93 protein-coding genes and 2 pseudogenes (1 of these 95 running past the window's edge) are annotated in these 95584 nt (G+C 69.0%); 39 read left to right on the forward strand and 56 right to left on the reverse strand.

Annotation, left to right across the window (positions count from 1 at the left end; all coding sequences use genetic code 11):
- The 4 genes from ON38_RS34520 to ON38_RS31690 form a co-directional block, all read right to left on the reverse strand.
- Window positions 1-413, reverse strand: the 5' end (the start) of a protein-coding gene (locus tag ON38_RS34520; RefSeq protein ID WP_051165536.1) for a hypothetical protein. Its footprint begins 475 nt before the window's first position; 413 of the gene's 888 nt are visible here — the first part of the coding sequence; its start codon is at window positions 411-413; the stop codon falls past the left edge of the window.
- Between the two features lie 12 nt (window positions 414-425).
- On the reverse strand, window positions 426-860 hold the full coding sequence (locus ON38_RS31680; RefSeq protein ID WP_157182026.1) for a hypothetical protein: 435 nt from the start codon (window positions 858-860) through the stop codon (window positions 426-428).
- A 29-nt stretch (window positions 861-889) separates the two neighbouring features.
- Window positions 890-3721 carry a CHAT domain-containing protein gene (locus ON38_RS31685; protein ID WP_039828867.1) on the reverse strand — a complete coding sequence of 944 codons (2832 nt, stop codon included), beginning with the start codon at window positions 3719-3721 and terminating at the stop codon, window positions 890-892.
- 371 nt (window positions 3722-4092) lie between these two features.
- Window positions 4093-4896: an alpha/beta fold hydrolase gene (locus ON38_RS31690; protein WP_039828869.1), complete on the reverse strand. Its 804-nt coding sequence runs from the start codon at window positions 4894-4896 to the stop codon at window positions 4093-4095.
- A 199-nt stretch (window positions 4897-5095) separates the two neighbouring features.
- On the opposite strand from ON38_RS31690, the gene ON38_RS31695 reads away from it, so the two are divergent.
- Together ON38_RS31695 and ON38_RS36545 are read left to right on the forward strand one after the other, a co-directional pair.
- Window positions 5096-6385: a helix-turn-helix domain-containing protein gene (locus ON38_RS31695; protein WP_506330623.1), complete on the forward strand. Its 1290-nt coding sequence runs from the start codon at window positions 5096-5098 to the stop codon at window positions 6383-6385.
- Window positions 6382-6531 (forward strand): hypothetical protein, encoded by a 150-nt coding sequence (locus tag ON38_RS36545; RefSeq protein WP_157182028.1) that lies wholly within the window; start codon window positions 6382-6384, stop codon window positions 6529-6531. The genes ON38_RS31695 and ON38_RS36545 overlap by 4 nt, the downstream gene beginning before the upstream one ends.
- A gap of 82 nt (window positions 6532-6613) precedes the next feature.
- Here ON38_RS36545 and ON38_RS31700 read toward each other — a convergent pair whose 3' ends face one another.
- The 5 genes from ON38_RS31700 to ON38_RS31725 all read right to left on the reverse strand — a co-directional run bounded on the left by ON38_RS31700 (window position 6614) and on the right by ON38_RS31725 (window position 11072).
- On the reverse strand, window positions 6614-6796 hold the full coding sequence (locus ON38_RS31700) for a hypothetical protein (protein WP_039828870.1): 183 nt from the start codon (window positions 6794-6796) through the stop codon (window positions 6614-6616).
- A 645-nt stretch (window positions 6797-7441) separates the two neighbouring features.
- On the reverse strand, window positions 7442-7936 hold the full coding sequence (locus ON38_RS31710) for a DoxX family protein (RefSeq protein WP_083873263.1): 495 nt from the start codon (window positions 7934-7936) through the stop codon (window positions 7442-7444).
- A 481-nt stretch (window positions 7937-8417) separates the two neighbouring features.
- Window positions 8418-9053, reverse strand: coding sequence for a flavin reductase family protein (locus ON38_RS31715; RefSeq protein ID WP_039828872.1), 636 nt, complete (start codon window positions 9051-9053; stop codon window positions 8418-8420).
- A gap of 421 nt (window positions 9054-9474) precedes the next feature.
- Window positions 9475-9969 carry a hypothetical protein gene (locus ON38_RS31720; RefSeq protein ID WP_039828873.1) on the reverse strand — a complete coding sequence of 165 codons (495 nt, stop codon included), beginning with the start codon at window positions 9967-9969 and terminating at the stop codon, window positions 9475-9477.
- A gap of 143 nt (window positions 9970-10112) precedes the next feature.
- Window positions 10113-11072 (reverse strand): oxidoreductase, encoded by a 960-nt coding sequence (locus ON38_RS31725; RefSeq protein ID WP_039828875.1) that lies wholly within the window; start codon window positions 11070-11072, stop codon window positions 10113-10115.
- Window positions 11073-11142: 70 nt separating this feature from the next.
- Here ON38_RS31725 and ON38_RS31730 point away from each other — a divergent pair, with 70 nt between their 5' ends.
- Window positions 11143-11811 carry a TetR/AcrR family transcriptional regulator C-terminal domain-containing protein gene (locus tag ON38_RS31730; protein WP_051165538.1) on the forward strand — a complete coding sequence of 223 codons (669 nt, stop codon included), beginning with the start codon at window positions 11143-11145 and terminating at the stop codon, window positions 11809-11811.
- A gap of 121 nt (window positions 11812-11932) precedes the next feature.
- On the opposite strand, the gene ON38_RS31735 is transcribed toward ON38_RS31730, so the two are convergent.
- Window positions 11933-12703, reverse strand: coding sequence for a cysteine hydrolase family protein (locus ON38_RS31735; protein WP_245564468.1), 771 nt, complete (start codon window positions 12701-12703; stop codon window positions 11933-11935).
- A 188-nt stretch (window positions 12704-12891) separates the two neighbouring features.
- Here ON38_RS31735 and ON38_RS31740 point away from each other — a divergent pair, with 188 nt between their 5' ends.
- Entirely contained in the window at window positions 12892-13515 is a 624-nt protein-coding gene (locus tag ON38_RS31740) for a TetR/AcrR family transcriptional regulator (RefSeq protein ID WP_039828991.1), read from the forward strand.
- A gap of 100 nt (window positions 13516-13615) precedes the next feature.
- On the opposite strand, the gene ON38_RS31745 is transcribed toward ON38_RS31740, so the two are convergent.
- On the reverse strand, window positions 13616-16909 hold the full coding sequence (locus ON38_RS31745) for a protein kinase domain-containing protein (RefSeq protein WP_306306709.1): 3294 nt from the start codon (window positions 16907-16909) through the stop codon (window positions 13616-13618).
- A 262-nt stretch (window positions 16910-17171) separates the two neighbouring features.
- Between ON38_RS31745 and ctaD the strand changes: the two genes are divergently transcribed.
- The 5 genes from ctaD to ON38_RS31770 all read left to right on the forward strand — a co-directional run bounded on the left by ctaD (window position 17172) and on the right by ON38_RS31770 (window position 22668).
- Complete coding sequence (gene ctaD, locus ON38_RS31750; RefSeq protein WP_039828876.1) at window positions 17172-18935, forward strand: aa3-type cytochrome oxidase subunit I; 1764 nt, start codon at window positions 17172-17174, stop codon at window positions 18933-18935.
- 181 nt (window positions 18936-19116) lie between these two features.
- Complete coding sequence (locus ON38_RS31755; RefSeq protein ID WP_039828877.1) at window positions 19117-19452, forward strand: YciI family protein; 336 nt, start codon at window positions 19117-19119, stop codon at window positions 19450-19452.
- Window positions 19449-20666 (forward strand): RNA polymerase sigma factor, encoded by a 1218-nt coding sequence (locus tag ON38_RS31760; protein ID WP_039828879.1) that lies wholly within the window; start codon window positions 19449-19451, stop codon window positions 20664-20666. The genes ON38_RS31755 and ON38_RS31760 overlap by 4 nt, the downstream gene beginning before the upstream one ends.
- A gap of 115 nt (window positions 20667-20781) precedes the next feature.
- Window positions 20782-21276, forward strand: coding sequence for an SRPBCC family protein (locus ON38_RS31765; RefSeq protein ID WP_039828880.1), 495 nt, complete (start codon window positions 20782-20784; stop codon window positions 21274-21276).
- A 168-nt stretch (window positions 21277-21444) separates the two neighbouring features.
- Window positions 21445-22668 (forward strand): alcohol dehydrogenase catalytic domain-containing protein, encoded by a 1224-nt coding sequence (locus ON38_RS31770; protein ID WP_039828884.1) that lies wholly within the window; start codon window positions 21445-21447, stop codon window positions 22666-22668.
- A 27-nt stretch (window positions 22669-22695) separates the two neighbouring features.
- On the opposite strand, the gene ON38_RS31775 is transcribed toward ON38_RS31770, so the two are convergent.
- On the reverse strand, window positions 22696-23400 hold the full coding sequence (locus ON38_RS31775) for a hypothetical protein (RefSeq protein WP_039828886.1): 705 nt from the start codon (window positions 23398-23400) through the stop codon (window positions 22696-22698).
- A 117-nt stretch (window positions 23401-23517) separates the two neighbouring features.
- Window positions 23518-25020, reverse strand: coding sequence for a flavin-containing monooxygenase (locus ON38_RS31780; protein WP_039828888.1), 1503 nt, complete (start codon window positions 25018-25020; stop codon window positions 23518-23520).
- 70 nt (window positions 25021-25090) lie between these two features.
- On the opposite strand from ON38_RS31780, the gene ON38_RS31785 reads away from it, so the two are divergent.
- Both ON38_RS31785 and ON38_RS31790 read left to right on the forward strand, forming a co-directional pair.
- Window positions 25091-26146, forward strand: a complete 1056-nt coding sequence (locus ON38_RS31785; RefSeq protein WP_039828995.1) for an AraC family transcriptional regulator — start codon at window positions 25091-25093, stop codon at window positions 26144-26146.
- Between the two features lie 181 nt (window positions 26147-26327).
- Window positions 26328-28109: a thiamine pyrophosphate-requiring protein gene (locus tag ON38_RS31790; RefSeq protein WP_039828889.1), complete on the forward strand. Its 1782-nt coding sequence runs from the start codon at window positions 26328-26330 to the stop codon at window positions 28107-28109.
- 64 nt (window positions 28110-28173) lie between these two features.
- Here the strand turns inward: ON38_RS31790 and ON38_RS31795 are convergent, their stop codons facing one another.
- Window positions 28174-28563, reverse strand: a complete 390-nt coding sequence (locus tag ON38_RS31795) for a hypothetical protein (protein WP_039828890.1) — start codon at window positions 28561-28563, stop codon at window positions 28174-28176.
- 216 nt (window positions 28564-28779) lie between these two features.
- On the opposite strand from ON38_RS31795, the gene ON38_RS31800 reads away from it, so the two are divergent.
- On the forward strand, window positions 28780-29532 hold the full coding sequence (locus tag ON38_RS31800; RefSeq protein ID WP_218000876.1) for a FadR/GntR family transcriptional regulator: 753 nt from the start codon (window positions 28780-28782) through the stop codon (window positions 29530-29532).
- Window positions 29529-30260, forward strand: a complete 732-nt coding sequence (locus tag ON38_RS31805; RefSeq protein ID WP_051165540.1) for a cache domain-containing protein — start codon at window positions 29529-29531, stop codon at window positions 30258-30260. The genes ON38_RS31800 and ON38_RS31805 overlap by 4 nt, the downstream gene beginning before the upstream one ends.
- Before the next feature lie 41 nt (window positions 30261-30301).
- Here the strand turns inward: ON38_RS31805 and ON38_RS31810 are convergent, their stop codons facing one another.
- The 3 genes and pseudogenes from ON38_RS31810 to casI form a co-directional block, all read right to left on the reverse strand.
- Window positions 30302-31099, reverse strand: a complete 798-nt coding sequence (locus ON38_RS31810; protein ID WP_039828891.1) for an inositol monophosphatase family protein — start codon at window positions 31097-31099, stop codon at window positions 30302-30304.
- Between the two features lie 107 nt (window positions 31100-31206).
- Window positions 31207-31977, reverse strand: a pseudogene (locus ON38_RS31815) (LLM class F420-dependent oxidoreductase); the annotation flags it as partial.
- A 68-nt stretch (window positions 31978-32045) separates the two neighbouring features.
- Window positions 32046-33782: a steroid-22-oyl-CoA synthetase gene (casI, locus tag ON38_RS31820; RefSeq protein WP_051165541.1), complete on the reverse strand. Its 1737-nt coding sequence runs from the start codon at window positions 33780-33782 to the stop codon at window positions 32046-32048.
- Window positions 33783-33883: 101 nt separating this feature from the next.
- Between casI and ON38_RS31825 the strand changes: the two genes are divergently transcribed.
- Window positions 33884-34369 (forward strand): nuclear transport factor 2 family protein, encoded by a 486-nt coding sequence (locus tag ON38_RS31825; protein ID WP_039828894.1) that lies wholly within the window; start codon window positions 33884-33886, stop codon window positions 34367-34369.
- An 83-nt stretch (window positions 34370-34452) separates the two neighbouring features.
- On the opposite strand, the gene ON38_RS31830 is transcribed toward ON38_RS31825, so the two are convergent.
- On the reverse strand, window positions 34453-35109 hold the full coding sequence (locus tag ON38_RS31830; RefSeq protein WP_039828896.1) for a PaaI family thioesterase: 657 nt from the start codon (window positions 35107-35109) through the stop codon (window positions 34453-34455).
- A 150-nt stretch (window positions 35110-35259) separates the two neighbouring features.
- Between ON38_RS31830 and ON38_RS31835 the strand changes: the two genes are divergently transcribed.
- On the forward strand, window positions 35260-35727 hold the full coding sequence (locus ON38_RS31835) for a nuclear transport factor 2 family protein (protein ID WP_039828897.1): 468 nt from the start codon (window positions 35260-35262) through the stop codon (window positions 35725-35727).
- 19 nt (window positions 35728-35746) lie between these two features.
- Here ON38_RS31835 and ON38_RS31840 read toward each other — a convergent pair whose 3' ends face one another.
- The 6 genes from ON38_RS31840 to ON38_RS31870 all read right to left on the reverse strand — a co-directional run bounded on the left by ON38_RS31840 (window position 35747) and on the right by ON38_RS31870 (window position 40179).
- Window positions 35747-36031, reverse strand: coding sequence for a ZIP family metal transporter (locus ON38_RS31840; RefSeq protein ID WP_218000877.1), 285 nt, complete (start codon window positions 36029-36031; stop codon window positions 35747-35749).
- A gap of 165 nt (window positions 36032-36196) precedes the next feature.
- Window positions 36197-36715 (reverse strand): hypothetical protein, encoded by a 519-nt coding sequence (locus ON38_RS31845; protein ID WP_039828898.1) that lies wholly within the window; start codon window positions 36713-36715, stop codon window positions 36197-36199.
- A 200-nt stretch (window positions 36716-36915) separates the two neighbouring features.
- On the reverse strand, window positions 36916-37131 hold the full coding sequence (locus ON38_RS31850) for a hypothetical protein (protein ID WP_039828900.1): 216 nt from the start codon (window positions 37129-37131) through the stop codon (window positions 36916-36918).
- A 60-nt stretch (window positions 37132-37191) separates the two neighbouring features.
- A complete protein-coding gene (locus ON38_RS31855) occupies window positions 37192-37779 on the reverse strand; it encodes a hemerythrin domain-containing protein (protein ID WP_306306710.1) in 588 nt (195 codons plus the stop codon).
- Between the two features lie 27 nt (window positions 37780-37806).
- Window positions 37807-38697, reverse strand: a complete 891-nt coding sequence (locus ON38_RS31860) for a manganese catalase family protein (RefSeq protein ID WP_039828902.1) — start codon at window positions 38695-38697, stop codon at window positions 37807-37809.
- A 531-nt stretch (window positions 38698-39228) separates the two neighbouring features.
- The gene (locus ON38_RS31870) at window positions 39229-40179 is read right to left on the reverse strand and encodes an AMP-binding protein (protein ID WP_051165542.1); all 951 of its coding nucleotides are present in this window, start codon (window positions 40177-40179) and stop codon (window positions 39229-39231) included.
- Between the two features lie 166 nt (window positions 40180-40345).
- On the opposite strand from ON38_RS31870, the gene ON38_RS31875 reads away from it, so the two are divergent.
- Window positions 40346-41632: a PucR family transcriptional regulator gene (locus ON38_RS31875; protein ID WP_051165543.1), complete on the forward strand. Its 1287-nt coding sequence runs from the start codon at window positions 40346-40348 to the stop codon at window positions 41630-41632.
- Between the two features lie 13 nt (window positions 41633-41645).
- Here ON38_RS31875 and ON38_RS31880 read toward each other — a convergent pair whose 3' ends face one another.
- From ON38_RS31880 to ON38_RS31890, 3 genes are read right to left on the reverse strand one after another with little or no spacing between them, the layout of a single operon-like run.
- Window positions 41646-41831: a rubredoxin gene (locus ON38_RS31880; protein ID WP_039828905.1), complete on the reverse strand. Its 186-nt coding sequence runs from the start codon at window positions 41829-41831 to the stop codon at window positions 41646-41648.
- A 1-nt stretch (window position 41832) separates the two neighbouring features.
- Window positions 41833-42012 carry a rubredoxin gene (locus ON38_RS31885; protein ID WP_039828906.1) on the reverse strand — a complete coding sequence of 60 codons (180 nt, stop codon included), beginning with the start codon at window positions 42010-42012 and terminating at the stop codon, window positions 41833-41835.
- A complete protein-coding gene (locus ON38_RS31890) occupies window positions 42012-43235 on the reverse strand; it encodes an alkane 1-monooxygenase (RefSeq protein WP_039828907.1) in 1224 nt (407 codons plus the stop codon). Before ON38_RS31890 ends, ON38_RS31885 begins: the two co-directional genes overlap by 1 nt.
- Before the next feature lie 178 nt (window positions 43236-43413).
- Here ON38_RS31890 and ON38_RS31895 point away from each other — a divergent pair, with 178 nt between their 5' ends.
- The 3 genes from ON38_RS31895 (at window position 43414) to ON38_RS31905 (ending at window position 45033) form a co-directional block, all read left to right on the forward strand.
- Window positions 43414-44019, forward strand: coding sequence for a TetR/AcrR family transcriptional regulator (locus ON38_RS31895; protein ID WP_245564470.1), 606 nt, complete (start codon window positions 43414-43416; stop codon window positions 44017-44019).
- 194 nt (window positions 44020-44213) lie between these two features.
- Entirely contained in the window at window positions 44214-44669 is a 456-nt protein-coding gene (locus ON38_RS31900) for a Zn-ribbon domain-containing OB-fold protein (RefSeq protein ID WP_083873266.1), read from the forward strand.
- The gene (locus ON38_RS31905) at window positions 44656-45033 is read left to right on the forward strand and encodes a hypothetical protein (RefSeq protein WP_051165544.1); all 378 of its coding nucleotides are present in this window, start codon (window positions 44656-44658) and stop codon (window positions 45031-45033) included. The genes ON38_RS31900 and ON38_RS31905 overlap by 14 nt, the downstream gene beginning before the upstream one ends.
- Window positions 45034-45074: 41 nt before the next feature.
- Here ON38_RS31905 and ON38_RS31910 read toward each other — a convergent pair whose 3' ends face one another.
- A complete protein-coding gene (locus ON38_RS31910) occupies window positions 45075-45929 on the reverse strand; it encodes a TIGR03620 family F420-dependent LLM class oxidoreductase (protein WP_039828909.1) in 855 nt (284 codons plus the stop codon).
- 112 nt (window positions 45930-46041) lie between these two features.
- On the opposite strand from ON38_RS31910, the gene ON38_RS31915 reads away from it, so the two are divergent.
- Entirely contained in the window at window positions 46042-46944 is a 903-nt protein-coding gene (locus tag ON38_RS31915; RefSeq protein WP_051165545.1) for a LysR family transcriptional regulator, read from the forward strand.
- Between the two features lie 174 nt (window positions 46945-47118).
- Window positions 47119-48645, forward strand: coding sequence for a sulfatase family protein (locus ON38_RS31920; protein ID WP_039828910.1), 1527 nt, complete (start codon window positions 47119-47121; stop codon window positions 48643-48645).
- A 108-nt stretch (window positions 48646-48753) separates the two neighbouring features.
- Here ON38_RS31920 and ON38_RS31925 read toward each other — a convergent pair whose 3' ends face one another.
- From ON38_RS31925 to ON38_RS31940, 4 genes and pseudogenes are all read right to left on the reverse strand, one after another.
- Complete coding sequence (locus ON38_RS31925) at window positions 48754-49011, reverse strand: DUF4235 domain-containing protein (protein ID WP_039828912.1); 258 nt, start codon at window positions 49009-49011, stop codon at window positions 48754-48756.
- Window positions 49008-49400 (reverse strand): DUF3618 domain-containing protein, encoded by a 393-nt coding sequence (locus ON38_RS31930; protein ID WP_039828913.1) that lies wholly within the window; start codon window positions 49398-49400, stop codon window positions 49008-49010. Before ON38_RS31930 ends, ON38_RS31925 begins: the two co-directional genes overlap by 4 nt.
- 2 nt (window positions 49401-49402) lie before the next feature.
- The gene (locus ON38_RS31935) at window positions 49403-49819 is read right to left on the reverse strand and encodes a phage holin family protein (protein ID WP_039828914.1); all 417 of its coding nucleotides are present in this window, start codon (window positions 49817-49819) and stop codon (window positions 49403-49405) included.
- 505 nt (window positions 49820-50324) lie between these two features.
- Window positions 50325-50630: pseudogene (locus ON38_RS31940) on the reverse strand (MFS transporter); the annotation flags it as partial.
- A gap of 275 nt (window positions 50631-50905) precedes the next feature.
- On the opposite strand from ON38_RS31940, the gene ON38_RS31945 reads away from it, so the two are divergent.
- Window positions 50906-52249 carry an APC family permease gene (locus ON38_RS31945; protein WP_051165546.1) on the forward strand — a complete coding sequence of 448 codons (1344 nt, stop codon included), beginning with the start codon at window positions 50906-50908 and terminating at the stop codon, window positions 52247-52249.
- Here ON38_RS31945 and ON38_RS31950 read toward each other — a convergent pair.
- Both ON38_RS31950 and ON38_RS31955 read right to left on the reverse strand, forming a co-directional pair.
- Window positions 52246-53679, reverse strand: a complete 1434-nt coding sequence (locus ON38_RS31950; protein WP_039828916.1) for a glycosyltransferase family 39 protein — start codon at window positions 53677-53679, stop codon at window positions 52246-52248. The two genes, ON38_RS31945 and ON38_RS31950, sit on opposite strands and share 4 nt — an antisense overlap.
- Window positions 53680-53830: 151 nt before the next feature.
- Window positions 53831-54784 carry a DNA polymerase domain-containing protein gene (locus tag ON38_RS31955; protein ID WP_039829013.1) on the reverse strand — a complete coding sequence of 318 codons (954 nt, stop codon included), beginning with the start codon at window positions 54782-54784 and terminating at the stop codon, window positions 53831-53833.
- 458 nt (window positions 54785-55242) lie between these two features.
- On the opposite strand from ON38_RS31955, the gene ON38_RS31960 reads away from it, so the two are divergent.
- The 7 genes from ON38_RS31960 to ON38_RS36550 all read left to right on the forward strand — a co-directional run bounded on the left by ON38_RS31960 (window position 55243) and on the right by ON38_RS36550 (window position 61511).
- Complete coding sequence (locus tag ON38_RS31960) at window positions 55243-55428, forward strand: hypothetical protein (RefSeq protein WP_039828917.1); 186 nt, start codon at window positions 55243-55245, stop codon at window positions 55426-55428.
- 49 nt (window positions 55429-55477) lie between these two features.
- Entirely contained in the window at window positions 55478-57124 is a 1647-nt protein-coding gene (locus ON38_RS31965; protein ID WP_051165547.1) for an alkaline phosphatase D family protein, read from the forward strand.
- A gap of 110 nt (window positions 57125-57234) precedes the next feature.
- Window positions 57235-58323, forward strand: coding sequence for an ABC transporter substrate-binding protein (locus ON38_RS31970; protein WP_083873267.1), 1089 nt, complete (start codon window positions 57235-57237; stop codon window positions 58321-58323).
- Window positions 58323-59183 (forward strand): ABC transporter permease, encoded by an 861-nt coding sequence (locus tag ON38_RS31975; protein ID WP_083873268.1) that lies wholly within the window; start codon window positions 58323-58325, stop codon window positions 59181-59183. Before ON38_RS31970 ends, ON38_RS31975 begins: the two co-directional genes overlap by 1 nt.
- Window positions 59159-59905 carry an ABC transporter ATP-binding protein gene (locus ON38_RS31980; protein ID WP_083873269.1) on the forward strand — a complete coding sequence of 249 codons (747 nt, stop codon included), beginning with the start codon at window positions 59159-59161 and terminating at the stop codon, window positions 59903-59905. The genes ON38_RS31975 and ON38_RS31980 overlap by 25 nt, the downstream gene beginning before the upstream one ends.
- Window positions 59902-61248: an LLM class flavin-dependent oxidoreductase gene (locus tag ON38_RS31985; RefSeq protein WP_039828921.1), complete on the forward strand. Its 1347-nt coding sequence runs from the start codon at window positions 59902-59904 to the stop codon at window positions 61246-61248. Before ON38_RS31980 ends, ON38_RS31985 begins: the two co-directional genes overlap by 4 nt.
- A gap of 119 nt (window positions 61249-61367) precedes the next feature.
- Window positions 61368-61511 (forward strand): hypothetical protein, encoded by a 144-nt coding sequence (locus ON38_RS36550; protein WP_157182029.1) that lies wholly within the window; start codon window positions 61368-61370, stop codon window positions 61509-61511.
- 101 nt (window positions 61512-61612) lie between these two features.
- Here the strand turns inward: ON38_RS36550 and ON38_RS31990 are convergent, their stop codons facing one another.
- The 3 genes from ON38_RS31990 to ON38_RS32000 form a co-directional block, all read right to left on the reverse strand.
- Window positions 61613-62473 (reverse strand): SDR family NAD(P)-dependent oxidoreductase, encoded by an 861-nt coding sequence (locus tag ON38_RS31990; RefSeq protein ID WP_039828923.1) that lies wholly within the window; start codon window positions 62471-62473, stop codon window positions 61613-61615.
- A 203-nt stretch (window positions 62474-62676) separates the two neighbouring features.
- Window positions 62677-63150, reverse strand: a complete 474-nt coding sequence (locus ON38_RS31995; RefSeq protein ID WP_245564472.1) for a GNAT family N-acetyltransferase — start codon at window positions 63148-63150, stop codon at window positions 62677-62679.
- A gap of 158 nt (window positions 63151-63308) precedes the next feature.
- A complete protein-coding gene (locus ON38_RS32000; protein WP_083873270.1) occupies window positions 63309-63743 on the reverse strand; it encodes a MarR family winged helix-turn-helix transcriptional regulator in 435 nt (144 codons plus the stop codon).
- A 91-nt stretch (window positions 63744-63834) separates the two neighbouring features.
- Here ON38_RS32000 and ON38_RS32005 point away from each other — a divergent pair, with 91 nt between their 5' ends.
- Window positions 63835-64557, forward strand: a complete 723-nt coding sequence (locus ON38_RS32005; RefSeq protein WP_039828927.1) for an SDR family oxidoreductase — start codon at window positions 63835-63837, stop codon at window positions 64555-64557.
- Between the two features lie 104 nt (window positions 64558-64661).
- On the opposite strand, the gene ON38_RS32010 is transcribed toward ON38_RS32005, so the two are convergent.
- From ON38_RS32010 to ON38_RS32050, 9 genes are all read right to left on the reverse strand, one after another.
- Entirely contained in the window at window positions 64662-65795 is a 1134-nt protein-coding gene (locus ON38_RS32010; RefSeq protein WP_039828928.1) for an LLM class flavin-dependent oxidoreductase, read from the reverse strand.
- Entirely contained in the window at window positions 65792-67156 is a 1365-nt protein-coding gene (locus ON38_RS32015; RefSeq protein ID WP_039828929.1) for an NtaA/DmoA family FMN-dependent monooxygenase, read from the reverse strand. Before ON38_RS32015 ends, ON38_RS32010 begins: the two co-directional genes overlap by 4 nt.
- A complete protein-coding gene (locus tag ON38_RS32020; protein WP_039828931.1) occupies window positions 67134-68246 on the reverse strand; it encodes an LLM class flavin-dependent oxidoreductase in 1113 nt (370 codons plus the stop codon). Before ON38_RS32020 ends, ON38_RS32015 begins: the two co-directional genes overlap by 23 nt.
- Complete coding sequence (locus tag ON38_RS32025; RefSeq protein ID WP_039829020.1) at window positions 68246-69874, reverse strand: dipeptide ABC transporter ATP-binding protein; 1629 nt, start codon at window positions 69872-69874, stop codon at window positions 68246-68248. Before ON38_RS32025 ends, ON38_RS32020 begins: the two co-directional genes overlap by 1 nt.
- Window positions 69871-70083 (reverse strand): hypothetical protein, encoded by a 213-nt coding sequence (locus ON38_RS32030; RefSeq protein WP_039828932.1) that lies wholly within the window; start codon window positions 70081-70083, stop codon window positions 69871-69873. Before ON38_RS32030 ends, ON38_RS32025 begins: the two co-directional genes overlap by 4 nt.
- Complete coding sequence (locus ON38_RS32035; protein WP_039829022.1) at window positions 70080-70859, reverse strand: ABC transporter permease; 780 nt, start codon at window positions 70857-70859, stop codon at window positions 70080-70082. The genes ON38_RS32030 and ON38_RS32035 overlap by 4 nt, the downstream gene beginning before the upstream one ends.
- 70 nt (window positions 70860-70929) lie before the next feature.
- A complete protein-coding gene (locus ON38_RS32040) occupies window positions 70930-71898 on the reverse strand; it encodes an ABC transporter permease (RefSeq protein ID WP_039828933.1) in 969 nt (322 codons plus the stop codon).
- Complete coding sequence (locus tag ON38_RS32045) at window positions 71895-73502, reverse strand: ABC transporter substrate-binding protein (protein ID WP_039828935.1); 1608 nt, start codon at window positions 73500-73502, stop codon at window positions 71895-71897. The genes ON38_RS32040 and ON38_RS32045 overlap by 4 nt, the downstream gene beginning before the upstream one ends.
- Before the next feature lie 164 nt (window positions 73503-73666).
- Entirely contained in the window at window positions 73667-73837 is a 171-nt protein-coding gene (locus ON38_RS32050; RefSeq protein WP_157182030.1) for a hypothetical protein, read from the reverse strand.
- 202 nt (window positions 73838-74039) lie between these two features.
- Between ON38_RS32050 and ON38_RS32055 the strand changes: the two genes are divergently transcribed.
- A complete protein-coding gene (locus tag ON38_RS32055) occupies window positions 74040-74459 on the forward strand; it encodes a hypothetical protein (protein WP_051165548.1) in 420 nt (139 codons plus the stop codon).
- A gap of 50 nt (window positions 74460-74509) precedes the next feature.
- A complete protein-coding gene (locus ON38_RS32060) occupies window positions 74510-75136 on the forward strand; it encodes a MerR family transcriptional regulator (RefSeq protein WP_218000878.1) in 627 nt (208 codons plus the stop codon).
- A gap of 371 nt (window positions 75137-75507) precedes the next feature.
- Here the strand turns inward: ON38_RS32060 and ON38_RS32065 are convergent, their stop codons facing one another.
- Window positions 75508-76545, reverse strand: a complete 1038-nt coding sequence (locus ON38_RS32065) for a cupin domain-containing protein (RefSeq protein WP_039828940.1) — start codon at window positions 76543-76545, stop codon at window positions 75508-75510.
- 527 nt (window positions 76546-77072) lie between these two features.
- Here ON38_RS32065 and ON38_RS36730 point away from each other — a divergent pair.
- The 3 genes from ON38_RS36730 to ON38_RS32075 all read left to right on the forward strand — a co-directional run bounded on the left by ON38_RS36730 (window position 77073) and on the right by ON38_RS32075 (window position 78547).
- A complete protein-coding gene (locus tag ON38_RS36730) occupies window positions 77073-77228 on the forward strand; it encodes a DUF6131 family protein (protein ID WP_085995534.1) in 156 nt (51 codons plus the stop codon).
- Between the two features lie 98 nt (window positions 77229-77326).
- Entirely contained in the window at window positions 77327-77695 is a 369-nt protein-coding gene (locus tag ON38_RS32070; RefSeq protein ID WP_039828941.1) for a hypothetical protein, read from the forward strand.
- A gap of 114 nt (window positions 77696-77809) precedes the next feature.
- Window positions 77810-78547, forward strand: coding sequence for a cysteine hydrolase family protein (locus tag ON38_RS32075; protein ID WP_083873272.1), 738 nt, complete (start codon window positions 77810-77812; stop codon window positions 78545-78547).
- Here the strand turns inward: ON38_RS32075 and ON38_RS32080 are convergent.
- From ON38_RS32080 to ON38_RS32115, 8 genes are all read right to left on the reverse strand, one after another.
- Entirely contained in the window at window positions 78480-80687 is a 2208-nt protein-coding gene (locus ON38_RS32080) for an ATP-binding protein (protein WP_157182031.1), read from the reverse strand. The two genes, ON38_RS32075 and ON38_RS32080, sit on opposite strands and share 68 nt — an antisense overlap.
- 292 nt (window positions 80688-80979) lie before the next feature.
- The gene (locus ON38_RS32085) at window positions 80980-81945 is read right to left on the reverse strand and encodes an NAD(P)H-dependent flavin oxidoreductase (protein ID WP_039828942.1); all 966 of its coding nucleotides are present in this window, start codon (window positions 81943-81945) and stop codon (window positions 80980-80982) included.
- Window positions 81942-83552, reverse strand: coding sequence for an AMP-binding protein (locus ON38_RS32090; RefSeq protein ID WP_039828943.1), 1611 nt, complete (start codon window positions 83550-83552; stop codon window positions 81942-81944). Before ON38_RS32090 ends, ON38_RS32085 begins: the two co-directional genes overlap by 4 nt.
- On the reverse strand, window positions 83549-84307 hold the full coding sequence (locus tag ON38_RS32095; RefSeq protein ID WP_039829030.1) for an enoyl-CoA hydratase/isomerase family protein: 759 nt from the start codon (window positions 84305-84307) through the stop codon (window positions 83549-83551). Before ON38_RS32095 ends, ON38_RS32090 begins: the two co-directional genes overlap by 4 nt.
- 8 nt (window positions 84308-84315) lie before the next feature.
- Entirely contained in the window at window positions 84316-85506 is a 1191-nt protein-coding gene (locus ON38_RS32100) for a CaiB/BaiF CoA transferase family protein (RefSeq protein WP_039828944.1), read from the reverse strand.
- Window positions 85503-86255: an enoyl-CoA hydratase/isomerase family protein gene (locus tag ON38_RS32105; RefSeq protein ID WP_218000879.1), complete on the reverse strand. Its 753-nt coding sequence runs from the start codon at window positions 86253-86255 to the stop codon at window positions 85503-85505. Before ON38_RS32105 ends, ON38_RS32100 begins: the two co-directional genes overlap by 4 nt.
- Window positions 86256-86280: 25 nt before the next feature.
- The gene (locus ON38_RS32110; RefSeq protein ID WP_039828945.1) at window positions 86281-87213 is read right to left on the reverse strand and encodes a hydroxymethylglutaryl-CoA lyase; all 933 of its coding nucleotides are present in this window, start codon (window positions 87211-87213) and stop codon (window positions 86281-86283) included.
- Window positions 87214-87270: 57 nt separating this feature from the next.
- Window positions 87271-87756 (reverse strand): MarR family winged helix-turn-helix transcriptional regulator, encoded by a 486-nt coding sequence (locus ON38_RS32115; RefSeq protein ID WP_039828946.1) that lies wholly within the window; start codon window positions 87754-87756, stop codon window positions 87271-87273.
- 117 nt (window positions 87757-87873) lie between these two features.
- On the opposite strand from ON38_RS32115, the gene ON38_RS32120 reads away from it, so the two are divergent.
- From ON38_RS32120 to ON38_RS32135, 4 genes are all read left to right on the forward strand, one after another.
- Window positions 87874-89217: an MFS transporter gene (locus ON38_RS32120; protein WP_039828947.1), complete on the forward strand. Its 1344-nt coding sequence runs from the start codon at window positions 87874-87876 to the stop codon at window positions 89215-89217.
- A 141-nt stretch (window positions 89218-89358) separates the two neighbouring features.
- Window positions 89359-91815, forward strand: a complete 2457-nt coding sequence (locus ON38_RS32125; RefSeq protein ID WP_039829033.1) for a molybdopterin oxidoreductase family protein — start codon at window positions 89359-89361, stop codon at window positions 91813-91815.
- Window positions 91812-92294 (forward strand): hypothetical protein, encoded by a 483-nt coding sequence (locus ON38_RS32130; RefSeq protein ID WP_039828948.1) that lies wholly within the window; start codon window positions 91812-91814, stop codon window positions 92292-92294. The genes ON38_RS32125 and ON38_RS32130 overlap by 4 nt, the downstream gene beginning before the upstream one ends.
- A 236-nt stretch (window positions 92295-92530) precedes the next feature.
- The gene (locus ON38_RS32135; protein ID WP_039828949.1) at window positions 92531-93934 is read left to right on the forward strand and encodes a lipase family protein; all 1404 of its coding nucleotides are present in this window, start codon (window positions 92531-92533) and stop codon (window positions 93932-93934) included.
- 103 nt (window positions 93935-94037) lie between these two features.
- Here ON38_RS32135 and ON38_RS32140 read toward each other — a convergent pair whose 3' ends face one another.
- Window positions 94038-95390 carry a lipase family protein gene (locus ON38_RS32140; RefSeq protein WP_245564474.1) on the reverse strand — a complete coding sequence of 451 codons (1353 nt, stop codon included), beginning with the start codon at window positions 95388-95390 and terminating at the stop codon, window positions 94038-94040.
- Between the last annotated feature and the right edge of the window lie 194 nt (window positions 95391-95584).

A 95584-nucleotide genomic window follows, 5' to 3' on the forward strand; every position in this document is an offset into this window, starting at 1 on the left:
GTCGCCCGTTCGGGGAGGTAACCGGCGTGATGGTCTGGCGGGGCCGCGTTTTCGGCCTGCCGGATCCGTCGGCGGCGGGCGCGGCCCAGCAGCTTGCCGCTCAGCACGCCACGTCCCAGCCACAGCCGGGCGATGAGACGGCTCAATTCCGCAGCAATGCCGGCCGAGGCTGCCGCGGTGAGCGTCACCAGGGCGGCGAGCACCAGCCGGTGTGGGGTGCTCGCCAACCATCGGGGCGGCGCCTGATCCAGTCGGCCGCTGAGCAAGGCCGGGTCGAGGGCATGCGCCGCGCCGAGCGAGTGCAGCCACCAGGACAGCGCCAGCGTCAGTGCGAAAAGGAGGCCGGGTAGTGCGAGCAGAGTGATCCACCGCTCGGCGAACTTGGAGCCCAGGCCGGTGAGAAGGCCGTCCATGACGCGCGCCGCCTAGGGGTCGAGTCGGTAGGTGGCGGGCTGCAGCGGACGGTCGTCGAGGTGACACCACGGCTCGCGCGCGTCCTGGTCACGACCACGCGGTGGACAGAGGGCACGCGGACAATGGAAGCGCTGCCCGATCGGACGCGAGTCCCATACGTCCCGCAGGGGCAATTCGCCGGACCCGCGCACCGTGCCGGAGGCGTCCAGCAGCAGGGCCGCCAGCGCCTCGGTGGCAGGTCGCCCGTCCCGTACAGCCGTCACCTGGGCTTCCAGCTCCGGCCGCCAGCCGTATCTGTCCGCTTCGGCGCGCAATAGCGGTAGTCGCTCGCAGAACCAGGCGTGAGCCAGTGTGGGGTCCTGCGGCGGCGCGCTCGACTCGGCGGGAGGCGGCGGGGCGGAGGCGGGTTCGTCCTGGCGGGCTCGTCGCCGGAAAAAGGAGGGCATACGTCAACTCTGCACCAGCACTGGCTATTTCAGGGACCGATATGCACGAAGGGGGCCCAGCGGGCGGGGTCGGCCCGGTATTTTTCGCGCAGCCGGCGCTGCGCGTGATGGAGTGCCACTGCGGGGCCGCATCTCCCGGTCAGCACTCTGCGGTAGAAGTCGTCGGCGACCGTGGGCCCATCCGCGCTGTTGATCTGCCACATGGTCCCGATCACGTGGGAGAAACCGTTCAGGTGGAACGCCGCGGCCGGATGGAGTACCTCGTCCGCCGCCCGCGCGTCCGGGAGCGCAGAGACACAGGCCGACAGGAATGCCAGCCGCTCACCGGTCAGGTTCATATTCGCCAGTTCGTCCAGGCCGAGAGGCCCGTCGTGCAGGATCAGGCCGCTCTCGTCGCCGTGGCAGGCGAAGTGAACCCAAGGGTATTCGGACAGCGCGGCCCGTGCCGCGGCGACGGTGAGCTCCTGCTCACCCAGGGTCCTGGCTGCGGGGAACCGGGCCGAGACGATCGCCGCCTCCTCCTCGGCGTGCTCGAGTTCGGGCATGCCGGGGGTCTTGCGCAGCGAGGCGACCAGCATCGACGGAGGCCGGGTGGGAATGACGACATCCGACCCGGCCCGGTGGGCGTCTCGTAATGCCCACAGGCTGGGGGTATAAGAGGAGACGACATGGTCGATCAGTGCGGGGCCGTGCTTCTGATCGTGGTGGCCTGCCAAGTGCAGGGGAATGGCGGCCAACGGGCCGGTCGGGCACCACCAGACCCGGCGGTCCGGGCCAAGATACGGCTCGACCGCCTCGAGAACAGGAGCGGCGACGGTGTCCCAGAGGAGGCGGGCCAGGGCGAGGGCATTCATACCCCTGATGGTGGGGGTGAGCAGACCGCCGGCCCGCGCGGCCAGTTCGGCATGGTCCGCCAGGGGCAGCCCTACTCGTACCGGATCACGATCGGCCGATACGACGATCGCGGCGCAGCCTGTATCGCTGATGTTGACGATGACGACGGGCCCGCCGCGGGCCGCCTCCCGCAGGTCGGAGAAGCTCATCCGCCGGCCTTGACCGTGTTCGGCTGTTACCCTTTCCCATTCGGCGGCCAGCTCGGCACGCGCCGTGGCCGCGCGGTACCCGGACAACACATCGCGGCCTTCCGCGCCGGAATAGCCGGGCCTGTCCAGCTCACTGCGCAGTTCCGCCAGCCGGGCCGACGCTGCGCCTGGCGCTTCGGTCCGGCGCAATCGGCGGGTCTGCGACCAGATGACGGTCCGGCTCAGCTCCAGCAATTCCACGGCCCGGCCGACCTGGCCCATGGACAGCGCGATGTCCGCGACCGATGGTGGTGACAGAGCCTGGGTGCCCAGCACCACTTTCCGGTCATGAAGGCTCAACCCGAGGGAGGCGGACTGTTCGGTCAGCATCAGGGCACGCTCGTAGTAGGAGAGAACCGACTCGTGGTCTCCGTCCAGGGCGAGAACGGCTCGGAACAGGGCGGACACGACGTTCAAGGGAAAGGACACATCCGGCATTGCGTCCACCGTGTCCAGCAGGTCCGCCACCAGCGCACGCTCCGGCCCGTCCTGCCACGTCGGCTCCTGGACGGCGGTGACCAGCAACATCGTCAGGCCTTCTGCGGCATCCGTACCCTCGGCAGCCAGGTCCCGGGCCGTCGCGGCGGCCTCCGTCAGATCGCTGCCGTTCGCCACCGCGCGGTGCCGGAGCACCAGCGCCCAGATCAGCGCGGACGACGGACCGGCCGACCGGAGTGCGTCGATTGCACGCGACAGCGTGGCCACATCCGCCTGCCGCTCGTATTGCTTGACCAGAAGCCGGCCGAGGACCCCACCCGCAGTCTCCGCCGGAAGCACGACGGCGGCATGCTCGGCCAAAGCGAGGGCCCGGACGAGATCGGCGTCGTCGGCGGCGGGGTCTCGTGTGTGCCGCAATCCCAGAGCCCAGGCGAGGGTCAGCGCGATCGCGGCACGCGCATCGCGCCCGGCGAGAACCGGGGTGCGGCGGTGGAGTCCCTCCAGGACCCGCAAGGCCGTGTCCAAGTGCGGACTCGCCTGGGTGCGGTGATACTCGGTCACCAGGGCATCGGCAACGACCAGACGCATCTTCACGTGTACCTCCCACAGCGGACTGAACCGGAACAGCCGGCCCGGCTCGTCCAGCCGAGGAATTCGGTCCACTGTGCGCAGGACGCTGTTCCAGAGTTCGTCGTGAGGGCGGCCCGCATCGATGCGCAGCAGCAGACCGAGCAGTACCTCTTCCCGGTACGGCCGCTCGGCGATCTCCTCACCCAGCTTCAGGACCTCCCGCGACAGCGCTTCCCGGTCTCCCTCCTTCTGCAACCGCAGGAACCGACGCCCGTAGCGCAGCAGACGGCCCAGGTGGTCCGTCAGCCAGGGGCCGGTCACGAGGAGGAACGCGGATGTGGCAGTGCTCAGCGAGCCGAAGAACCAGAAGAACGGACGGTCGGCCACCAACCAGTGGGACAGATTGCTACCCATCGGCACGCCCGCCACCCGATCACGGAAAAGCAAGAGCAGCAAGACCGCACACCACGGCGCGGCGGCCCAGCCGAGCGCCCCGACGGACAGTGCCACCGGACGCTCCCGCCAGGCCACCAGGCCGATGCGGATATCCTCTCGGTGGCCCTGGAGCACTCCTGCCATCAGCAGCGCGAGGGCCAAGGCGACCACGGGATAGAGGAATTGACCGGCCCCATTGGTGGTCAACGACTTGGACACGCCCGTTTCGGGGTCGTAGTACAACACGAAACGAAGCCCTTGCCGCTGTCCGAGCCACCACCCCCACCCGGCCATCCCGGCGCCACCGATGACGACCGCCCCGCTGAGCCACCGCATACGGGCAGTATGGCAAGAAGCCCCGCCGGCAAGGTAGTCCTGATCCGGCTCGAACTTCGCCCCTGACGGGCCGGCAACTACTGCAACGGAACCGACGACGATGGACGCAATACCTACAACGTCCTCGACATCACCCTCGCCGACGGAGCCCCACCGCCCCACGTCGGTATCGAACGCAACTTCTACACCACCTCGTCGGGCGGGGTCTGTGGCAAGACATCGATCGAGGCCGTCCGGTTGCGGACTGCTGCGACCTGCCGGCCCGTCGTGACGAAGCCGCATCCACCATGTCGAATATCAGCGGGCCGCCAGGTCGAGCAGTCCGTGCGGCCGGGGTCGGTTGCTGTTTCGCCGACGCGCCCGCGATCGGGTCACAGGAATTCGGCGAGCACCTGGTTGAACCGCTCGGGCTCCTCGGAGAACGGGGCGTGACCACTGTCCGCGAAGCGTGTAACGGTCGCGTCGGGCAGTTGCGCGGCGATCCACTCGTCGAGCGGGCCGGGGAAGATCTTGCTCTGGGCGCCGTACACCAGCAGGGCCGGCACCGCGACCTCCGGCAGGACCGCTCGAAAATCGGCGAAGGCCATGTCGTACCAGATGGCACAGGCGGCAGCCGTGGACATCTTCATTGTTTCCGCGTAGATCGCGTCGATCACGTCCTCGGGCGGCGTCTGCGCGAAACACGCCGCGATGAACGGCTTGATCACCAGCGGGCGGGCGTGCCGGACGGTTTGGACGAACAGCGCCAGGTCATTGTCCGAATAGCCGCCCTGCAACGGGAATTGCCAGTCCGGACCGTCCAGAAAACGCGGCGACTGGTCGATGAACACGACCGAACGCAGGTTCGCGCAACCGAACTGCTGCACATACGCGAGCGCGACGGCGACCCCCATCGACCATCCGGCCAGCGAGATTTGCTCCAGCCCCAGGTGTGTGATCAGGCCCTGCACATCCCGGGCGTACTGGGCAAGCGTATGCCCGTCGTCGGTTTTACCCGAGGAACCGTGCCCGCGCAGATCGACCGTGATCACCCGGTGCTGCTCGGCAAGGGCGGGCACATTCTGCGCCCAGAAGGTGGAGTTCATGGTCCAGCCGTGGATGAGCACGACGGGTCGGCCGGAGCCGTGGTCCTCGTAGTACAGCGGCACTCCGTCGGGCAGTTCCAGGTACGGCATCGATACCTCCGGTTCGTGGGTTGGGCTCCCACAATGACCGGCCCCCGCCTGCCGGCCCAGCACCGGCCGCACGGTTGCAGCAACGTTGCAACGCCGTTCCGGGCGTTTGTCCACCTTCCCGCTCCGTGCTATTCCTCATGGGACGCACCGGCAACGTGATCGCCGCCGGGCGCGGATCGCACTATTCCGAGGCAGGCGCATGGTGGGGACAGGAAAGAGTCGGACGGTGCGCCCGGACGTGCGGGCTTCGTGGGACCGGGCCCGGCATCACGGTCTGCATCCGGATCGACATCTACCCGAAGTGCGGCTCAGCACCGCCGAACTCCGATCCGGGCCGCGCGATCGGCGCCTGGTCGCGGCGTGGCCGGTAGTGTTCGCGAGCCTGGAGGCGGCGGCCACCGAACCGGGTCATGTCCTGTTCGGCGGCGACGCGGAGGGGCATCTCCTCTGGGTCCACGGTGACCCCCCGGCCCGCCGGACCGCCGAACGCGCCAATCTCGTACCAGGTGCGCGCTGGCACGAAACCGAGGCGGGCACCAACGGAGTAGGTACCGCACTGGCGCTCGGCCGGGCTTTCCAGGTACGCGGACCCGAGCACTATCTCTCGGTCGCCGCCGATTTCACCTGTACGGCCGCACCGATTCGCGATCCGCGCAGCGGCGCGGTGATCGGTGTCGTCGATGTGACCTGCCGGACGAGCAATACGAACAAATTGGCCATGCCGCTGGTGACCGCCGCCGCGCGGCTGGCCGAAGCCCATCTGCGTGAGCTGGCCGGACGCCGTGACGCCGAACTGCGGACCCGCTATCTCGATCGAGTACTACAGCGATCAGGTGATCTCGGGGCGCTGATATCACCGGACGGCCAGGTCCTCTACGCCGCTCCCCCCGGCTGGCTGCCGTCGGTGTGGCCCGGACCGGTCCGGGACGGTGAGATGGTGCTGCCCGGCGGTCGCCGGGTCGTGGTGGAACGGCTGGCGCCGGACGGACCGTACGCGGTCCACGCACTGTCCGAGGACGCCACCGAGCAGGTGCCGCAAGTGGTCGCGCTGGGCCGCAACCGGGTCGCGTTGTGGATGGACGGCGTAGTACATGAACTCAGTCCGCGGCACAGCGAGTTGCTGGTGTTGATGCTGGCACGCCCGACGGGTTCGACCGCGGCGGACCTCGCCGAGGGTCTGTACGGCGACAACGGCAAGACGGTGACCGTACGCGCCGAACTCGCGCGCCTGCGCCGCATTCTCGGCTACCGCCTGGCCTCCGATCCCTATCGGTTGAACCCGCGGATCTACTGCGAGCTCCTTGCTGCGGTGTGTGACAACGGTTCCGCCGAACCGTCCCGAGGCGGCACCGAAATGCTCGCGGGCTCCACCGCACCGGGCATCCAACGGCTACGGCAGCGTATCCACCTCCGGGCCCCGGGCCCCGACAGGACGCACCGACCGGCTGAGCCGAACAGCACTGCGCACCCCAGCGCGATTCCCCAGTGAATACCCGTGTCGACCGCGACGAATACGGCGTCCGCGACGGCGCGAGCGGCAAGCACGAGCAGACTCTCGGCATCGTGCACGAAACAACCGCCGATGTCCTTCTTCCTGCATCGCGTCGTCCTTTGACCACCTCGCCGGAGCAATAGACGCGGCCTGCGGAAGTACCCGATGACAGCCGCCTGCTCGGCGCGTCTGCATGCGGGCGTATCCGGCCGGTGTCTCGTGCGGTCAGCAGGGCGCCAGCGGGAAGCACGCCGGCGGTGGGGCAGCAGGCTTCGCGGGTACCACCGTCGAGGGCACGACAGGAGCGTCGGTGCGGGCATCCGGCGTGTCCATGTGAGTGAGGGTCAGCACGACCAGCACCAGGATCACACCGGCCAAGAGCGCGCCGAGAGCCCACAGGGTGGGCATGACCGAAGCACTGCGGGAACCGGGATAGTACGGCGACCGCCCGCCACCCCGCCGCGGCGCGGGCCGGTCGGTGAAGCGGATGGACGACTTGACGTAGCTTCCACCCGGACGTCCCCTGCGAGAATGCCCCCGCACAGTCTCGAACCCCATGACCGAAGTATGACGCGCCACTCCGGCACACTGGCTCGGTTCGAGCAGACTGTTATGAGTCGGTGGGGCGGTGGCCGCCAGGTGGATCGTCGGCCCGCCCGGCGAGGCCGGTGACGGTCACTTGGTCACGGAACCTGCGTAGCTCGTCAGGTCGGCCCCGGCCGGCGCGGCGAGGTCTGTATCGGGCCAGGGGACGCAGATCTACCGGTATCCGGCCGAGCAGGCCGGTGCCGGGTGAATGCTCGGCCCACCAGTACTCCGGGCCCGTGTTCGGGTGGCCGTTGGATTCGGTGCCGTCGGTGTTGCATTCGGTATCGGTCCGCGGACGGCGGAGCTCTGGCAGGGTGTCCTGCCGTGGCCGATATCGAGAATCCTGCATTGACAGCACCCACCGACATGCCGGAGACGATGGCCCGTATCAGATAACCGAAGGCGAACACCGCCCGCTATTTGCCGGCACGCCATGACATTCGCGGCCCGCGAACGGAGTGACGGTCAGGGTGAAGGTGCCCGCGCGGTCGCCGATGCCGTGCGCAGGCGGGCGTCGAGTGACCAGGCGCCGGCGCCGACGGACAGTAGGAAGACGCTGCCGCACAGCATGGCCAGGTCGGTACGGGATTCGTGGATGAAGTCCCACCACCCGGACCCGCTACTGAACAGCGGCGCGTCGCTCCACAGGATGGGTAGTTTGGTGATCAGTAGCGCCCCGGCCATGTTCACGATCATCGGAATCACCGCTACCCGGGTGAGCAGTCCGGCGAGGATCAGGGCACCACAGCCGATTTCGAAGACGGCGTCCAGGTGCGCGAAGAAGCCGGCAGCGGGGATCCGGGCCTTGTCGAAGCGTCCGGTGCCCAACTGTTCGGGGTAGAGGAATTTCTGTATGCCTTCGCACACGAAGATCACGCCGAGGTAGAAGCGGATCAATACCACCGCTGCGGGCGCGGAGGTCGCGGTCAGGCGAGTGGTCCAGGAGCTGGTGTTGAGCACGAGGGGTCCCTCTCTTCCGTGCGGTGGTGGGCGGTGTCGTAGGACCTCGATGTCGGAGCGTAGGTGAGGATGCGACGCAAGTCGTGACGACGGCGCCGGGGCGCCTATCGGCAGGCCATCTCGGCGAGGTCGCCGCACCGCCGTAGTGATGCGGGCACGGCCACAGACCCCGACCACTGCTTCGACTCCCTGCTGGTGGCCCTGCGCGGTCGGGATATCGTCATCGAACACGATGACCAGGGCCGGATCGAGCGGCCCGCACCCATTTATTGGATCGACTCCGATCCGGTGCTCCCGGATTCACCACCTCCCTGGCGCTGATCGCCCCTCCGGGACGTCTCTCCTAGCCGGGAGGCGGGCCACCCGGATCTCGGTGACGAAACCGCATACGGGCGTGCGGTGTCACCTGTTCGACCGCGAGTAGATCGGCGCCGCAGGCAGGTCACGGCGCGTTGGCGATACCGAGCCGCCGCGCGCAGCCTCAGCGTTCGCGATCGGGACGGCCCGGCCACCGCGCATAGGGGATGCGGGCGATGTCCAGCACTTCACCGATCGTCGACCATTCGTTGCGACCCAGACGCGCCAGTGGGCGCAGCCGATCGATCGCGGGGAGACTGTTGCCACGGGCATCCGTGCGCACCACATCGGTATCGACCGCTGCATGCAGCACCCGGCCGATCACCACGGTCGAGTCACCGAGCTCCAGGGAATGTTCGAGTCGGCACTCCAGTGCGACCGGCGACTCCGCGACCCGCGGTGGCGTCACGGTCACACTGGGCTCCGGTGTCAGCCCGATCTCGGTGAACTCCGACAGCTCGGCGGGAAAATCCGTGCCCGTGGCATTCACCTGTTCGAACATCGACTCGGTGGCCAGGCAGACGACGAACTCGCCGGTCTCGAGCACGTTGCGCAGCGAATCCTTTTTGCCCACCGAGGTGAACTGCACCATCGGCGGCGCGACACACGACACCGTGAAGAAAGAGTGCGGGGCGAGGTTGTCGACTCCGGTGACCGACCGGGTGGACACCCAGGCAATCGGACGGGGAACGACAACACTGGTCAACACCTTGTAGAAGTCGCCGTATCCCACCACATCGGGATCGATACCGGTGCGCATACGGCAACTCACTCCTTCCGGCGGGGTCTTCACCGCACGGCCGTCACGCATGCTTCACAACATACGGGCATATGGCAGGAAGTCCCGTTTGCACACAGGTCTCCCACAGTGACGGGCTGTATCCGCCTTCGCACATCACGACGAGTCCGAACGCTATCATCCGACGCCGTCACAGCAAGTTCGGCCACCGGCCCCTGCGATACCACCGAAGGCGACCTGCCTTCCGGAACCACCAGCCGGTGGCGCACCGGATCCTGTCCTGTCCTCTTCGATCTCCGCCTCACGGCAGTGTGCGGAGCCTGGGCCCCGGTCACGGCGCAGGCCGACGCACAGCCTCTCGACCCGAGTGACCCCGACCAGCGGTCCCTCGACCTATCTGCGCGCGATACCGGCAAGACGGGCGGCCGTCCGGGACGCGCGGTCAGCCGCCGAGGACTTTCCAGCGCTCATTCTCCGCCGCCTGTGAGGGTTCCCCGTTCCACAGGTTCACCAAGTAGTTGGGGTCCACGAGCTCGGCCTCGGTGTTGAACTCCGGGCCCGTGTCGGACACGTACAGCACGAAGGTGCGCTGACCGAGCGGGGTGGGCCCGAGGGCGCGGGCGATGTCGGACGCTATCGGGCGCAAAGCATCCGCGTCCGCCGAGCCGGGCACGCAGAGATCGAACGCGACGCCGGTCTGGCCGGGGTAGTCGCTGCCGGTCGAGATCCGAGCGGTGACCACCGATACCCCCACGGGCAACCTCAGTCCGTCCGCGAACACCGCGAGCTCGGCGTCCGCGATCGGCGACGGCGGGAAGCACGCGGTGGCGGGCGTTGCCGTTTCGGCCGCGGGGGCGGTCTCGCTGCCGCATCCGGCGAGCAGCAACGCACCGCCGGTGAGTGCGGCGATGGCCCATACGGCCCAATTCCGAATCATGATTTCCTCGCGTCCGAGCCGGGACGCACCTGGCCCCCGCTGATCCTGACAGTGGATCGGCGGGGGCGCTTCTCGCCTTTCAGGTCGGCCCGACGCACTGATCGCCGACGTCGTGCCCGTGCCCGGCCACTCGACGATCCCGCTCAGTCCGGGACGACGACGGCCCGGGTCCGCCCCTGATGCCTCCAGGCGTCACCGACGCGGCCGAGCGGGTACACGGTGTAGGACGCGTCGAAGGTGCCATCGGCGAACCGGGCGAGGATATCGGGGAGCTCGGCGATCATCTGCTCTTTCGACACCGAGCCCTTACCACTGCCGCTGATCCGGATGCGCCGGCTGCGCAGAAGTGACGCGGGTAGCACCGCCTCGGCTCCGGCGAGCGAACCGATCTGCACATAGTCGACCGCCGCGCTGTCGTCCTGCGGGCCGGACTCCCCCAGTGCCGCGAAGGCGGCCTCGGCGACCGGACCCCACACATAGTCGAGGACGAGGCCGGGCCGTGTCTCGGCGACAGCCGCGGCGAGGACGGCCGCCCAGGCGTCGGGCGCGTCGGGCGCGAGCGCAACGGTGACCACGTCCGGCCGGTGCAGTCGTTCCAGCGCGTCGCGGTCGCGCCCGACCGCGACCACCTGCTTCGCACCGAGGGACAGCGCCGCCCGCACTGCCAGCCCGCCGGACATACCGGTTGCGCCGAGTACCAGCACGGTGCCGAGTTCGCCCGCGGCCTCGTGCCGGGCGATCAACGGCATCCAGCCCGAGAGGGCGGGATTCATACCGGCGGCGACCGCGAGCGGATCGGCCCCGGCGGGCAACTCGACCTCGAACGGCGTGACCAGCCATTCCGCCATGGTCCCCCAGGGCGATCGGGCGAAGCCCGTGTAGACCGGCCGCCCGTCCGCGGTCCGGGCCACCGCGTCGACGCCGGGCACGAGGGGATATACCCGGTCGCTGCCGTAGTGGCGACCGGCGGCCATCCCCCGGACGACGTGGTGCAGGCCCGCGCCCAGAAGTTTCAGCGGCGACCGGCCGGGCCGCTGTTCCGGATCCGGGAAGTCCGCGCAGACGGGTGTGGTGCCGGGACTTTCGACGACTGCAGCGCGCATGTCGCTCTCCTTAACAAAGTTAAATTCTGAATGCCGACCACTGTCCCTGAACTTTGTTAAGGTGTCAACCGTGGCCAAGGGAATCACCCGGGAGCGGATCGTGGCGACGGCCCTCGAACTGCTCAACGAGCACGGCATGGACGCCCTCACCGTCCGCGCGCTCGCGGCCCGGCTCGATGTGAAGGCCCCCGCCCTGTACTGGCACGTTCGCAACAAGCAGGAACTGCTCGATGAGATGAGCACCTTCGTCATGCGCCGCGTCACCGACGCCCTCGCGACGATCGCTCCCGGCGGCGACTGGCGAAACGACATCGCCGCCTACGCCCGCATCCTGCGGGCGGAGTATCTGCGCCACCGCGACGGTGCGCGCATCTTCAGCGGAACGCGCTTCTCCGACCCCGAAGTGGTGAGGGCGAAAGAATCCTGGCTGGCGCGCTTGACGGCGGCCGGGTTCGAACTGTCGGAGGCCGACGATGCCCTCGACCTGGCCACCGCGTTCGTGGTCGGCTTCGTCATCGAGGAACAGGAACGCAGCCGATCGGCGCACACCGACCCGGCGCGGTACTCGCTCGCCGGACGCGACGAGTGGCTGGGCGACGGCGCCGATCTGGTCAAGGCCGCCGGGCACCTGCGCGACGACGGCGACCGGAGGTTCGAACGGCAGCTCGGCATCGTTCTCGACGGCCTCGCGGCCCGGTTGTCCCGACGGCCCGGTCCGGGTCCGGCCACCACGCTATGACGTAAGGCAGGGATGTCGTCGGCCGAGGCGGAGCGGGCGCCGGATCACCACCTCCGTCCGACGCCCGCGGCCGGCGCGAAGCCTTCTGCCGAGGTCAGCGGTCGCTCCGACGCGCGACGCCTCAGCCCGAAACGAACAACGGGTCGGTCCAATACCGCGGGTCGCGGCCGTAGTGCGGTGTCGAATACGCGCGGTCCCAGGTCGCCCCGGGGGCGATGAGCTCGCGCCAGGGCGCGACCTCGACGTACATCACCCGCATGGAATTCAACGACCCGGCGTGCAGGACGGGGCCGTCGGTGGTGACCGCGTCCTCGGCGACGGCGACTTCGAAGTTCCGTTCCAGGGCGGCGCGGACCGTCGCCTCCACACAGACATTGGTCTGCAGCCCGCACACGATCAGACGGTCGACGCCGAGTGTCCGCAGGACGGGTTCGAGTTCGGTGTAGGCGAAGAAACTGTGCCGGGTCTTGTCGAGCACCGGCTCACCCGGTTCCGGTGCGACGGCGTCCATGATCTGTGATCGCCAGAGCTTCTCTTCTTCGGACAGCGCGGGCAGCCGATCGGCGCGGATCGCGCGGTGCCGAGCCGATCGAGGCGTCGACGCCGACGGGGACACCTGGCGCGAATAGATCACCGGGACCCCCTGTGACCTCGCCTCGTGAATCAGCGACCCGCATTCGGCGACCACCTCGTCCCGCCGCCACAGGGGCGGCCATCCGTAGGCTTCCCGGACGTCCTGCACCAGATACGAGTTCTGCACGTCCACCACGAGCAACGCCAACGACCCCATGAGCACCCCTTGTGTATCGAGAACTGCGGCGTCCCAACCCTTACCGCAGGCGAACACCCAGTATGCGTTGCCGATCGGATCGGCGAGGAGCTCCCGGCCCACCCTGCACCGGGTGTACCGGCTCTGCGAGCGCGTCCCGCGGCCGGTGCGTGGATCGGAGGTCGCTCCCGCCCGGCGGGGCTCGGTTTCCGACGCCTCCTTGCACACCGCCCGGCAAGAGAGAGTGCAGGCAGTGCGGCCGGGGGACCCGGGTATCGGTAACGTCGTTGCCCGAGGAGGTGGTCGGGACGGTGAACACGGCAATAGTCCGGGCGAGAGAGGAGCGGCGGCGCACGATCGTGGCCGCGGCGTCCGGGTTGTTCGCCGCCTGCGGTTACCGGGCGGCGAGTATGGACGAGATCGCCTGCCGGGCCGGGATCAGCAAACCGGTGCTGTACAAGTCGTTCTCGAGCAAGCTGGAACTCTATCTGGCGGTTCTGCACGAGGCGGTACAGGTACTGGGTGCCACGCTCACGGCGGCGTTGGCCTCCGCCCGGGATATGCGATCGATCGTGACGGCGACGGTGGCGGCGGTGTTCGACTTCGCCGCCGACAATGCGCGCTGCGCCGCCCTGCTGGCCGGCGCGGCCGACGCCGAGGAGCCGGCCGCGCAGCGTATGGCCCGCCAGGCCACCATGATCTGCACCGATGCCCTCTTGCGGGCGCTGGCACCCACTGCTTCGCTGCGGGCCGAGCGGGGATGGCTGATCGCGGCGGAGATCGTCGGGATCGCTCAGTCGTGCGCGCGGGATTGGGTGGTCACCGGCAAGCAATTGCCCCGGCACGAAGCCGTCGCCACGACCGCCGGTCTGTGCTGGACCGGTCTGGCCGGTGTGCAACTCGCACCGAACCGCCCGGTCCCCGCCGGCGACTGAGCGCTGTTTCATCGAACGCGGTGCCACCGTGCACGACGACGGGCCGATACGACAGGCACTGACCTGCCCGCCTCCGAGGCGACCGGGCCCGGCGCGGTGGTCAACCCCGTCCGGCTTCGTCCACTATCCACGCCGCGATCTGGGCGCGGGAGGTGAAGCCCAGCTTGGTGAGTATGTTTTCGACGTGCCCCTGTGCGGTGCGGGGCGAAACGACCAGTTCGTTCGCGATCTGCCTGTTGCTCAGGCCCCGGGCGACCAATGCGGCGACCTCCCGTTCTCGCTTGGTCAACGCGGTCTTCACGTCCGGGCCGGCGGCCGTGCCCGCCGGTGGTTCGCGCAGTGCGTATTCCCGCGCCGCGGTGGCGCTCATCGTGCGGCCGCGTTCGAAGGCCGCACCGAACCCGTTGTCGCCGAGCGCTTCACGCGCCGACTGTTCGCATTCCTCGTGGAAGTGCGACAGCGTGGCGAAGACGCGCTCACGACTGCCGCCGGCCGGCCAGAGGTGGCGAGCCGCTCCCATGAGAACCGCCGCTCGCTCGGCTTCCCGGCGCTGACACGCGATCCAGGACAACGCTTCCAGGCAGAAGGCCAACACCAGAACGCTGTTGAGCGGCCGGTCGATGCGCAATGCTTCCTCTATCAGTTCCTGCGCACGGTCGGTGTTGCCGCGGCGCCATTCGGCGACGCCCAGGCTTCGCATGGCCAGCGCGCGATAGAGGATGCCTCCGCGCGCTCCGGTGATGGTGATCAGCCGCTCCTGGAGCTCGATCGCCGCGGCCGTATCGCCGCGCAGTTCGTAGGCCAGGCCGAGCAGGGTCAATGCGTGGATGTAGAGATGGCTCGTGATATCCGACCGGTAGACCTCGAGGGCGGGATCCAGGAGTGCGGCAGCACGCGTGGGATCTCCGTTGAGCAGCGCCAGACCGGCGGCCGCATGGTTCATCTGCGCCTGCAACAACGGTGTCGGGTCGCGTTCGACCAGCGCCCGGCCCTCCTGCAGCAGGGTCGCCGCGGACCGGAAATCGCCCTGGGTCGTCGCCAGATCGATTGCGACCCGCAGCGCCTTCACCCGGTCGGGAATCGAGGTGGCGCAGGGATGGGCGAGAACCTGTTCGATCCAGGACCGTCCTTCGCCGTAGAAGCCGCGGTACACCCAGAACTCCCACAGCGCGGAAGCCGTCTGCAGGCCCGCTTCCGCCGCTTCCTCGGTGTCCTCGGTCAGTGCGGATTCGAGAGCCTCCCGGAGATTGGAGTACTCGCGCTCGAGCCGGGCGATCCAGCCGACCTGCGCCCGGCCGATCCAGCCGGCCTCCGCGTCCAGCGCCAGCTGTCTGTACCAGGCTCGATGCCGCCGGCGCAGTTCCCGGTACTCGCCGGAATCCCGCAGCTTGGAACGGCCGTAGTCCCGCAGGGTCTGCAGCATCCGGAACCGGACGACCGAGCCCGACTGTTCGCGGATCAGTACCGACTTGTCCACCAGACCGGCGAGCACATCGACGGGCCCGGCCGGGGCCGAGTCGATATTGCACACTTGTTCCACGGCATCCAGTCCGCAACTACCGGCGAATACCGACATGCGCGTCCACGCCCGCTGTTCGGCCGCCGAACACAGGCCGTAGCTCCAGTCCAGGCACAGCTTCAGCGACTGCTGCCGGGACGGCGCGGTGCGGAACGCGCCGGTGAGCAGCTCGTAACGGTCGGTCAGCCGGTCCAGGATCTGCTGCGGCGACAGTGTGCGGATCCGGGCGGCGGCCAGCTCGATCGCCAGCGGTAGCCCGTCCAGCCGGGCACAGATCCTGGTCACCGCGGCCATGTTGGCCTCGGTGAGTTCGAACCCCGGCACCACCGCCGCGGCGCGCTCGGCGAACAGCGTGACTCCGTCGAAACGGGGCAGCCCCTTCAACGACGGCTGGTGGTCCGGGTCGGGCACCGCCAAGGGCATCACCCGTTGGATCACTTCACCGGCGATATTCAGCGGCTCGCGGCTGGTGACCACGGTCCGTACTCCGGGGCAGGAGAGCAGCAGCGTCTCGGTCAGCCCGGCGACCGCCTCGACGATCTGTTCCACATTGTCCAGGACGAGCAGCGTTTCGCGGGAGCCGAGATAGTGCACCAGCGTCTCGAGCAGCGGCCTGGTCGAGTCGTCCCGTACGCCGACCGTGGCCGCCACGGTGTCGGCCAGCAGGCCGGCATCGGATACGGCGGCGAGGTCGACCAGCCACACGCCGTCGGCGAAATCACGCTGCACCTGCGACGCGGCCTTCAGCGCCAGCCGGGTCTTGCCCACGCCGCCGGTGCCGACGAGTGTGACCGAACGCGACCGCGACAGATGATTCTTGAGCTCGGTCAGTTCGGCGCGCCGATCGACGAGACCGGTCAACTCCAAGGGCAGATTGCCGGCGGTGTTCTCCCCGATCGTGCCCACGGGCCGACGGCCCTGGGCCGCGCCCTCGGAACGTCCCGGGCCGGGATGGGTCAGCAGCGCCGGCTCCCCCGCCGGGATCCCACGGCGGAGCTGAACCCGCCGGATGGCTTCGCCGAACTCCGCGGCGGACGGGCGTTCGTGGTGATCCCGCATCATCGCCGTTTCCACCAGGGCCGATACTTCGTCATCGATACCGCTCTGCCGGAGGTCGGGCAGGGCATGGGCGGTGATCCGCCGGAACTGCGCCACCATGTTCTCGCCGCTGCGCCGCTCGAAGGCGGCATGCCCGGTCAGCGCGCAGAACAGGGTCGCGCCCAGCCCGTAGACATCGGCCTCCGGCGTGGACGGCTGTCCCTCGAGCACTTCGGGTGCGGTGAACGCCGGAGAACCGGTCACTGTTCCAGCGGCCGTCTCGAACCCGCCACCGACATGCGCGATACCGAAATCGGTCAATGCCGGCTCACCGAAATCTGTGAGCAGAATATTTCCCGGTTTCACATCCCGGTGCACGATCCCGAGCCGGTGGGCTGCCGCGAGCGCACCGGCGATCTTCGACCCCATTCGCAGCGCATTCTCCGGGGATAGCGGGCCGTGCCGGTGGATCCACATGGCGAGAGAGCCCATCGGGTAAAAGGGCATCACCAGATAGGGGCAGCCGCCGGGAAGTGTGCCCGTCTCGAACACGGTGACAATATTCGGATGCCCGGTCGAGCGGCCCATCGCGCGCTGCTCCCGCAGAAATCTGGCGCGATTCTCCGCATCCAGACCCGCGGTGAAGATTTTGACCGCCACGGTCCGGTCCAGCTCCGGTTGCCGGCAGCGATACACCACCCCGAACCCACCCCGGCCGATTTCCACACCATCCGGATAACCGGCCGCGGCCAGCTCCGCGCGAAACGATTTCGTGGTCTCGCGCTGTGTGCGCAGTAGGTCGTCACCGCTCATCGCCGAATGTGCCCCGATGAGCATTGTGGGAAGCGAAAGAAACCATCGGCTCACCTCTTGCCCGGTCCACTATATCTCCGGACGGAGAACTCCCCCGCTGTCCTGGTGGATATATGGGAAGAAAGCGGGTATGCACACACCCGCCTTCCCGTTGTCCCCGGGTGGCGGGGTGTCGCTGCCCGACTTTCCCGGGATCTTCGGGCAGGGTTTAGCCGGACACGGCGTGGGTAACGGCGCTGGCACGAGTGGTTCGAACAGAAGCGGTGGCTCGGATGAAGGAGAGCACATGGCAGTGACACCGTCTCGACCCGCAGAGCTCACCGCCACGCGTCCGTTCCCGGCCCGGGTCGGCCCGAAAGGCTCGGCCATCCGCAAACTGGTGACCACGACCGACCCGAAACTGCTGGGCATCATGTACCTGGCCTCGGCGACGGCGTTCTTCATGATCGGCGGATTGATGGCACTGCTGCTCCGCGGGGAGCTGGCCCGTCCGGGTCTGCAGTTCCTGTCGCCGGAACAGTACAACCAGCTGTTCACCCTGCACGGCACGATCATGCTGCTGTTCTACGCCACACCGGTGGTGTTCGGCTTCGCCAACGCCGTCCTGCCGCTGCAGATCGGCGCGCCGGATGTGGCGTTCCCCCGTCTCAATGCCCTGAGCTACTGGCTGTATCTGTTCGGGGCCACCATGGCGACCGCCGGATTCGTCACCCCGGGCGGTGCCGCCGATTTCGGTTGGACCGCCTACGTACCGCTCAGCGACATCATGCACTCACCGGGTGTCGGCGGCGATCTGTGGATCATGGGCCTGGCGGTATCCGGACTGGGCACGATCCTCGGCGCGGTCAATATGCTCACCACCGTGGTGTGCCTCCGCGCCCCCGGTATGACGATGTTCCGGATGCCCATTTTCACCTGGAACATCGTGGTGACCAGCATCCTGGTCCTGCTGGCGTTCCCCATCCTCACCGCGGCGCTCATGGCACTGGCCTACGACCGGCATTTCGGTGGTCACATCTATGATCCCGGCGTCGGCGGCGTCCTGCTGTGGCAGCACCTGTTCTGGTTCTTCGGCCATCCGGAGGTCTACATCATCGCACTGCCGTTCTTCGGCATCGTCTCCGAGATCTTCCCGGTCTTCAGCCGCAAACCCATCTTCGGCTACACCGCGCTGGTCTTCGCGACGATCGGCATCGGCGGCCTGTCCATGGCGGTCTGGGCGCACCATATGTACGCGACCGGCGCGGTGCTGCTGCCTTTCTTCTCGTTCATGACCTTCCTGATCGCCGTTCCGACCGGCGTGAAGTTCTTCAACTGGATCGGCACCATGTGGAAGGGACAACTGACGTTCGAATCACCGATGTTGTTCTCGGTGGGCTTCCTCGTCACCTTCCTGTTCGGTGGTCTGTCCGGTGTCATCCTGGCCAGCCCGCCGCTGGACTGGCACGTGCACGACTCCTATTTCGTGGTGGCGCACTTCCACTACGTGCTCTTCGGCACGATCGTGTTCGCCACCTTCGCCGGTATCTACTTCTGGTTCCCGAAGATGACCGGCCGGCTCATGGACGAACGCATGGGGCGCCTGCACTTCTGGACCACCTTCCTCGGCTTCCACACCACCTTCCTGGTGCAGCACTGGCTGGGCGCCGAAGGCATGCCCCGCCGCTACGCCGACTATCAGGCCGACGACGGCTTCACCGCACTGCACACCGTATCGACCATCGGCTCGTTCGTGCTCGGCGTCTCGATGATCACTTTCGTATGGAACGTCTTCAAGAGCTACCGCTACGGCGAGGTGGTCACCGTGGACGATCCGTGGGGATACGGCAACTCCCTGGAATGGGCGACCACCTGTCCGCCGCCGCGGCACAACTTCTACGAACTGCCCCCGATCCGCTCCGAACGCCCCGCCTTCGAACTGCACTATCCGCACATGTCCGAACGCATCCGCCAGGAATCCCATATCGGCCGCCCCAGCAAGTACGGCGCCGGCGCGGAACTGTCCCAACCCCCCGGCCCCACCGTCGGTGGCGCCTCCGACGGCCACTGACACCGGCGCCCGGCGGGGGGCCACAGCAGCGCGTTCCCACCCGTCCGGCGGCGGCCCCTCATGAGTGGGCGCATTCCGGAAATACAGCTCCGGGGGCAACCACGGAGATCGCGAGCGCCGAGACACGGGTGGCGCTCGGTTTCCGGTAGCGAAAGACCAGGTGGTCGTGCATATTGAGGGCATGAAGTACGTCTTGCTGATCTGTGACGACGAGACGTCGTCGCCGAGCCCGGCGGAGATCGCGGCGGATCCGGCGCATCGGGCCTACGCGGCGGAACTGGAACGGCGGGGCGTCCGGCGGGGCGGAGCACGGTTGCGGCCGGTCGCGGACGCGACGACGGTTCGGGTGCGGGGCGGGGAAACGCTGGTGTCGGACGGGCCCTTCGCGGAGACCAAGGATTTCATCGGCGGTATCGACATCATCGAATGCGCGGATCTGGACGAAGCGATCGAACTCGCGGCGCGCCATCCCTACGCCCGGCACGGGTCGATCGAAGTCCGCCCCGTGTGGGAATGAGCGCGCCGCCCGCGGTGCGAGCCGCGGTGGACCGGGCCTATCGCAGCGAGTGGGGTCAGGTGGTCGCCACCCTGATCGGGGCCACCGGGGATTGGGATCTGGCCGAGGACTGCGCGCAGGAGGCTTTCGCCGCGGCATTGTCCACCTGGGCTCGCGACGGTGTGCCCGACCGGCCGGGTGCCTGGCTCACCACCACGGCACGCAATCGCGCGACCGACCGGCTGCGTCGCGACACGGCCGCGACCGCGAAGCTGCGGCAACTGGCGCTCCTGGCCCGCGACCCCGTCGAACCGGCGGCGGAGGGGATTCCCGACGATCGCTTGCGGCTCATCTTCACGTGCTGCCATCCGGCACTCCCGTTCCCGGCCCGGGTGGCACTCACCCTGCGCACCCTGGCGGGCCTGAGCACCGCCGAGATCGCCAAGGCCTTCCTCACCGCCGAGTCCACGATGGCGCAGCGCCTGGTGCGCGCCAAACGCAAGATCGTCGAGGCCGGGATCCCCTATCGGGTCCCACCGGCCGAGCTGCTGCCGGAACGCTTGTCCGCTGTCTCGGCGGTGCTCTATCTCATCTTCAACGAAGGCTACGGCGATACGGACGGGCAGCGCGGGCTGGCGGCCGAGGGTATCCACCTGGCCCGGGTGCTGGTCCGCTTGCTACCCGCCGAACCCGAGGCGCGAGGACTGCTCGCCCTGATGCTGCTGCTCGAGGCCCGCCGCGCGCACCGCACCGCGGACGGCGTCCTGGTCCCGCTGGAGGACCAGGACCGCGCCCGGTGGGATCGCACGCTGATCGCCGAGGGGGTGCGGATACTGGACGAGGCGCTGGCCGCACGGCGTCCCGGGCCGTATCAGGTGCAGGCCGCTATCGCGGCCTGCCACGCCACCGCGCCCGACGCGGCGGCCACCGACTGGCCACAGATCGCGGCGCTCTACCGCGAGCTCGCGCGACTGGCACCCTCCCCCGTCGTGGATCTCAACCACGCGGTGGCGGTCGCGCTGGCCGACGGCATTGCGGCCGGTCTCGCGCTCGTCGATGAACTCGCCGTGTCCGGTCGTCTGGAGGGCTACTATCTGCTGCCCGCCACCCGGGCCGACCTGCTGCGCCGGGCCGGCCGGGTCACCGAGGCCGCCGAGGCCTACTCGGCCGCGCTGGAACTCGCGCCGACGGAAGCCGAGCGCCGTTATCTGGCCGGGCGTCTGCGCGCCCTCTGACCCGCGCCGCGGCCGCCCCCGGCGGAATTCTCCGAAGTTTTTCCGCCTCGTTGTCGATTTCGCGGAGCCTGCTTCGTCGGTGGGACGAAACCACCCGATGAAGAGAGGTATCACAATGCCCAACACCGAGTACCTGACAGCCACCATGTCCGTGGACCGGACCCCGGAAGAGGTCTTCGCGGCCGTCACCGATGTGCGCGGATGGTGGAGCGAGAACATCATCGGCGCGACCGCCGCCGTACACGACGAGTTCGTCTTCACCGACGACAGCGGATACGCGGGCGAAACGGCCGCGGGGAAGCCGGGCATCCGCTTCGCCCGGTTCCGGCTCACCGATGTGGTGCCGGGCGCGCGCATGGTGTGGCAGGTCGTGGATTCCGACCTCACTTTCGTCGACGACCGTGCCGAATGGACCGGCACCACGGTCGTCTTCGACCTCATCGCGACCGCGGAAGGTACGACGCTGCACTTCACGCACGAGGGGCTGAGCGCCGCCGGCTCCGAATGTTTCGCGGCGTGCTCGCGCGGCTGGACCTTCTACATCACCGAAAGCCTGCCGCGGCTGATCACCACCGGCACCGGCGATCCCATCCCGGACTACAACGCCTGAGGCGTCGCGCGCCGGAAGCCGGCCACGTGTTCGCCGGCCACCGGGCCCGGGGCCGCGTGCGCCGATCGTCCGCGGCCGTCCGGCGGTGCGGGCGCGGGGCGGCGGTCTGTTTCCGGCGCCAGGTGAGGGGTAAGCCGGGCATCGACCTTGCCGGAGAGAGGAGACGACGTGAAGGCAGTTGTATGGCACGGCGTCGGTGATATCCGCCTGGACGACGTGACCGATCCGAAGATCGAGGAACCGACCGATGCGATCGTGCGCATCACCACTTCCGCCATCTGCGGCACCGACCTGCACCTGGTGCGCGGCACCATGCCCGGCATGCTGCCCGGGACCGTGCTCGGGCACGAAGCGGTCGGGGTGGTCGAGGAGACCGGATCGGCGGTGCGGGGCTTCGCGACCGGTGACCGGGTGGTGGTGTGTTCCACCGTGGCCTGCGGTCACTGTTGCTACTGCCGGGCGGGCTATTTCGCGCAGTGCGATGTCGCCAATCCCAACGGCCCGCAGGCCGGTACCAGTTTTTTCGGCGGGCCGGAGAGTACCGGCCCGGTCGATGGACTACAGGCCGAGTACGCGCGCATCCCGTATGCCGCGACGACGCTGGTGAAAGTGCCGGACGAGGTGACCGACGAACAGGCCGTCATGGTGTCCGATGTGCTGCCCACCGGCTGGTTCGGCGCGAAGCTGGCCCAGGTGTCCCAGGGTGACACCGTCCTGGTGCTGGGGGCGGGCGTGGTCGGTCAGTGCGCGATCGCGGCGGCGAAACGACAGGGTGCGTCACGGGTGCTGGTGGTCGACGATCATGCCGATCGGCTCGCGGTCGCCCGCGCGCAGAACGCCGAGCCGATCGATTTCGGGGCCGAGGATCCGGTGGCCGCGGTGCGTGAACTCACCGGCGGTATCGGGGTGGACCGGGTGGTCGAGGCGGTCGGTGTGGACGCCCAGCGCCCGCACTCCGGACCGGCCGCCGAGGAACTGCCGGCCGACACCGCGGCGTTCGAATCCGAACGCGGCGCCGCCGCACCCGAGGGCAATATCGGCGATGGCCAGTGGCTGGTCGGCGATGCCCCGAGCCTGGCGTTGCGCTGGGCGGTGAACGCGGTGGCGAAGGCGGGCAGCGTCGGCATCATCGGGGTGTATCCACCGAGCTTCGACGCCTTCCCGATCGGTGCGGTCACCAACCGCAATCTCACCGTGCAGGGCGGTAACTGCAACCATCGCCGCTATGTCCCGGGTCTGTTGGGCCGGGTCGCCCGCGGCGATCTGGACCCCACCCGGTTCATCACCCAGCACACCGAACCGGTGGCGGCAGTCGACGCCTACAAGCAGTTCGACCTGCGCCGCGAGGGATGGCTCAAAACCGTGGTCACCATGACGGCGGGCGCGCGGTGATCACGCGCCCACCCACGCCCGGCCGGATCAACCGTCTCCCCGGCCACTCCGCCCGTTCGCGGCCGATTGCCCGAAGAAGAAACCGAGGATCAGCAGGATCATATTCATCACGATCTCTGGGACCTTCGTATCCGTGAACATCGCGACCACCATCACGACACTGAACCCGACCAGCAGGACCGCGCCGATGAGTACCGCGATGGGTTCCCGCTGGAACAGCGACCACCGCATCCGCGAGCGGCGCGCTTCCAGATCCCGGACCACATTCTGCAACTCGGTCTCCAATGCCGCATCCCGCGCGTCCTCGGTCACCGAGGATTTCGCCACCACGTCCTGTGCCCGCTGGATCTGGGCCGCGACCATCTGCCTCGCCACCGGGTCGTGGATCGCGGATTCGGCTACGTGCTGAATCTGGTCGAGTTCCCGTCGCGCCGTGGTGTTGCGCAACCCGGCCTGGAGTTCTTTGCGCACGTCGGCGAGCCGGCGGAGCATGTAGCCCTCCCCCACCACGTCGGTCACCCCGTTGCTGTCGGTGATGTCGAACGGTTGCCGATTCTGCCGGGGGACGGTTTCCATCATGTTCTCGACGCGGGTCAGCCACGCCGCGACCTCGTCGGGTGAGGCGCCCTCCAAGGTGCGCGGGATGCCGAGTTCCTCCTTGATGTTGTTGCGGACGGCTTCGCGGTTCTCCGGCGAAACATCTCGTTCTTCCCGCGACTCTCTGCGACCCAACGCATTCCTCCCACACTGACCCATGTTTGCCGGACCAGCGTACGGGCTCCGCGCCGGCGCAGGAACGGGATGCACCCTCGCGCAACGAATCCGAGGTCGGTACGAGCCGTATAAGGGTCACACCCGCTGAGCCGTTCGCGCCCGAACCGGGCGAAGCGTCTTGCCGAGGTCGGTGCGCAGGACCGCGGCCGAGTCGAGAATGTAGTTCTGCCGCATCTTCCACGGGTGGCGGTCGCCCTGGCGGGGGAAGTCGCCTATCGAACGCCGGATGTATCCGGATGCCAGGTCCAGCAGCGGTTCGTCCCCCACCTCACCACGGGGTTGCGGCACCACCGCGACGTAGTTCTGCTCGTCCATGAAATTCAGTACCTTGCAGACCAGGCGAGAGGTGAGATCGGCACGCAGAGTCCATGAGGCATTGGTATAGCCGATGCACACGGCGAAGTTGGGGACGCCGGTGAGCATGGCACCCTGCCATACGAGCTGTTCCGGCAACCGGACCTCGGTCCCGTCGACCGACGGAGCGATACCCCCGAAGGCCAGCAGTTCGAGACCGGTCGCGGTGACGATGATATCGGCGGCTAGCACCCGGCCGGATCGCAGCCGGATACCCTCCGGCACGAATCGGTCGATCCGATCGGTGACGACCTCGGCTCTGCCCTTCTTCATGGCGCGGAAGAAGTCGGCGTTCGGTACCGCGCACAGGCGCTGGTCCCACGGGTCGTAGCTGGGGGTGAAGTGTTCGGCCACCAGTTTCTCGTCACCGAGGATACGGGTGGTGAGGCCGGTCAGCAGTTTGCGCGCGGCCTGCGGACGGCGGCGGCAGTACTGATAGAACCCGACCGAGAACAGGATGTTCTTGGTGCGGATCAGCCGATGCGCCAGGCGCGCCGGCAGCAGGGCGCGCAACCTGTCGGCCACCTTGTCACGGCCGGGTACCGCACTGATCCAGGTGGGGCTGCGCTGCACCATGGTGACCAGCTCGGCGTTCTCGGCCATCGCGGGAACCAGGGTCACGGCGGTGGCGCCACTCCCGATCACCACGACCCGTTTGCCCGTGTAATCGAGGTCTTCGGGCCAGAATTGCGGGTGCACCACCTGCCCGGTGAAGTCCCGCGCCCCGGCGAATTCCGGCGAATGGCCGCGGTCGTAGTTGTAGTAACCGGCGCAGCTGTAGAGGAAACCGCACGTCAGCGTCGAGTGAGTACGGACCCCGGCCGGATCGCGCTGTTCCAGGGTGAGCGTCCAGCGCTGCGTCCGCGAGGACCAGTCGGCACCCACCAGCTTGGTCCGGTACCGGATGTGCCGGTCGATACCGTGCGCACGAGCGGTCTCGGTGATGTAGCGCAGGATCGACGGGCCGTCGGCGATGGACTTCGCGTCGCGCCACGGGGCGAACGGATATCCGAGGGTGAACATATCCGAATCGGACCGGATCCCGGGGTAGCGGAACAGATCCCAGGTGCCGCCGAGCGTATCCCGGGCCTCCAGGATCACGTAGCTCTTACCGGGGCACTGGGTCTGCAAGCGGTACGCGCCGCCGATGCCGGAGAGCCCGGCGCCGACGAGGACGACATCGACGTGCTCCGGTACTGGACCGTCATGCTGGTCATCGCTCATAGCGCCCATTCTGCGGGGCGTACCGGCCGTGCTCTTGCTTTTCCGCGACAGAAATTTGATTCTGTACGACATGTCGGTGATTCGTTCCGCGGGACTGCGTGGTTTCCGGGCCACCGTGGCCGAGCTCGGTGGGGACGCCGAGCGGATAGCGGCTTCCGTCGGGCTGTCCGCTGCCGCTCTCGACACCGACGACATGCTGGTGCCGGACCAGGCCGTCGCCGCGGTGCTGGAGCTGGCCGCCCAACAACTCGACTGCCCCGACCTCGGACTGCGCGTCTCGGCACGGCAGGACCTGGATATGCTCGGCCCCCTCGCGCTCGCCATCCGCAACTCGCCCACTTTGGCAGAGGTGATGGAGTGCACGGCGCGTTATCTCTTCGTCCACGCGCCCGCGCTGACCATCGGCCTCGGTCCGGACCCCTACGGCGACGACAACGTCATCGCGATGCGCTACGGGTTCCGCTCCGGCGGCCGGCCGGTCCCCCTGCAGGGCACGGACCTCGGGCTCGGGTTCGTCCATCGGGCGATCCAGCGGCTGGTGGACGAGCGGTACGGGCTGCGCTCGGTGGAGTTGCCGTACCTCCCGACCGCGGCCACGGCGGTCTACGAGCGATTCTTCGGGGCTCCGGTGCGGGTCGGGCGCCCGGCCGCGCTGCTGCGCGTGCCGCGCGAGCTGGTGACCCGCTCGGTGGCCGGGGGCGACGAGAAACTCCACCGGCTGGCACTGGCCTTCCTCGCCGCGCAGACCGCGTCCGACGGCACCGCGGCGACCCCGCGGGTCCGCACCACGGTGCGCCAGTTACTGGGCACCGTCGCGCCCGATATCGCGGCCGTGGCCGAGTTGCTCACCATCCATCCGCGCACTCTGCAACGCCGGCTGGCCGCCGAGCACACGAGTTTCGCGGCGATCCTCGACGAGATCCGGCGCGAGCGGGCACGGTACTACCTCACCGCCACCAGCATGCCGATGACACAGATCACCGCCCTGCTCGGCTTGGCCGAGCAGGCCACACTCACCCGCTGCTGCCGGCGTTGGTGGGGCGCCACTCCGACGGCTATACGCCGGTCGGGCACCGAAGCCGAGAACAGATCTCCTTCCGGCCGACGATCCGAGCTCACGAAGTGAATCCGAGGCCGGCTCGGGCGGCTTCGGCGTCACGAAGCCGCGCCCCGCAGGGCATCGTGTGGTCCGGGCGGCCACGGCACACCGGAAGCGACCGAATCCCCCGGCGTCCCGTGGATTGACCTCGAACACAGCGGGTAGCACGACGGCCGACATCCGCTCGGCGAGTCAGCGAGGAGAAGCCATGGCCCAGCAAGTCTCCGACCATGTTTTGCAGCGCCTCCGCGAATGGGGGGTCGACCAGGTCTTCGGCTACCCTGGCGACGGGATCAACGGACTGGTGGCCGCGTTCGGCCGCGCCGGCAATTCCCCCCGGTTCGTCCAGGCCCGGCACGAGGAGATGGCGGCCTTCCAGGCGACCGGCTACGCCAAGTTCAGCGGCAAGGTCGGTGTGTGCACCGCGACCTCGGGACCCGGCGCGATCCATCTGCTCAACGGGCTCTACGACGCCAAACTCGACCATGTTCCGGTCGTGGCCGTGGTGGGGCAGACCGCGCGGAGCGCGATGGGCGGCAGCTATCAGCAGGAGGTCGATCTCCAATCGCTGTACAAGGATGTCGCCGCGGACTATCTGGTCGAGGTGAACGTCTCCAGCCAGCTGCCGAATGCGCTCGACCGGGCCTTCCGCACCGCGATCGCCCGGCGCTCCCCCACCGCGGTCATCATCCCGGCGGATCTCCAGGAGGAGCCCTACGAACCGCCGCAGCACGAGTTCAAACAGGTACCGTCCAGTCCACCCGCGGCGCTGGTGACAAGTGCGGATCCGGCCGAGGACGAGATCCGGCACGCGGCCGATGTACTCAACGCCGGGTCGAAGGTCGCCGTGCTGATCGGGCAGGGCGCTCGGGCGGCGGCGGCGGAGGTGCTCGAGGTCGCCGATCTGACCGGCGCGGGTATCGCCAAGGCTCTCCTGGGCAAGGACGTCCTACCCGATGACCTGCCGTTCGTCACCGGGTCGATCGGGTTGCTGGGTACCCGGCCCAGCTACGAACTCATGCGTGATTGCGACACCCTGCTGATCGTCGGCTCGAATTTTCCGTACAGCCAGTTCCTGCCCGAGCTCGACCAGGCCCGGGCGGTGCAGATCGACCTCGACGGCGCAATGATCGGGATGCGCTATCCCACCGAGGTCAACCTGGTCGGCGACGCGCGGACCACCCTGCGCCACCTGATCCCGCTGCTGCGCCGCAAACAGGACCGCTCCTGGCGCGAGGAGATCGAGAAGAACGTGGACCGCTGGTGGACCACTGTGGAACGGCAGAGCATGCTCGACGCCCACCCGATCAACCCCATGCGAGTGGTGTGGGAGCTGTCCGAGCGGGTTCCCGGCAACGCCATCGTGACCGCGGACTCCGGTTCCTCCACCAACTGGTACGCCCGCTGCCTGCGCTTCCGTGATCAGATGCGCGGATCGCTGTCGGGCACTCTCGCCACGATGGGGCCCGGAGTCCCCTATGCCATCGGCGCGAAGTTCGCCCATCCCGACCGCCCCGCGATCGCCCTGGTCGGCGACGGCGCCATGCAGATGAACGGGCTGGCCGAGCTCATGACCGTCGCGCGGTATCAGCATCTGTGGGAGGACCGCCGGCTGATCGTCTGCGTCTTCCACAACAACGATCTCAATCAGGTCACCTGGGAGCTGCGTGCCATGGGCGGCGCCCCGAAATTCGAGGAATCGCAGAGCCTTCCCGATGTCTCCTATGCCGAGATGGCACGGGCGATGGGAATCGAGGCGGTCGCGGTCGAGAGGCCGGACGCGATCGGTGCCGCCTGGGATTACGCCCTCGCCGCGGACGGCCCGGTGCTACTCGACGTCCGATGCGACCCCGAGGTACCGCCGATTCCGCCACACGCCAGCTACGAGCAGATGAAGGAGATGGCCGCCTCGGTGCTGCGCGGCGACCCGGACGCCTGGCATCTGATGGTGCAGGGCGCCAAGGCCAAGGCGCAGGAATTCCGGCCCTGACCGGCGGGCCGCGCCGGCGCCGACCACCGGCCCCGCCGATACGGCCGCAAGGCCGGCACGGCCCTCACGCCCAGGCGTGAGCTTCCGGGCCGGAGGTCAGCGGCGACATGAGCCGTCCCCAGAATTCGTGCCGGATGGCATCCCAGAGCCCGGCCAGTTCCGGGTGGAGTTCTCTCGCGCGCGCGAGATCCGGATACCCGCCGGAGGGAAAGCGGACCACCGGGGAGGCATCGGCGAGTTTCTCGACGCCGACGATGGCGATGGCGTGATCTCGCAGCAGGCGCCAGGTGGCGCGGAGCCCGTCGACTTCCGTCCGGCACATGCACTTCGTGGTCGACAGGCCGTCGGGGTATCCGATCTGCTCGACGGTCGCCGCCGGGCCGATGGGCGATTCCGCACCGCGATGACGCTGCCGGTGCGGATCCTCGGCACAGCGAGTCGGGTATTCGTGCATGTCGTTCCCTCTCCCGATCGTCACTAGCAGTGGTGGGCGCCCGAGGCGGCGTCGTCGGCCAATCTAATACCTATGAAACCATAGTTCAAGTGCTAGGCGATCCGGAGCGCCGGGCTGTCCCCGAAGGCCGGATGGCGACTCCCTTGACTCCATAGTTCATATTTCAAGTTCCCGGTCCTAGAATCGAGGGACATACCGCGCACCGGAGGAGTCGCGTTGTCCCAGCAGGAACGCGCGGGCCTGACCGCGCTCAGCGCTGTTCTCTCGCCACTCGAGGGCAGTGGACCGAAAACCGAGGCCGTGGTCCAGCGGCTGTCCGCGGCGATCAGCCTCGGGGTGATGGTGGACGGCCAACAGCTGCCGAGCGAGTTGACCCTCGCCGACCAGCTGGGTGTCTCGACGATGACGCTGCGTGAGGCCTTGGCCGTACTCCGGCAGCAGGGCATCGTCCGCACCAAGCGCGGACGCGGGGGCGGAAGTTTCATCTGCGCGTCCGCGGAGGCCCTGGAACACACCGCGGCGGCGCGATTGCAGCAGATGAGTCTCGCGGAATTACGCGACCTCGGCGACGCGCAGTTCGCCATCGCCGGCGCGGCCGCGGTGTTCGCCGCCCGCCGCGGCGGCCGGGCCGATGTGGCCCGGCTGCACACCCTGACCGACCGGTTGCGGACCAGCACCGAACCGGTCGCGGCCCGGCGGGCCGACAGCCGCTTCCACATCGAGATGGCCGTATGCGCGCAATCCACCAGACTGACCCGGGCCCAGGTCGACCTCCAGGCCGAGCTCTCCGCACTGGTGTGGCTGCCACGACTGGAGCTGGATCCGGAAGCCGAGGCCGCCGTCCACGCCGATCTGGTACGCGCCATCGAACGCGAGGATGATGCCGAGGCCCGGCAGCTGGCAGAATCGCATAGTGAATCCCGCATCCGTCGGCTCGTCGCACTACGTATGGAGCTCAGTGATCGATGACGGACAATCCGAGACCGCCGACCGTCGAATCGCTCGCTTCCGTGGTGGCAGAGCTGGCCGAGCAGATCTATTCGTCCCTGGCGACGATCGGGGCCGCGCTGACCGGCGTGTGGGAGGAGGCCACCGGGAGACGGCGAGCGGCCCCGCGGTCCACCGATCTGGCCGCGCTACGCGAGCCCATCGTCGATGAGCTGGAGCAGGTCGGTGACTTGTTCGACGGGGCGGGCGTGGTCATCGCCGACGGCGTACTCGCCGATCGGCCCCGGTTCCTGGAGTGGTGGCAGATGCATCCCGAACACCGACCACACCGGCTGGACCCCGAGCTGAACCCGCAGAGCGAGTACTTCTACGACTACACCCAGATGGACTGGTACGTGGTCCCACGGGACGAGCGGCACCGCTGGGTGCACGGGCCCTATATCGATTTCGCGTGCACCGACCAATACGTGTGCACTTTCGCGGTTCCGGTCACCGCCGGGGGGCAGTTCCTCGGCATCGCGGGCGCCGATGTACCGGTCGGCGCCATGCAGGAGATCCTGCTGCCCCGTTTCCGCACCTCGGTGTCCCCCCTTGTGCTCGTCAACGACGAAGGCCGGGTCATTCTCGCCACCGATCCCGGGCTCCCCCCGGGATCCAAGACCCGCGGCGCCGGCCGGATCGGTGGCGGGGTGCCGATCGACACGCTCCCCTGGTCGCTGTGCCGGCTCGAGGACACCGCACCGCACTGAAACCGGCGCCGCCGTGGTGACCGGCGATCCACGGGCCGTCTTCAACGCTCGTTCAAATACTCCAGCAACTCTTCGTGCAGCAAACCGTTCGACGCGGCCGCGCTCCCGCCCAGCGGGCTCGGGCTACCGTCGAGGCCGGTGAAGGCCCCACCGGCCTCGGTGACTATGACAGCGCCGGCGGCCATATCGCCCGGGGAGAGTGCCGGGTCGGCGCAGATGTCCACCACCCCCTCGGCGACCATCATGTAGGGCCAGAAGTCGCCGTAGGCGCGCGTGCGCCAGACCGTACGGGCCAGCCGCAGCAAGCTGTCGAGCCGGCCCTGCTCCTCCCAGCCGGTGAGGGTGGAATACGCGAAGGACGCGTCCGCCAGTTTCGGCACCCGGGACACCCGCAGGCGCGATGCCGAGGAGAGACTGCGTCCGGTGAAGGCGCCGTGGTCCCGTACAGCCCACCAGCGGCGGCCCAGCGCGGGCGCGGAGACGACGCCGACGACGGGCCGGTAGTCGCCCCCCGAGACCTCCAGCAAGGAGATCTGGGTCGCCCACACCGGGACACCGCGCGCATAGTTCTCGAGACCGTCGATCGCATCGACCACCCAGCAGCGGGGACCGGTGCCGTCCAGGCCCTGCCCGGCACCGAGGACCGCGTCGCGGGGGCGGGCCCGCTGGAGCTGACCACGCACGAGTTTCTCCACCTCGACCTGGGCATCGCTCCACCGGGACATATCCGGCGTGGTCTCGATGTCGAGGTCGACGGCCTTGAAGCGGGCCGTACTCGCCGCGTCGGCGGTGTCCACGAGCACATGGGCGAAGCGGAGGTCGTCGAGGTGGTCCTGCATGGAACGAAGCTATCCGCAGTAAACGGACAGTGCCACCGGGCCTCGCCCGCCGCGGGCGGCACACCGGACCGCGCGTTACCTCAGTCGTGGCGCCGACCTCGAACTATTCAGCGGCCCAGACGCTTCGAGCACTGCGCCATCTCCTCGATCACCAGATCCATGGATGTGGCGCGCCGTGAGGCAGACAGCACGATCCGATCGGCGCCCAGTCCGCGTGCCCGGTCGAGCTCCGCCTCGTCCACGCGGCGCAGCGTGGCTCCGAGTACCAGCGAGACAGCCGCGGGATCACGGCCGGCCGCGGTGGCGGCGGCACGCATCACGCCGATCGCGGCATCGAGTTCTTCGCCGGCGAGCCCCAGCGGCTGGAACCCGTCGCCCAGCCGGCCGGCCCGCCGCGCGGCCGCGGCACTGTGGCCGCCGATGTAGAGCGGAACACCGTAGTGCCGCGCCGGTTTGGGCCAGCTGTGCGCACCGGTGAACGAGAAGTACTCGCCAGCGAAATCCACACCGTCACGCCCGGACCACAGCGCTCGCATCACCGCGATGGCCTCGTCGGCGATTCTGCCGCGACGATCGAACCGTCCACCGCACGCCTCGACCTCCTCTCGCATCCAGCCCAGTCCGAGGCAGACGCGCAGCCGCCCACCGGAGAGCCGATCGAGTGTCGCCAGCCGTTTGGCCAGCACCACCGGATTGTGGTTGGGGAGCACCAGAACACCGGTGGACAGGCCGAGTGTCGTGGTCGCACCGGCGACGAACGACAGCAGTTCCAGTGGGTCCGGGATATCGCAGTCGTCCGGCAACGGGGACCTGCCCGACGGCGAGTAGGGGTACACACTGCCGGTGTCCGCGACGACCACCGAATGTTCCACCGCCGAGCTTCATCCCCTGCCTCCTTCGCATACACCGGCGCGCGCACCGCGCCGAGGGCTTTCCGGGAAGCGCGTCATCGACCGGCGACTCCCGGCTCCGGTAGGAATCTCGCGCGGCCGTGGGTGTGGAATTCGCGTTCGAGCGCCTGCTCGTCCGCTGCGGTCAGCCGCACATACTCCGGTGCCCCGCGGCCCACCCGATGGAACACCGGTTCGTCCCCGCGCCACAACCGCGCCTGTAGTTCCCGCTTGAGCACCTTGTTCGACCCGGTGACCGGCAACCTCGCCGATACACGGACGAACCGGGGCGCCGACTTGGTGCCGAGATCGTCCTGATCGGCCAGGAACGCCGCGAACTCGGCGGGGTCGAAGCCGGAGACGTCGGCGACCTCGATCGCGGCCATCACCTGGTCCCCCGAACGCGGGTCGGGCACCGCGTACACACCGGTCGCGATGATTTCCGGGTGCCGCCGCAGAATCCGCTCGATCAGCAATGCCGAGATGTTCTCCCCGTCCACGCGGATCCAGTCGCCCCGCCGACCGGCGAAGTAGAGGAACCCGGCGTCGTCGATATAGCCGAGATCGCCGGTCCAGTACCAGCCGTGCCGAATCCGCTCGGCCACCGCGGACTCGTTCTTGTAGTAGCCCTCGAAGCGTTTCGCGCCGCCCTTGTCGACCATCTCGCCGATGGCCTGGTCCGGATTGAGGACCCGGCCGTGCCGGTCGAGTTCCGCCCGGGCGCATTCGGCCAGGGTCTCCGGATGCACGACGGCGATGTCGTCGTGGGCCGGCCGGCCCAGCGCGCCCGCCGGTGTGTCCGGGTCGGGCTTCACCGATCCGGCGCCTTCGGACGAACCGTAGCCCTCCAGCAGCTCGGCCCCGAATCGGCGCGCGAACTCCACCCTGTCCTCCGGGGAGGCCTCCGTACCGAACCCGCGGACGAGAGTGTTGTCGATATCGTCGGGCCGCTCCGGGGTGGCCATCAGGTAGCTCAGCGCCTTGCCCACGTAGGTGAAGAAGGTGGCGCCGAAGAACCGCACATCCGGCAGGAATCCGGAGGCGGAGAATTTCGGTGCCAGGCAGACGGTCGCGCCGTTGGCCAGGGCGGGCGCCCACAGCGCCATGAGCGCGTTGCCGTGGAACAGCGGCATACAGCAGTAGTCGACGTCGGACCGCACATGGCCGTATTTCTCCGTGTTCGCGTACGCGAGTCGCGCCAACCGGCCCTGGCTGCACCGCACCGCCTTAGACGTACCGGTGGTGCCGGAGGTGAACAACAGCAAAAACAGCGCCGATTCGTCCACCACCGGGGCCGCGACAGGCTGCTCGACCCGGTGCGCGGCCACCCGGTCGAGGTAGGAGGGTGCGTCGACGAGGACGAAACGGTCCTCGCTCAGCCCGAGGTCGAGCTCACCGATCAGCGCCATGCCCGCCGAATCGGTGACGATCAATTGGCAGTCGACAAGGCGGATCTCGGCCTCGAGTTCGGCGCCGCGCCGGGTCGGGTTGATACCGGCGATCACCGCCCCGGTCAGTGCCGCGCCGCCGAGCCAGAACAAGAACTCGGGGGTGTTCTCGAGCAGCACTCCGATATGGAACGGACCGTCGACACGCAGTGAGGTGGCCAGGGCGCCGCGGGCCGCGCTCTCACGTACCGTCTCGTCCCAGGTCCAGTCCTGTTCCCGGGTGCGCACGCCCGGGTGGGTGTCGCCGAGACGATCGAGCAGCATCTCCGCTATGGTCGCGCGTTCCAACTCGGCTCCTGTCCTCGTATCGAATGCCGCCGCGTCCGGACGACCACTCGCCGGCATCTCCGTCCGACGCTAACCATCGCGGCGCCAGGATCGTCGGTACGGTCTCGGCCAGTGGAAAGGTGCCGCGCGCTCGCGGTGATCCGTGAGATCTTCTCCGCATGGACCTCGAGCACACGATCACCCGCCTGGCCGCGATCGAGGCGATCAGAGACCTGATCTTCGCCTATTCACATCTGATCGACCGGGGCGCGCTCGACGAGGTGGCGGAGCTGTTCGCGGACGCGGCGTACGGCAGGTGCGACGGCGCGGGCGTCCCTATCGGCGAGCCGATCGTCGCGGACGCGCGGGCCGTCCTGGAGGCCAACCGCCGATTCATCAAGATGCACGGCGACCCGGGGTCGCCGCGGACGAAACACCTCACCACGAACGTCCGGGTCCGGGTCGCGGACACCAACACCGAGGCGACCGCGCTGTCGTATGTGACCGTCGTACAGGCGGCCGGTGAGCTACCGCTGCAACCCATCCTCACCGGCCGCTACTTCGACGAGTTCGCCCGCGATGCCGGGGGCTGGCGGTTCACCCGGCGCCTGTTCTGCATCGATCACACCGGCGATCTCGGTGAGCACGCGCGACGCGCACCGTGACCGGTCTGCCGGCGCGCATCCCGTGATCGACGGTCACGGGTCGGGACCGGTCGGTTCCGGTATCCGGTCCGGACCGCCCGGCACTAGCGCGGCCGGGCGACCGTCTTGTCGATGAACAGGCCTTCCACGGAGACGCAGAGCGTCCCGTCGGCGGTGCGGATCTCGCCGACCGAGTTGATCTTCACGCCCTCCCGCGAAACCATCCGGCCGCTCACCGTGAGTGGCACGAACAAGGGGGTCGGCCGGTGATACCGCACATTGAGCTGGGCGGTGGGCCCGTTGCATCCGGCCCACGTATTGGCCACTCCGAGAGTGTGATCGAGCAGTTGCGCGGCCACTCCCCCGTGCACATGTCCCGGCGGGCCCTGGTAGGGGATGGTCAAGGTGACCACCCCGTCCACCGTTCCCTCCGCGCGGCCGGTGAGCACGAGCGGCGGCGCGAGAGCGTTCTCCGGGCCGGTGACCGGGTCGTGGCGGGTGACCCCCTCGCCGTGCCACATATCGACCAGCCGTTCGGCGACCGCCGGGGCGTGTTGCTCGAGATGGTCGGCGATACTGTCGAGTTCTTCGGCCACCCGATCGAGGTTCGCGTTCGCGCGGTCGGTACGCAGTAACGCGTCGACCACCCGCCGCGCCGCGGCGGTCGCGCGGTCGACGGGCGTATCCCCCGGCGCCGAGGTCAATACCGTGCCATCCGGGGAATCGCCCACCCTCGGACGAGCTTTCGGATCGTGGCTCATCGAATCTCCCTGGCGGCGTCGGCGGGCGCCGGTCGATGTCTCGCGGCGTGGCCCGGAGGTTAGCGCTGCGTACCGCCGATGAGTGTGCCGGAGTCCCACCCACCGAGAGGAGCCTCCGATTCAGCAGTGACGCGCGCTGAGATGGCAGGTATGGAACCTACCGACCGTCTTGCCGTGATCACGCTCGCGGCGCGCTACGCGCAGGCCGTCGACCGCCGGGATCCCCCCGCGCTGATGGCACTGTTCGCGCCGGAGATGGTGCTGGTGTTGCCGGCCGAGATGAAGCGGACGGACGCGCCGCGCGAGTTGCGCGGCCGGGCACCGGTGGCCCGGGCGGTGGTGGAATCGGTATCGCACCTGGTGGCCACTCGGCACGTCGTCGAACAGCAGGTGCTCGATACCGCCACCGACCACGACGCACACGGTGAGACCTATTGCACGGCACACCACATCTACCCGCGCGGGGACGGCCACCGGGACCATCGCTTCGCCCTCCGATATCAGGACACCTTCCTCCGTACCGGGGGCGCCTGGTTGTTCTCCCGGCGGGAAATCGTGGTCGATTTCGCCGAGGACGTGCCGGTGCCCCGGTCGGCGCCGCGCGACACCACGAAGTGATCGTGGTGGAGCAGTGTCCTCAGGTGCCGAGCTGGGACAGGCCGAAGGCCGTCAGGAACCCGGCCACGGTGATCAACCCGATCCAGATATGAGCGTGTTCGAACGCTTCCGGGATCATGGTATCGGCGATCATCGCCAGGATCGCACCGGCGGCCAATGCGGTGATCGCGGCCAGCACGGTGGCCGACGCACCACCGAGCAGACCGTAACCGGCCATCGCCGCCACGCCGCTGACCACCGCGATACCGGCCCACAGGGTGAATACGTACCCGGGGCCGCGGCCGGCGCGGCGCATTCCCGACACGCGCGAACCGTCTCCTCACACCCGGCGCCCGGGGCACCGGTCATCGAAACCCGGGCTACCCGCGACGGCCGCGGCGAAACGGGCAGCGGCCGGCGACCACTGCACGAGCGCACGAAACACCGTTTCCGGGAACGGTTTCGGCAGAACAGGCTCGGCCGGAGCAGTCTAGGCGGGGGCGACGGTGCGGCGCGGCCGGAAGACGGCCGGGGTCTCCACGTGCACCCAGCAGCCGCTCGCGCCGTCGCCCAGGGTGGTCAACGGCGGGGGCAGGAACGACGGCGGAGCGAATCGCACATCGGTACGCCGCGTCGCCGTGCCGACCACGGCGGCCTGTTCGGGCCCGCTCCACTCGCTGACCCACAACCCGCCCACGATCCGCACCGGGGGTGTCGTGCCGTCGGCGAGTGTGACCGTCACCCGGTCGCCCACGTACTCACCCCACACCACCCACCACCGACCCGGCGCATGGGCACTGATCGGCCCGGACACACCGACGGCCATATCCGCACGCCCCGACCACGGCCGCCACAGCAGTTCATCCGCTCCGGCCTCGGTCACGATCTCCCCGCCCGGCTGCGGCTGCGTCACCCGGAAACAGCGGTCGGTGCCGCGCCACTGTAATCGCGTCCCCGACAGCGGTAACACTTCCGATTCGAAGTCCGGCTCCTGATATCCGTTCGCCATCACGGCTCCTCACCATTGCGCTGCTCCGCTCCGGTACTGCGTCGGAGCGCCGACATCGGCCGTGCTACCCGCCGCACCTGTTACTAAACCGTGATCACGAAAAGCCCGGCCTCCGGCGCCGCGACCATCGGCAGCGGGGTCGCCGACGCGGTCACCGGACGGCAACAACGCCGGCGGCACAGGGGGCCGCACCGCGGTGCTCAGTGTGGCCCGGCCCGCACCGCGAGCTCCACCGCGGTCGCCACACCCTCGGTCCAGGGCTCGCCGTGGCCCGGGAGCACCGACCGCGCTCCCGTATCGGCCAGCACGGCCAAGGCCATGGGACTGTCGGCGGTGGCCGCGCCCGCCACGATCTGCGGCCCTCTCCCGCCGGTATACGGATCCAGCATGACCAGCGCGTCGCCGGAAAGGACCACCTCGCGGTAGCAGCGAACCAGCCCGTCGGCCGCCCGCGGAAGCCGGCGGCCGACGGGACTTCACGGAGTGGGCGGGTCGGCCGGTTCGTGCGCTTTCCGCCCGGTCGCCATATCGCGGAGTTTGTCCGTGGCGGCCGCCGCCTGCCCGGCGATCTTCTGGGCTCCGGGGCCGGACGGGGTGTTCGGGTGGGGGCGGGTCGGTGCGTTCTTCTTGGCCGCCGCCATCCGCTCACCGAGATCGGCCATATCCTCGGGTGGCTCGATCGCGGCGAACCGCGGCCACACCTGATTCTGCTCGTAGTCGATGTGCTCGCGCATCGCGACGAGGAAATCGGTCAGCGCCTGCTCGAATTCCGGGCTCCCGGCTTCGGAGTCCTCGATCTGCTGGAGCAGTTGTTTACCCGCTTCTTCCTGGTCGAGGCCGTGATCGGCGAGTTCGTCGCCCTCGGGCAGTGTTTTGCGGACCGCCGGCCAGAAGAACTGTTCCTCGACCGCTTCGTGCTGCGAGGCGGCGATCACCAGACTGGTGGCCAGTTGTTCGCGGTTGCGCACCTCGGTTTCGCTGGTGCCGCGGCCGCGTTCGAGTGATTCGATCATGCCGAGCACGCTTTCGTGGTCGGCACGCAGAAAAGTCAATGCGTCCATCATCTGCTCCCTGGCCCCGCCGGAGTCGGTTCAGGCGGGCCCGTGTTGTTCGTGGGTGAACGGTTTGCTGCCCGCTACCGCGGGACTGCCCTCGGGGTTGGTCGCCGGGCCCTGGTTCTCCCGGTGCCCGGTGCCCAGCCAGTCACGCACCGGATCGGCGACGTATTCCCACTCCACGCCCGCCGGCCACGGTCCCTGCCCTTCGTTCCACGGTCCGCGGGCGCTTCCGTCGCCGTTGGACATGTTGAACGCCATGTTCTGGAAACGGTCGTCACCGGGCAGCGCGCCGGGCGGGAAATTGACCGGCAGTTCGTTGAGGGCGGCGGTGAACTGCTGGAAGTGCGCCACCTCCCGGGACATCAGGAACGAGAGAGTGTCCTGGACGCCGGGGTCGTCGGTGAACTGCTTCAGGTATTCGTAGACGATCTTGGCGCGCGATTCCGCCGCGAGATTGCTGCGCAGATCCACCGACGGCTCACCGTTGGAGTTGACATAGGCCCCGGTCCAGGGCACTCCGGCGGAGTTGCCGACATCGGGACCGCCACCGCGCAGCGCCAGGAACAGCGGATCCGTCGCCACCTGGTGGATCGCGTGTTCTTTCCCGTCGGCCGAGGCGACCACCGGCATCCAGTCGCAATGCTCGTTGGCCTGCTTGAGGTCGTCGTTGAGGCCGTCCAGGAGCATCGTGATCATATTGCCGACGATCTCGAGGTGGCTGAACTCCTCGGTCGCGATATCCATGAACAGGTCGTACATCTTCGGATGTTTGCGACGCAGTACGAAAGCCTGGCTGAAATACTGCATCGCGGCTTTGAGCTCACCGTTGGCACCGCCGAACTGCTCCTGCAGCAGGGTGGCGAACCGCGGGTCCGGGCGCTCCACCCGCACCTCGAACTGCAGATCCTTGTTGTGGATGAACACTCGCGCTCCTCATGGTCGGCGCCGTAGTCCGTGACGTCTACCCGGGACCGCGGCGGGGAAACAGCAAGGAAAAGCCGGAGAAATGGGCGGGGGCTCACTCGGCTGATCGACACACGGCATCCGCGATCCGAGTCGCCCGGCCGCCGGACCGGTGCGCACCCTCGAACTCGGCCGCATCGCATCCCTGAGCGCGATGCCCACCGTAGGCGAACTCGCACCACCGGGCGGGGAGATCGCGGGCGCGTGTTCGGCTCCGCCGCCGCGTTTCGGGTGGTCGGCACGGGTATCGCGACCGGACGGACGGAGGTGGCAACCGTGGTGGACGAGTTCGGACCTCGGCGGACGGTGCCCGATGATCACGAGGAAGCGGTCGAGTGGCCGGATCCGAGCCGGTTGGACCCGTGGTGGCGGCGCAACATGGCCGGGCCCTTCGCGCGCCTCGGGCGGCTTCACCGGAGGCGGCGCGAGTAGCAGTGGGCGAACCTGCCCTCTGGTGACAAGCGAGCGGAGACGGTCAGGCAATCGCCCGGTTCACCGGGCGCGGCACGAATACCGCGCGGGCGGGCGGTTCCCTGGATTCGGTGGGCGGATCGGCCGGGTCCGGGGCGGGAAGTCGGCCAGCCCATGATCATGCATGATCGGTATGCCGTAGCGGTGCTCGAAGGCGGTCCGCAGTTCCGGGCCGGTGTGCGCACGACTGCAGATGGCGATTCGCACCGACGAACCGCGCGACCGATTCCCCGCGGACAGCTCGGACAGTTGCCGGAACACGGGCGGGTTCGCCGCGAAACAGGTGGCGCGGGCGGCCTCGATCCGGTCGAAGAAGGTCGCGGGATCGAACGGGCCGGCGATGGTGGTGCAACCACCGGCCAGCAGCGGCGCCAGAACTCCCAGGGCGATGCCGTCGACATGGCACAGCGGCTGGATCGTCAGACTATGGTCGGCGCCGGTGAACGCGAAGATCTCGATGGCCAAACGGCACAGCGCGTTGAGGTTCATATGGTCGAGGACCGCGATCTCGGCATCGGCACCGCCTCGCTCGACATGGAGCAGCAGTGCCGGTGCGTCGTCGCCGACCCGCGCCGGTTCGGCAGTGTCGGGTTCGGCCGCGGTGAGCCTGTCGGCGGCGACAACGGCTCGGCCCGGATGGGCACGGGCGAATTCGGGCGCGGCGACCAGCACCCGGGTGTTCGCCCGGTCCATGCGGCGGCCGGCTTCGTCGGCGGGTAGCGCCGGGTCGAGGGGGACGACAGCGGCACCGACGCGCCACGCGGCGAAGAGCGTGACGACGAAGGCGGCGGTGTCGGGTAGTACGACCGCGAGCACGTCGCCGGTCGATACACCGGCGGCGCGCAGTGAAGTAGTGGCCCGCCGCACGGCATCCACGAATGCGGCGTTGTCCAGTTCGATGTTGTCATCGGTGACTGCCGCGGCACCGGGAGCGATGACCGCACGGCAGTCCGGGAGTACTGCAAGGTTCATTCACGATCCTCGGGGCAGTGGTCCAGGTGTCGTGCGTCCACGGTAGGAATACCTGGTCGCCGGGTCGCCGTCGTGCGCCGATGAAGTCCGGGCCGGTCTTTGTCCCCGGAGAACAAGCGGATGGACACCTCGGGTGGGGAGACGGACCGGAGGTACGGTTGACGATGTGACGACCGCACGTCACGACACCACCTACGCAGACCGCGTCATCGCGGCGACAGCCGCCCGGATGAACGAACGGGTGAGCCGGATCAGCGCGGCCATCCGCACCTACATCGAAGACGATATCGCCGATCTGCGACGTGATCCGCACACCGGTGACCTGCTCTTCGAGAGCGTTGAAGCGAATATCGCCACCGTCCTGCACGCCCTGCGCTACGACCTCTCCGTCGCCGATATCCAGGCCGCGCCCGCCGTCGTGGACTACGCCAGACGACTGGCCCAGCAGGGCGTACCGGCGAACGCCCTGGCCCGCGCCTATCGGATAGGACAGCGCCGGCTGACCGAGATGGTGTTCGCCGAGCTGCACACGATGGAGATTCCGCTCGCCGAACGGATCAACGTGGTCGAACGCATGACCCCCACGCTCTTCGAATACATCGACCACATCACCGAACAGGTGCTCGAGATCTACGACGACGAGCGCGAACAATGGCTGGAAAGCCAGAACAACATCCGCGCCGTACGCGCGCGGGAGGTGCTGGGCAGTCGTCAGGCCATCGATGTCGACGCGGTCACCGAGGCGATCCGCTATCCGCTGCGCTGGTACCACCTGGCCCTCGTGCTGTGGTGCCCCGACGGTGAGATCGACAGCGACGCGGTCCCGAACCTGCAGCGGTTCGTCCGGGAACTGGCCGACGCCCTCGACGTCGCGGCGAACCCGCTGGTCATCGCCGCCGACCGGATCAGCGTCTGGGCGTGGCTCCCCTACCGGTCCGAACGAGCGGATCTGGTGGCCGCGGTGCGGAAATACGTGTCCACCCGCCGCGACGCCCCGGATATCGCGGTCGGCACCCTCGCCGCCGGGGTGGACGGCTTCCGCCGCTCCCACCGCGGCGCGCAACGCGCCTGCTCGGTCGCCTCGGCATACGGGCAACCCCCGCCGAGCGTGGTCGCCGCCGACGATCCCGGACTGACGACCGCGGCACTGCTCGGCAGCGTCGTGGACGAGGCCCGCGGCTGGGTGCGCGAAGTTCTCGGCGACCTGGCCGGCGACACCGACAACGACGCGCGCCTGCGCGAGACGTTGCGGGTGTTCCTGCGCACCGGATCCAGTTACAAGGCCGCCGCCGCCGAGCTGAACCTGCATTCCAACTCCGTCAAATACCGGGTCGGACGCGCCATCGCGCGCCGGGGCCGGTCGATCGGCGCCGACCGGCTCGACGTCGAGCTGGCCCTGCTGGTGTGCCACTGGTACGGCCCGCCGGTCCTCCGTCCGGAGCCGGGCCGATAGGCCCCGAATCGGCTCAGGTGCGGTCGACCTCGACCATGAAGAAATCGGCTTTCGCCGCGCCGCAGTCGGGGCACGACCAGTCGTCGGGAATATCGTCCCACCGGGTGCCGGGCGCGATACCGTCCTCGGGCCAGCCGAGCGCTTCGTCGTATTCGAAACCGCATTGCACGCACTGGAACACTTTGTAGCCGGTGGTCATCTCACTGTCCTCTCGTCGGGCCGGCCGGTTCGAAATCGATCTTTTCCCGCACGCCGCAGTCCGGGCAGCACCAGTCGTCGGGAACCGCCGACCACGGAGTACCCGCGGGGAAGCCTTCGCGTGGCGCGCCGGTGGTCTCGTCGTAGCGGTAGTCGCACACCGGGCAACGGAAGACGGCCATCAGCCCGCGACCCCGTACCGGGCGAGCACGCGGTCCCGCTTGCTCGGCTGGATGTTCACCCGGGTGATATCACCCCGGTAGTGGGCCAGAACGCGATGATCCATCACTTTCCGCCACAGCGGCGGGACATAGGCCAGAGTGATCATGCTCGCGTAACCGGCGGGCAGTTCGGGTGCGCCGTCCATACTGCGCAGGGTCTGGTAGCGCCGGGTGGGCGCGGCGTGATGGTCGCTGTGCCGCTGCAGGTGGAAAAGGAAGATATTGGTGACGAGGTGATCGGAGTTCCAGCTGTGTTCCGGCGTGCACCGGACGTATCGGCCGGATTCGGTGCGCTGCCGGAGCAGGCCGTAGTGCTCGAGGTAGTTCACCGTTTCCAGTAGCGAGAATCCGTACACGGCCTGCAGCAGCAGGAATGGCAGCACACCCGGACCGAACAGCGCGACCAGGGCGCCCCACAGCACCACGGACATCGCCCAGGCATTGAGCACATCGTTGCGAACTGTCCACGGGCTTTTGCCCATACGCCGCAACCGTGTGCGCTCCAGCGCCCACGCCGACCGCAGACCGCCCGCGACGCTGCGCGGCAGGAAGGTCCAGAAGGATTCGGCGAACCGGGCGCTGGCCGGGTCTTCCGGTGTGGCGACGCGGACGTGATGTCCGCGGTTGTGCTCGATGTAGAAATGCCCGTAACCGGTCTGCGCCAGCGTGATCTTGGACAGCCACCGTTCGAGATCGTCCTTCTTGTGGCCGAGTTCGTGGGCGGTGTTGATACCCACACCACCCATGACCCCTACGGTGAACGCCACCCCGATCTTCGACCACAGCCCGAGCCCGCCCTCGATGCCCAGCCAGGACAGGTCCGGCGCGGTCCACAGGTAGGCGGCGAACACGAGGCTCGCCAGCTGGAACGGGATGAAGGCGTAGACGCACCAGCGGTAGTAGCGATCGCGCTCCAGGTGCTCCATCACCTCCTCGGGCGGGTTCTGACCGTCCGGCCCGAAGAACCGGTCCAGGACCGGTAGCAGCACATAGACCAGCAGCGGGCCGATCCACCACCACACCGCCGCCGCCGGCTCCCACCCCAGCCGGTGGCACGCCCACACCAGCACCGCGGCCAGGCCGAGCGAGGTGGGTGCCACCAGCCCGAACAACCACAGGTACCGCTTCCGGTCACGCCACTGCGGCGCGACCGCGCCGCGCGACCTCTGCTCGGACGTCGTCATCGTCGCCCTCCTCACTTCCGTGCGGCCGCCGCTGGGCGACGGGCGCTGTGGTCGGTGCCGGGGCGCATCCCACCGGCGCCGACCTTTTACACTTTTTCAATTTGTGTATTAATTACATACACATGGTCTGCAACTGTCAATAGAGGAGCAGACGCGCAGATAATGTAAGGTGATTGCCGTGGCTGACGCGCCGAACTTCCAGAACGAGATGCGCCGAATACTGCGGGAGCGGGTGATCGCCACCGCACGCGAGCTGGTCTGCACCGAGGGGTGGGGCGCGGTCAACATGTCCCGGGTGGCCAAGGAGGTCGGCGTGAGCCGCCCCGTGCTCTACAAGGAGATCGGCTCCAAACAGGATCTGGCCGAGGTCGTGATCGCGGCCGAACTCGACTCCTTCCTCGCCGGCGTCACCGAGACCGTCACCGCCGAATCCGGCGACCTCCTCGCCGGAATCACCGCCGCCGCCGAGTACACCCTGCGCACCGCGGCCGACAACACCCTGCTCAAGGCCGTACTGGCCGGCCGTTCCGGAGCCGACACCACCCTGCTCCCCACCTTGATGACCGAACCCGAACCCGTACTGGGCCGGGCCACCGCCGCATTCACCGCCATCCTGCGCGCCCGGTACCGCCTCGACGCGTTCAGCGAGGCCGAGATCGGCACCCGGGTCGAAGCGGTGGTACGCCTCGCGCTGAGTCACCTTTTCCAGCCCGCGGGCACCATCGACCACGCCGTCGCCCAGATAGCCCTGGTCGCGGGGCCGCTGTTCCACCGCGAATCCTAGAAGCGGAGCCGACCGTACCCGTTGTCCCGACCCGGGGATCGCGTCGGCGACTACGGCCACCGGGGTGCACCGGAGGGCGGGCTTCACGTCACAAACAGGTATACCCCGGGTCATTCGACCGTGATGGAGACCACCCCCCGCCGAGCACGCTGGAGAAATCCGTCGACCCCCTCCGCGAAGGTTCAGGTCTCTCCATGTACCCCTCTGCTCCGAAACACACCGGCACCGGCGGTGACGCGGGTGCTCCGCTCCTGGAAGACACATTGCTGATCCGCAGATGCGCACGGTGCGACAGGCTGTACGCACCGCTGACCGTCGACTGCGCGTCGTGCGCGGCCGACAGCCTGGAGTGGGTCCCATCCAGCGGCGCCGGGTCGATTCTGTCGTGGCGGGTGGTGGACCGGGGCGTCATCGGCGGGCGCGGGGAGACCATGCCCCTGACGGTCGCCGTGGTCGAACTCGACGAAGGCCCGTGGGTCTACACCTCGATCGAAGGCAATATTCCGCTGGTCGCCGCGGGTCCGGTGCGGGTGCGCTTCCGGCCGCGGCCCCGCGACGGCAGGTTCCCGGTCTTCACGGTCGACACCGAGACCGGCACCCCCGGCCCCCGCGCCGCCGACCGCTCCGGAGGCGAACATGCCCGCACCTGACCGGCCGCACCCCGACTTCTCCGGCGCCACCACATGGGTCCGGACCGCACTACGGCAGTGCGCGGCCCTGGATGCCGCGAAGTCCTTGCTTCCGGGGACGAAGCCGATGCTCGTCTTCGCGATCCGCTGGGCTCCGTTCGGCGGCGCCACCGCCGAGGAACTCTTCCTGAATTTCGGAGTCACCCGGCAGCAGTTCCTGCGTATGACCTGTGCGGCGCTGGCTCCGCGACGGTCCGACGATCCGCGAACGTCTCAGCTGAAACAGCACCTGCTGATGTTGCTGACCCAGGCCTGGCGACCGGACCGCGACACGGATTCGACTCCGGTGCCCGCCAGGCCGCACGGAAGCGATCACGCGTCGTGAACCCGGCCCCCGTCCCGCGACGCAGCGGGCACATCGGGGGATCACTCGCCGGACCGGGACGGCGTGTGGGCCGCGAAGAACGCGTCCGCGACACCGCGCAGGACGGTGACCGGGTCGTCGCCGAGCGGGTACACGCCCACCTGGTTCGCCCCGGCCTCCAAATGCGCGGTGAGGCGCGCCGCGACGGTGGCGGCGTCTCCGTGCGCGGTCAGCGCGTCGATCAGCGCGTCACTGCCGGAGCCGGCCAGGTCCTGGTCGGTGTAGCCGAGCCGGCGCAGGTTGGCGGCGTAGTTGGCGACCCGCAGCGCCTGTCCCGGCGGCCCGGATCGCGCGGTCGCCCGGGCCCGCTCGATATCGTCGTCCAGCACCGCGAAATGTCCGGGTAGCAGCATACGGCCGGCACCGAGGATCGCCCGGGCACCACGTGTATGAACCGGCGGAACCAGGCAGGGGACGGTGCCCGCGGTGCGATCGCGGGCCAGTCGCAGCATTCGGGGGCCCAGCGCGGCCAGGACGATCCGATCGGCGGGTACCCCCGTACTGTTCAATACGTCCAGGTAGGACACGAGTGTGTCGTAGGGCGCGGTGTAGCCGGTGTCGACCTCGCGGTGGCCGATGCCCACGCCGAGCAGAAATCTGCCCGGGTGCGCCGCTTCGATACGGTGATAGGAGGCGGCGACCGTCACCGGGTCGGCGGTCCACACGTTCACCACGCTCGTCGCGACCCGCAGCCGAGTGGTGGCGTCGAGCAGTCGCTGAACCGGCAGCAGGTCCGCGGGCGGTGACGCGTCCAGCCACAGGGTGCCGTAGCCGGCCTCCTCCACCACCCGGGCAGCCTCCGGACTCACCTCGTGTTCCCGTAGATGCGCGCCGAGGAGCCCCATTTCGATTGTCATACGACGACTTCAGCAGCCGGGCGGGGTCCGCGGCCAGACCGGGATCGCACGCGCAGCGATAAGCTTTGCTTATCGTTGCGCGCGGACGACGCGATTCCGGCGGGAGGATGGCATGGAACTGCGAGCGTTGCGGTATTTCGTGACCGTGGCCGAGGAACTGCACTTCGGCCGGGCGGCCGAGCGGCTGCACATCGCCCAGCCCGCGGTCAGCCAGCAGATCGCCGGTTTGGAGCGGGAACTGGGGGTCCGGTTACTCGATCGTTCCTCGCGCCGGGTCCGGCTCACCGCGGCGGGCGCGCGCGTACTCGACGCCGCACGGACAGCGCTCGCGGCCGCCGAACACGTCCGTCTCGCCGCCGAACCGCCCGCCGGTACCCTCCGCATGGGTGCGGCCGCCGGGCTCACCGCCCGGCTGGAACACGGAATCGACGCGTTGCGCGGTAACGGTTCACCGTTCGATGTGGTCCTGGTCGACCTGCCCCTCACCGCCCGCCTCAATGCCCTGCGCCGCGGCGAACTGGATCTGGTGCTGACCCGTGGTGAACCCGCCGAACCCGGGATCGAGGCGATCCCGACCTGGACCGAACCACTCCTGGCGATCGTGTCCGCCCGGCACCCACTCGCCGGCCGCGCCACCCTCGGCCCGTCCGACCTGATCGGCACCGCATTGCGAATGCCCTCGCGACGGCACGATCGGCACCTGCACGACGCGGTCGCGGCCGCGATGCGCGGCACGGGAATCCGGTTCGAGCCGGGACGTCCGGCGGGCGCGGCGCGCGACACCGTGGTCGAGATCGGCTCGGATCCACACAGCTGGACGGTGCTGCCCGCCGATCAGATCACCGAGATCGGCGCCACCCGGGTGGCGGCGATACCGTTCGATCCGCCCCTGACGATCACCGGGACCGTCCTCGTGCCCGAGCACGGTCCCGGGCATGCCGCGCGGTGTGCCGCGTTCGCGTTCGCGGGCGCGCCGGCCGATGCGGCACCCGCGGAACACGCACGCCCCCATTGAATTCAGCGACAACGTAATCCCCGGTGAGCGCACAAGCGGCGGACGGATCGCAACGACATCGGAGGCCGGAAGTCGGTGGCGCTGACGTATCCGGCCGGCTCGCTGGGCTAGGTTGGGCTGCGGCCACCGGACTCCGCTCGGACGGCCGTCGACCAACGCTCACGAGGAGTTCTCATGGGTTCTGCTCGGTCAGTGCGTAACTCGCTGTCCGCGGTGATCGCGGTACTGATGGCGGCGACCGGGGGCGTTTCGGTGGTGTCCGCCGCCCCGCAGTCCGGGGACCAGCGGCCGAACGTCGTCGTGATCCTCGCCGACGACCTGGATTCGGCGACCACACCGGTATGGCAGGCGATGCCACGTACCGCCGCGCTCATCCGCGACCGCGGGGTGGAGTTCGGCGAGGCGTTCGCGCCGATGCCGATCTGCTGCGCGGCCCGCGCCTCCATCCTGACCGGCGAGTACGGCCACAACACCGGTGTCCTCACCAATGCCGGCGAGGTCGGCGGCTTCGAGACCTTCCGCGCCCGGGGCAACGAATCCCATACCATCGCCACCGCGCTGGACAACGCCGGCTACCGAACGGGCATGGCCGGCAAATACCTCAACGGGCTGGAGGACGACCCCGGTCACATTCCACCCGGCTGGGACGAGTGGTACGCCGGAGTCGACAATTTCCTGTACTCCGGCTACAACTACACCCTCAACGAGAACGGCACATTCGTGAAATACGGTGTAGCGCCCCAGGATTACGAAACCGACGTGATACGCGCCAAATCCGAACGGTTCATCACCGACGCCGCCGCCACGGGACAGCCGTTCTTCTGGTACGCCGCCTCCACCGCACCGCATTTCCCGATTCCGCCCGCGCCCCGGCATCTGGCGGAAACCCGGCCGACGGCCGCACCGCGCTCACCGAACTATCAGGAGCCGGACGTCTCGGACAAGCCGTCGTGGCTGATCGATACCGCGGCCCCGCGTGCGGCCACCATCACCGTGACCAACGATCCCGATTACACCAATCGGCTCGGGGCGCTGAAATCACTCGACGAGATGGTCGCGGGGATCGTCGGAATCCTCGATCGAACCGGCGAACTCGACAACACCTATCTGATCTTCACCTCCGACAACGGGTACAGCCTCGGCGCGCACCGGCTGACCCAGAAGATGGCACCCTACGAGGAATCCATGCGGGTGCCGCTGGCCATCGCCGGGCCGGGGATCCACCCCGGTCGCAGCGACGCCATGGCCCTGTCCACAGATCTCGCCCCGACCATCTTCGACTGGGCCGGCCTGCCCGTCCCCGAGCGGGTCGACGGCCGCTCGCTGACACCGGTGCTGGCCGGCGATACCGCGGGGTGGCGTGCCGATTTCGTCGCCGAGTACGGGGGTCCGGGCAGCGAGGGACGCGACGGCATCGCCCAGGAACAGATTCCGGGCACCGACACCCCGCTCATCTACACACTCGATATGCCGTCCTGGAGCGCCGTCCGCACCGACAGATACCTGTACACGCGCTGGTACGAACGGGAGCGGCCACTCGACCAGCGCGAATACGAGCTGTACGACCTGCACGCGGACCCGTACCAGCTGACCAACCTCATCAAGACCCCCGAAGGACGCGCCGCGCACGCCGACCTGGTCGCCGTCCTCGATCGGCGCCTTGCCGTCCTGACCGCCTGCGCCGGAGCGACCTGTCGCTGACGGTCGGATCGCGAGCACCGTCATCGGACCGCTCGACTCCGCACCGGTGCGACCGCACCGAAGGGTTCGGTCCCCGGCGGCGGCGCGACCTCCGCCGTTCCAGACCTCTCAGGTCGGCCATTTCCCGGTCATCCGGTGGTACGCGACCACCCCGGCACGGTCGACCGATGCTTTGACCAGTCCGAACACCGCGCCTTGCAGAGCCGCCGCGAACAGGACCTCACGCCAGCCGTACTCGGGAGAGGTCGCCGCCGGAGCTTCGTCCTGTCCGGCGGTCCGGCGCCAGAGCTGACGGAACACAGCGTTCGCCGCGATCCCGCCGATCACCCCGGCCACGGTGCCTATCGGCTTGTACAGCAGGTTCATGGTTTCCTGCCTCGTACGATCAGCCACGCCACCAGTGCGGCGGCGAGGGCCGCCGTCACCGCGGGCACCGGATAGCCGCGCAGCAGTTCCGTCGTCTTCCGGCCACCCGCCGCCACGGGCTCGGGGGTGCCCGCTTCGGCCCGTTCGAGGAGATGATGGGCCCGGTTCTGCACCTGACCGGCGCGATCGCGGACAGTACGCTCGACCTCACCGGCCCGATACCGCACCTCCTCGGCGGCGTGGTGCGCGGTTTTCTCCGCCCGCGCCCGCACGTCGAACTTCCCGGCCAGTTCGTCCACCGTCTCCCGCAGTTCCTCACGGACCTGATCGCGGTCGCGCCGCAACGCCTCGCGGTCGTCGTCGACGGAGCGTCCTCCGTTCTCGGTCATCGCTACCTCCGATGGGTGACGGTCTCGAAATCGGCGCGCGCGCCCGCCAGAGCGTCCGTGGGCACCGGCGGCGCGCTCGCCGCGATACTCCGCTTGCCGAGCCAAGTGAGCAGGGCCCCACCGGCGAGCAGTACGGCGCCGACGATCAACGCCGCGGCCCATCCCGGCAGCGCCAGCGCCAGCGCCGCCACCACGGCCGCGATCAAGGCCGCGCCGCCGTAGAACATCAGCAGCCCGCCCGCGCCCGCGAGCCCGGCGCCTTTGGCCGCGGCGCTCGTCTTCTCCTGCATCTCCAGCCGGGCCAAGCGCATCTCGTCACGCACCAGCCTGCTCACCTGGATGGTGGCCACATCGACGAGTTCGCCGACCGACCGGTCGTCCCCTGATTGCCGCGTAGGCGGCTGTGCCGTCCGTGTCATGTGCTACCTCCTGTCCGGCGGGCGGATACCCGCCCGACTCCAGGCCAAACGACGCCGTCACCGGGCGGGACCCATCCGGCCCCGGCGCGCGCTGACCGCGGGCCGCGTGCTGCACAGGGGTGGAGGCCACGTGCGGTGACGCGAGGCCGTCGAGACCCACACCCAGCCGTTCCACCGCCGGATCTTCGCGGCCTCGGCGCGAGAGACCGGCCGATGGGCGTGGGGTCGATGACGCGAGTGCGTTCGTCACGCGGGCCGCGAGTGTCGAAGACCTCTGTGCAGCGAATCCGCTATATCCGTGGCAGTGCCCCACCGGGCCCGCCGACGCACTGGGTGCTCGGAGTTCTCAGCGGCCTCGGAGCAGGCCGAGGTAATCACCGCACTTCGTGGTGCCGATGACTGTGCGCCCGCGGCGTCGTAGACCACGAACGCACCCACCTGCCGGCCGCACATGATGGTGTGCACGGCCCCCGCCGGGCGCGGAAATACCTACCGGGCACCGGATTCAGCAGGTGCGCTGTGAACTCAGCGGAGCGGCGAGCTCTTCCAGTGACCGCTGCTCGGCGCTCACCCCGAAGAACAGCTCCACGATTCCGCCGACCATCATCATGACCGCACCGATGGTGAAGGCCAGCGCGGTGCGACCGGCATCGCCGTCACCGGTGAGTTCCGCGAAAACCAGCGGTCCCGCGATACCGCCCGCCGCGGTGCCCAGGGTGTAGAAGAACGCGATGGCCATCGCCCGGGTCTCCATCGGGAAGATCTCGCTCACCGTCAGATACGCGGAGCTCGCGCCGCAGGAGGCCACGAACAGCACGGCGGTCCAGCAGGCGGTGAGCGTGACGGCGGTGAGGTCGCCGCGTACCAGTTACCTCGAAGCCATCGATGATCCACACCGAGCCGAGCCCGACCACGATCATCCAGTGCCAGCGCGCCCAGGGCAGCCGATCGAGGCGGGCCGGGATCCGGGTACACACCGTCGTCATGCGGCATGTCTTCCCGATCGCGGGACCGGCAAACCCACCGGGCGCGCCCGGGTCGGCGAAACCACTGGTGAGAGCGGTGTGCCGCGGGTATACGGGCGCTATGGCGACGACTTTGCGGCGCACCGTGCCCACCCATCTGCTGTACTTCTTCGTGCTCGGTGACATTTTGGGCGCCGGGGTGTATGTACTGATCGGCGAGATCGCCGCGCAGTCGGGTGGGGCGATATGGGTGCCGCTGCTCACCGCGCTGGTCCTGGCGTGTCTCACCGCGGGCTCCTATGCGGAACTGGCCACCCGGTTTCCACGGGCGGGCGGTTCGGCGCACTACGCGACCCGGGCCCTCGGCCCGGCCGCGGGCGCCTTCATCGGTTTCTGCATGCTCGCGGCGGGCGTGGTCTCGGTCGGTGCGCTGGCGCGCGGTTTCGCCTCGGATTATCTGGCCGAACTGATCACCCTGCCCACCGCGGCCGTCGTCGTCCTGTTCCTGGGCGCACTCGCACTGCTCAATATTCGCGGTATCCGGGAGTCGCTCGGCGCGAATGTGGTCGCCACGGCGGTCGAGGTCGGCGGTCTGCTCCTGGTCATCGGTCTCGGTGCCTGGGTTCTCGTCCGCGGCGACGGCGAGCCGGGACGGCTGGTCGAATTGGGCACCGCCGAGCACGGCGCGGTCGGAGCCACCCTCGCGGGCGCGGTCCTGGCCTACTACTCGTTCGTCGGGTTCGAGACGTCGGTGAACCTGGCCGAGGAGGTGCGGGATCCGCGCCGGGCCTACCCGCGGGCACTGTTCGGCGCACTACTGACCGCGGGCCTGGTGTACATGCTGCTCGGACTGGTGGCCGGGGCAGTCGTTCCCACCGAGGTCCTGGCGGAGTCGAGCGGTCCGTTGCTGGAGGTGGTCCGGGTGGCCGGCGGGGTACCCGAACGCCTGTTCGCGGTGATCGCGCTGGTGGCGGTCGCCAACGGCGCACTGCTGACCGGCATCATGGCCTCCCGCCTCGCCTACGGGATGGCCCGCGACGGTCTGCTGCCCGGAGTCCTGGCCCGGCTGCTCCCGGGCCGCCGGACCCCCTGGGTGGCCGTACTCGCGACCACGGCGGTCTCGCTGCTGCTGGCGCTGACCGGCGAAATCGCCGCGCTCGCCGAAACACTGGTCCTGCTCCTGCTGGTCGTGTTCACGGCAGTCAACGCGGCCGTACTCCTGCTGCGCCGGGAACCCGAGGGAGCCGATGGTTTCCGGGTCCCGACCGTGGTGCCCTGGCTCGGGCTGGCGTCCTGTCTCTTCCTGTTCACGCGGATCGACGGTGCGGTGTGGCTACGCGGACTGGTCCTGCTCGGACTCGGTCTGCTGGTGGGCGCCGCCCAGCTCGTGCGCACGCGCCGGACCCGCGAATCCGAGCCGGTGCGCTCCGAAGTCCACACCGCCCCGGAACGGCGGGAGGGCTAACCCAGCTGCCGCTGCGCGGGCCACAGCTGCGTCCAGGGCGCGCGGACGGTACGGCACACATACAACGCCGCTCCTTGCTCGTCGTTGTCGATTCCGAGCCCGTTGTCGAACCGGCCCGCCGCCTCGGGCGCGGAATCGGCACAGAAACGCGCGACTTCCGCGCGGGTGAGGCCGACGGTGAGGATCGGGCGGGAATCGGCCGGTGGCCCCCACCACCAATAGGCATTGTGGCCACTGTGCGGGACCGGGAGGCCGTACGGAGCGCCGAAACGCTCGATGGCCGCGGCTTCGCCGTAGTTGGCCGTGAGTATTTCCGCGTCCGGTGCCAGCCGGGCTCTGGCCTCCGCGATCCGGTCGGTGAACCGCGGCCAGCCGACCGTTTCGCCGGCGTCGTAGTTCAGGGCGAGGACCGGCGAATCGCGCAGTGCGGTCACGGGAAGAACCGGCAGGAACAAGACCGCCGATACGACCGCGTTCAGCGCAACAACCGCCGCCGTCGCGGCGCGGCGCGAACGGGTGCGGGTCAGCACGGTTGCCAGTGCGGTGGCGCCCGCGGCCAGCAGTACCGGGTACATCCCGCCCAGGTAGTAGGCCTTGCCGCCGGCGGCCGGATAGGCCACGAACAGCAGGGCGTAGGCGAGCGCGAAGGCGCGGTACCGATTCCGGGCCAGCCACCACAGACCCGCGCCCCACAGCACCACCATCAGCGGTCCCATCAGGCCGAACTGCAGCAAGACGAAGGCGGCCGGGCCGTCCGAGGTGCCCGACGAACCGCCCGCGATGGCCCGGCTCAATTCGACCTGCGGCAGCCCGTTGCGCGCCTGCCACCACAGATTCGGCGCCCAGATCACCGCGGCGAGCACGAGCGCGGCCGGAAAATATTTGGTGCGGAAAACCTCTCGGGGGCCCAGCAGCAGAAGTGCGCAGGCGAGAACCAGTAGCGGTAACGCCAGCAGTGTCTTGTTCTGCAAGCCGATCCCCGCCAGCGCACCGACGAGCAACCACCAGCGCCGATCCGATTCCGGCCGCAGCAGCCGCAGTACCGTCACCACCAGCGCCGACCACACCGCCAGATCGAAGATCACGGTGCCGAGCTGATGACCGCCGCCGAGCAGGAGCGCGGAGGAGGCCGCCGCCGCGGCGGCCAGGGTCTGCGCTGCCCGGTCGCCGCCCAGTTCACGAGCCGCCCAGCCGGTGCACACGACCACCGCGGTGGCCGCCACGATCGCCGGGAGTCGCAGGACCACCAGCGAATCCGCGTCGATCAAGGCCATCGCCCGGGCCAGCAACGGCACCAGCGGCGGCTGGTCGGCATATCCCCAGTCGAGCCGCCGGCCCGCGGCCAGGAAGTACATCTCGTCCCGGTGATACCCGTACCGGTCGGCACACCCGGCCAGCAGGATCGCGAAAACACCCGCCACCCAGTACATACGGTCGTCCTACCCACTCGCGGCGGCGGACCGGGATACCGCTGCGCCCGTATCGATCCTCGCACGGGCACCCCGGCCGGTCACCCGGTATCGGCCACGCGACGATGGGCCGGTTCCGCCACCGCCGTTCTCCGCCTGCCAACCGGCGACATCAGGTGGCACGGCGGGCGCGGGCCCGCCGTTTGCCCTCGTGCATCGCCTGGACCCGGGGAATCGGGATGGTATGGCCCTCGGCGATGAGATCGGCCGGAATCACCTGCGGTCCGGGCATGGCGGCGGCCCACGGGTCGGAATCGGCAAGCAGGTCCGGCACCGTCCGCATCGTGAAGTCCGCCGGCGTCACCGCGTCGAGTTCGGACCAGGCGAGCGGGAACGATACGGGAACACCGGGACGGATACGCGGACTGTAGGCCGCGACGACGGTCGCGCCGCCGGTACGCGTCGGGTCGAGGAAGACCTTGCCTCCGCGGTCCTCCTTGATGAACGCGGTGGTGGCGAACCCGGGGTCCAGGCGCTCGGCCCTCGCGGCGATCGCCCGCGTCGCCGCGGCCGCGTCCTCGTGCCGGGTACCCGGCACGATCGGCACGAACACATGCGCCCCCTTGGCTCCGCTGGTTTTCACCACACCGGTCAAGCCGGCCTCCGTCAACGCCACCCGGATCAGCTGTGCCGCCTCCGCCGCGTGCCGGAAGGTCTGCCCCGGTGCGGGGTCGAGGTCGAGGACGAGATGCGTCGGCCCCGGCCCGGGATCGGAGGTGACCAGCGTGGGATGGAATTCGACGGCGCGCTGGTTACCGAACCAGAGCAGGGTCGGCATATCGTCGCACAGCGCATAGGAGATCTCGCGCCGCGAACTCTCCGCCCAGACCGTCGTCCGCCGGACCCATTCGGGCGTGTACTTCGGCAGGTTCTTCTGCATGAACGGCTCCTGCCCCGGCCGGACGCGCACGACCGACAGCGGGCGGTCGCGCAATACCCGCACCAGACGCTCGCCGACCGCCTCCAGATAGTCCAGCAGGTCTCGTTTGGTCGCCTCGGCGCCGTCGAACAGCGGCTGATCAGGATTCGTCACCGGAACCCCGCGGCGGACCTCGTCACTGGCCATCGCCTCACCATGCCCGCCGGCACCCCCGGGGTCAACCACCGTGGGACCGCGCTCGCGGTTCCGCATCCGCCACGCTCCCGGTTCCGGCCACACCACGCTCGCGGTCCCGACCGTCCTGCCGCCACGGCGGCAGGACGATATTTCGGTTGCGCGCCACGCGAACGATCCGGATGGTTACCCTGTGCCACCACGAACCCCGACCCCACCCGACTCCCGAACGCCCGGGGAACGCCCGGATCTGACCGGCTGGCGACGCCGGCACGCCCGGCGCACGTCGAACGCCGCGCGGCCGATCCCCTCGGGTAAGCAGTACCGCCGCAAGCCGAAGCATTCGAAACAAGGGGATCCCGACCTCCGCGGGTGACGGTGCCGCCCGGCCGACCGGTTCGCGAAACATCCGGTACCGCAACAGCGATGTCCGGACAACGCGCTTTCCCATTCGGCACACCGGAGCAGCCATGAGCGACACCACCCAGCGCGACACCCTGTGGATGCGCGAGGACCTGCGGCACGCCTGCCGCCTCCTCGGCCTCGACGACCGGCACAGCGCCTGGATCGCCCGCGAATTCGCCCCGTGGGCGGCCGGATATCTCGTCCGCCGGGTAACCCTGGAACTCCGTAACCGGGATGCCGACGCGGCCTGAAGCCTTCTCGATTTGCCGATTCCCGCTCCATCGGCTGTGATCGGAGAACGTGAGCGGAAACGGCAGTGTTTCGAACCTCGGGAGCCCGGTAGCGTTCGGCCGCCGGGCCGTACTGCGTGCGGGGGCGGTGACCGCCGCGGCGGCCGCCCTACCCGCACCTCCCGCCGCCGCGGCGAGCCCGGTGTTCGGACACGGCGTCGCCTCCGGTGACCCGCTGCCCGACGGCGTCGTCCTCTGGACCCGGGTGACCGTCGGTCCACACGCACTGCCCGGGTCGGGAGGCGGTGCCCCGGCCACCGTCCGATGGGAGGTCGCCGAGGACGCCCTGTTCACCACGGTGGTCGCCGCCGGGTCGCGCACCGCGGACGCGGAATCCGATCACACGGTGAAGGTGGACGTGCGCGGTCTGCGCCCCGCCCACGATTACCACTACCGGTTCCACGCTCTCGGTGCGATATCGCCGGTCGGCCGCACCCGTACCGCCCCGGCCGATGCGGACTCCCCGGCCCGCCTGCGTTTCGGTGTGGTCTCGTGCGCCAACTGGGAGGCGGGCTACTTCGCCGCCTACCGCCACCTCGCCGCTCGCGACGACCTCGACGCCGTCGTCCATCTGGGCGATTACCTCTACGAGTACCGCTCCGGATCCTTCGACGGCCGCACCGGGGCGGTCCGGCAGCACGAGCCGGTGCACGAGATCGTCTCGCTCGCCGATTACCGGATCCGGCACGCCCAGTACAAAACCGACCCCGACCTCATGGCCCTGCACGCGCGGGTGCCGTTCATCTGCACCTGGGACGACCACGAATCCGCGAACAACGCCTGGTCCGGCGGCGCGGAGAACCACGACCCCGCGACCGAGGGCAGCTGGGTGGAGCGGCGCGCCGCTTCGATCCGCGCGTACGCGGAATGGATGCCGGTCCGGCTGGAGACCACGGCCGGGGAGACCCGGATCTATCGGCGGCTGCGGTTCGGTACCCTCGCCGAACTGTCCATGCTGGATCTACGCAGCTACCGGGACAGGCAACCCGAGCTCGGCACCCGGGAAGGTGACGACCCGGCCCGTACGATGACCGGCTCCCGCCAGATGGAATGGCTCACCGCCGGACTGGTTTCCGGCTCCGCGCGCTGGCAGGTGGTCGGCAATTCGGTCATGATCGCGCCGCTGGCGTTCCCGCCGCTGGACCCCGAGACCACCGCGGCGGTCACCGAAGTGTTCGGTATCCCCCGCGAGGGTGTGGTGCTCAACACCGACCAGTGGGACGGGTACCCCGCCGACCGCCGCCGCCTCCTCCGGGCCCTGACCGACCGCGGCGTCGGCGACGTCGTCTTCCTCACCGGCGATATCCACAGCTCCTGGGCCGCCGACGTCCCGCTCGACGCCGCGCGCTACCCCGGCGGCCCCACTGCCGGAGCCGAATTCGTGGTCCCGTCGGTGACCTCCACCGGAATCGGGGATATGCTTCCGACCCCGCCGCGCACGGGTTCGGTCGCGCTCGAGGAGTCGGTGCGGGCACTCAACCGGCACATCCACTACACCGAGCTCGATTCCCACGGCTACGGCGTGGTCGAACTCGTAACCGATCGAGTGCGGATGGAGTGGTATTACGTCGGTGATGTCACCGACGCACACACCGGCGCCCGGTTAGCGGCCGCCTGGGAACTGCCCCACGGCGGCCGACTGCGGCCGGGCAGGTAATCCATCGGCTGGGTCAAGGGTCGCTTCGACCGTTCGGCCGGACGGACACAGTTCGGATCACGGTCTTATTAATCATTCCCTCGTGACCGCGGCGTTGTTTCAATGCCGCTATGCACCAGTCTCGTTCTCTTGCCGCGCGTTTCCGACTCCGGTCGGCCGCGATACTTCTCGCCGTCGCCGCTGCCGGGATGGCGCTGACCGGGTGCAACAGCAGTGACGGCCCCGGTGGCGCGGCGCTCGATACACCGCTGCCCACCGAGGTTCCACCCGGCACCACCCTGGTGGTCGCCGACCAGCAGGAGCGTTTCCAGACCGCGCTGCGCGCCTCCGGTGAACTGGAGAAATTGCCGTTCAAGGTGGAGTTCGCGAATTTCATCGGCGGCCCGGAGATTCTGGAGGCGTTCCGGGCGGGGGCTGCCGATGTGGCGCCGGTGGGCGACGTGCCGCCGATCCACGCCCTCGCCGCCGGCCAGGATGTACCGATCATCGCCGCCTATCAGACCGATCCGGCGGGGATCAAACTGGCGGTCGCACCAGGTGTCACGGCGACCCGGCTGGCCGACCTGAAGGGTAAGAAGATCGCCTACGCCGAGGGGACCGCCCAGCAGGCGGCGGTCTTGCGGGCGCTGGCCAAGGCCGGCCTGACCACCTCCGATGTCGAGCTGGTGCGGCTGCAGCTGGCCGATTTCAATGACGCGGTCCGCACCGGACAGGTCGATATCGCGCCGTTGAACGAGCCGCGGCTGACCCGGTTCCTGCGGACTCCCGGCGCGACCGTGATCGCCGATTCGGAAACGACCGGTATCTATTACGGCCTGGGCTATCTGTACTCCCGGCGGGAAGCGACCCAGGATCCGGCGAAATCCGCCGCGCTGCGCGCCCTCGTCGGCGCGTTCGTCCGGTCGTTCCACTGGACCAATACACACCAGGACGAATGGGCCCGGACCTACTACATCGAGAATCAGAAGCTCAGTGCCGACGATGCCGGCCGGATCGTCGATTCACTCGGGGAGTTCACCTTCCCGCATCTGGACCAGAAGCTGATCGACGCGCAGCAGGCCACCATCGATGTCATCGACTCGGCCGGTCAGTTGCCGCGCAAGGTCGAGGCCGCGGACGGTTTCGACACCCGATTCGACCAGGTGATCAGCGAGACCGTGCCCGCGGTGGGCGCACGATTCGAACGGGAGGCACAGTAGTGGCCACCTTGGACATCTCCGCGGGCGCACGGGCCGGGTCCGCCCCGCTCGCCTCGCCGGCCCGGTCCGCCCGGACGGGGCGCCGGGTCCGCCTCGGGCCCGGGCGGCCGATCCCGTTCGGTTTCGCCCTGGGGCCTGTCCTGCTGCTGGCCGCCTGGGTGATCGGTTCGCTGTCGGGCGCCCTCGATGCCGAGACTCTACCCGCGCCATGGGATGTGGCCCGGACCGCCGGTGATCTGATCGCCGAGGGCACTCTGCAATCCAATTTGCTCACCTCATTGCAGCGGGCCGCGATCGGTCTCGTGCTCGGGGTGTCGATCGGTGTGGTCCTCGCGCTGGTCTCCGGCCTGAGCCGGATCGGCGAGGCCCTGGTGGACGGCCCGGTGCAGATCAAACGCTCCATTCCGACCCTCGCGCTGATCCCGTTGTTCATCGTGTGGTTCGGGATCGGCGAGGAGATGAAGCTCGTCGTCATCACCGCCAGCGTGCTGGTGCCGGTGTACATCAACACGCATGCCTCCCTGCGCGGTGTCGACGCACGCTACGTGGAGCTGGCGCAGACGGTCGGCCTGTCCCGGTGGGGTTTCATCCGCCGGGTCGCGCTGCCCGGTTCCCTGCCGGGTTTCTTCACCGGGCTGCGGCTCGCGGTCACCATCTCGTGGCTGGCCCTGGTGGTGGTGGAGCAGGTGAACGCCACCAGCGGTATCGGCTACCTGATGACCCAGGCACGCACCTACGGGCAGATCGATGTGATCGTGGTCGGACTGGTGATCTACGGCCTGCTGGGCCTGTTCGGTGACCTGGCCGTCCGCGCGCTGGAGAGGAGGGCGCTGGCATGGCGACAGACACTGTCGGACTGACCGTCCGGGTGCGCGCGCTGCGGCGCGGTTTCGGCGACCGGATCGTACTGCGCGGAGTGGATCTGGATATCGCGCGAGGCGAGTTCGTGGCGCTGCTGGGCCGTAGTGGTTCCGGTAAGAGCACCCTGCTGCGCGCACTCGGCGAACTGGACCACGATGTCGCCGGCGACGGGGAACTCACGGTCCCCCGGGAGCGATCGGTGGTGTTCCAGGATTCCCGGTTGCTGCCGTGGATCAGGGTGCTCGACAATGTCACGCTCGGCCTGAGCGGTCCGGGCGCCGCGCAGCGCGGCCGGGACGCACTGGCGGAGGTCGGTCTGGCCGGCCGGGAGAAGGCGTGGCCCCGCGAACTGTCCGGCGGTGAACAGCAGCGGGTGGCGCTGGCCCGGTCCCTGGTCCGCGAACCGGCCCTGCTGCTCGCCGACGAACCGTTCGGCGCGCTGGACGCGCTCACCCGGATCCGGATGCACGGACTGCTACAGGATCTCTGCGCCCGGCACCGCCCGGCGGTGCTACTGGTCACGCACGATGTGGACGAGGCGGTGCTGCTCGCCGATCGAGTGCTCGTCCTCGACGAGGGCCGCATCGCCGTCGACCTGTCCATCGAGCAGGCCCGCCCGCGCCGGCACGGTGATCCCGCCGTCGCGCACTACCGCGAACGACTTCTGGCCGCGCTCGGTGTCTCCACCGAACCCACTCAGTACGAGGACGATGCACGATGACCGAACCACGCCGGCTGAGTCTCAACGCGTTCATCTACCCCGCCGGGCACCACGAGGCGGCCTGGCGCCATCCGGCCAGCCGCCCCGACCGGATCTACGATGTCCGCTACTACCAGGAGATCGCCCGGACCGCCGAGGCCGCGACCTTCGACGCGGTGTTCTTCGCCGACGGCCCGGCGCTGCGCACCAATGTGGCCTACAACGCCGCGCCCGGCCTGGAACCCATCACGCTGCTGACCGCGATCGCCGCGGCGACCACGCATCTGGGTCTGATCGCCACGGCGTCCACCACCTACTACGAGCCCTACAATCTGGCCCGGCTGTTCTCCTCGCTGGACCATATCTCCGGCGGCCGGGCGGGCTGGAATATCGTCACCACCGGCACCGATCTGGCCGCGGCCAATTTCGGGCTGGACCGCCATCCCGATCACACCGAGCGCTACGCGCGGGCCCGGGAATTCGTCGACGCCGTCACCGCACTGTGGGACAGCTGGGAGGACGACGCGATCCTGCTGGATCGGGCCGGCGGCCGGTACGCGGACCCGGACAAGATCCATCCCATCGATTTCGCCGGCGAACACCTACGGGTCCGCGGGCCGTTCAACTCGGCCCGCACGCCCCAGGGATATCCGGTCCTCGTGCAGGCGGGAGCGTCCAACGACGGTCGTGCCTTCGCCGGGCGGTACGCCGAGGCGATCTTCACCGCGCATCAGCGGCTCGGCGACGCGCAGGCGTTCTACCGGGACATCAAGCAACGGGCGGCCGATTTCGGCCGCGAACCCGACCACGTGAAGATCCTGCCCGGGATCAGCCCGTTCATCGCGGGCACCGAGTCGGAGGCCGAACAGCTGGAACGGGAATTCAACGAGCTCACCGTGCCCGAGTACGGCATAAAGCAGCTGGAATCGCTGGCCCACGAATCACTGCGGCATCTCGAACTCGACGAACCGGTACCGGTCGAATTGTTCGCCGACGCCGGCGATGTCACCGACAATTCGGCGAGCCGGCGGCAGGTGGTGGCCGGGATCGTGCAGCGGGAACGGCCGACCCTGCGCAGGCTGCTGCACCGGCTGGCGGGTGCGCGCGGGCACCGGGTCTTCGCGGGCACCCCGGAGCAGGTGGCCGACACCATCGAGGAGTGGTTCCGCTCCGGCGCCGCGGACGGTTTCAATGTGATGCCGCCCTACTACCCCGGCGGCCTGGAAATCTTCGCCGAAACAGTGGTCCCGATCCTGCGGCAGCGCGGGCTGTTCCGGACCGAGTACAGCGGCACCACCCTGCGCGACCATTTCGGACTGCCCAAACCGGCGAGCCGTTACGCGCGGCAACCGGTGGCCGGGTAGCGGCGCCGGCTGTAGTTGCCCCGTGCGGTCGCCGACGTCTGGAACGATCCGTCACTGGTGACACCGACTCGGCGGCGGCACACCTGAAAGTTTCCGCGGCACGGGAGCGACCCCCTGGGTTGCTGCCCGACCGCGTAGGAGTCATCGCCGAGACCGATCCGGCGACCACGGCCTACAACACCTATCTCGCCGCCTTGAACGACCACGAACTGCAACAACAGCTGCGCGTTGCCGGACTCGACCGTCCCCGGAAAGGCCCGTGAAGAGCCTCCTCCAGAACGCGCGGGGCCGTTGCTTTCCGGCTCGGCGGCCGACCGGCACTGCCGGGGTCCGCGGTGATGAGCGAATTGTGTTGGTAGCGCGATCAGTCGATGACCGCGTCGGAGAACACCGGAGGGTCACCGAGGAACGGGCGGTGCGACGGTGGGCGCTGTCCCCGCGTGTCCTCGACGCCGAGTTCCCGCGCGATCTCCGCACCGATGAGTACCCGACCGGTACGGTTCATCAATTCCGGATCGCGCGCGAGGGCGTCGATGACGCGGCCGGTGAACTCCGGCGACTCGGCGGTCGCGGCGAGCCCGTCGTATGCGCCCGGATTCGCGGTGAATCCGGCGAGCGTACGTTCGGTCATGAGCAGACCCATCCAGATCGAGACCACCGCTACATTCCACGGACGGAAATCGACGGCCATATCGTGCGCCATCTTGTCCACCGCCGCCTTGCCCGCACCGTAGGCGGGCCCGTGCATGTAGCAGGTGCCGCCGAACGACGAAGTGTTCACGACCAGCCCCCCACCATCGGCCACCAGCAACGGTGCGGCGTAGTAGCTCGCGACGTAGCTCGAGCGCATACCGACGTCCAACAGGTCGAGCAGCGTCAGCGGCTTCTCCCAGAACGGCCCCTTGTCGGTCAGGCCGTCGGGCACCGCCAAGGCGTTGTTGACCAGGATGTCGAGGCGGCCGTGTTCGTCACGAAGGCCTTCGAAAAAGGTCTCTACCTGCGCATCGTCACCATGGTCGAGCACGACCGGCACGCCTTGGCCGCCGCGGCGGGTGATCTCCTCGGCGGTCGCGAACACTGTGCCCGGCAGCGGTGCGTCCCCTTCATTCCGCGTCCGCCCGGTGACGTAGACTTTTGCCCCGGTTTCCCCCAGGGCCAGAGCGATTCCCTTGCCCGCGCCGCGACTGGCACCGGTGACCACCACGATTCGTTCCGGACCCACCATCGACTCCCTCCACTGCCCGAACGATCACACAGCGCATCGTGTGACATGTTCCACTACTGAACCGGACCGGCCAGGAGTCCTTCAGGGTCCTTCCCGGTAGCCGGGAAGGTGACGGCCGGCACCGGCGCTGCTCCGGGTGCACGGCGATAACTCCTCGAGTCGCTGTCCAGGATTCGCCGGGCCCGTCGAGAGGGGAAGCGACGTCAGGCGGTGAGTTCGAGGGTGATGGCGGTAAAACCCGTTTCCGCTTCGGGGTGACGGTCTATTTCGCGGAAACCCAGGCGGGCGTAGAAGGCGCGAGCTGCGGTGTTGAGTTCGAAAACGTCGAGGGTCACTGTGCCGTGCAGACGGAGAGCGTGCGCGACCAGCTGCCGTCCGATGCCCGATTTCTGCGCCGCCGGGTCGACGAACAGGCCGCCGATCTCGGCACCGAGCAGTCCCAACAGCCCGACCACGTCACCGGTGGGGGTCTCGGCGACCCAGTTGTCGGCTTGGACGAGGTAGATCTCCCGAAGCTTGCGCTCGCGCGTCCCGGCACCTTCGTCCGGGATGAATGGATAGGCGATGCGGGCGGCGCGGCTCCAGAGCCCGACCACAGCCTCCTCGTCCTCGGGGCGGTAGGGACGGATACTCGGCGCGGCCGGTTCGGACAGGCGGGGAGCGGCAGGAGTAGTCACAGTGAACAACCTTCGCGGCAGAAAGCGTTCTATACAAATGCTTTTGCCGGACCGGTGACAGCGAAGGTCACTCAGGTTCTACACATTCCCGGGCCGGTCGCCGGCGCGGCTCGAGCTTCGGAACCGCTCACGGCACCCGGCCACGACCGCCCGGGCGACTACACCTGGCGCGATCCGCCGCGGTCGGCCAGGGCGGTGACCAGATCGGTTGCGGCGGTGGCGAGTTCGATCCGCGCGACATGCGGGAGGGTGGCGGCGAGTTTTCCGGCGATGGCCGCCTGGATATCCGCGCCGATCGCCACGCCCGCGGCGGTCGGCGCCACGCGGCTGATCCGGCGGTCGGCCGGATCCGGTTGCCGCGCCACGTAACCGCGGCGTTCCAGCCGGTCCACCATGCCGGTGATATTGGTCTTGTCGCAGCCGAGGGCCGCGGCGAGTTCGCCGAACGTCGGGTGCTGGGCCTGGACCAGGCAGAGCAGGGCGATCTGCTGTGCGGTGAGCCCGAATTCGCGGGCTATCGCCCCGTAGAACGCGTTGACCTCACGATAGAGCCCGCCGAGGGCGGCAACCAGGTCGTGATCGTTCACTGCCACGTCCAGCAGTTTAGATGATCAACAGTTGACGCGGCACGATAGTTAGTCGAGCATATCGACTATCCATATCCAATACTTTTGGAGGCGAATCGTGCTCGTCGCAGTGGTCACCGGAGGTTCCCGGGGTATCGGCCGGGCAATAGCCCAGCGGCTCGGTGGTACCGGCACCGCGGTCGTGGTCAACTATCGAACCGACGATGCGGCCGCCGCGGAGGTGGTCACCGCGATCGAAACCGGCGGGGGCCGTGCGTTGTCCGTCCGGTCGGATGTCGCCGATTCCGGACAGGTCCGCACCCTGTTCGACACCGCCGAGCAGACATTCGGCGGAATCGATATCGTGGTGAGCAACGCCGGCATCGCCCGCTTCGCCCCCCTCGCCGAGGCCACCGACGAGGATTTCGATCAGCAGTTCGCGATCAATACGAAAGCCACCTTCTACGTCTTGCGCGAGGCCGCGAACCGGTTGCGCGACGGCGGACGGGTTGTACTGGTGTCCTCCGGCGCGACCCTCACCCACCGGCCCGGCTCCGGGCTCTACGCGGCCGGCAAAGCCGCCTCCGAACAGTTGGTGCGGGTACTCGCCCGGGAACTCGCCCCCCGCGCGATCACGGTCAACAGCGTGCTCCCCGGCGCCGTTCGCACCGACGCGCTGGCCGCCGCGGGGGTCGGGCAGCTCGACCGGATCGCCGCGTCCATCCCGCTGGGCAGGGTCGGCGAACCCACCGATATCGCCGATATCGTGGCCTTCCTCGTCTCCCAGGAGGCCCGGTGGATCACCGGCGCGTCGATACCCGCCTCGGGCGGCGCGTTCTGACCGGTGCTTCTTGCCGTTCAGAGACTCCCGGATCTCCTACCGGGCCGGTCCGTTGTCTTTCCGCCGACGGCCGGGTGAGTTCTCCGGCTCGCTCGCCGGCACTGCTACGCGGCGCGAGCGCGGCTCAGGCCCCACTCCTCGGCCAGGAGGCGGTGGGAGGTCAGACGATCCTCGTGCCGGTGGGTGACGCTGGTGACGACCAGTTCGTCGGCGTCGGTGAGATCGCGTAGCGCGGACAGGCGGGCGGCGACCGAGGCGGGGGCTCCGACGAATTGGGTCTTCACCCGATCGTCGACCAGCCGCCGCTGGTCGTCGCTCAGCGGCGGCGCGGAGGCGGGGTCGAGGTATTCCGCGGCGCCCGCGCCACTGCGGATACTGGCCACCCAATGCCCGTAGGTGGAGGCCAGGTGCCGGGCGGTGGACTCCTGCGCGGCCACGACGACATCGGCCGAAACCACAAGGTACGGTTCGGGATAGCGCGGCGAGGGACGGAACGCCTTCCGGTAGGCCTCGACGGTTTCCAGCACGGTTCCCGGGGAGACGTGGTAGTTCGCCACGAACGGCAGTCCCAGCGCACCGGCCAGCTGCGCGCTCTCGCCGCCGCTGCTGCCGAACAACCAGAGTTCGACCCCGGCGCCCTCGCCGGGTACGGCGTGCAGGTCGACGCCGTCCGCGGTCGAATAGGTGCCGGCGAGCAAGGCGCGGATCTCCTCGACCTGCCGGGTGTAGTCGAGCGGTTCGGCGCCCGGTAGCCGCAGCGCGTCCAGCGAGGCCACCAGCCGGGTGGTGTCGCGTATCTGGTCGGGCGCGAACGGTGGTGGGAGCACCACTCCGTCGCGGACCTCGGTCGGGCGGTGCGGGCCGGGCGCGGCCGGGGCGGACGGGGACCGGAGCTGTCCGATCCGATGCGCCGACCGACCCAGCCCCAGATCGAGCCGGCCGGGGTGCAGGGCATCGATGGTGCCGAACGCTTCGACGATGGACGCCGAGGTCCGGTATCCGGCCTGGACCGCGGCCGAACCGACCCGGATGGTCTCGGTGGCACCGGCGATGAGGGCGATCAGTTCGATCGGCGCCGAGGAGGCGACCGCGACGAAGTGGTGTTCGGCCACCCAGAATCGCCGGTAACCCCATGCCTCGGCGTGCCGGGCGAGGTCGATGGTGTTGCGGATCGCCTGCCGGGCGGTGGATCCGGTGCTGATCGGCGACAGGTCCAGAACGGACAGGGGTACCGTCATGATGCGCGTACTTTCTCGTCGGCTCGATGGGGATGACGCAGGCCCAGATGATCGCGCAGGGTCGTCCCGGTGTACTCGGTGCGATAGGTGCCGCGGTCCTGCAGTTCCGGGATCACCGTGTCGACGAATTCGTCCAGCCCGGCGGGGGTGAGGTGAGGAACCAGGATGAATCCGTCGGCAGCGTCCTCTTGGACGTAGCGGTCGATTTCGGCGGCGACCTCCGCCGGTGATCCGACGAACTGCTGACGCGCGGTGACCTCGATGATCAGTTCGCGGATCGTCAGGTTCTCCGCCTCGGCCCGGGCCCGCCACTGCTCGGCGACGTCGCGCGGATCCCGGGCGTGACGCACCCGGCCCCGCGTGATGGTCACATCGTCGAGCGGTTCGATCTCGGGCAGGGGGCCGTCGGGATCATAGGCGGACAGGTCACGGCCCCAGACCTGTTCCAGGAAGGCGATGGCGGTCTGCGGGCCGACCTGCCGACTCCGGATGTGCCTCGCGCGTTCCTCGGCATCGGCCCGGTTGTCGCCGAGCACGAAGGTGGCCGCCGGCAGGATCAGCAGGTCGTCACGGTGGCGGCCGTACTTGGCGAGCCGGCCTTTCATATCGGTGTAGAACTGCTGTCCCGCTTCGAGTTCGCCGTGCCGGCTGAAGATCGCGTCCGCGGTGGCGGCGCCGAATTCCCGGCCCTCCTCGGAATCCCCGGCCTGCAACTGCACCGGATATCCCTGCGGGCTGCGCGGGAGTACGAATGTGCCTTCGATATCGAACTGACTGCTGCGGTAACGAAACTCGGGTATCGGTGTGGTGAATACGCCCTGTTCCCGGTCGACGACGAGCGCGTCGGTCGGCCAGCTGTCCCACAGCGTTCGGGTGGCAGCGACCACTTCCGCCGCCCGTGTGTACCGCTGGGAGTGTTCGAGGTATCCGCCGCGGCGGAAGTTCTCGCCGGTGAACGCGTCGGAGGAGGTGACCGCGTTCCAGGCGGCCCGCCCACCGGACAGGTGATCGAGGGTGGCGAACTGTTTCGCCAGCTCGAACGGTTCGTTGAAGGTGGTGTTGATGGTGCCCGCGAGGCCCAGCCGGTCGGTGACCCCGGCGAGGGCGTTGAGCACCGTGAAGGTATCGGGACGGCCGACCACATCCAGGTCGTGGATCCGGCCGCGGTGTTCGCGTAGCCGCAGCCCTTCGGCGAGGAAGAAGAAATCGAACAGTCCACGTTCGGCCGTCCGGGCCAGGTGGGCGAAGGATCCGAAGTCGATCTGGCTGCCGGATTCGGGATCGGTCCAGACGGTGGTGTTGTTGACGCCCGGGAAGTGGGCGGCGAGATGGATCTGCTTACCCGACGGCGTCTTCGGCATATCGGCCCCCTTCGGTCGCGTAGCGGTTGCGCGGACGCGGCAGGCCGAGCCTGCCGCGCAGGGTGGTGAGCGGAGCCGGGATCCGGCCCAGGAAGGCCGCCAGCGCCAGCGGCCGCAGCACGATCCCGTCCGCGGCGCATTCCCGGTGTATTTCCTCGGCCAGCTCCCGCAGCGTGTCCGTGGTCCCCACATGGCGAAGACCGTCCGGACCGGCGGTAGCGGTCCAGCTCTCCAGTTCGTCCACCTCCCGCGCGGCCTGCGCCGCGGTCGGCGCGAGATGGACCTCGAGATCGAGCAGTACCCGAACCTGCCGGGGATCGCGGCCGGCCGCGGCCACCGCGGACCGCAGGACCGACCTGCTCTCCGCGGCGGTGGCGGTATCCGGCGCGGTGATCCGGATGAGATCGGCGTACCGCACCGCCGTCCGGGTCGCGTGCGGACCGGAGGCCCGCACCGCGATCAGCGGCTGCCCCTGCGGTGGGCGCGGTGTGATCGACGGACCCTTCACCGAGAAGTTGTCCCCGGCGAAATCGATGTAGTGCAGTTTGTCGCGATCGATGAACCGGCCCGAGGAGCTGTCCCGGATCTCCGCGTCGTCCTCCCAGCTGTCCCACAGCCGGGTGACCACCTCGATCGCCTCACCGGCCTCGTGCCACAGCGAGTCCTCGGATTGCTCGGCTTTGCGGCCGAACAACCGGGCCTGCGCGGCGCCCGGCGAGACCGTCACCTCCCAGCCCGCACGGCCGAAGGTCGCGTAGTCGAGGCTCGCGATCGCCTTGGACAGATGGAAGGGTTCGGTATGGGTGACCGGGGCCTGCGGGATCACGCCGAGCCGCGTGGTCGTCGTCGCGATCCGGGCGGCGATACCGACCGCTTCGAGGCGGCCGCGCGCGCCGGCGGATTGCAGGGCGAAGGAATCCGGCAGGAAGACCAGATCCAGGCCCGCCCGATCCAGGGCGGCCGCCGCGTCGACCCAGTACCCGGCGGTGAAGAGGTCTTCGGCCCGCGAGTCCGCGCGCCGCCAGGAGGCGGGATGCACTCCGGTACCGGCCACTTCGACGGCGAACAGCAGGGGTGGCACCTGTGTCATCAGGCGGTCCTTTCTCTCGGCCGGTAGCGGCGCGCGGCCCCCGGCACCGCCAGCAACAGTTCCCGGGTGAACTCGTGCCGCGGCGCTTCGAAGATCTCCGCGGTCCGGCCCGTCTCCACGATGCGCCCCGCCCGCATGACCGCGACCCGGTCGCTCATCCCGCGGACCACCGCGAGATCGTGGGAGACGAACAGATAGCTCAGCGACAGTTCGGCCTGCAGAGCGTCGAGCAGCGTCAGGATCTGCTCCTGCACCGAGACATCCAGCGCGGACACCGGTTCGTCGAGGATCACCAGGTCCGGGCGCAGGGCCAGCGCGCGGGCGATGGCCACCCGCTGGCGCTGGCCGCCCGACAGTTCGCCCGGGCGCCGGCCGGCGGCCGAGTCCGGGAGCGCGACCTGGTCGAGGAGTTCGGCGACCCGGGCGGCGCGGGCCGCCCGATCGCCGATCCCGAAGGCCCGCAGCGGTTCGGCGACGATGGCGCCGACGGTCAGTTTCGGGTTCAGCGAGGCGTACGGGTTCTGGTAGACGATCTGGACGCGCCGCCGCCATTCCCGCAGCCGGGCCCCGCGTAGCCCGCTGATATCGGTGCCGTCGAATTCCACGGTGCCGCGGTCGGGCTTCTCCAGCCGGGCGATGATCCGCGCGGTCGTCGACTTCCCGGAGCCGGATTCCCCCACGATCGCCAGGGTTTCGCCGCGGTCGACGGTCAGCGACACATCGGCGACGGCCGGGAGTGTGGCGCCCCGGCCCACTCGGAAGGTCTTGTGCAGGCCGCGGGCCGACAACAGCGGGGCGGCGGCGGGGGTACGGTCGGGTCGGCGCGGCCGGCCCGTTCCCGAGGCGGCGGCCAGCAGCCGTCGGGTGTACTCGTGCCGCGGCTCGGTGAACACTTCGGCGGCGGTACCGGATTCCACGATCCGGCCGTGCCGCATCACCACGATCCGGTCGGCGCGGTCGGCGGCGACCCCGAGGTCGTGGGTGATCAGCAGGACCGCGGTACCCGATTCGGCGGTGCGCCCGGCCAGATGGTCGAGGATCCGCCGCTGCACGGTGACATCGAGCGCGCTGGTCGGTTCGTCGGCGACGACCAGGCCCGGGCCACAGGCCAGGGCGATCCCGATCAGGACCCGCTGGCGCTGCCCGCCCGACAGATCCCGCGGGAACTGGCGGGCCCGCAGCGCGGGACGGTCGATCCCGGCCTCGGCCAGAATCCGGACGGCCTCGGTGTGCGCGGTGCGCCGGTCCGCGCGGCCGTGGATCCGCAGTGTTTCGGCAACCTGGTCGCCGATGCGCAGGACCGGATTCAGCGATACCGCGGGATCCTGCGGGACGAACCCGATCCGGGCGCCGCGGATCCGCCGCCATCCGCGGGCCGGTAGCCGGTCGAGCCGTTCTCCGGCGAAGGTCACGCTGCCCGCGGTGATCGCGCCCGCACCGCTCAACAGCCCGATCACCGCATGGGCCAGGCTGGACTTGCCCGAACCGGACTCGCCGACCACGGCGACCGTCTCCCCGGTGCCGATCGTGAGGGATATTCCGTCGACCGCGGTGGTCGACGCCGCGGCGGTGCGGTACTCGACCACCAGATCCTCGACCTGTAGCAGCGGGTCCCCGGTCACGCTCACAGCGACCACCCGGTCAGGAACAGTCGCGGCTGCTGTTCGGCCAGCCCGGCCTGGAAGCGCCAGCCGGCGCGCAGGAATCCGCGGATCCGGCGCGCCGCGGCCACCAGCGGATCACCGGCTTCCGGTCCGACGGGTGCCGCTGCGCGGCCGGCCCATACCCGGGCGGGGTGGTGTCCGGCCCGTACACGGGCGACTTCCTGAGGCGTCACCGTAGTCCCTCCTGGGCGAAGGCCCGGCCCAGGCGCTGCGTGGCGAGTACCACCGCGACGATGACCAGACCGGGTAGCGTGGTCAGCCACCAGGCGGTGGCGAGATAGTTGCGTCCCTCCGAGATCAGCGATCCCCATTCCGGAGTCGGCGGCGCGGCACCGTAGCCGAGGAAACTCAGCGACGAGACCGCCAGCACCGCGAGACCGAACTCGACGGCGGCCAGCGCGGCGACCGGCGCGTAGGAGTTGCGCAGGACGTGCCGGAAGAGCACCCCGTACCAGCGCACCCCGCAGGCGCGGGCGGCCTCCACGTACGGCGCCTGCCGCACGCGCAGCACCTCGGCGCGCATCACCCGGGCGAACCGCGCGATGAGCGCGACGCCGACGGCGAGCGCGACATTGCCGGTGCCGAAACCGAGCACCGTCACCAGGGCCAGTGAGACCAGCAACTCCGGAATCGACAGCAGCACATCCACACAGCGCATGACGACGCTGTCCAGCGTTCCGCCCACCACGCCCGATACCACTCCGAGCAGCGACCCGGCCACCAGCCCGATCGCCACGGCGAGTACGGTCGCGGTCAGCGACAGCGCGGCCGCGTGCACGACCCGGGTGTAGAGGTCGCGGCCCAGGTTGTCGGTGCCGAACCAGTGCTGCGGGCTCGGCGCCCGGAACTTCTCGCTCGGTACCCCGGTCAGTGGGTCGCCCCGGGTGAACAACGCGGGTAACGTCGCCCAACCGAGTACCAGGATCAGCACCGCGCCGGCGATCACCACACCGGCCGCGGTGGGCCCGCGGCGCGTCGACCGTACGTTCTCGCGTCGCGGTGCGACGAGTTCGCGAACCTCAGGCACGGACCGTCTCCTTCCCGCGGGACCCGTCCACCACCCGCGCGTCCAGCAGCGGGTACACCAGATCCACCAGCAGGTTCACCAGCACGTACACTGCCGCGCTGAACACCACGATGCCCTGCACCACCGGAATGTCCTGGTTGAGCACCGCGGTCTGGGTCAACCGGCCGACTCCGGCGCGCGCGAAGACGGTCTCCACGATCACCGATCCGGCGAGCACCGTGCCGACCCAGACTCCCGCGATGGTGAGCGCCGGCCCGACCGCCGCGCGCAGCACGTGCCGCCGCTGCACCCAGGCGCGGGACGCGCCCTTCGCGAAGGCGACCGCCACGAACGACTGGTTCCAGGTGGCGATCAGGTTGCTGTAGAGCACCTGCGCGATCACCGCACCCACCGGCACGGCCAGGGTGACGGCCGGCAGGATCGTCCCGCTGAACCCGGTGCCCCCGAACGCGGGTACCAGACGCAACTGGAACGAGAAGAGGTGCAGCAGGATCAGGCCGATCCAGAAGGTGGGCATGGCCGCGCCGACCGGCGGCAGCGCGGTCAACAGGCCGCGCAACCAGGTGCGTTCGGTGTAGGCCGCGGCCAGCGCCAGGGCGGCGCCGAACACCACGGCGAGCATCAGTGTCGTACCGGCCAGCGCCAGCGTGGAGGGCAGCGCCTCCCCGATGGCCGCGACGACGGTCTGGCCGGTGCTCAGCGAATGTCCGAGGTCACCGCGCACCGCGTGGACCACCGCCGTCCCGTACTGCTCCCACGCCGGCTTGTCCAGTCCGTAGCGCGCCTGCAGTTCGGCGACCGCGGCGGCGTCGACCGGGGTCCCGGGACTGGCGTCCACGGCGAGCTGTACCGGATCGGCGGGCAGTAGGTACAGCACCGCGAAGGAGACGGTGAACGCCGCCCACAGTACGCCGGCCGCCTGGAGCACACGCAGCAGCACATACCGGGCCGGCGTGGTCATCGGCCGCTCAGCCAGGTGTCGTGGAACTGCAGCCGCGCCGACGCCTCGAAGGTCAGGTCCTGCACCGTGTTCGCGACACCGATCGCCTGGGAGAGCTCGATGGTCGGGATCCACAATCCTTCGTCGAGCAGCAGTCGCTGCGCCTGTTGGATCAGCTGGAGCCGTTGCGCGCTGTCGACGGTGGCCAGCTGGCCGGACAGGGCGGTGTCGAGGGCCGGGATCGCGCCGCGGTCGTTCAGGTTCCGCGCATCCAGACCGAAATTCGTCCGCAGGATATCGCCGTCGGCGCGGGTCACGTTGTAGTAGAGGGTGTCGAAATTCTTGGTGTTCTGCCGCACGGTGTAGTCGGCGTTGGAGGCCGGTTCCAGCCGCAGCTCCACACCCGCCACCCGCAGTTGCTGCTGCAGGAGTTCCAGAATGGCCTGGTTACCGGCGAATGCCGCGCTGAACAGCACCCCGAACGACAATCGCTCGCCGTTCTTGGCGCGGATACCGTCATCGCCCGGCACCCAGCCCGCCGCGTCCAGCGCCCGTTTCGCCGCGTCGGTATCGAAGCCGAGGCCTCCGCTCAGATCGATATAGCCGGGCGTCGTATGGGCGAGTGGACTGGTCGCCGGCCGGAACTGCGGACCCAGCACCGTATCGACGAGTTCCTGCCGGTTGATCGCGGGCAGCAGCGCGGTGCGCACCGCGCGGTCGCGCAGCGGGCCCCGCGTCACATTGGGTTGCAGGCCGAAGGTGATCCCCGGGTTGGATGCGGTGGCCACCCGGCCACCCGCGGCTTCGATCTGCGGTGCGTCCTGGGGCAGGGCATCGCTGGTCGCGTCCAGCTGACCGGACACCAGACTGCCGGTGCGTACTCCGGACTCCGGGACGACCGTGAATTCGATCCGGTCCAGATACGCCTCACCCTGATGCGCGAACACCGCCGAACCCCACCGGTATCCGGCGCGTTTGGCCAGCGTCACCGAATCGCCCTGGCGGTACTCGGCGTAGGTGAACGGACCGCTGCCGATGGTTTCGCCGAGGCAGCGCTGTTCGGCCTGCTTCGCGGTGGTGGCCGCCGCGAGGATGCCGAGCTGCGGGGTCGAGGTCGCCTGCAGGAACTGCGCATTCGGGGCGTTGAAGCGCACCCGCGCGGTATGCGGATCCACCACATCGGTGCCGGTGTACCCGGCGAGGTAGGTGGCTGCCAGTGGCGCTTTGGCACCGCCCAGGACGTGCACGATGGAATCGAGCGTGGCACGAACGGATTCCGCGGTCAGCGCGGTGCCGTCGCTGAAGGTCACGCCGTCGCGCAGATGGAAGGTGAAGGTCCGCGCGTCCGCGCCCACCTCCCAGCGCTCGGCCAGCCACGGCCGGATCTCACCGCTCGCCGGGTCCTGGTCGGTCAGCGAATCGGCGATCTGACGGGTGACGTAGATCGTCTGGTTGGTACCGCTCTGCGCCGGATCGGAGCAGGTCGGGGCCTGGGAGAGTCCGTACCGCAGGGTTCCGCCGGGCTGTGGCGGACCGCTGACACCGGTCTGGGCCACCCCGCCCCCGCACGCCGCGAGGGCGAACGTCGCAGCGAATACCCCGAACAGGGCCACGGGTCGTTTCATCGAGTTCTCCGGATCGCACCGCGCCGGGGACCGGCCGCGGCATCGTCGGGCCGGTGCCGCCGCACGGCGGACTCCCGGATGCTGGAAGAAGACGTTAGAGAGCGCCCGGCGTGGGGTCGCCGGTCTCGATCACTCTGAATCCAAACCTTCCGGGCCCGGCCCGGTCAGAAGTGGCCGGCCAGGGGTAGCGGTTCGCCGTTCACCCGCAGGTTCCCCAGCGCACGCGCCTTGTAGGCGGCGGGGTTGAGCGAGAACAGCGTGCGCAGGTGGCGCCCGTGGCCGACTCGGTGGTCACCGAAACCATCGTCAGCCGAACCGGATATCGGCAATTTCACCGAAGCCACGGTGCGCGACCTTGCGCGGGAAATCCTTACGCTCCGACTGCGCCGAAGAAGGTCCACACGTCTGGACAGGCACAAACGGATAGCGTAGCTTTTCATTATGGATACTTTCACTATCCATAATGGGCCGGATAGACCCGGCGGCCCACCGGATCTGCCGATCCCCCGGAATCGGCGAGTGGACAGGACGTTCCGCATGCACAAGCCACTTCTCACCGTCGCCGCGCTGTACCTCGCGGTGATCGGTCTCGCGCTCCTGCTCGTTCCCGCGCAGTTCGGCGTCGGCGCGGTACCCGAAGACGCCTCCCCCGAACTGATCTCGCTACTGCGCCTCCTGGGCGGACCCTTCCTCGGCATCGCCTTGCTCAACTGGAGGGCGCGCGGTCTCGCCCCCGCCACGATCCGCGACACCGTGCTCCTGGCCGATCTGACCGGATTCGGCGTGGTCGCCCTCAACGACGTCTGGGGGGTGCTCAGCGGCGAAGCGCGGGACGTGGCCGTTGTTTTCGGTATCGTCCACCTGGCTTTCGCCGCGGCATTCCTGTTCGCCTGGCGGCGCGCCCGGCCGGTACCCGCCGGAGCCGCGACCGGACCGGCGGGCCGGGCCACCGGCTGACATGATCGGACACCGGGACGACGCGAGAGAAGAGGCGGCAGCGGATGCGGATGGCGGAACTGAGCCGGGAGTCGGGCGTCGCGATCGCGACCATCAAGTACTACCAGCGCGAAGGCCTTCTGCCGTCCGGCGAACTGACCAGTCCCAACCAGGCCCGTTACGGCCCGGCGCATGTGCGGCGGCTCGCGCTCGTGCGGGCACTCACCGAGGTGGCCGGACTCTCGGTGGCGGCTGTCCGTGAAGTTCTCACCGCGATCGACGAACCCGGGAGTTCACTACACGACGTACTCGGTACCGCCCAGCCGGGCCTGCCGGCCGCGACTCCCGGAACCGTCGGCGAGGCGGACCGCGAATGGGCCGCGCGCCGGATCGAGGAGGTGGTCGCCGAGCGCGGCTGGCGGCCGCCGCCGGGGTCACCGCTGATCGAGACGCTGGCCGGGGTGCTGTGTACCTACCGGGCGGTCGGACACGAATGGCCGCTCGAGAACCTGTCCGTCTACGCCGAACACGCCGATCAGGTGGCCGCCGCCGATATCGAGGCCCTGGCCCGGCTGGGCTCGACCGAGAACATGGTCGAGGGCGCGGTGGTCGGCACCGTACTCGGCGACAGGCTGCTGGCCGCGCTGCGGCGGGTGGCCCATGCCGAAGCCTCGCGCAAACGCTTCCGCCGGACCTGAGGCGACCCCGGCCGCGGTCGGCGCGCTCGACGTAGGCCAGGAGCACAGGCATCCGGCGGGCCCCCGACGAGAAACGCCGCCAGGTGAACCACCCGGCGGCGTCGATCCGGGCGCCCGCAAGCGGCCCGGTTCGGGTGCCGACGTCCCACAAGCGCCTCTCGGCGAGTGGTCGCTCGTAGCGACAATGGGGTGAGGCCCGGGGCTGCCCGGACGCCGACAGCTGTTCCAACCGGTGGGTCGGCCGGACTATTCCGGCAGGCGGATGTGACCCGGCGGACAACCCCGCCGGGGAGAGGGACCCCGCGACAACGGGCGTGTGGGCCCATGCCGCGCCTCCGGCGGGTGACGCGCAGGTCCCGACGGCCGCCCGGTCAGGGGTCGAGCGGATTGTTCCGCGTCACGATCAGCGGGTCGGCCGGTGTGAAGGGCAGCTCGGGCAGTTCGTCCGGTGCGACACCGAAGGTGGCCGCCAGGACTTTGCGCGAATAGGCGCTCATGGACGCGCGGTAGCCGATATCGGCCGGTGTCGGCTGGTCGAAGAAGATCAGCAGGTGCACCCGGGGCGCCTCGACCACCTCGATATGGTGCGGATAGGCGCGCGGGACGAAGTACACCTCGCCCTCGTTCACCGTGTAGGTATCCAGGGTCCCGTCCGGGTCCATGATGGTCATCCGGGCCGAACCCTGGTGGACATATCCCATTTCGGCGGTCACCGGATGCCAGTGCGGTTCGCGCATACCGTCTTCACGTACCCGCAGCGAGTACATCGAGATATCGTGCAGCGCGGGCCAGAACTGCCGGCGGGCGGTGCGGGCGGAGCCGACCGGGGAATCGACCGGCGCGGGCATCGCCTCGACGGCGAAGTGGTGCGGGTCACCGAAGTGGGCTCCGGGAGGAATCTCCGGCTCGCCGTCACGCCGTGCCACCAGGCGCGCGGTCGTATCGCGGCGGATATCGGAGAAGGCGGCCGCGGGCAGATCGTAGGTGTTGCCGAGTACGGCGTCGGTCATCGCGCCGACGGCGGCGCTCAATCCGAAATCCTCGGGACGTTCGTGCCGGAAGGCCAGGACGAACTCGGCGTCGGTGTCGCCGATGTTCTCCACGTGGTGTAGCGCGCCGGAGTCGATATGGAACATTTCCCCCGCCGTGACGAGGAACGAGGAGAAGCGGCTTCCGTCGTCCAGCACCGAGACCAGCGCGCGGCCGGCCGTGCAATAGGTGAGCTCGGTGGCATTGGCATGCCAGTGCGGTTCGCGGAAGGCTCCGGGGGCCAGCGTGAGGCGTTTGATCGAGAGCCCCGAGAGGATCGGGAAATTGTCGGCGGTGAGTCTGGTGAGCGTGCCGAGTTCACTGCGATAGATCTCCTCGCCCTGCCACAACGAGGCGACGTGGACCGATGGACTGCGCATGGATCCCTCCTCGAGCGCCGATGGCCCCCTGATCGATCATGCGCTTCCGGCGGACCGCAGGCCGCCGGCACGCCGGTGCCGCGCCCACCCCGGCGAGTCGCCACGCCGGGGGCAGCGCGACGACGTTGACTTTGCCCAGGGCCAGGCGTGTACTGAAGACCTGAAACCTCGAGCTCGTTGCAGCTGGTGATGGGTGTGGTGAGCGATATGAACAGCGCGTATGCCGTGGTCGGCAAACCTCTGGCGCCCGCGTGTCCCACCCGCTCCGACGCATACATCCCGCGCGAACCCGAACGCTTCCGTCTCGCATCGGACCGGCCGGCATACGGTCGGCTCGGGCCTACGGCATCACGCTCCCGGACAGCCGCTCCCCTGGCCCGCGTGCCTCGGTGGCGGGCTATCGGTGCGGCTGCCGGCCCCGCGAGGCCGCCGGCGGAGCAGCGCACGCCGGCGCACTCGATACGGACCATCGGGGTACCCAGCGGCCTCTGGTCCCGCAATTCCCGATACCGAATCCAGGTCCTGTCGTGATCATTCTCGGAATCATTCTGTTGGTCATCGGATTCCTGTTCAATATCCAGATCCTGTGGATCATCGGAATCATCGTTCTCATCATCGGGCTGGTGCTCCTGGCACTCGGGTCGATGGGCCGCGCTGTCGGCGGGCGACGCCACTACTACTGACGCCGCCGGAAACGGTGCCGTGCGACCGTGCCCACCGACGGCCGACGGCCACTGTCGTCGATGCCATGGACGAATCACACGCGAGGTGAGGAACAGAAATGGCGACCAGCACAATTGTCGCGATCATCGTCATCGCGGTTGTCGCAGTCCTGATCGTTGCCGCACTGATCTGGACGGCCGCGAACAAACGCAGAGAACACCGCCGTATCGAGGCGGAGAACATGCGGGAGGAGGCGGCCGGGCGCGCCCACCGGGTGGGGCAGCGCGAAGCTCTCGCCGACGAGACGGCGGCCAAGGCCCGCGCGGCCGCGGCCGAGGCCGAGGCCCAGAAGGCCCGGGCGACCGGCCTTCAGCAACAGGCCGCCGCACATCGCGGTGAGGCGGCTGCTTCCCGCGACGAACTGGACCAGCAGTTCCAGCGTGCCGACGAGATCGACCCGGACCAGAAGAAGCGCGGAACCCCTTAGCAACGCGCGGTGCCGGTCCCGACAGACCCGGCGGCAGCAGGTAGCGGAACGAACAGTTCCGGTCCTGGGGCTGTCGTGGCCCTACCGGCAATCGATTCTCAGGGGAGGCAGCCCATGGGAACGAGCGACGCACCCGATGGCACCGAGGTCGGCCGGAGCGAAGAGGCGACAGCCGCCGCAACCGGCTACCTCGGTGGTGAAACCGCACTCTTGATCATCGATCCGTACAACGATTTTCTTTCCGAGGGCGGCAAACTCTGGCCGTCGGCCGAGGAAGTCGCCGAAGGTATCGGGTTGCTCGACCATATGCGCGCCGTACTCGCCGCGGCACGGGACCATGGCCTCCGGGTTTTCATCGTCCCGCACCACCGGACGGCCCCCGGCGACTACCGCACCTGGGACCACCTGTCTCCCACGCAGCGCCGCATTGTGGAACGACAGACATTCGCGCTGGACAGCTGGGGCGGACAGTGGCACCCGGACTTCGAGCCCCGCGAGGACGAACTGGTGATGAGACAGCACTGGTCGGCGAGCGGCTTCGCCAATACCGATCTCGACATGATGCTCACCCAGCACGGGATCCGGCAGATCGTCCTCATCGGTATGAAGGCCAACACATGCGTGGATACCACGGCTCGGTTCGGTCAGGAACTCGGTTATCACGTCACCCTCATCCGTGACGCGATCGGCGCGTTCGACTGGGACGAGATGACCGCGACGTTCGAGATCAATGCGCCGCAATACGCGCACGCCATCCTGACGACAGAGGAGTTCCTCGCCGCGGTCAACGACCGGGCCCCGGCCGCCCGGCCTGCTCGGCAACCCATGCGGCGATCTGGGCGCGGGAGGTGAATCCTAGCTTCGTCAAGATGTGTTCGACATGTCCCTGGGCCGTACGTTGTGAAATGACCAGCCGGGCAGCGATCGCCTTGTTGGTCAGGCCCTCGGCGACGAGCCGAGCTACTTCGCGCTCGCGGCCGGTCAACCCGGACGGGGGGCCGGGGCCGGAAGTTTCCGGTTGCTCGTCGAGCGCGCAGGAAGCGGCGGCGTCCAGGTCCATGAGACTTCCCTCCCGGAATGCGGCCTCGAAAGCCCGGCTCCCCAATGCGCGCCGAGCCGCCGTCTCGCAGTCCTCGTGATCTGTGACCAGCTTCGGTAGCAGCGCCGTCGAGCTGCTACCTATGGTCTGGGCGAGCGCCCTCGCCGCGCCCATGAATACCGCAGCCCTCCGTGCGTTGCCCCCGGCGCAGACGATCCATGCCAGCGTCTCCAGAACCGTCGCGGCCATGAGAGGGTCCTGGAGGCGGCTCGTCAGCCGCACGGCTTGCCGCAACAGCCGCATCGGACGGTCTCGGTCCCCCTGATGCCATGCGGAAACCGCCGTGGCCCACAAGGCCGTGGCGCGGTATACCTCGTCGTGATGCAACTCGATCAGTTCGAGGGCCCGCTCATGACAGCGGAGGGCCGCCGCGCTGTCGCCTTCCAATTCGTGCGCCAGTCCCAGTGAGAGAAGGGCCAGGATCTGGCCGAGGACGTCTCGCTGCGCTTCGAACCGCTCGAGAGCAGCCACCAGCGCGGTGTATGCGAGTTGCGGCTCGCCGCTGAAACATGCGCGGGTACCTCGGGTGAGGTACGTGTAGGCGTGCACCAGCGGCTCCTGGGTCTGCTCGGCGAGGGTGTCCGCCTCGCGAGCCAGCGCGGCCGCGGCACCGATGTCGCCCTGGAGTTCGGCCGCCGCGCTCGCGATGTGCAATGCCTTGGCGCGTTCGACCGTCACCTCGGCGGCGCCGGCGCCGAGCGCGCGCCCGAGCCAGTATCGCGCCTCGTCCACCTGACCGCGCGCCACCCAGAACATGCGCAGCGCCGCCGCGATCGACAACGCGACCGCGGGCTCGCCCCCGCCGAAGCAGAACTCCAATGCCTCGCGCAGATTGGGTTGTTCGCGGTCCAGGCGGGCGATCCGGTCGAGCTGGGTGGGACCGATCCAGTTGGACTCGGCGTTCTCGGCCAGCTGCCGATACCAGTCCCGGTGCCGACGCCGGATATCGATGTGCTCGCCACTTTTCTCGAGTTTCTCACGACCGTAGTCGCGGAGAGTCTCGAGCAGTCGGAAACGCACTACAGAATGAGTTTCCTCGCGCAGGAGAACGGATTTGTCGACCAGTCCCGTGAGCACGTCGAGGGGGTTCTCTCCCGCGGACTGACACCGGCACACCGTTTCGGCGGCGTCCAATTCGAAGCTGCCCGCGAACACCGAGGCGCGAGCCCAGACCACTTGTTCGGCCGGGCTGCACAAGGAGTAACTCCAGTCGATGCACCACCGCACAGTTCGATGACGGCTGGGAGCGCTCCGACTGCGGCTGGTCAGCAGCGCGAAGCGATCCGCCAGGCGCTGCGAGATATCTCTCGGCGAGAGCACCTTCAGCCGCGCGGCCGCCAACTCGATCAGCAGCGGTAATCCGTCCAGGCGGCGGCAGATGTCGGCGATTGTGGCGACATTGTCTTCGGTGAGCGCGAACTCGGGTACCACGGCCGTCGCTCTTTCGACGAACAGCCTGATCGCGTCATAGCGCGGAGCCGCCAACAAGGAAAGAGGGGGTCCCGCTTCGGGAACGGACAGCGAAGATACTCGGAGCACCGCTTCGCCGGCGATATGGAGCGCTTCCCGGCCGGTGACGAGAATCCGCAGCTCCGGACAGGACCGAATGAGGTGTCCGGCGACTCTCGCTGTGTCGTCCACGATATGTTCGCAATTGTCGAGCACCAGCAGCAACTGTCGCGACGCCAGATGCTCGGCCAGTGCTTCCAGCACCGGTCGACCGCCGGATTGTAGGCCCTCTGCCGCGGCGATCAGCACCGGCAGCAGCTCACCGTCGCACAATTCACCGAGCTCGACCAGACACGCACCGTCGGCGAAATCCCGCTGTACGGCGGTCGCCACCCGTAATGCCAGTCGGGTCTTCCCCACCCCGCCGGTTCCGGTGATCGTCACCAGCCGGTTATTCTTGAGCAGACCTTTGACCTCGGTCAGTTCTGTTCGACGACCGACGAAACTCGTCGTCTCGAACGGGAGTGATCTTTTTCCGCCGATCGAGCATCTGAACATTACCGGCCGACCCCGAGTTCCGAACGAGTCGAATTCGTCCATGCGCAGGTCCTGCCGGCGGATTCATTCGCGTGATCGCCGAGTTCGGGCGAGCACACGTCGGTACAGGCGACGGTCCTTTCAGGGTACCGCGACCTCTCGGAGACCACCCAGAGGTAACCGACGCGACCGATCCGGATCAGGCGTCCAGTACCGGCGGTAGGCCCGCCCGCACCGCTCGGTACTCGTGGATGATCCGGGCCACGATTTCGGCCGCGGGCAGGACTTCATCGACGAGCCCGGCCGACTGCCCCGCCTCGACCTTGCCCTCGGCGATATCGCCGTCCAACGCGGCGTCCTTGAGCGTCGACTTCTGGAAGAACTTGCGCCGCAACGTTATTTCGGCGCCGGTCGCTTCCAGTTCGAGCATGCGCGCGGTGAAGTCGTTGTCCAGGGCGCGGATGACGCCGAGGCCGTACCCGACCGTGCGGGTGGCGTCCACGCCCGCGGCGAGCACCGCTCGCTTGTACGCGTCGTGCACCGTCGCCTCCGCGCTGGCGAGGAACCGCGTGCCGAACTGGGCCGCCCCGGCGCCGAGAGCGAGCATCGCGGCGAGTCCGGCGCCGTCGGCGACCCCGCCGGACGCGATCAGCGCAACGTCCGGGATCGCGCGAGCCACCGCGCGCACCAGAACCTGCGTGGTGACCATCGCGGGCGGCGGATGCCCTCCGGCCTCCGCGCCGACGACCACCAGTGCGTCGACACCGGCATCAGCGGCCTTCCGGGCGTGTTCGACTCCGGCGACGACATGCAGGCAGCGGGTGCCCACCCGGTGGAAACGTTCGAGGTACCGCCGCGGCCCGCCCTGCGACGCGATGAGCACCGGAGGGCGGCGGTCGAGCAGCAGGTCGATCACCTCGTCCACGCGGGCGCGGTACAGGGGAAGGTTCACCGCCCACGTCCGGTCGGTCCCCGCGGCCATCTCGTCCAGGGTGCGTGCGAGGTCGGGTAGCCGCATGGGTCCCGCCGCCACGACGCCGAGGCCGCCGGCCCGGCTGACCGCGAGCGGCAGTGCCGAACAGGAGGAGGCCCAGGACATGCCGGCCTGCACCACGGGGAGATCGATCCCGAGCAGCGCGGTCACCGGAGTCGCGATGCGGGTCACGCGTCCACTCCGCTCTGCTCCAGCAGCGCGCGGGCATGGGCGGCGAGCCGGTTCTTCTGCACCTTGGAACTCGCGGTCATCCCGATATCCTCGAAGCCGTCGACGATGCGCAGGTGCCGCGGCACCTTGAAGCCGGCCATTCGTTCGCGCGCCCAGTCGAGCAGTTCGGCCTCGGTGACGCCCTGCCCGGCAAGGACGACGAAGGCGAAAGGCACCTCGACCAGCCGCCCGTCCGGAACGCCGACGACTGCCGCCTGCCGGACCAGCGGGTGCCGGTGCAGAGTGTCCTCGATATCGGCAGGCGCGACGTTCTCGCCGCCGACGCGGATGATGTCCTTGGTCCGGCCAACGAAGTGGAACCGTCCGGTCGCGTCGAGCGCGCCGATATCGCCGGTGACCAGCCAGCCGTCGGCGTCGATCGTCTCGGCGGTTCTCACCGGGTCGTCCAGATAGCCCACCATCACGTTCCAGCCGCGGACCAGGACCGAGCCCTGCTCTTCGGGAACGCAGTCGCGGGTGTCGTCGAACGCGCGGATCCGGACCTCGACCCCGGGCTCGACGGCCATCGCGCCGGACGCGCGGATCTCCTCGGGCTCCCACCAGGCCGACTGGGCGACATTCGGGGAGGCTTCGGAGAGCCCGTAGCCCGCGACGCACTCACGGGCGCCGAGTTCGTCGATGACCCGGCGGACCACGGTGGGAGAGGCGGCCACCCAGGCGCCGCGCAGATACAGTCGGCGGCGGGCGCGGTCGGGGTGGTTGAGCAGCAGCAGCGCGATGGTGTCGTTGCCGGAGAAGTGCGTGCAGCGTTCGATTTCCAGCAGCCGCAGGGCCTCGCCGGGCTCGAATCTCGGCATCGTCACCAGGGTCGTGGCGTGCTGAACCGACGCCAGTACGGACAACGTACTCCCGGCGACATGGAAGAACGGCCGGGCCGAGTGAAACCGGTCGCCCGCGCGCAGACCCATGCGCAGACCGGAGAAGAACGCGTCGGCGCACATACTGCGGTGGGTGAGCAGCACACCCTTCGGCCGTGCGGTGGTGCCGGAGGTGTACTGGACGAGCAGGACATCGTCAGGGACGGCGGCGGGTACCGGGGTGCGGCCGGCGCCGGCGTCGAGGAAGTCTGCCCAGGCCGTGGCGTAGACGGGTACGTCGTCGCCGAGAACGACGACATGTTCCAGGTCGGGCAGGCTCTCGGTACCGTCCGCGCCGAAACCGAGTTCGGCGAGCAGGGCGACGAAGTCGACGTTCAGTACGCGGTCGGCGACGAACAGTGTGGTGACTCGGGCGTGGGCCAGCGTGTAGTGCACTTCGCCGGCGGTGAACCGGGTGTTGACCGGCACCGCGATCGCACCGGCCGAGCCGACGGCCAGGAACAGCGCCACCCAATCCGGACCGTTGCCGACGCAGATCCCGACACGATCGCCGCGGCGGATTCCGACGGCCGCGAGCCCGCCCCGTACGCGTTCGACCCGCGCTGCGAGGTCGCCGTAGGTGATCCGGTCGGTCGCCGTGACGACGGCCTCGACGTCGGGAGCGAGCAGCGCCGCACGGGCCAGGGCTTCGTGCGTGGTGAGTGGACAGGCGGTACGCAGCGGGGTCACTTCTCTTCTCCGTTCCCCGCGGCGAAGCGGGCGATGCCGTCGCGCCAGCCGCCGTCGGCGAGACACTGTTCGATGGCAGCCAGCTCGATGCGGATACCGCGATCGAGGTCGGTCTCCGCCCCCAGGTCGACCGCGCGCTTGGTCAGCGCGATGGCCAGTGGCGGAGCTTTCGCGATGGTACGGGCCGTTTCCTCGCCGGTGTCGGCGAGCCGGCCGAGCGGGACCACGCGGGTGACGAGGCCGAGGTCGGCCGCCTCGGCGGCGTCGAGCGCGCGGTTGGTGAACAACAGTTCCTTCGCCCGGCGTTTGCCGATCGCCCGTTGCAGGCGCTGGGTCGCGCCGACCGTGCCCCACTGTGGTTCGGGAAAACGGAAAACGGTGCCTTCGGCGGCGATGGCGAAGTCCGCGGCCAGGGTGATCTCGCCACCCGAGCCGACGACCGCGCCCTGAACCAGGGCGACCACCGGCACTCGACACTGCTCGATCGCGGCGTAGGCGGCGAATGCGGCGAGCCGGCGCCGCCGCACCCACCCGGCGTCCATCCCGGTGCGTTCCCTGAGGTCGGCGCCCGCGCAGAACACCGGCCCCCGCGCACTCACCAGCACGACCCGGACGTCCTCGTCGGCGTCGACCTCCTCGAATGCCTCGCGCAGCTGCCGGCACATCGGCAGGTCGAGGGCATTGCGGGCTTCGGGCCGCACGAGTTCGACCCGCGCGATCCCGTCGGCCACATCGAGCCGCACACGCTGTGACACATCCACGGTCAGATCACCCCCGCGGCCCGCAGGGCCTCGATCTCGGCGGCGGTGAGCCCGGCCCGGCCCGCCAGTACGTCTTCGGTATCGGCACCGAGCAGCGGCGGAACGCCCGGATCGAGCGGCTTTCCGGTGGTTTCCCGCAAGGGCGTCCGCAGCGCCGGAAACGGACCTTCGACCGGGTGGGTGAACTCGCCGACAACACCGCGGGCAACGGCGTGCGGGTCGGCCAGGGCCTCCCGCACCGAACGGACCGCGCCGACCGGTACGTCGGCCGCACGCAGCTCTTTCACCAGCACGTCACGGTCGTATCGGGCGATCGCGCTCCGCATAGCCTTCATCACCCGCGCGCGGTGTTCGACGCGACCGGAGTTGTCGCGCAGCGCCGGATCCGCGGCCAGGTCGTCGAGCCCCAGAACCTCGCACAGCGGCGCCCAGTGCTGGTCGCTCCCGCTGATGTGCAGCCATTCACCGTCGCCCGCCTGGAACGCCGCCGAGGGTACCCGGCCGGGATGCTGGGTTCCGGTGCGTACGGGGTCCTCGTCGAGTGCGAAGAGCCGGGCGGCGTTCAGCGCGTGCAGGCTGAGCTGGACGTCCATCATGGATACGTCGAAGTGACGGCCCCGGCCGGTCGCCGCGCGCCCGGCCAGCCCACTGAGCGCGGCGATCACCACCCATAGCCCGGAGGTCATATCCGCCACGGGGATTCCGGTCTTCGACGGCGGTCCGGCCGGCTCCCCGGTCATCGCCATCACTCCCGACAGCGCCTGGAAGACGGTGTCGTATCCCTTACGCGTGCAGTCCGGGCCGGATTGGCCGAAGCCGGTCGCGGATACGTAGATCAGCCCGGGGTTGCCCGCCGAAAGATCGGCGTAGCCGAGGCCGAGCTTGTCCAAAGCGCCCGGCAGGAAGTTCTCGACGACGATATCGGCACCCGCGGCCAACCGGCGCGCCACGTCCTGGCCGCGTGAGTCTTTGAGATCGAGCGTTACCGACCGCTTGCCCCGGTTGAACGCGAAGAAGTAAGCACTCTCCCCCCGCGGCAGGCGGGGTTCGAAGCCGCGGGTCTCGTCGCCGGCCCGGGGCCGTTCCACTTTGATCACGGTGGCGCCGAGTTCGGCGAGGACCTGAGTCGCCAGTGGACCGGCCAGGACCCGGGAGAAGTCGAGCACGGTAGTCCCGGCGAGTGGGCCGGTCATCCGCGGAACCCCCGCATCAGCGCATTGACATCCCGGCCGGCACGCATCGCGGCATCTGTCGGTAGATCGGCCACCCGGTAGAGCAGGTCCTTCGCCGCGGCGATCGCTCGCGGTTCCAGCGCGGCCCAGCGTTCGGCGATCCCCAACGCGGTAGCCGCTACCTCGCCGGGCTCGACGACGCGGTTCACCAGCCCGTGTTCGGCCGCTTCGGCCGCAGAGAGCAGCCGGCCCGTGCTCACCAGCTCGAACGCGAGCTTTCGCCCGAGATGCTGCACGAGCCCGGTCATCACCAGCGCGGGAACAATCGAATGCTTCAGCTCCGGATAGCCGAACCGCAGGTCCGTCCCGGCGACGACCATATCCGCGCCGATCGCCAGTCCGGCGCCGCCACCGACCGCGGCGCCACGTACGGCGGAGATCACCGGCACGCCGAGCTGTCGCGCCTGAACCTGCAGCCGGGCGGTCAGCGCCGCGCGCTCCAGGACGACCTCGGGCCGGTCCGGCGTCAGGCCGGGAAACTCGTCGAGATCGGCACCGGCGCAGAAGCCGCGGCCGGCGCCGGTGAGCACCACTGCCCGGATGTCGCGGTTGGCGTCGGCAGCCGCGAGGGCATCGCTCAGCGCGCGGGTCAGCGCTGTGTTCAGCGCGTTGAGCTTGTCGGGCCGGTTCAGCGTGAGCACGCGGACGGGGCCGTGGTCCTCGGTGAGCAGCACCGCGGTGGTGCGGTCGGTGTCGGGAATGACGGTCACGGTATCTCCTGGATCGGGGCCGATATCAGACAAGAGCGGCGGAGCGGGCGAACCCGGCGCGAGCGACCATGCTGTGCAGGGTCCGGCCGAGCGCCGCCTCGCACGCGGCCGACGCAGCGGCCAGCCGATCGAGATCGAGACCGGTGTCGACGCCCATCGCGTCGAACAGGTCGGCCAAGTCCTCGGTGCAGACGTTGCCGGTGCGGCCGGCACCGTAGCGGACGCCGGCCGGATGACCGCCGACGCCGCCGAACGCGGTGTCGAAGTTGCGGCACCCGGCGTCCAGCGCCGCGACGGCATTGGCGATGCCGGTGCCGCGCGTGTTGTGGAAGTGGGCGACCACCGGAAAACCGGGATGGGCGCGTTCGAGCCGGGTGAACAGCGCGCGGACGGATCGGGGGGTCGCGACGCCGGTGGTGTCGCCCAGGGTCACCAGGCCCGCGCCCAGGTCGACGAACCGGGCCACATCCTCGGCGACCCGGCCCGGGTCGATCACACCCTCGAACGGGCAGCCGAACGCGACCGAGACGACCCCCACCAGCCGGAACCGGCCGCGGGCGAGTCGCGTCATCTCGGCGACGCGCTCCCACTGCCCGGCCCGAGTGGTCCGGAGGTTGCGCGCGGTGTGGCTCTCACTGGCCGAAACCAGCAGGCTGAGCTCCTCGGCACCGTGGCCGGCCGCGAGGTCGTCGAGGGCGCGCCGTACCGCGCGGGGATTCGGACAGGTCGCCTTGTACGCGACGCCCGACCGGCGGGTGATTCCGGCGAGAACCCGCGAGGCGTCCGAGAAGCCCGGCACCCGATCGGGATGGCTGTAGCTGGTCGCCTCGATCCGCCGGAACCCGGCGGCTGTGAACGAATCCAGCAGTGCGACCTTTGTCGCGGTCGGCAGGAACTCCGGCTCGTGCTGCAGTCCGTCGCGAGCGAAGCACTCGCAGATCGTTACCGCGTCCGGCATCGGCCACCTCCTTGTCGGTGGCTCCAGAATTACGCCTTAGTGTTGATAAAGTCAACACTAAGGGGCGGCTGCGTGGTCGCGCTCACGCTCCTCGACGGCCAGCGCGAGGTCGGCCAGCTTGTCCAGCGCGGTGGCCAGAGCCGCGGCCTCCTCATCCGACAGCACCGCGCGGAATTCCGCATCCCGCTCGTTCGCCGCGGCGATCAGACCGCGATAGACGCGAGTACCCTCGCTGGTCAGAGCGAGCTGCGAGGTGCGGCCCGAGCCGGCCGTCCGATCCACGAGCCCACGCTCGGCCAACCGGGCCACCGAGCGGCTCATCTGCGCTTTATCCAGTCCAGCGCGGCGCGCGAGCCGATTGAGCGTCAAGGTCGGATCGGCAGCGATCAGCGCGAGCGCCCGCCATTCACCCAGACTGACATCGAAATCGCGCCGATAGCGCAGCGCGGCGCTACGCGACATCGCCGACGAGGTGCGGGCAAGTCGATAGGAGAGCAGTTCAGAGATGGGCACGATTTCCCGGCCGTCCGCACGTTCCGCCATAGCCGGTCATCGTAGTCGCCGCCAATCGACTGTTGACAAACACAACACCCACGTAGACACTTTGCCTGCCGCCGGGGCACGCAACACAGCCCCGCATGACAAAGGAGTCGAGTAGTCGTGGCCGAATCATCCGCCGTCACTGGACGGCCCGAAATACCGGTGGAAGACGTCGACCGGGCGTCGACGTATCGGACCATCGCCCTGCGAGTCATGCCGCTGCTCGTGATCTGTTACGTCGTCAGCTACATCGACCGCACCAATATCGGCATCGCGCAGCAGGGTCTGCATCGCGATCTGGGGTTCGGCTCGGCCGTCTACGGGCTCGGCATCACCGTGTTCTTCGTCGGGTTCATCCTCTTCGAAGTCCCCAGCAACGCCTTGCTGGCACGCATCGGCGCCCGCAAAACTCTCGTCCGGATCATGGCCACCTGGGGTGTGGTGACGATCGCGACCATGTTCGTCCGGGACGAGACCACGTTCTATATCGCGCGCTTCCTGCTCGGAGTCGCGGAGGCCGGGTTCTTCCCCGGAGCGCTCTACCTGCTGTCGCGCTGGTTCCCGTCCGGACGCCGGACCCGGATGACCGCCGTGTTCTTCATCGGCGTCCCGGTTTCCGGGGTGCTCGGGTCGATCATCTCCGGCTGGATCATGCATACCCTCGGCGGAACCGCGGGCTTGGCGGACTGGCAGTGGCTGTTCCTGATCGAAGGCATCCCGCCGATCCTGCTCGCCCTGCTGGCGCTGGTCGTGCTGGTCGACGAACCCGAGCAGGCGAAGTGGCTCACCCCGGCACAGAAGGCGGCCGTGCGCGCGGACCTCGAAGCGGACCGGCTCGGCAAGGCCGCGGCGCCGACTCACGAAGGCGGCCTGTTCCTGGCGCTGCGTGACCCGAAGGTCTGGATCCTCGGCCTGTGCGCCTGCGGCGCCTACACGCTGGCCAATGCGGTGTCGTTCTGGACGCCGCGGATCATCGCCGAGGCCGGTGTCGGCGATGTGATGAACCTGGGACTGTTCTCGGCGATCCCGCCGCTGCTCGGCATCGTCGTGATGCAGATCGTCGGCCGCCACTCCGATCGGACGCTGGAGCGGCGCCGGCACGCGGCGACGAGCTGGGTCGTCGCCGCCGTGGCCATGCTGGCGCTGTCGTTCTCCAGCGACAACGTCGTGCTGGTGATCATCCTGCTCGCGGTGATGGCGGCCGCGCACTATTCCGGCCTGACGGTGTTCTACTCGATCCCGTCGATCTATTTGAGCGATCGCGCGGCGGCCACGGGTATCGCGATGGTCACGTCGATGGGTTCGTTCGCGGCCGCGGCGTCGCCGTCCCTGCTCGGCTTCATCAAATCTGCGACCGGCAGCCTTTCGCTGGGGTTGGTCATCAGCGCGGGAATCGTGCTGATCGCGGTAGCCGTCCTGCTGGTAGGGGTGAAATCGGGCGACCTGAAGGAGAAGCACCACTGAGCCGGTGCCGCTCACACCATGAGGGCTTCAGGAAGCCGTCGTCTGCCCCCGATGAAGCCATCGGGGGCAGACGGCGCCGGGTGGTTTCATCCCGATCCGGCCGGTTTGTCCGGCGCAGACGGCGGGTAGACGCCGGGCATGGTGGCCAAGGATCGCATCGCCGAGCCATGGGGAACCCGGACCCCGTACAGTCCGGGCCAACAGTGGCCGGCGCGGGTGGATATGCACCTGGGTGAGGGCCTCGGCGCGGAGGACGTCGAGAAGTGGGTGCAGACGGCCTCGATTCTGCACTCCAATGGCGACGCCCTCGATATCGCGGTCAAGAACGGCCGCATGGTCGGGGTACGGGGCCGGGCCGTGGACCGGGTGAACCGGGGCCGGCTGGGGCCCAAGGACCTGTTCGGCTGGCAGGCCAATTCCTCCCCGGAACGCCTCACCCGGCCCCTGATCCGGGAGAACGGCGAACTGGTGGCCACCGATTGGGACACCGCCATGGCCCGCATCGTCGAGCACAGCAAACATCTGCTGGCCGAACACGGGCCGAGCGCCATCGGTTTCTACACCAGCGGTCAATTGTTCCTGGAGGAGTACTACACCCTCGGGGTGATCGCGCACGGCGCCATCGGCACCAACCACGTCGACGGCAACACCCGGCTGTGCACGGCGACAGCGGCCGAAGCACTGAAGGAGTCGTTCGCCTGCGACGGACAGCCCGGTTCCTACACCGATATAGACCATGCCGATGTGATCGCGCTGTTCGGCCACAATATGGCCGAAACCCAGCCCATGCTGTGGGCCCGGGTACTCGATCGCCTGGCCGGCGAGGATCCGCCGGCGGTCGTCTGCGTCGATCCCCGCGCGACCGCGGTCGCCGAGCACGCCACCGTACATCTGGCGCCGCTGCCGGGCACCAATGTCGCGTTGATGAACAGCCTCCTGCACGAGGTCATCGGCAACGACTGGATCGATCACGACTACCTCGAGCGGCACACCGTGGGCTTCGACGAATTGCGTGACCGGGTCGCCGGATACCCGCCCGGGAAAGCCGCCGAGATCTGCGGTGTACCCGCCGACGAGATCCGGCGCGCCGCCCGGATATTGGGCACTGCCGACGCCTTGCTGTCGACGGTGCTGCAGGGCTTCTACCAATCACATCAGGCCACCGCGGCGGCCGTGCAGGTCAACAATCTGCACCTGATCCGCGGAATGCTGGGCGAGCCCGGGCGCGGCGTACTGCAGATGAACGGCCAGCCCACCGCGCAGAACACCCGCGAGTGCGGTGCCGACGGTGACCTCGCCGGGTTCCGGAACTGGAACAACGACGCCCATATCGCCGAGCTGGCGCGGCTGTGGAATATCGATATCGACCGGATCCCGCACTATGCGCCGCCCACCCACGCCATGCAGATGCTGCGCTACGCCGAACAGGGATCGCTGCGCATGTTGTGGATCAGCGCCACCAACCCGGCGGTCTCCATGCCCGAACTCGGCCGGATCCGCTCGATCCTTGCCCAGCGACGCCTGTTCGTCGTCGTCCAGGACATCTTCCACACCGAGACCACCGCGCTCGCCGATGTCGTACTCCCAGCGGCCACCTGGGGTGAGAAGACGGGTACTTTCACCAATGCCGACCGCACGGTGCACCTGTCCGACAAGGCGATCGATCCGCCGGGTGAGGCGAGAGCCGATCTCGACATCTTCCTCGACTACGCGCGCCGGATGGATTTCCGCGACCGCGACGGCGAACCCCTGCCCCCGTGGCACGACCCGGAGTCCGCGTTCGAGGCGTGGAAGAAGTGCAGCGCCGGACGCCCGTGCGATTACACCGGAATGAGCTACGACAAGCTACGCGGGGGCAGCGGTATCCAATGGCCCTGCAATAGCGAACATCCCGACGGGGCCGAACGCCTCTACACCGGCGGCGAGTTCTCGGCCGCACCGGACTATTGCGAAGCCTACGGAAAGGACCTGATCACCGGGGCGCCCGTCGAACCCACCGAGTACCGGGCCATGAACCCCTCCGGCAAAGCGATCATCAGAGCGGCCGGGTACCTCCCGCCGCATGAGGCCCCGTGCCCCGACCACCCGTTCGTCCTCACCACCGGCCGCACCCTCTACCACTTCCACACCCGGACCAAAACCGCCCGGGCACCTCAGCTCCAAACGGCCGCTCCGCAGGTATGGGTGGAGATCTCCCCCGGCGACGCCCGCGCCGCGGGGGTCACCGAGGGAGACCTGCTGGAGATAGTCACCGCGCGGGGCGCCCTGCGCGCCAAGGCCCGCGTCTGCGGCATCCGGCCCGGGGTGCTGTTCGTACCCTTCCACTACGGCTACTGGGACGCCACCACCGCGGCGCGTACCGAACACGACCGCGCCGCCAACGAACTCACGGTCACCGACTGGGATCCGGCGTCCAAACAACCGATCTTCAAAACCGCGGCCGCCCGCGTCACCGTGCTCGCCACGGGCACACCCGGACCGGCGCCGGCCCCCACCACCACGGCGTCCCGTCCCCTAGGCGCCTCGCTGCCGCCGACGGTCGGCGGCCGGACGGCCCTGGCCACCGAAACCCTCGATACCGTGGGAGAGCAACCGTGAAACTCGACCTCGCGATCCGGGAACTGCACCGCGCCGAACGCAAACTCGCCCGCGAACTCACCGCCGTGGCCGCCCGCCACAAAGCCGACCACGAGGTCTACCACGTCGCGCGCGATATCGCCGGATGGTCCACCGACCACGTCCACCGGCTCGCCCGGGCCGGCCACCGCTACGGACTGGGCCTCGACAGCAACCCTCGCACCGCACCGCGCACCGCGCCCGTGCAAGAACGCCTCAGCACCCTGCTGGGCCGCCGCGGCGGCGAACCGGCACTGCTGCTGCTCATCGACCTCCGGCATCTGCACCGGATCGCCGCCGGCGTCTCACTCGACTGGGAGCTGCTCGCCCAAGGAGCACAGGCGACCGGAGACACCGGGCTTCTCGAACTCGCCGCACGCTGCCACCCCGAGACCCTCCGCCAGATGCGCTGGGCCAACTCGATGCTCAAAAACCTCGCCCCACAGATACTCGCGAGCTGAGCCGGCGCGTGCCTGCGGGTGAACCTGCCGTGCCACGGCCCACCGCGGGGACACATCGGGGCCGGCGGTTCATCTCGAATCAGTAGCCGGCCGTCTCGATTGTGTGACACATCACAGTATTCGGCGCCGGGTCTCGTAACCTGAGTTCCTGGTCCTGGTACGACAGGGACGTTCCGGAGAACACAAGCCCGCACCGGGTGCCAGATGTATCGACATCGCACCCAGGGGCGTGTGCCATGAGACGTTTACGTGCCGGAGTTTTCGCGGTCCTGGTGATCGTGCCGTTGCTCACCGGGCAGGCGTCCGCCCAGCCGCCCGGCTTCCCGTTCGCGCAGCCGGTCTCACCGTCGCCCGTGAGCGGGAGTGCGGCGATCCTGCCCGGTCTCCAGCAATGGATCGACCGGGTGATTCCGCCGCCGCCGATCCCGCCGGCACCCCGGCCGGCGCCGCCGGAGGAGACGAACGATATGGTCCCGGGCCTCGCGGCGCTGCGTGCGGCGGTGCTACCCACGCCGGTCGGCGACCCGATCTTCGATCTGTGGCCGGCGAACCTCGCCGACTTCGCCCCCGGCACGGTGCTCGAGGTACGCGATATCACCGCCTCGGCCGCCCCGCTGATCGTGGTGCCCATCCGGCAGGCGCTGCTGTTCAAATACCGGACCACCGACGCGCACGGTCGCCCGTCCTTCGCCACGGCGACACTGGTGATTCCGGCGACCGGCTCACCGGTGCCCGGCGCGCGGCCGGTGCTGGTCAACAACCTGCCGATCGACGCGCTCGGGCGGCGGTGCACGCCGGGTCACACTCTGGCACACGGCCTCTCCTTCGAAAGCGCGCTCACCGACTTCGTACCGCCCACCACACACCTGGCCGCGCTGCGCGGATACGCCGTGCTCATTCCGGATCACGAGGGCCCGCTCATGGCCTACGCCGAGCCCTACGTCGCGGGCCACGCGGTACTCGACGCGGTGCGCGCGGTACGGGGGTGGCGGGCGGACGAATTCGGCGCGAGCAGGTTCGCCATGACCGGCTACTCCGGCGGCGCGATCGCCACCCACGGCGCGGTGAAACTGATCGGGAGCTATGCGCCCGAACTCGCTCCCGCACTGGTCGGTGCCGCGCTCGGCGGGGTGCCCGCCGACTTCGAGATCCTGGCCCGCAGCATGAACGGCAATCTGGCCTCGGGCGTGTTCATGGCGGCGGTCTTCGGTATCGCCCGCGAGCGGCCCGAGATCCTGACCCGGATGAACCACCTCGCCCAGTGGGTGGCGACCTCGCCCATGAAAGACCAGTGTGTCAGCGTTTTCGCGCTGCCCGGTGCGCTGCTGCTGCCCATCGATATCGCCGCGAACATCCCCGACCCGCTGCGCTCGGCACTGGCCCGCGATATCTACGAGGTGACCCGGATGGCCGGGGCCGCCTCGGCGACGCCGCTCTACATCTACAACGGCGAACAGGAGTTCTGGATCCCGGCCGAGGGCGCCCGCAACCTCTTCCGCGAGCAGTGCGCGCTCGGTGTCACCGCGGTCTACCGCGGTGTGCTCGGCGAACACATCATCGCGGCGGGCCTCGGCTATCCCGAGGCCGTCCTCTGGCTGGACGAGCGCCTACGCGGTGTCCCCGCAGCGAGCGAGTGCTGACGACACGCCGTCGCTTTCCGAACGCCTCCACCGGAATCCGGCCGGGCCCGCGACCCGGACCACCGCGCGGCACCGCCGCGCACCCGGCCGCGGAACTACCCGTTCAGCATTCACTCGGCGCGGGTTCGCCGCGCAGCCGTGCGTCGATCCAACCGCTGAGTTCCGGGTAACCGCTGACATAGCCGAGAAGGTGCTCGCCGCCCACGACGCGGAACACGCCGGGAACCCCGCGGCCGCACTGCTGCTGGTACATGCGCTGGGCGTCGTCGAGCGGAATCCACGGATCGTGCAGGCCGTGGTAGATGAACAGCGGCACGGCGGAGGTCCGTCCGGTCAGGTCCAACTGCTCGAACATCTTCGCGGCGAACGGAGTGTCGAGCGCGTTCGCGGTATTCGCGGCGACATCGATGGGAATACCGACCACGCCGAGCGGCCCGGAGGCGTCACCGCAGATATCGCGCAGCGGTGAGGTCGCCACCCACTGCCCGAGATTGTTCATGTAGCGCAGGATCTCGGGGTGTTCGCGCGAGACCGCCAGCGCCACGGTCAACAGGATCCCCGAGGAGATATTGCCGTTGAACTGGTGGGCGACACTGGAATTGTCGGTGACCAGGCCGCCCGCCGCGGCACCGATCAACACGTCCCGCAGGTCGGGCGCGTATTCGTCGAGCAGCATGGCCGCCGCGTAGGAAGCGATCGCGCCACCGGAATAGCCGATGGCCACATATCGACTGTCCGCGAATTCGCCGGGCGCATGGGCACGGACCGCGCGGATGGCGTCCAGCATCACATGCGCGGCGGTATTGGGTTCGGCGTAGGCCATCAGCGGACCCTCGTGATCCGGCATGAGGACCGCGTGTCCCTTGCTCAACGCCAACCAGACCGACGGCAGGAACACCGGGAGATCGGTGTTCGGGCGGTCCAGCAGGTCGTGTGAGAACTGGAATCCGGGGGTGCAGTGCGAGCCGAGCGAATTGATCGGCATCGCGTTCACCTCCACCGGCCGGGGCCCGGGTCCGGTCCACCCGGCCGCCGGGACGATCAGTGTCGCCGTGCCGAAGGACGGATTGCCCGAGGCGGACGTGGACCGGAACTTCAGCAGGGTCGCCCGCGCGATGGGCGTCGCCATGCGCGCGGCGGTCGTGGCCGTGACATCGCGACTCTCGATGATCCCACCGGGTGAGTAGTCCGCGAGGTCGGCCGGCCAGGTGTCGAAGATCGGGTCCCCGGTCCCGGACGGCAATACGCCACGCCACAGCGACAATTCGGATTCGTCACCCGAGAATTGCGGCGGCGCCGGAACCGTGCCGTCGATCCACTGCTGCAAAGGAGACGGATCGGAGACCTCGGGCCCCGCCGGGCCGTCCGGTGGTTGCGCGTACGCCGGAGCCGGGGGCCCGCCCAACCACGCACAACTCACGAGCACAGTCACCAGGATTGCCAAACGCGGCTTCACGAACCTCACCCTCGAATCACACTGTTTCCATCAGTATCGACAGCCGATTCTGCCGGTCCGTCATCGATCGATGAAATTGATGACACTCACAGCAAGATCATCTGTCCTCCGGTGTTCTTCACAATGCCGGACCCGGCCCCCGAACCGGCCGTTACTCCGATATCAGCTCGCACGACACGCCCCCCCCCGGAATA

It is taken from the genome of Nocardia testacea NBRC 100365 (assembly GCF_000308775.1).
Taxonomy (GTDB): Bacteria; Actinomycetota; Actinomycetes; order Mycobacteriales; family Mycobacteriaceae; genus Nocardia; species Nocardia testacea.

Bases quoted from the DNA above. Each gene is read 5' to 3' on its own strand.
- ON38_RS31680 (WP_157182026.1), bottom strand. From the start codon at position 860: ATGCCCTCCTTTTTCCGGCGACGAGCCCGCCAGGACGAACCCGCCTCC.
- ON38_RS31685 (WP_039828867.1), bottom strand. From the start codon at position 3,721: ATGCGGTGGCTCAGCGGGGCGGTCGTCATCGGTGGCGCCGGGATGGCC.
- ON38_RS31690 (WP_039828869.1), bottom strand. From the start codon at position 4,896: ATGCCGTACCTGGAACTGCCCGACGGAGTGCCGCTGTACTACGAGGAC.
- ON38_RS31695 (WP_506330623.1), top strand. From the start codon at position 5,096: ATGGTGGGGACAGGAAAGAGTCGGACGGTGCGCCCGGACGTGCGGGCT.
- ON38_RS31700 (WP_039828870.1), bottom strand. From the start codon at position 6,796: ATGCCCACCCTGTGGGCTCTCGGCGCGCTCTTGGCCGGTGTGATCCTG.
- ON38_RS31715 (WP_039828872.1), bottom strand. From the start codon at position 9,053: ATGCGCACCGGTATCGATCCCGATGTGGTGGGATACGGCGACTTCTAC.
- ON38_RS31720 (WP_039828873.1), bottom strand. From the start codon at position 9,969: ATGATTCGGAATTGGGCCGTATGGGCCATCGCCGCACTCACCGGCGGT.
- ON38_RS31725 (WP_039828875.1), bottom strand. From the start codon at position 11,072: ATGCGCGCTGCAGTCGTCGAAAGTCCCGGCACCACACCCGTCTGCGCG.
- ON38_RS31745 (WP_306306709.1), bottom strand. From the start codon at position 16,909: ATGCTCATCGGGGCACATTCGGCGATGAGCGGTGACGACCTACTGCGC.
- ctaD (WP_039828876.1), top strand. From the start codon at position 17,172: ATGGCAGTGACACCGTCTCGACCCGCAGAGCTCACCGCCACGCGTCCG.
- ON38_RS31755 (WP_039828877.1), top strand. From the start codon at position 19,117: ATGAAGTACGTCTTGCTGATCTGTGACGACGAGACGTCGTCGCCGAGC.
- ON38_RS31760 (WP_039828879.1), top strand. From the start codon at position 19,449: ATGAGCGCGCCGCCCGCGGTGCGAGCCGCGGTGGACCGGGCCTATCGC.
- ON38_RS31765 (WP_039828880.1), top strand. From the start codon at position 20,782: ATGCCCAACACCGAGTACCTGACAGCCACCATGTCCGTGGACCGGACC.
- ON38_RS31780 (WP_039828888.1), bottom strand. From the start codon at position 25,020: ATGAGCGATGACCAGCATGACGGTCCAGTACCGGAGCACGTCGATGTC.
- ON38_RS31785 (WP_039828995.1), top strand. From the start codon at position 25,091: ATGTCGGTGATTCGTTCCGCGGGACTGCGTGGTTTCCGGGCCACCGTG.
- ON38_RS31790 (WP_039828889.1), top strand. From the start codon at position 26,328: ATGGCCCAGCAAGTCTCCGACCATGTTTTGCAGCGCCTCCGCGAATGG.
- ON38_RS31795 (WP_039828890.1), bottom strand. From the start codon at position 28,563: ATGCACGAATACCCGACTCGCTGTGCCGAGGATCCGCACCGGCAGCGT.
- ON38_RS31805 (WP_051165540.1), top strand. From the start codon at position 29,529: ATGACGGACAATCCGAGACCGCCGACCGTCGAATCGCTCGCTTCCGTG.
- ON38_RS31810 (WP_039828891.1), bottom strand. From the start codon at position 31,099: ATGCAGGACCACCTCGACGACCTCCGCTTCGCCCATGTGCTCGTGGAC.
- casI (WP_051165541.1), bottom strand. From the start codon at position 33,782: ATGCCGGCGAGTGGTCGTCCGGACGCGGCGGCATTCGATACGAGGACA.
- ON38_RS31825 (WP_039828894.1), top strand. From the start codon at position 33,884: ATGGACCTCGAGCACACGATCACCCGCCTGGCCGCGATCGAGGCGATC.
- ON38_RS31830 (WP_039828896.1), bottom strand. From the start codon at position 35,109: ATGAGCCACGATCCGAAAGCTCGTCCGAGGGTGGGCGATTCCCCGGAT.
- ON38_RS31835 (WP_039828897.1), top strand. From the start codon at position 35,260: ATGGAACCTACCGACCGTCTTGCCGTGATCACGCTCGCGGCGCGCTAC.
- ON38_RS31845 (WP_039828898.1), bottom strand. From the start codon at position 36,715: ATGGCGAACGGATATCAGGAGCCGGACTTCGAATCGGAAGTGTTACCG.
- ON38_RS31855 (WP_306306710.1), bottom strand. From the start codon at position 37,779: ATGATGGACGCATTGACTTTTCTGCGTGCCGACCACGAAAGCGTGCTC.
- ON38_RS31870 (WP_051165542.1), bottom strand. From the start codon at position 40,179: ATGAACCTTGCAGTACTCCCGGACTGCCGTGCGGTCATCGCTCCCGGT.
- ON38_RS31880 (WP_039828905.1), bottom strand. From the start codon at position 41,831: ATGACCACCGGCTACAAAGTGTTCCAGTGCGTGCAATGCGGTTTCGAA.
- ON38_RS31885 (WP_039828906.1), bottom strand. From the start codon at position 42,012: ATGGCCGTCTTCCGTTGCCCGGTGTGCGACTACCGCTACGACGAGACC.
- ON38_RS31890 (WP_039828907.1), bottom strand. From the start codon at position 43,235: ATGACGACGTCCGAGCAGAGGTCGCGCGGCGCGGTCGCGCCGCAGTGG.
- ON38_RS31900 (WP_083873266.1), top strand. From the start codon at position 44,214: ATGTACCCCTCTGCTCCGAAACACACCGGCACCGGCGGTGACGCGGGT.
- ON38_RS31905 (WP_051165544.1), top strand. From the start codon at position 44,656: ATGCCCGCACCTGACCGGCCGCACCCCGACTTCTCCGGCGCCACCACA.
- ON38_RS31910 (WP_039828909.1), bottom strand. From the start codon at position 45,929: ATGACAATCGAAATGGGGCTCCTCGGCGCGCATCTACGGGAACACGAG.
- ON38_RS31915 (WP_051165545.1), top strand. From the start codon at position 46,042: ATGGAACTGCGAGCGTTGCGGTATTTCGTGACCGTGGCCGAGGAACTG.
- ON38_RS31920 (WP_039828910.1), top strand. From the start codon at position 47,119: ATGGGTTCTGCTCGGTCAGTGCGTAACTCGCTGTCCGCGGTGATCGCG.
- ON38_RS31925 (WP_039828912.1), bottom strand. From the start codon at position 49,011: ATGAACCTGCTGTACAAGCCGATAGGCACCGTGGCCGGGGTGATCGGC.
- ON38_RS31930 (WP_039828913.1), bottom strand. From the start codon at position 49,400: ATGACCGAGAACGGAGGACGCTCCGTCGACGACGACCGCGAGGCGTTG.
- ON38_RS31935 (WP_039828914.1), bottom strand. From the start codon at position 49,819: ATGACACGGACGGCACAGCCGCCTACGCGGCAATCAGGGGACGACCGG.
- ON38_RS31945 (WP_051165546.1), top strand. From the start codon at position 50,906: ATGGCGACGACTTTGCGGCGCACCGTGCCCACCCATCTGCTGTACTTC.
- ON38_RS31950 (WP_039828916.1), bottom strand. From the start codon at position 53,679: ATGTACTGGGTGGCGGGTGTTTTCGCGATCCTGCTGGCCGGGTGTGCC.
- ON38_RS31955 (WP_039829013.1), bottom strand. From the start codon at position 54,784: ATGGCCAGTGACGAGGTCCGCCGCGGGGTTCCGGTGACGAATCCTGAT.
- ON38_RS31960 (WP_039828917.1), top strand. From the start codon at position 55,243: ATGAGCGACACCACCCAGCGCGACACCCTGTGGATGCGCGAGGACCTG.
- ON38_RS31970 (WP_083873267.1), top strand. From the start codon at position 57,235: ATGCACCAGTCTCGTTCTCTTGCCGCGCGTTTCCGACTCCGGTCGGCC.
- ON38_RS31980 (WP_083873269.1), top strand. From the start codon at position 59,159: ATGGCGACAGACACTGTCGGACTGACCGTCCGGGTGCGCGCGCTGCGG.
- ON38_RS31985 (WP_039828921.1), top strand. From the start codon at position 59,902: ATGACCGAACCACGCCGGCTGAGTCTCAACGCGTTCATCTACCCCGCC.
- ON38_RS31990 (WP_039828923.1), bottom strand. From the start codon at position 62,473: ATGGTGGGTCCGGAACGAATCGTGGTGGTCACCGGTGCCAGTCGCGGC.
- ON38_RS32010 (WP_039828928.1), bottom strand. From the start codon at position 65,795: ATGACGGTACCCCTGTCCGTTCTGGACCTGTCGCCGATCAGCACCGGA.
- ON38_RS32015 (WP_039828929.1), bottom strand. From the start codon at position 67,156: ATGCCGAAGACGCCGTCGGGTAAGCAGATCCATCTCGCCGCCCACTTC.
- ON38_RS32020 (WP_039828931.1), bottom strand. From the start codon at position 68,246: ATGACACAGGTGCCACCCCTGCTGTTCGCCGTCGAAGTGGCCGGTACC.
- ON38_RS32040 (WP_039828933.1), bottom strand. From the start codon at position 71,898: ATGACCACGCCGGCCCGGTATGTGCTGCTGCGTGTGCTCCAGGCGGCC.
- ON38_RS32045 (WP_039828935.1), bottom strand. From the start codon at position 73,502: ATGAAACGACCCGTGGCCCTGTTCGGGGTATTCGCTGCGACGTTCGCC.
- ON38_RS32055 (WP_051165548.1), top strand. From the start codon at position 74,040: ATGCACAAGCCACTTCTCACCGTCGCCGCGCTGTACCTCGCGGTGATC.
- ON38_RS32060 (WP_218000878.1), top strand. From the start codon at position 74,510: ATGGCGGAACTGAGCCGGGAGTCGGGCGTCGCGATCGCGACCATCAAG.
- ON38_RS32065 (WP_039828940.1), bottom strand. From the start codon at position 76,545: ATGCGCAGTCCATCGGTCCACGTCGCCTCGTTGTGGCAGGGCGAGGAG.
- ON38_RS32070 (WP_039828941.1), top strand. From the start codon at position 77,327: ATGGCGACCAGCACAATTGTCGCGATCATCGTCATCGCGGTTGTCGCA.
- ON38_RS32075 (WP_083873272.1), top strand. From the start codon at position 77,810: ATGGGAACGAGCGACGCACCCGATGGCACCGAGGTCGGCCGGAGCGAA.
- ON38_RS32100 (WP_039828944.1), bottom strand. From the start codon at position 85,506: ATGACCGGCCCACTCGCCGGGACTACCGTGCTCGACTTCTCCCGGGTC.
- ON38_RS32110 (WP_039828945.1), bottom strand. From the start codon at position 87,213: ATGCCGGACGCGGTAACGATCTGCGAGTGCTTCGCTCGCGACGGACTG.
- ON38_RS32115 (WP_039828946.1), bottom strand. From the start codon at position 87,756: ATGGCGGAACGTGCGGACGGCCGGGAAATCGTGCCCATCTCTGAACTG.
- ON38_RS32135 (WP_039828949.1), top strand. From the start codon at position 92,531: ATGAGACGTTTACGTGCCGGAGTTTTCGCGGTCCTGGTGATCGTGCCG.